Genomic DNA, 114,740 nt, shown 5'->3' on the forward strand with positions numbered 1-114,740 from the left:
GGGCCGAAGCCTGGCAGCGCGCCGGACTGGATTACTACCCCAAGCTGCTGCTGGCCTCACCCTTCACTCCGGTAACCGGGCCACGCCTGCTGGGCGATGCCGCAGGGCAGCGCCAACTCATTCAGGGGCTGCAGCAAGTGGTCGCCGACCACGGCCTGTCTTCCGCCCATGTGTTGTTTCCCGCTGCCGACGAGCTGGCCTTGCTGCATGAAGCTGGCTGGCTGCTGCGCCATGGCGTGCAGTTTCACTGGCTAAATCAGGGCTATGCCGATTTCGATGCTTTTCTGGCGCAGTTATCGCAGAGCAAGCGCAAGAAAATCCGGCAGGAAAGACGCAAGGTGCGCGATGCCGGCATCAGCGTGCAGGTAATGAAGGGCGAGGAAATCAGCGCGGCCGACTGGGCATTCTTCGAACGCTGCTACCGGCAGACCTATCTGGAACACCGCTCGCCACCTTATCTAAACCTGGATTTCTTCCAGCGGGTAGGGCGTACCCTTGGCCAGCACTGCCTGTTGTTCATTGCCCGGCGCGATGGGCAGGCCATTGCCGCCAGCTGGTGCCTGCAGGACGGCAACACCCTGTATGGCCGCTACTGGGGGGCGCTGGAAAGCGTGGACTGCCTGCATTTCGAGCTGTGCTATTACAGCGGTATCGAGTACGCCATCCGCCATGGCCTGCAATGCTTTGAAGGTGGCGCACAGGGCGAGCACAAACTGGCACGCGGCTTCACCCCTGTGCAGACCAGCTCGGCCCACTGGATCGCCGATACGCGTTTTCGCGCCGCCATCGCCAACTGGCTGGCCCGCGAACGCGAAGCCATCGACGACTACCAGCAACAGCTTTTTTTACATAGCGCCTACAAAACCCCTTGCACTGCGCAATAAGGGCTTATATACTGCGCAGCCTCTGAGGCCAAAACGCTGTAAAGCAGGCTTCAGCAGCCATCTGGAGAGGTGGATGAGTGGTTTAAGTCGCACGCCTGGAAAGCGTGTTTAGGGTAATACCCTAACGGGGGTTCGAATCCCCCCCTCTCCGCCAGATATCTACATTAAAGCCCTGATTATTCAGGGCTTTTTTGTTGTCTATTTCGTCTGTCCTGCATAAAAACCTGCATTAAACTTCTCTCCTAAACTGAGCATTTTCTGATGACGGCCGTTTTGCTCAACTTGATGCGTAGCCTGTTTCCAAGATATGGCAGGTAGTGAGTGGGCCCAACGGCGCTGCTACCAATGCCTGGTTGAGCGTTCTGTGTGTCTTATCCAGTTTGAATCTAATTGATCCAGCTCCGCTTCCTTGGCGGTGATATCGCTTGGCAAGCTGGAGTGGCAATAGTCATTCCAGCTTGCCAACATTGTTGAATATTATCCTTAATCCAATAAGATGCTTCTTTTACGAATTTTTTCTGAGATGTATGTTTCTTTTTCAGCCTCTGCTTTTATTAATACCTCTATGATTTCTGCCCTGGTTAGATCATATTTCTTTGACAATCCGTCAAGAAGGTAAACTGTATTTTCAGAAAGAACAAAGTTATATTGTTTTTTGCCGATCATGTTTTGACGGTACTTGCGTTGGCGCCACGCTACTTTAATTTTTTCAATTGATAATTCTATCCAATCTTCATTTGGAGCTATTTGCTCGAAGAGCTGAATAAGGTCAGGGATGCTTCTTACTGCAGGTCCGTGCTGGATTTGATAATGGGTGTGGTCTCTTATCCATGTCCAAGCGAATTGACATCTTTCATCATCTTCTTCATCATTTTTAAACCAATCAAAAATGCGATCTTTTTCTTGCTGTATATTCCATGCGCTTTTTGCACTTTCAATTATGTTAAGTTTTGATCTGTTGTCAGTGTTGAGTGCATCAATTAAAGATATAACCCGATTTCTCCCTGTTAAAAGTGTTGGCATTAAATTTTTGTTGTAATTTAACATGCTACAGAAATATCCAGTAAGCCATTTTACTTGCCTTTCATCATCGGTTATCCAGGTTAAATATACATCTGGAAGAAAACCGTTATTTGCATAGTTTACGGCGGCGGTTTTAAATTGCGGCTCGCTTTCAAGTATATCGGCCATTTTTTTTCTTATTTTGGGGCCGTATTCATCGCTATTCAATCTCGGGTTTAGGATGTTTAGGAAAATCCATAGCCAGTTTTCAAATCGGCTATTGGTTTTATCTCCGCCAAAAATTTGCGCTAACTTATCATCTCTAGTTATTGACATTGCATATCTCTAGTATATCTCTAGTAGTTACCTAGATCATTTAGTGATTAATTTAAAGTGTTTTATTGAAGAGTTCAATATACTTAATAGTATATTCTTAGTAGTAAAATTTTAGCAATATCTAATTTTTACTTGGCTTGTATGCAGGTAGACACTTTTCGTTCTCGAAACAGAGCTGGGTTTTTGAGCCTTCCTCTTGTTCTTTGCCACGATTGCTCAGAGAGTTCTTGTGGGGGGCTTGAGACACCTTCAGTTTTCTTGCTAGTCGCGACGATATAGGTCTTGGGCTGTTATGTGATGTGAGTCGAAAAAATACAACGGTTGCACATGTTCTGGACTAATACGCAAGGTAACCAAAGCATGAAAATTTTAAGACTTAATGCAGTCATGGAAATGACTGGGCTGCCGCGATCGACTATCTATCTATACATGAAGCAGAAAGTATTTCCTTCGCAGGTAAAGCTGGGGGTGCGTTCGGTGGGATGGCTGGAAGATGAAATTAGCAGTTGGATTGAAGAGCGGAAATGTGGACGGGCCTGATTGGCCCGTTTTTTATCTCTACGTTCTGATATTTTTGCAGAGTGAAATGGTGGGGGTGGAGAAGGGTTTTCTGGTGGGTTCCTGATAGATGATGCATCTTTCCCCAAAGCTTTTTGTAATTTTATTTCTAGGTAGTAGATGTATTAAAGGCTGAAGCTAGTATGAATTGCAGTCTCAGGTTATGTGATTGCATTTATCCAGCTGTGGATGGTGTGGCATGTTAGCTAATAAGCTAGAAATTAGATGAAAATATTTACTAGATTGCAAGGTGTTAGCAACCTACTTGCTTGGACTTGATTTTTGAGGTGCTTATGAGTACTAGACTTAGAAATCCGTATAATACTAATCAAAAATTATTTGAAGAGAACTGGTTTAATGGCTTGCCGGTGTACTTGAGGCGAGGTCCGCTGGTGTTGGAATATCTGGAGAAGCTGTATCAAGTAATACATATGGCTTTTTCAAGTAGCTCCCGTGTATTTGCTTTTCGTGTGGAATTACGGTTCCCGGAAGGAACTGCTTGCGATGTGGCTGCGTTAAGCAACCATGTCTTGGTTAAGTTTATTGCCTCTTTCCGGGAGAAGATCAGCTACAACCGTAGCTGTGCTACTGCTCTTGATCCGTATGCGCATGAGGCAATGCTGCGCTATGTGTGGGCGAGGGAAGTAGGGGAGTGCGGGAGTGTGCATTACCATTTGCTGATCATGCTGAATGGTCATGCGTTCCATACCCTGGGTGATTTCAACTCTGAGCAGTCCAACAACTACCACCGAGTACATGAGGCTTGGGCAAGCGCGTTGGGCTTGAGTAGGGGGGAGGTGAGTGGATTGGTGCACTTTCCTCAGAATGCCGTGTATCGGGTCAATAGAGGGGATCAGGTAGGTCTGGAGCAGTTGTTTTATCGTGCTAGCTACCTGTGTAAGGCTGATACCAAGGTCTTTGGCAATGGATGGCATGGATTTGGAGCAAGCAGGGGGTAGTTGCGGTATGCGAAGGGGAGGGCTGATGGCAGCGGGTATGGGTAAATGTTTATGTCATGTATATTCCGTTTGTAGCAACACAATGGACAAGGTCAGCAACGCTGACCAAGACATAACAAGCCATGACATTATTGAAAGACGATCCGCTTACCCCTCTGGCCTTCTCCGTCAACGAAAACAAGGGGGTTTTTGCTGTTTTGCTGGGCTCAGGCCTGTCGCGCACAGCGGGTATTCCAACTGGCTGGGAAATCACTTTGGATCTGGTGCGCCGCGTGGCAGCGGCCCAAGGCATCACAGAACAATCCGACTGGGCTGCCTGGTATCGGGGCAAGACCGGCCAGGAGCCGAATTATTCCGACTTGCTGGAGGAAATTGCTAGCTCGCCGGATGAGCGCAGGGCGATATTGCATCGCTACATCGAACCCGATGCACAGGATCGTGACGAGGGCCGCAAAGTGCCGACCAAGGCGCATCACGCCATTGCGCAACTGGTCCGTTCCGGCCACATCCGGGTCATTGTCACGACCAACTTTGACCGCCTGATGGAAAACGCGCTCCGCGAGCAAGGCATCGAACCGACGGTGGTTGCTTCGGCAGATGCCCTGGCAGGAGCAGAACCATTGACCCACAGCCGCTGTTATCTGCTCAAGCTGCACGGTGATTACAAGGATGCCCGCATTCTGAATACCGACCAGGAGCTGAGTGCCTACCCGGAAAGCTATAACAGGCTGCTGGACCGCATCCTGGATGAGCATGGCCTGATTATCTGCGGCTGGTCTGGCGAATGGGACCACGCGCTGCGCGCCGCCTTTCTGCGCGCGCCCAATCGGCGCTATCCGATGTATTGGGCCGCCCGAGGTACCTTGGGTGACGGTGCCCAGGAATTGGCAGTACACCGCGCGGCCAAAACCATTCCGATTGCCGGGGCCGACGAATTCTTTCAGACCCTGCAGCAACGAGTAGAAACGCTTGAGCAAAGCCAACGCCAAAACCCGCAGAGCATCGACTTGTTGGTCAACAGCACCAAGCGCTATTTGGCGAAGTCGGAATATCGCATTCAGCTGGATGAGCTGTTTGCGCAAGAAACCGAACGCGTGATGCAGCAGCTGGATAGTGGCCAATTCCCGCCACATAGTTCATGGAATCAAGCTGAATTTCGGTCCCGCGTACAGCGCTATGAAGCCCTGGCAGAGCCTTTGGCACGCATGGCCGGCGTGCTCGGTCGATGGGGGGATGGTAGTGAGTTGCCCATGGTACTGGACATTCTCAGAGGTCTGTATCTGCAAGCCGAAAAGGTCGGAAATGGTCTGTCTATCTGGCTGGAGCTGCGTTCCTATCCGGCTGTGTTGGTCTTCACCTCCTATGGGGTTGCCCTGGCGCGCTCACAGCGCTGGCAGACACTGCATGCGCTGCTGAGTGCAACCTGGCCCCGGGAGTACGGCAATCCCAAGCGGGTAGTCTCCACCCTGTTCTTGAGCGAGTGGAAAGGAGAAAGGCGAGATCTATGGAATCAACTCGAAGGGCTTGCTCAGCGCAAAACACCGCTCAGTGATCATCTACTGGAGGTCATGACGAACTGGCGTTCCAGCTTCGCGGGTGTATCCGCCGAATTTGAATTGGTCTTCGAGCGTTTCGAGCTGCTCGCCGCATTGGCCTATCTGGAAGAGAGCAGTGTGGAGACCCTGGAACAAGCGGCAGCGAGCCATAGCGGCATATTCGCACGCATGCCTGTAGGGCGTCTTGGCTGGCATGAAGCATCGGCCACCCTGCTGACCCAAGAGCTTCAAGCCGAAGCCAACGTCTGCGCTTTGCTGCAGGCTGGTTTCGCACACAACAGCCGGCGCTTTCTGGAGCTCTACATTGAAAACTTCAACCGCTATGCCAACCATATGTCATGGTGACGGCATGCGAAAGCATCTGATGAACCGGAGATGGATGAAGGGAATGAAGGTTTGACCGAAGAAGAAAAGATCGTCCGGTATTGGCATGCGGTGGAGTTGCTGCAACCCCAATCAGCCCCCAAGCTGGAAAAACGCAGCAACCCTTATGCTGCCTATTTGCATGACATACCGATTCAAGCTCCCATTCTGCCTTGGGAGGATAGAAGCCAGCTTGCTCAACAGGAATTGCCCAAGCATCGCATCTGGAGCCACACGCTCTACGCCCAGTTGTATGACAATAAATTGGTCGCAGAAGAGCTCCTGAAGCGGTACGGTGCGGATCAGGGTTATAAAGAGCCACAATCGCAGATTTCCGCGGTATTCGCCGCCAAATTCACCATGGCCGGCCACCTGGTCGAGAATAGTTTTGTCCTGTCGAGTGAGGCGTGGTTTCTGGGGCGTGTGCTGACTGGTCAAGATTGGACCCAGGGATTCGAAGACGCTCAAAAAGCCGCCGCCGACCAAGTCAAATCCTGGCTGACGGGCCAAGTGTCTGGCCCGACTCTGGATGCACTGACTGAATGGATTTTGCAATTTCTCGGCGTGGCAAACTTTTTTCCAGCTACGCGACTCCCTAAGTTTCGCTTCCGCTCGCAACCGATCAATCCCAGAAAACCAGTAACAGAAAACGATCCGCTCAACAGTTTTCTGCTCGACGACCTGGTCCATGTCGCTGATAACATCGGTCAAGGGGTGAGCAGCAAGCCGTTGGAACAATACCTGTCCCGACACGACTCGCAGTCACGGTTGCATGTGGACGATGACGGTGCATCCTGGTCGCTGATTGAGCGCCTGCTGCCGGATGGCTATGCCAATAGCTGTTGGCCCACCGAGCAGCATCGCGGATTGGTGCATTCTCAGCAGTTGGCAGTCAACACCATCTTGTCCACCCTCGCCGACAGTGAAGGGCTGCTGGGGGTCAATGGTCCGCCAGGCACTGGCAAGACGACGCTGTTGCGTGACTTGATCGCGGCCATCGTCACCCGCCGGGCCGATGTGCTTGCCAGCTTGCCCCGTGCATCAGATGGATTTGTCAGTGACGGACGCGAAGTCGCCAATGATGGCGGCAAGCAATTGACCAGCTACAAGCTCAATCCGGCACTGTACGGCTTTGAGATCGTGGTCGCCTCGTCCAATAACGGTGCAGTAGAAAACGTTACACTCGAATTGCCACAACGGGACAAGATCGATGAGAGCTGGCTGCCCGATGCCGAGTATTTTGCTGAACTGGGTGAGTTGGTGTCCGGCAAACCCGCTTGGGGGCTGATTTCTGGTGCGCTGGGCAGCAAAGCCAGACGCACCCAGTTCGTGGAGCGCTATTTCGATGGCCAGCGTCCTTTTGTCGGCAAAGACCAAGAGGTTGAGGATGATGACGATTGCGATGATGGGGCGGACGAGGATCTTGCAAGTGTACGAGAGGCTCCGCCTGCCGATCTGACCGACGTGCTGGATGATGGCAACCTTCATGATGAGTCTCCAGCCCAGCAGTCAAAACCACAAGGATTCTCGGATTGGCTCGACACCTATATCGAGCGCAACAAAACACTGTCACCGGCAGAACGTCAGGTATTGTGGAAGCAGGCGGTTGCTGAATATGAAGCCGTCAAGGCCAAGGCCGAGCAAGCAAGTGCCGATGCCTGTTCTATCCGAGAGCAGGTCCAAACCCTCTGTGAAATCCTGGCGAAGCTTGAGGCTCAGTCTCAGGCACTTGGTAAGCATGAGCAAGACCTGGCCGATACAGAAAGCCAGCTTGCCCACTTGGATGCGATGGAAAGCCGTCCTGCTCATACTGCGCTCAAGTGTAGTCTGCAGGCGCTGGAACAGCATCAGGCAGACAAGCCTAGTTTCTGGCGCAAACTGATCAGTCTGTGGGGTGCACAGCGCAGCTGGGATGCCAAGCTGACCTTGCTGGAAGGCCAGCGCGCGTTGGCCGAGGCGGAGCTTGCCCAGTTGGCACGCAAGATCAAGCAACTTGAGGAAGCCCGAGAGCGCTTGGCGCAGCAGCTTACGGATGCCCGTGCAAAGTTGGCGCAGCTTCAGGACCAGGTCCAAACGCAGGTTCAGAATGCAACCCAGCTGGCAATCGCCCACCAGGCCCAGCACCTGCTGGTTTGGTTGCAAACTGGCAATATTGGCCGAGGTGAGGCCATTGAGCTGGCCGAACCCTGGCGCATTCCCGGCTGGCGGCGGGCGCGGGCACATGTGTTCATCCAGGCACTCAAGCTCCACCGCACATTCTTCGAATTGGAGGCTGCGCGAATCAAAGCCAATCTGAAACTGATCAACAGCCTGTTGACGGGGCCGCGCATGTACGGTCTTTCTCGTCATGCGATCCGCTCAGCCTGGGCTTCGTTGTTCATGGTGGTTCCCGTCCTGAGCAGTACCTTCGCCTCCTTCTCCCGCTCATTCAGCTCGCTGGGAGTCGGTGAGATCGGCTGGCTACTGGTGGATGAAGCCGGCCAGGCACCGCCTCAAGCTGCCGTCGGGGCCTTGTGGCGCGCCCGGCGGGCCTTGCTGGTAGGTGATCCACTCCAGCTCAAACCCATCGTCAAAGTGTCCGATGCGGTACTGGAACACATGCGTACCCATTACCGTGTCGATGCTCATTGGCTCCCGAACCGGCAGTCTGCGCAGACGCTGGCGGACGAAGTTACGCCGTGGGGCCGCATGGCCGGACCGATCGGTAACAAGGCCTGGGTTGGACTGCCCCTGCTGGTTCATCGCCGCTGCGACCGACCAATGTATGCACTTGCCAATCGCATTGCCTATGACGATGTGATGGTCTACGGCACTCTGGCACCCCGTGCCGACAAGGAAACACCAGCCAGTTTGCTGACGGGCTGGATCGATGCCCGAGGTCCATCCGAAGGAAACTGGATACCTGCCGAAGGCGTGATGTTGCGAGAACTGCAGGCGCGCTTGCTCAAGGATGGGGTGAAGGCCAACGACATTTCCGTCATCACCCCATTCACTGCTGTGCGTGACCACCTCAGTCGCATCGTGAAAAAGAAGATGACATACGGCACCATCCATACCATGCAGGGCAAGGAAGCGGCTGTCGTGATCATGGTTCTGGGCGGAAATACAGATGGCCCAGGAGCCCGAGATTGGGCGGTATCGGAGCCGAACCTCCTGAATGTAGCCGCGACACGGGCCAAGCGACGCTTCTATGTGATCGGTGACCGTAGCGACTGGCAGAACCGGGCCTTGTTCTGCGATGTAATGGATTTGCTGCCATCCCAGGAAATTCCGGCAACCGAGCTGGAGCCGATGCCGTCTCCGCAATAACGATAAATAGGGCTTTAAACAACTGCTTTGGTCAACCTGCTGCCCTCTCTACGTTGTGGCAGATCGTCGGCCTGAGCAGACGGCCATGCCGATGTGCTAGTATGGCTACTTTCGGCAAGTTGCGGACGTTTACTCGTCACTCAGTGCCACCATTCGAGCGGTCGGTCCCCTCCGTTACCTACCGGGTATCGCTGCCTATATTTTGAGCATATGGCTTAGTATGCGATCCCACATGAGGGGGTTATAAAGGGAGAACACATGTCGGCACCTGAAGTAGTTCAAGTACCTCAATTTCGGTTTGAAGGATTGATGATACAACGCATTATCGTCCACCGCATCTACACGAAAGTGGCTGGTAAGGAACCTCTCGACCCCAAGACGAGCAATCACCTTGTCAAGCTTGCTCAGCCAGCAATTGACGCGTTGCAACTTCGGATCACAAAGGCCCTTGGAAACAAGTCTCACGGTATTGAGATGTCGATCCATGATGTAACTGCAGAAAGTTTTTTTCAGACTGCTGCATCAATGCTCCATGCTGATGAGGCAAGCTTCATCAAGACATCGAAGGAGCTTGCAATAAATCTGCACAAAGCCCAACTGACTACTAACACTCCGGGAGGGATGCTTGCCATCATCGCCGGGCGTGTGGGCGATGATGCTTTACCTTTTATTGCGGCGATCAAGGCAGAAACGCAAGATGGTTTCAAGGCAAATGAGAAAGATGACCAAGTTGATATGGAGTACATTGCCGAACTACTCCTGACAGATACACAACGGTTCTACAAAATCGGTCTCTTGACTGAACATATCAGTAAACCTGCAGGAGCTGAGGGTTATCAGGCAGGCAACTATCGTTCGTTTTTGTTCGATCACCTGATGACAGCGACTGAAACTCGCCCAGCAGCAGCGTACTTCTACCGTGTTTTCCTGGGGATGGATATCCAAGCTTCATCGAAAAAATTAACCGAAGACTTCTTCGAATACACACGCGACTTTATCAAAACTGCTCCGCTTGACGACAATGCCAAGCTTGATCTTCATGAAGCCCTGAGAACGGAACTTCGCAGTCAAGAAGCCACCATCAGTGCGGGCGGCTTTGGTGCAAAGCATCTGCCAGCAGAGCTTCGCAAGGAATATGAAGACTATATGACTGCTAAAGGTTTTCCTGCAAATGCGATTAATAAGGACACAGACTACATACACGCAAAACTGAGAAAGCGTCGGAGGTTCGTATTTACTAACGGGGTTTGGATTTCAACTCCACCAGAAAAAACCGATGATTTCCTACAGATCGAACCTGCAGATGATGCAGGCATCACTGTTGTGAAGATCAAAGGGGCCTTCCAAGAGCAGCAGTAATGGACACAGAAGCTTTCCGTAAATATCTAGAGGAAAACCACTTGGGATATGCCAAGTGGGGTACCTATGTTACGGAAAAAATCAACAGCGCCTTGATTGAAAAGCTGGGGGAAGATAAAGCCCCCATGCTTGTGAAAATTCCGGCCGCTCCTCGGGTCAAAGAGATAGCTTCAGCTCTTGGTAAGGTCGGTCGCAAGGGGTACACCGACCCCGTCACTCAGATGACCGACCTTGTCGGTGTTCGATTCGTTGTATTGCTTTCAGAACAAATTGACTTGATCTGTGATGTTGTTCGGCAAGAACCGTCTTGGTTAGCGGAAGTATCCAAGGACTATCAAGATGAGATCGAACAGAACCCTAAGATTTTTGACTATCAATCCCAGCACTTCGAGATAAGACCCAAGGCCAATTTCGAAATCGATGGCAGTGCCATCACGACGGACATGTGCTGTGAAGTCCAAGTTAGAACACTGCTACAGCACGCATATGCAGAACTAGTTCACGACAGCATCTACAAACCGGTTGGGCCAGTTCCTCACAAAGCAGAGCGTCAGGTTGCCAAAAGCATGGCGCTGATGGAGACAACCGACGAGCTTTTCTGCAATACGATGAAACTGCTCACGGATGCAAACCAACCGAGAAATCAGCTGTTGGATGACCTCACCGCACTCTATCGTGAAAAAATCGGAGGCCAATTTCTGAAGGCTGATGAGAAGACAAACTATGCAGTGCTTGATGAGTATAGGGAGGTGTTTAGGGACGGTCTCTCCGCTGACATTGGTAGCTTTATTGAGAGGAAAAAATACATCCCTATCAAAACGGCCGATCGTGCTCCAACCAATCCCTTCTACGCACAACCAATCTTACTGTTTGTTTATTGGATGGTTAGTGAGATGGACCCTGATGAAGTAAAGCGGCGTTGGCCATTGCCGGGCTATCTGCGAGAGCTTGAAATGATATTTAGCGACCTAGACCGCAAACCAAACTTCTAAGCAGCCATGCGTTATTCAGAGTGAAAGTGACCGCTAAGGTCGAACTGCCGCTGGCTAGGTTGAAGGGCTGTCTGTTGGTCGGCAACATCGGACATTCGACAGGTAAGTGTGGAGCGATAGGTTTACACGGAATTCAGTACACGTCCATTTCACGTGTCAATGATAATCTTGTAGAGATCCTTCACATCAATAGTGTTCTTTATCTGCTTTGGAGGCTGCACGATAGCTCCTAGTGAGGCCTAACGTAGAGCTAACCGGCGAGGTTGAGAGCCATGTTAGAAACCTTTTGGGCTGATCTCGATGTCGATCTGGTTCAATTTGGCAATCTCGGACGATTTTTTAGAAATCTGTACTTTTAATTCATCAATCTTCATCATTCCGGCGTAATCAATCGCCACGAAGTCACCATGACCAATTTTTGACTTATTCACGATCGCTTGAATTTCAGAGACAGCGTCCATTACATCTCGGAGAAATTTAATCATGGATTGATCATCGAAGTCAGATATTGACTTTGCCCGTTCTTTTCCTCGGATGGCCCCCTTGGCAATCAATTCGGATATTTCTCGGAGTCCTTGGGTCATGTCGGTGATATTGCCTTCACATGACATCATATGCTTGATTGCGTTGCGATTAATGGTATTAAGAATGATTTCAAGAGAGTCCTTATCATTCCATGGATGCAGTGACGAATAATCTTGATGTCGCCGCACAGCGTTTAGCATGTTTTGTATTTTATCCTCATCCGCCTTGTCGCAAAGTTCACCAATAAAATAGCTCGGGTCAATGACTTTGCAGTAGTTTGGGACCGGATGTTTTGATGACTTACAGAAGCCGAAAATATAAAGAGTCGAGTAGCTATCTTTCAGGCTAACGCCGGCGTCGTTTTTTGTCTCGAAGGCTTGGACTGTCTTGTCGATCTTTGCCGGACTTGCATTCGACGTAACTTGAACGGCAATCATTTTTTTGTCGTCCGCCAAGTCAATTGCAGGAAAATTAACCCTTAGCTGATTCTTGTTCACTAACTCTCCGATACTGAGTGCGCGAAACATATGAATGGATAATGCCTCAAGCATCCGCTCCATGTCATGAAAGCCAGCCTTTTGGCGTTGGACAATGTAGGTTTGAAGCAGCGCGATATCTGCTTGCAAGTTTCTGATGAGTGCATCAATCACGGTAAACTCTACCTGGTTTCTAACGTTTGAGTTAACTGGCTTGCTCTGGTGCAGCCACGCCGGAGCAAGTACGGTTGAACGATGGATTAGGCTTCATTCTAGAGAACGTCACTGAATTCCTGTGCGTAGATCACAACAGTGTTTTCATCTTCTGCTACCGCGTTCTTGGTATACAAATCCGTCAATTCAGAGTATGTCAGGTAACGCGATCCGATCTTACCCTTGTTAAATAGTTGTTCAAACATCTCACTGGATAACGATATATCCCGCATCGTCTTGTATTCGAGTTGCGGCTTCCCTCGCTCACTCATCGTGCAGGCATCACTAATTCTGCAAAGCGGCAGATGTTCGCCAGTTGACACGAAGCTTTGGTCAGGACGTTGCAATTTATCAGTTGGCCGCAAGAACGCGGTACAACATGGGAACCGGAAAGGGTTGGTGGTATCGTCAGGCTTGCAGATATCGTCGTTGCAAGTAAACGCCCGTAGTCGATCAATTTGACCTAGCATCCTAGGCTCAGTCATAAGCATCGTCTTGTTTTCCCAGATTTTGTACTGAACAACGACTATGCTGGCTTTTTCTTCCGAGGGCAGATGGCGTTCATAGATGATATCAGCACCCGTTACGTGCTCCGGCTTATCTGGATGAAGGACGCGAATTCTAAGAATACTCGAATCCGGAAGCTCGAAATCCCTGAATGACTTACCTGATCTTAATGCCGGAACTGTCCTGGCCACCGATAGAGCATCCCTAAAAATTAGCTGATTCTCGGTATGTGGCACTGGGTTAAGCTCAGCCTCCGCAGAGACTAGAATTCCTAGGCGTCGCTTGAGTTGATCGGTCTTTGCACGTTCGTTCTTGTTCGACTTCGATATCTCCAGCAGATCCTTCAACTCAGCAATGTCCGACTGCAGTAGAGACAAGGCCGTGACTTCCTTGGCTTGCTTGATGGACTTGAGTTGCGCCTTCTGCCGATACTCCTTGACAGTGTCACTTTGGCGTTCACGGCGCAATATGCTGGAATCTGCACCAAGCAAAGCTGGGTAAAGCTCTCCTCCAAACTCAAGTGCATTGTCGTAGGTTGCCTTAGCAAGATCTCCGTTTGCGGCAATCTTGACCATTCCTCGCACGGCGTTGAGGGTTACCCATTCTGCGTCAATTCGATTGTTGTTCTGCATTTGGTTGGTGAGATCAGTAGATTGAATGAGAAGCCTAGCGTGAAATATACACTTTTGCAGGTGTATATTTGGTTCATGTGTATATAACACAAAATGTTAAACAAATTTCCCGTTGTTTTACAAGTTATTGGAGTTGCCAATGCTTGAAAGTACACAGTCAGATAGGACTGCCGCGCCCCGCTTGCTCGATGTGTTGCGCCAGACGCTGCGAGTCAGGCATTACAGCCTACGTACGGAGCAGCAATACATCTATTGGGTACGGCGTTTTTGCGCTTTCACCATCACCGGCACCCTCGCGAGATGGGGGCTACGGAGATTTAGTAGCTTCCTCACCCGTTTGGCCGTTGAAGGTCAGGTATCTGCATCCACGCAAAATCAGGCATTGTCGACGCTGTTGTTCCTCTATTGTGATGTGCTGATGCTGAACTTGCCCTGGCTGGATGCGGTAGTTCGGGCCAAGCCGTCCAAACATCTGCCTGTCGTACTGACTCGACTGGAGGTGGCAGCATTTCTGGCACAGGCCGGTGGGCCATATGCACTGTAGCTGCGTTTATTGTACGGCACAGGCATGCGACTGATGGAGTGCATGCGCCTGCGGGTCAAAGACATCGACTTGGGATGTGGCGAAATTTTGGTCTGCGATGGTAAAGGGGTGAAAGGCAGAGTGACGATGTTGCCCCATAGCCTGGTAGCACCTCTACAGGCCCATCTGAAACGGTGGCGTGATATGCGATAGGCATATTTGTTAGCCGGCATGGCTGATGTGTTTTTACCCGATGCGCTGGCACGAAAATATCTGCCATTCCGGACAGGAATGGGGCTGGCAATATGTGTTTGTTACCACTGGCGATGAGCGAGGTCCGCGCTCAGGCGCTCAACGGCTGCACCATTAAGATGAAAAACTGCTGCAGCGAGCGATGAAACGGGCGGTAACAGCTGCCGGCATTGCCAAGCTGGCCACACCGCATATGCTGCGCCACAGCTTTGCCACCCATCTGCTTGAATCCGGCTACGATATTCGTACGATGCAGGAGCTACTGGGCCACGCGGATGTCAGTACCACGATGATTTATACTCATGTGCTAAACAAGGGCGGCCGTGGCGTGAGTAGCCCGCTGGATGGCCTGTATGCGCATTATTCGTCGTACGGGACAGCACGCGACGATAATCTTTAATGTCAACTTTGCTGCTGGCGACTGCCCGTGATATCAATGTTATTGACAGGCAGCTTTGGCCGAAACTCAGCCATTTCCTGTATCGCAATTGCAAAAAAAAACACTCTCCGGCTGGGGAGTGTTTTATGCCGCCAGCTCAGCGTCCCCACAGGGTACTGAGCTTGTCAGTCATCACTGCCTTGCCCTTGCGGGCCAGGTCACCCAGGCGGCTACGCAGTAGCTGCCAGAGGCAAGCCAGACAGAGTTGCCAAGTAGTATTGGAGATCTGTTCCGGCCTGGCTTCCCGTACCACTCCCCACTTTCTCTCATGCGGTAATACCCGCACGATGCTCTCCACCAGTTCAGGCAGGCCGTAGTTCTCTGCAGCGGCAATCATGCTGATGCGGCTGGCCGGGATGTTGAAGGACTCGGTGATCACCCGTTGCTTCAGGGCCAGATTCTTTTGTTGCAATGGGCCTGGATGATGCCCTTGTTCATCCCATTCCCGGGAGGGTTCGATCTTGTCGGCCTGACTGATGACAAACAGCACCGGGATGGAGTGGTTGGCCAGATGCGGCTCTAGCAATTCCTGATAGCACTGTTGATCCAGGCTGAGGGCTCGGTCGTCAGCTTTGATCAGCCACAGTATCAGGTCCAGCTTTGGCAGCAGCGCCTGATACTGTTCGCGGTACGCTTCATGCCTCTGCAGGCTTTCCCCCACGCCAGGCATGTCGATTAGCGAGATACCTCTTCCCGATTGATAGGCCAAGTTAATTTCTTGTGGGTAACGGGTGCCGCCGGTCACATCACTGACCGCTGTTTCCTCTTGGCCGAATAATGCGTTGCACAAGGAAGACTTGCCCGTACCACTTTTTCCCATCACACCGATAACAGCCTGGTAGCTGACGATCTTCTGTAGCTCATCCTGCAGGTACTGGCGGTAATCTGCCGACAGGTGGCGGGTTTGCTTATCCAGCCACTGGCTCAGGCAGGCTTGCAGTGGTGGCGTGGATTCAGATGGGTTGGTAGGCGTGTTCATGTCAGGCCTCACTTTCGTTGGGTGCAAAAAAAATCGCCACCTCGGGAGAGATGGCGATGTAGGTCAGTAGGTCATGCCGGGCGGGTGGTTACCAAGTTTCGCAATGGCTCCGCTGCAGTGGTGGCAATACCTTTGCAGCATCTTCTACCGGCAGAATCATGCTGTTCCTGCCGCCCTTCACGCTAATCTTCTTCCCAGCACGGATAGCCTCCCAGGCGTAGCGGAAGTTGTCACCACCGGCATTGCTGCCAGCATCGGATGGCATCAGTTTCTTGCCATCGATGATCATGACGAAATCCCCCTTGCCATAATTGCTACGCATGCTTTCGGGTGCGTATTCATTCTTATTGATCACCGCCGACATGGTTGCCGGCTCTTTGCCACAGAAGATGGTCAGGTTGTTGCCTTTGGCATCGCTGACCGAGTAGTTCATGGTTTGGCCATCCATACCCATCGCAGAAGACCAATGACCAGGTTGTGCCGCCAGAGCGGATGTACTGAAGGCTGCCGCGATGAGAGCAAGGGCGAGAGATTTCATGTCTTGTCTTTTGTAAGGGGAAAACTGGCAGGCCGTTCCTACCAGCAGATTGAACCTGATGAATAGGCTGCAGCGCTTAGCGATCCGGTCTGGGGTGTGACGGTTCCTGTCGGTGCAGGCTGTCCCCCAGGGCAATGCCCAGCAGTAACAGGCTGAGCGAACCGATACGGTCAGCTGAGGCGTGTTTGAGTAGCAGCACGCTGACCACCATCAGCAAGGGCAGCTGCATCGGATGACGACGTGGGGGAAGCAAGCTGTTGAGCATCGTGATTTCCTCCCAGTATCTAGCGGTTTATCCAACCGTTGTCAGACTTGATCATAGTGAGTTTGTTATTTTCGAATGGCACTTTGAAAGTATCCAGATGCTTATTAATGGCAGCCTTGGCATATTCCTGATATACAACCTGGTTCATATTTGGGCAGAGCTCACGGAGGTTGTTCGTCAGAATAGCTCTGCCTTTATTGGTGAAATTATTTAGGACCCAATCAGGATTGGTAGCAACATTGTTATCAATATTGTATTTCTCCCATTCGGCTGAGTGATCCATATCGTAAGCAGCAGCATTTTCATACTTGCCAGAGGATACTGCCTCTTTCCTTGCTTGCTCATACGCATCTCGGCGTACCTGACTAGGCTGCACTACTTCAGATTGAAATTTTTCTGCTTGGCCAAGTATATCTTTGGCAACATTTATATTTTTGTCGAATGCCTTAAATTCAATCGCATATTTAACTTGCAGCGTATAGTAGTTATCCCCAGATGAAATTCCATTTATTTTTTCAAAATCAGTTACTTTTACATTGTCACAGCTACCGATAGCATTTTCGACTGCTTTTCTTGCATCGGCCTCTGAAGGGGAGTTAGAACAACCTGCAAGCATTACAGCCAAAGAGGTTGATACAACTGCGAGTATTCTTTTGGTTTTCATGATATTGGTCCTTAATAATTTGGTAGTTCACCAATGGTTAATGGAAATGCAATGAAATTTCTGTGAAAGGTATTTCAATCGAAGAGGGATGCTTGACGATGGTGTACCTGCCGATACGGCTTTACCGGATGATTTGTGATGTTTCGGTAATCAATGCACCATGTCTGTATAAACACAATACATCAATAATGAACATATCATGTCGTTCCACTGAAGAGCAAGTTGAGGCAACGTGAAACCTCATAAATCGACATGAAACATCAAGTGAAATGAGAACGTCGTTAGGGCTGCGAGTGGGAGCCAACATCAAAGCCGCGCGCGAGAGTCTGAACTTGCCGCAGAGAGTGGTTGCAGAGCGTTTGGGGATTGAAACCGAATCGTTATCGCGAATTGAACGTGGCGCTGCACTACCTGGGCTCAACACACTGGACCGACTGGCAAGAATTCTGGAGGTCCCCTTGGTTCAGCTACTTACCGGGGTCTCAACAGCTCCAGCCTCTTGGGCTGCAGCCGTACAGGAAGATATTGAGCAGCTGGATGAGGCGGATCGCTTGTTCGTGCTGGATCAGGTCAAGGCGTTATCGCAAAAATTAGTAGAGAAATCCAAGTAAGGTCTGATGGTAGAGGTCTCAGGGGCTTGGATCGAATCTGCTTAGGGCACTTAACCATGGGGATGACGAACACAGCTTCGTTACTCCATGACAAGCGCCCGTCTGCTTGGGTTAACTGGGAGCGACACTCCCCAACTTTGCGGTCAACCGTGTTGGCCGAGAAATGGCCTTCGGCTTCTCCGCAGTCTCCTCATTTCCTTCCACTGCTGGATAAAACTCCTCCAGTAGTTGCGGTACTTCCTCCTCGGTATCCTCGAACTGACCGTTCTGCAGCAACAGCCGGGCGGCTTGCTCCAGTTCGGCGGTATCGATGCCGGCTTCCAATTGCTCATCCGCTACTTTACGTGCGGTACTGACCGCTTCGGCCAGCGTTTTGCCATCACGCAGTGTCAGATCGACGTAGTACACCGGGGTACGGTGCGACTGAGTGGTGCTCTTGGCCCGTAGACGTAACAGCAACGGTAGATGCTTGGTGTTACCACCACTGGCTGCTTCGTAATACTTCAGCCGTGCTGCCAATGTCCGTACCGAGTTGTAGCCGGTGGTGCGGAAGATAAAGCTGCCCAGCTCATCCTGCTGTCCTTCCACCTGCACATTGAGACGACCATACAGCTTGCAGCCCAGCTCCTTGGCCAGAGGACAACGGTCCGGACCTGCACAGCCAATCTCTTCCATACCCTGACTGGTCACCCGTCGTGCCGTTTCTCCGTTACCAACACAGACCGGACGACCGTTATTCCGGTCGAAGGCACTGTATTCGGCACGCAGATTCAACTCGCTGTCGTTGAACAGCAGCTGGATCGGGATGGCGCGGATCTTGCCGTTCTGTGCCTGCTCCGACAGCGCCTGGTGCAAGGGATGTAGTAACCAGCCATCCCGGCTCTGGACCTGGGTGGTGAGTGAAAAACTGTCGTCTTTCTCCGGCAGCCAGCGTTCTTGTTTCTGCACCAGCTTGCCAATGCTGATACGCCCGATGACGGGCGGAGTAATGGCGAGACCCTTGATCACGATGCTTTCCTTTCCGTTTGAATGACAAAGCGCCGGGAACCGGCAATGGACTTGCTGTACTCGGCGAGCAAGGTGGGATGGTCTTGCGACAGGCGTTCTACATCAGGTGCCACGCGATCCTTGGACCGCTTCCAGGTGATACGGCCAGACTGAAAGACGGCAGCGGAGGCATGACCCAGCACGTTCTGGATCTGCTGGCGTATAGCCGATTCCTTGGCCTCGGCATCCTCTTTACGCTGCCGCTCCGCCAGCAAGGCAGAGAACAGCCGATTACCCTCAATCGATTCCGACAGGTCGATGGTCTGGCCATCATCACGCGGGAACAGCCAGGACAGTGCAGCACCTGCATCATCCGAGCCATCCGGTGCAGGCTGGGTATCCAGCAACACGTGCTGCCAGAACACCGTTTCCCGGGCGATCAGGTCGGCGATTTTGTCCTCATCGCGCAGCACGCGATAGATACGGAAATCCTGCCCGCCGATCAGCACCGCTACATCGGCCCAGTCATGGCCGGTAACGGCCAACTGATGCAGTACCTGGCATTGATAGGCAACGGGAATGCCTTCCTCCCACTGCGGGGCCGAGTGATAACTCGCTGTCTTTATTTCCAGGATGCCCCAGCCTTCGTCCGGACAACGGACCTCACGGTCCAGATTGGCCAGCATGAAGCGGTGCTCCGGATGCTGCAGTACCGCATTCACGCGCCGTACTTTGCGACCGGTACGCTCGGCATACACCCGCGCCAGGATGGGTTCCAGAATCGTGCCCCAGATGACAGGCTCTTTCTCCGACAGATCTTCCGGCTCCTTGCGACCAGTCTTCTCCAGCCACAAGGACAAGGGGCACTTGTACGGTGACAGCCCAATGGCCGGGGCAGCATCCGACGAACCAATGCCCAACTGCCGGATGCGCAGCCATTCATCACGAGACAACTTCAGGGTAGAGGCCAGACGAATGGCCTGTGCGTAGCGTTCAGCCATGGCAAAACACTCCTTATAAAGGCATAAAGCCCGGCAGCAGGGCTGACCGGGCGATAGGTTTGATAGGGGTAAACGGAAACGAAAGAAGCAATAGAAGAGAGCAGGACTACAGAACCAGGAGAACTAGCGGGAAAGAATCAGACCAACATCAGACCAACCGCAGATTTACGATGGCACAACCGGCACGATTACCGGCAGCTCAGGAGAGAGCGTCAGCAGGACCTGGCGGATGGCTGGCCACTGCTGTGGTTGACCCCGCAGCATGAACTCCCCGGCCAGTCGCACCAGACAGGCTTTGACCCAATCGAGGGAAGGCGGTAGACCATCATGCAGTACGATCCACTCGGCAATGGCACTGCCCAGCGTTTCCGTTACTTCGTAGTGCCACACTCCCGGTGCAGCCTGACGCAGCTGGTCGTACAAGGTATCTGCCAGTGCTGCGACCATTGGCGCGTACTGCACCAGTTCGGCATGCAGCTCCAGACAACCCGCACCCCAGATCACCAGCAGACTGCGCTCGGCATCCGGTCCGTCGTATGCCACACCCAGGCTGTTCCAGGTGCAGAAGTCCCGCATCCCTGCCGTCAGACAGGCTGCCGTCAACGCAATGGATTGCACGGAGGCCATGGCATCACTCCACCAGGGCCAGTGCATGCTCCAGTGCCTTGCCCTTGAGCTGGGCACCCTGACCGAACCAGGCCGAATCTAGCCGGTAGTCCTGACTGCGAGCACGACGGCGATGATCGACATACTCAGTCATCGCATTAACCAGGCCCCAAGCGGTTCCCTTGGTACCAGCCAACAGCGAACCCATCCCGCCACCGCTATACAGCGCTGATACCTGCTGCAGCGCCTTGGAGGTCACCGCATCCTCCACGCCTTCCACCAGCGGTTCGTCCAGTACCTCGCGGAAGAACTGGCAAGCCTCTTCCGGTGACACCGTTCGCTGCGACAGCTGCTTGATGTTGCCGATGAAACGGTCCCAGGCGGACAGACCTAGGCCCAGTGCATCCTTCACCTGCTGTGGGTCGAAGACAGTGGAGTGGGGCACCTTCACCGCACCGCTTCTATCCTTCACCGCCATCTGCAGGGTGTTGTTACACACCACCCGCACCGAGGTGAACTGGGCGGTGGTGCACAGCGTACCATCACAACTGGTGGCCAGCAGCAGATAGGCCTTCACTCGGTCACCACCCTTGAGCAGCGCTTCCTGCCCTGTCTTGGCCAGTGCCCACAACTTGCGGCCACCCTTCAATACCCCAGCAGTTTCCAGCTCAAAGCCACCGGCACTGACCAGATCGCGATAGAACTCCAGAACCTCAGATGGCTGCACTACCTTGTAACGTGGCGACACCACCGACAGTGGAGCCAAGGAATCAGACCGATAAAGCACCTTGGAATCAGTAAACGGGCGGATGTGCATGCCATCGGCCGCCACGTTGAACAAGACATCACTCTGCTCGATACGCCAGTCCATACCGGCCTCGGTCAGCCACACTTCCAGTGGCTGCTGAGGAGAAAGCGGATTGCCCAGACCATGCCAGGGCGTGGCTCCGACAAAGGCCATGGATTCGATGAGATGGGACATAGATCACTCCAATGAAAACGCCCCAGACAAAGCTGAGGCGAGGGCATAAAGGACACCCGGCGTGGGTGTCGTTGTGTGTGTTCAAGGGGGTGATATAAGGCTGAAAAAATCTGGATTACGATTCAATCGATGGAACGTGTCATCAATCCTCGTCATCTTCTTCTTGGTGTGGCTGGGGTGGTCGTGCCTGCAGGCAGTTCCAACGCTTGTGGTACAAGCCAAGAGTGGTAACGGGAACATCGGCTAGCGAGCCATCTTGCAGGCGCTGCATCAGACCAGCCTCGCAGCTGCGAATGGCAATGGATTTGCCGAACATATTCTTGCCATCCACATAAGTAATGTCACCACGTAATACATAATGCGCATCCGCCTGTGGGATAAAGCTGAACAGCCGAGTACATGTGATCGGCGGAACGTTATAAATGGTGTTGTACTCGGATGCATTCAGCACCACTTCATACGCCAGCACCACAGGATCACCCGCCCGTAAGCGTACCTTGTCAGTCACGCTGGTACGCCCAACGTAGCACCCTTCAGCATCAAAGGTATTGATCATGCCACCCTCCTTACCTTGCAATTCGGCAGACGGCTCCATTGCGCTGGGGAAGCGATATTGCACGCCGACGGACTGACAGGCAGTGAGTAGGGCTGCAAGCAGTGCTACCAAGAAAAGAGAATGTTGGTCCTGCATAATTTATACTCTAGCTATAAAATAAAAAAATCCCGCCACTTACTCGTACGGGATTTTTCTCTTACCTCAAATCGAACTCAGGAAGCCATCCTTCATCAATTCGTTCCTTCAATAGGGTATCATTCCATACTCCACGAATTGGAAGCCTTCTCTGCTCATCCGATAATTCTCCAATTTTCCATTCACGAATACCATCCCACAACCACCAGACATCAACTTTCTTTGTTGCCGGATTTACAATGCCAGTTCTAAATATTGGCGTTTTAGCATGTTGAGGTATCGGAAAATTACCAATCTTTTCTATCAGACCTTTCTTGAGCGAATCCGCAACAGGGAAGAAGACAAAGAAATTAGTATTAACCTCCAAAAAATCAGCAGAAAAAATATCGCTCTTTGCGTAAATTTTCGGAATAACTCGAATCAAACTGCCCAGTGGTGGCATTTTTTTTACATATTGAAAGTAACCAACACCTGTTGCTGTTACGATAGAAAAAGTATCACCTGCTTTTAACATGGCTAGAATCCTGGGTGTCCGACGGATTTCAACAATGCAGCACCACGCTGCAATGATTGGGCATAAATAGGATTTTTCACAGCGATGCTATTGATCTTATTGATCAATGTTCCACCATTTTTACCAAGCCCATTATATTCAATTAAAACTTGCTCTACAGCTCGAGCATCTTCCCTTGAAATGTTCTGAAGGCCTGGGATTGGGTCAATTTCAATCCCCTTTTGAGACGAATGAGCTGCTGCTCTGGCTTCCAAATTATCGGTAATGCCTACGTACTGAGTTGTACCATCTACGGAGGTAGACACATAAACTGAGGTCTTGCCCGAATTGGGAACTACAGCATCTATAGACTTCGTAGCAGTGTTTGACGGGCCTTTCAGCCCAATAAGCCAACCAAAATCACCCAGTACCAGTTTGCCAACATCCAGCATACTGCCATAGCGCAGTGCAGCATTGCGGACAGCGCCTCCCGCGTGGTCATTGGCGCATTCTACATTATCGCAGACAAGGCGAGCCATCAATAGGCTATTGGCTACTTCGGTAACACACTGACTATTGGCTTTGCAGATGGCGGAAACATCTGCCATCGCCTTGTTGAATGTGGCGTCAAATGCTGCTTGATATTCCGGGCTAAAGTCGTTTCTGCGGTTACTTTCTTTGACAGCTGTAGTAATCAAGCCATTTTCGCACGCCGATTTCGAGCTGCCACTTAGCGTACCGCATTGAGGCTGAATCTTTTGCCCAGGGTGTTGATTTCCTTGGGCGATGAGGTGTTGTTCAACACCTCATTATTCGCCACCTGCCCACCCGTCACTGCTCCTGCTAGCATGTCGGCTTGAGGTTCTGTTTTGTTGAATAAAAAATATAACCAATGCCATAGCTATTTTATTATTTCAATTATTCAAATACCTTTTTCCAGTCAAAAAATGGATTGGGCCTGATCATTTTGCACAAAAACATTTCAGTTGCATCGAAATAGTCCATGAAAACGCCACACGCCTCATGCTTGCCTCTTTCTGAGAATGCAACAATCCAATATCCAGAGTTCTTAAATAGACTATACTCTTCGTGATTGCCGAGCCTTCCCAGTACGTAGCCATTTAAAATTTCGTGTTCTTTTAGGCAGGTGGCTATTGTTTTGAATAGTTTTTCCTGACTCGAATCTTTTTCTAGCAAGTCCTGTTCCGGTTGTAGTGCTGCAAATGAAATGTTCAAGTCTGATTCTAGTCGTATCATTTCTTTACCTCCCGAATATATCCTTGTTCAATCAATCTCTGTACTGAATTTTTTTCACTAAAATATTGAACCCCCATCCCTGGCTGATCAAACCATGGTGCAATTTTCCCAGACTTTACCTCAAATGGCCTCAGTACTTCATAAATTTTGTACGGCTCGTTTTTAGAAGCATTGGGGATTGCTCTCTGTTCAAATGGTGTTCCAACAGGGGAGAGGAAGCGCCCGCTGTCTCCCCCATACCTATCCAGCCTTGCTCCTACTGGCAAGATCTCTTTTTGTGTCATACCAATAAAGCCATTGTCCTTGGGCCAGATGATGCCACCATTGGCATCTACCCATTTTCCACCATCCCTATAAAATTGATTAGCTATTCTAGCTTCTGCCTCAATACCCAGCCGACTTCCTGGCAACAATCCAATGCTACTGCTGAGGTTTTTTACCACATATGGACTAGCTGCACCCAATATGCCAAGCACACCTTCAGCCAAATCCAGTATCGGTTGTTGTGTTGTATTCCAGCTTTGTTGATTTTTATAATTACTGAGTTGAACATTAAGCTCATTGATACTTGTCTGAACATCAATACGACATTGGCTAGTACATGTGGGGTCACTCAACAGTGCATTTAATCCATTTTTGATTTGCTCTGCATGAACGGGGGTCATCACACCTAGCTCATTGGTCATCAACTGGGCGACCAGTTCGTTACGCTGCTGTGCATCAATGGCTTTGTATTTTGCGTCTATGGCCTTCTTTTGATCTGGGGTGCTTGCCTTCGCCAACTCGCCTTGTTTCTGCTTGATTTGTTTCGGACTCAAGTAGTTGTTCAACACCTCATTATTCGCCACCTGCCCCGCCGTCACCGCCCCAGCCGAATTTCCAGTGGTCAAGCCCCCCGCCAGCGTACCGGTGAGGGTGGTGAGGGCTGCCACGGTTTGTTTCTGCTCTTCGTTCAGCTCGGCTACCGTCTTGCCGGGGTAGAGCTGGTTCATCACCAAGTCTGCGGTAATCGGGGCGATGCCGCCTCCCACTGCGCCCGCGGTGGTGTTCTGGCCTTTGGCGGCGGCCAGTAGTGCGCCCAGGGCGGCGTGGGCCATGGCGTTGGCCGCCAGGTTGGTGTGGCCGTCGGCGTCGGTGGTCATCTGCTTGACCACTTGGGCCAGGTAGGGCGCGGCGGCGTCGGTGAGGGCTCCTTTCATGTCGCCGCCCACCAAGCCCTGGATAGCAGCACTGATGGCCTGGCCAGCGCGCTGGAAGTCGCCACCGGTGCCGTATTGTTGTTTCATCGCCAGGGCGGCGGCCCGGTCTGCCGGGTCGCTGGAGGTTGCCAGTATTTTATCGGCCTCGTCCCGTTTTTGTTGGCTGATGCTGTTGGTGATGTCGCGACCGATGTTGCCGATGATCTGGGCGGCTTTGATGGTGTCTTGGGTGTCTTTGAGCTGTTGTTGCAGTTGCTGGGCTTGTTGCAGCGTCAGGCTGTTGGTCAGTGCGCCGTTGGCGGTGCTGGCATCGCGCGCAGTGAGGGTGTCGGCGGCGGCTTGGCTTTGGGCATCGCCGCTGGTAATGGTGACGCTGGCCGGGCTGATAACGCTCTTGGTCTGGCTGCTTTCGTCATTATTCTTCGGCAAGCCGGCATTACCCAGTGCATTGGCAGCCAGATTGCTCATGACATTGCTCAGCAGCGTACTGCCATTGCCTGCGCTGATGCCAATGCTGGTGGAGCTGGCATCGGTACGCTGGTGGTTGTCCAGATCCTGGTAGCTGAGGCTGCCGGTGGTCAGCTTGTTGTGCTCGGCGCTGGCCTGGCTGGTGATGGCCGCACCGGTGAGGCTGGTATTGCCAGCGACATTAAGGTTAAAACCGCCGCTGCCGGCGGCAATGCCGCTTTGGCCGGTGGCGCTCTGGTAGTCGTGGTTGATGTCCTGTGCCGCCAGGTTGGCGCTGCCGCTGACGAACTGGCCGTAGCAGATGGGTGGCACGCAGACGCTGATGTCGAAGCCGCTGGAGGACTGATGGCTTTCGTACTGGCTTTGGTCTTGCAGGGTGGTGATGGCCAGTTTACCTCCGACGTCGGCATTGACTGTTTTGCCGGCCAGCTGTGCGCCAAACAGCGTGGTGTTATTCCCGCTGTGCAGGTTCAGCTGATTGCTGGCGGTGACCAGGGTGTTGTCGTAGGTGGTTTCACTGCCATTGGTCACGCCCTGGCTTTGGCCGACGCCCAGCTGGAAGCTGATGCCGTTTTGCTGGCCGAAACCGAAGGTGGCTCCGGCACTGGCATTGCTGGAGTCGTTCTTGTTGTGGACTTCGGCGGTATTGGTAGCTGCTTGCAGCAGGATGTCCTTGCTGGCAGACAGGTTGATATCGGTGGCTTGCAGCTTGGCCCCGGTAGCGCTGAGGTTACCATCGGAGGCGATGATGTTGAGGGTATCGGCCTGGACGATGGTGCCGCGCTGGGTGGTGCTGTTACTGCTGCTGTCCTGGCTGCTGCTGTTGCTACCCACCGTGGTACTGACACCGAAAGCCGATGCATTGCCACGACTGGCATTGTTGGCAGTGTCTTTGATATTGGCGGCGGCTTGCTCCTGCAGTGCCTTGGCAGCACCACCATTCACCAGCTTGTAAGCATCGTAGCCCGCCTTGAGGGCTAGTGCGCCTTGCAGACGGTCGTTGGAGGTATTGCGAGCGGCCTGGGCGGCATCGTAGACACTGGTGATGACGCTACCTACGGTGCCAGACAACTGGCTGCCGATGGTGAAGCTCTTGGTTTCCTGATGGTATTGGTTGTTGTCCTGATTGCTGATGGCATCCAGAGTGACGGCATTGCCTTGCAGGGTGGCGGTTTGCTTGGCTTGCAGGTTGGCTCCCTGGCTGAGCAGATTGCCTTGGCCAGTGCCGGTGTATTGGTTGTCAGCGCCAGCCAGCACGGTCAGGTTGCCGCTGTTGGCGCTGAGCAGGCTGGTGCTTTGAGTGGTGCTGGTCTGGGTGCCGTTTTCTTTGCTGGAGGTGGTACCAAACATGGTTTGGCGTGGGGCCGCACCGGGAACCAGTCCCACAGACCAGCTGCTGGCGCTGGCCTGGTGGGTGGTTTCCAGGGTATTGGTGGCGGCCAGGATGTTGACGTTTCGGCCTGCCTGCACTTGCAGGTTCTGGTCGGCCAGAACAGAAGCCGCGCTCGCGGTGGCATCACGACCCGCCGTCAGGGTGACATTCTGGCCGCTCAGGGTGCTGCCAGTTTGCAATGAGGCTTTAGAGGCATCGTTTTGCTGAGACTGGCTGGCACCGACTTGAACACCGGTCAGGAAGTTAGCGGAGAGGCCCGATTTTTTCTCTTGATGGATGCTGGTGGAGATATCTTTACGGGCTTGTGTCTGCAGGTCGATGTCCCGCTGCGCAGTGGCATCCAATGCACCAGTGGCATTGATATTAGAAGCGGCGACCATCAGGTCACGCCCCGCTTGAAGTTGCACCTGCTGACCGCTGATCTGCGAACCATTCAGCGCAGTGCTATCACGATGCGTGATGTCGGTGATGGTGGTCGAAGACAGTAAACCGCTCTTTCCTTTGTGTTGGTGTGCTTCATCCACGATTTGTTGTGTACTGCCTGCCTTGATCGCGATATCGCGCCCTGAGGCTAGCTGCATCACACCTTGGGTGCTGACAATGCTGGCGGCCTGAGCGTTAATATCTTGCCCAGCGATCAACTTGGCATTACCCGTGGTCTGTACTGCAGAACCGACATCCTGACGACTGCTGTCCTGCCTGTGGTTATTCCCATCCCACACAATGGATTGCTGATTTCCCGTGGTGACGGTAGTCAGATTCAGGTTATTGCCTGCGGCCAATACGGTGTTGCCACCACTACTGGTATTACTGATTTCTGCCGCAGCCAGGTTGAGGTCATGTCCAGCGCTGGCCACCAGCGTGGCACCGGTCGGATTGGTGACATACAAGCCAGCCAGCCGATTCAGATTGGTGACACTACCTTGGGCATTGCTGTTACTACGTGTGGTGGTGGTGACGTTGAGATCATTCCCAGCCGTGGCTTGCAGACTGTTGGCGGCATCAATACGCCCACCAATGACGTTCAGATCTGTCGCCGCGCTTACTGCGACATCCTGACCGGTAATGCGCCCGCCCAGATTGTTGACGGTATTGGCAGTGAGCGACACCACGCTTCTGCCGGCAATGGAGCCCTGGTTATCCAGCGTGCCAGACAGTTTGAGATCCAGTGCATTGCCGGCAATCAAGGCCCCATTGCCATTCAGGTCACCCGCTTTGACTTGAACATACAACTGCGGCACCAGTGCTTTGGTGACGGTGCCATTTGGCAGGGTGACGTCTTTTTCCACCAGCCAGACAATATCGCTGGTGAGCTGGCTAATCTGCTGGGCAGTGAGTGCTACGCCGGGGCGCAGATTCCAGGCTTTGGCAACGGTGGCACCTTGTTCCAGCAGGGCGCGATATTGTGCTTCATCATTGCTGTAGCCATCCAGGAAACGGCGGCCCGTCAACTCGGCGACTTGTTCGCGCAACAGCTTTTGCTCATAGAAGCCATCCCCCAGTCGCTTTTGTACTGTTGCAGGATCGACTGAAAGCGCTTGCAGCAGGTAGTCGGAACTCAGCCAGTTTTTGTAATTGGCAAAGCGCTGGTCGGTTTCCACCAGATAGCCCAGTTGGGGGTTGCTGGTGAGGTGGAACAGGCTGTTGTTGGCGGCCAGTTGGATGGTACTGGCCGGCTGGGTATTGACGCTGTTCGTACTGAGGCTGGCAATCTGGGTGGCGGAGGCTACCGGTGCGGTATTTTGCTGGAACTTCACCGTAGCCAGGGAGATGTCAGTAATGACCGGAGCCGGGTTGTATGCTGACCAGCTGCTGCCTGTATCGTCACGACCTTTCTTGTGATCTCGCCAGTACGAGGTTACGCCGCCACTGTCAGTGACAATTTGCTGTCCGGTCACTTCGCGGTTTTGCAAATCCTGTACCGTCGCGGTCAGCACGCCACCTGCCACAATATGACTCTTGTCATTGATCAGACTATTGGCAGCAATCTGCATGCTACCCCCTGCACTGATAGAGCCTGGGTCAGTCTGGGTCACCGTGGTGGCTTGAGTATTACGACTGTATTCGTACTTGATCCAGCTTTCGAACGAGCCTTCCGGTGTCATCAGGTGATCGGATTCATCATTGTAGATGTAGACCCCTGGAGTCCCGGGTGTGTAACGATTGGGCGAACCGGAGCCCTGGTATTCGACGATGGACTGTGCGCTGCCTACCGGCAGAATAGCAGTGGCAAAGTGCTCATTGGTGTTATTGATTGCGGTGGCGGCCAGCGACAAATTACCCAGCGCCTCGATGCTAGCGCTATTGTTATTGATGCTTGTCGCGCTCCCCACTGCCTGGTGGTTGGCATCCAGGCTGCCACCAATGGCCATGTTGCCATTACTGAAGATGAGTGCATGCTCTTTGTTGTTCAGGGTGCCAATCCCCAGATCCAGCCGATCGCGCGATGCAATGGTGGCTGCGGTGCCATTCTCGGCATCGTTATTCAATGTGCTGGCGCTGAGAGCGAGTTGAGTGCCATAGATCCTGCCGGTACCCAGATTGTTCAGGGTGGCGGCAGATAGCCTAGTGTTTTCGCCATCAATCAGGCCACGGTTATTCAGGGTATTGGTGATATCCAGTTGCGTGGTGCCGGCATTGATGGTGCCGCCGACGGCATTGTCGAGATTCGCAGCGGACAGCTGCAATGTGCCATTGGCCGACAGTGTGGACTGGTTGCTGATCTTGCCTGTGGTATTCAGACTGGCATTTCCACTGGCTTGCACCGTGCCTGTATTAGTGAAATCACCCTGCAGGTCGATGGCAAGATTCCCAGTTGACTGCACTGTGCCATCACCGCTCAGGCTGCTGCTGGTGATGCTGAGCTGTTGGCCGGCCTGCACCGTGCCACCTGTATTGGTGATAGCCAGGGTTTTACTGGGCTGGGTATCTTGCAGAGAGACCGACTGGGCAGAGCTGATCAAACCGGCAGTGTTGTCGAGTCCACTACTGCTCTGCACGCTGAGGGTATGATCGGCCAAAACTTGGCCGTGCTGGTTGTTGAACTGGGCTGTTGTAATGCTGATGGACTGAGCTTGCAGTCCTTTTGCGGTGTTCTGGGTCTGCTGATTATCCAGCGTGTCGGCCTGTACCGATAACTGTAGGCCGGCACTGATCAGACTGCCGGGATTGATAATGCTGGCCGCGTGAAGGTCTACATTGCCATTGGCACCCAGGATGGCACCGGCCTGGTTGCTGATTTGTGCCTGGCTGGCATCAACGCTGGCATTGCCACTGGCCACCATGCTGCCGGTATTGACTACATTACCAGTCGTACTGACCTGCAGATTACCGCTGGCGGACATCTTGCCACTGTTTTCCAGATGTCCGTCCTGTGTGACAACGACGTCGCCCGCAGTCGCACCAATCTGGCCTGCCTGACGCATGCCGACACCGTGTTCGTTGCCCACCAACGTGATCTTGCCGGCATACATGCCGCCCAGGCTGGCCACATCCAGCAGATACTGCGGAGCAGGTGCCGAAGGTGTCAGGGCTGTAGATTGGCTCAAATCAGCGCTGACCTGGCTGGCACCGGTATTTACTTGTAATTTGTTGGCCCAGATACCGGCATTCAGTTGTACGGAACGGGCAATCAGGTCGGTGTAATCGGTTTGCCGACCATCCATACCGGCACCACTTACCACGATATTTCCCTGCTGTACCCGATAGCCTTCCAGGCTGCCGCCATTGAGTACGGCACTACCTGTGGTCAGCGTAGCGCGGTTGGCATTGATAAAACCACAGCCATCACAGCTAATGCCAGCCGGGTTGGCAATCACCACCTGGGCCCGGTCGCCCGCAACCTCAACATAGCCACGTAACTGGCTGGGGTTGCTGGCATTCACTTCATTCAGAATGATCCGTGCGGTGCCTCCCGCCAGCCAGGGGTTGCCTTGCACCCAGCCACCCTGTTGGGTCTGTACGCTACTGCGGGCATTATTAAGAATGGCACCTTGCCGATCTACATCGAACTGGCTGTAGGTGTTGCGGGAAACGCCCGCAGCACTGGGTGTCTGGATATTGATTTGCGGCACACCATTGGCTGTATTCAGAATGGTTGGCTGCTGATTTTTTGGGGCAGATGGGTCTGCTACGATTTGGGCATGGGCCATCTCCATTTGGCTCAATACCAAACCGCCGGCCAACAGCAAGGAGAAGCAGATGGGTCGGAGCGCAGCTGTAGTTAATGCCGTCCGGGGAGCCACTGCTCCCGCCGACTCCGTTGCGGTCTGGCCATGACTGGATACGGTTTCGGCTACCACCATGAGCAGGCCTCTGGCCTTGTTGAAGACGATACGATGCAGGTGCTTGTTCATGGTGACTCACTCTTGAAACGGTAATGACCCGGCGGCAGCAGAGCTGCCATCCGGTAAAGCAACAGGATGAAGGGCAAACCAGGCGCGTGCTTCAGCCGGCATGATGCTAATGCCATGGAACTGCTTGATACGCAGACCACGCTCATTACTACGGTGGTAGAGGGCGCGCATGCAATGGCGACTGAACAGACGTGCAATGATGTGGCGCATGGCACGGCTATGGCCAAACGGCGCGACCCAATCCAATAACCAGATACGGTCTCCGCTGGTCCAGTCTTCCGCAGGCATCAACAAGGGGTGCTGGCGCAAATAGCGCGACTCTGCGTCCAGGCTCATCCGTGCCCAGGATAAATAGAACACTGGCTTGTTTCCCTCGCTGACCAGAACAAACTGGCCCCGCTTGATAGCGGGAAGTAGCAGACTGGATAAACCATGCAACGGGGTATTGCGATGTGATGCCGAGTGCATCCACAGCCAGACTGCGGAGCCCAGTTCGGTGGCTTCGTTGAACTCACCACCCTGTAGTGCCGGCGCAATAATGGTAAAGGACGCCATTACAGAGACCAGTTCAGGTTGAACCCTGCCGTGGTATTGGCAGCTTGGAAGTGTTTCGGCTTCTTGTATGGCTGGCCAATAAACAAGTCATAAGAGAAAGACTTGAAGCCGCCTCGCAGGCCCAAGACGCCACCGGCCAGACGTTTGCCGGCAAGGCTTTCGGCAGATGGGCCATCTACCTCGCCATAATCCAGCCCGACATACAGTTCTTGTCCGCTACTACCCAGGCTGAGGGCCAGGTCATTGCGTACCAGCCAGCCGCGCTCGGCAGACAGTACGTTCTCGCCATCAAACCCGCGCACCGTATAACGACCGCCAATCGAGAAGCGATCTTGCGGTACCAACGGTGTGCTATTCCATTGTGCTCGCCAGTTGGCGTTATAGCGCCACTGGGTATTGGCCAGGCGGAAAGGCAGCATCAACTGCAACTCGGCAGTTCGCAGTTGTGGGCGGGAAGTTCCCTCGCCGAAGTTCTCCTCTGGAGCAGGCAGGGAAGACATCGCACCAGTTCCTTGTCGCCAGGCAAAACTGGCATCCAGCGTGGCATCCCCCATGAACTCCTTGTGGGTCAGGCCAACCTCCCAGCCGGCCATACGCCGCTTCTGGACTTGTACTTCGGTATCGTCAATGTAGTTACTGGAAGAACGCATCCAGCCGCGTAAATAGGCACCAAATTTGCGTACGGCATCACGGTATAGCAGGCGGGTCAGCTTGATGTCCTGATTGTCGCTTTCACCGCTGTAGAGGTAGGTTTGATTGGCTCCGGCAACGGCCTGGCGGTAGTCGTAGTGACTGGCGGTCCAGCCTAACAACCAGTAGCCGTAGGGAATTTCGTAGTGGAAGGTATAGCCCTCCGTACCGCGTGTCTGGCGGCTTTTACCATCCAGATCATGGTTGACGCTCACGTAGAACAGATCATTCAGTGTCCACCAGTCATCGAATGACAAGGTGGCACTGCCTTGATAACGCCCGGTGCTTTTACTGCCGGAGTCATCTGCAGACAGACTCAGGCGAAACGGATTGCCTTGCTTCCATAAGATGACCAGATCACTGTCACCGGGATGTGCATCGGCACTTTCTGAAGGTGTGATCTGGATATCCGCATCGGCGGTAGGAAGCCGTTTGAAATTTTCCAGCGCCTGCTCAATATCACGCAGATTGAGAATATCCCCAGGCTTGGCAGGCAAAGCGTTCCATTGCGTGGCACGCAAACTGCTACCAGCAGCAAAGCGGACTGCATGGATATAGCCGGGGATGAGCGTCAGCACCAGCTTCCCCTGGCTTAAATCCTGCGGAGAAGCCAGGATGCGCGACGTGACAAAGCCACGCTCCACCAGCGCGTTCTGCATGCGCTTCATGACCAGGCTAACACCCTGGCTGCCCAGACAACGTCCGACTACCGCATCATCAGGCTGGTTAGCCGCTTGTAGTAACCACTGGAAGCGCGCTGAAGCATCTCCAACCAATTCCAGATGTTGGATGATGAAGCAGGGCGTTTCATCCAGCGGAAGATGTTCTGTCTTGGCGTCAGGTTTGGGTTGTTCCAAGCGGACGTCAGGCGTTTGCTCTTGCTGCTGACGTAGTGCGTTCTCACGCTCTTGCTGTCGAATCAGCTCTTGCTGATTGGACTGATCTGTTGGTGTGGCGGCAAAAACGGATGCTGAAAGGAGCCCGATACATACGGACAATCCCAGTGAATATTTATTACGCATAGCTGCCCAGCACGGATTGAGTTTAGTTTTATGCGTAAAGGATGAAATTTTTGAAAAGACGGGTCAAGGAAACGCGGTAACTGCAGCTTGTTTACAAGTGCAGCATTATTTTGAAGTAAATGAATAAAGCTAGGACTGGCGGGTATTGCGGAGGTTTTTGGCTGTAAATTTACGTAAAATCACTTACGCACATTGAAAGTGTATTAAAAATGGTCTACTGGCTATTTTGGTCTACGTTGCCCATCTGGCCCAGTGACTTGCACTTGGGCTACCCGGGGTGCGGTAGACAGATCCCCAGCGCATGCTGAAGCTGGCTCAACGGCCTTGGTATGGATGCCACCTCGACCCATGGAGCCACAGCCATAATCTTGGTAGAACTTGTTCATGGCGACTATCAAGGGGCGAGGTAAGTGCGGCAGATGATGCGGCATTTGCGCAGGGAGCGGTGGTGCGTCGCCGTCGCACTGACCTGGATTGCGAAACCGGTCGGTGCAGGTTCTCACACCGATCAATTCAACCTTGCAGCCTTGGGATTGCAGCGTCCTGCCAAACGGTCTGGCAGAACGAAGGATGGCAGGATCTACACCACTCCTACAGAATGTGGTTGTGCCGAGGTCGGGCAGGCTATTCGATTAGCCAACTGGATGGAGATCGGTGCAGGACAATACTGATTCAAAATCAAAGCAAATCTAGAAATAAGAAAAGCGCTACATTGGTAGCGCTTTTTTATGTCCGCATTTTGTCGGATCAGATTGCCAGATCTTCCAAGCTAAAACCTTCATCTAGCTGAGCCTGTACCCAGGCTGGCTTACGGCCACGACCAGTCCAGGTCTGGGACTCATCATTCGGGTTCTTGTATTTGGCTTCTACAGGCTTACGTACAGTAGTGGTAGCTTTACTGAGCACATCATCCAAGCTCAGGCCAAACGACTTAGCCAGTTCCAAAATCTGCTTCTTGGCATTAGCTTTCTCTTCAGTTTCACGACGGCTAATTTCAGCGTCTACAGACTTCAGCAAGTCCTGTAGTTCAGTAAAGTTAAGATTCGAAAGTTCCATATGGGTATCCATGGATAGTAAAGGGATCGGGTTATGCAGTATGCGCTTTGATTGGGATTATACGTGTTGTTTTTGTATTGCAATATATAGCCCATTCTTGCATGAGTTGCATACGCTGTGGGATTAGCTGATCACGTGCGTATGCAGCACGGGTTTGATCGCTGTTGACGTGTGCCAATGCAAGTTCCGATACCTCGTCCGAAAATTCAGTCCCTTTGCAGCTACGTGCCCAATCTTTGAAAGTGCTACGAAAACCATGGGTCGTGATATTTGCTACCTGCATTCGGTCAAACAGTGCTTTGAAGGCCTGGTCGGACATGATGCCCCCTTTGGGGGCAGGAAATATCAGGCTATTACCAACAATCCTGGGCATGTTTTTCAAGAGCAAATAAGCCGGATCAGATAGCGGAACCGTGTGGCTTTTACTGGCTTTCATTCTTTCCGCACTAATCGTCCAAGTCTTGTTGTGCAGGTCAATTTCATCCCACGTAGCACCACGAACTTCACCTGAACGGGCTGCGGTCAGGATAGCGAACTCCAAGGCCTTGGCTGATATGCCACTGCGTTGGCGTAGCTTCTCCATGAATGTGCCGATTTCACTGAAGGGTAGGGCGGCATGGTGTTCCACTTTCTGCACCTTGCCTGGCGCTGGGAGAACATGCTTTAAGTTGCCCTGCCATGCCGCCGGGTTTTCTCCTTCCCGGTAACCAGAAACCTTCGCCCAGTCAAGAATGGACTCAAGCCGGCCACGGAGCCGACTGGCTGTCTCATTCCTGGCATTCCACAGTGAAGAAGTATTTCCGTCTTTGGAACTTACCTCTTGGCGTAGCACAAGCAGAATGGCGTCATTGTCTATTGCGTTAATGGGAAGCTGACCAATGAGGGGGAAGGCGTAGGTTGTGAGCGTTGAGGACCACTGTTTGACGTGTTTGTCGTTCCGCCATTCGATCTTTTTGTCTTCGATGAAGGCGAGGGCGCACTGCTCGAAAGTTTTGGCTTTGGACGACGTTAGCTTGGCTTTGAGCTTTTCCTGGAGGGGATCGATACCATCACGGATCTTCTTTCGCATGGAACGCGCCTTCTCACGGGCTTCTGCAAGGCTGATCTCCGGGAACGGTCCTAAGCCCATGCTCAGACGACGTACGACTTCCTTGCCGCTTTGATTGATGCGTGATCCCATGGCTGCACATAACACCCAGGCTCGCGAGTTGCCTGCAATGCGCAGATACAGGCCATCGACACCACCGACAGCATGCTTGCCATTTTCTTTGAGTCTGGAGACTGCAAGTGCAGAGAGTTCTTTTGCTTTCTTTGGCATGATGCACAATCCTTGTGCTGCATATTGTCCTGCATAAAGTACTGGATTTGAGTGGCACTGACAAGATGTCGTTGGACGCTAAATTTTATAACGCATTGATATTAAATGGTGAAAGTAGATTTCATTAGATGTTCTTAGACAATACTTGGACGGACCCCCTCTCCGCCAAACACCCCTAAAGTGTTGTTTTTACAGTAAATTCAGGTTCTATAAGGCTTTTTTGCCCCTGAGTTCTACACAACACTCCTACACATTGGCGATAAGAGTTCAGTTTTTTTCTTGGCTTCCTATACTCTGGATCGGAACTCAATGAACGATGCCAATGTTACCCACCGGCCTGCAGCGCCACCCCCAATGTAACTTTGCGGCCGTTTTGGCACTCGTTTGCACTTTTATTGTCACCGCTAATTTGCAGGGTTTTTGGCACTATTTGCGCTTTTTTTGTCACCGGGGTGCAAAAATCCATAGCGATCTAACGCTTCCTTTACTGCTACCTTTTCCTGTGATGGAGGAGGGTGGTCCAGTCTTACTTCTCAGTGTTCTACCACTACCTGTAAATGAAAACACCCTGCGTGAAGGCAGGGTGTGATGCTGGTCGGTGACTGCTTTCGACCCAAAGCGGTCACTTGCCCCTTTGGCCAAGTGGCGTCTACTTCGCAGCTTGTGGCTGCCACTTATCGGGGCTTGGTCTGAGGCATCTATGGGTCCCTGTTATGACAATGCCTTTACATGTCAATCGGTTGGGGATATAAATTTTGTCATCAAAATCAATTGACATGCTAGAGGCATTGCGTTCAACGTTGTAGTGCGTTTTCACCTCGTTCAACGCGATACTGGAAACAGCTAACCAACTATTGCAGCCGACAGTTTTTCATTCGCTATGATGTGTCTTCAAATACTATTGGTGATTGAAGAAATGAACTTGATAAAGAAACCTAATTTATGACATTTCTTCTGATTTTTCTTATCACAGGGCTGCCTACACTGGCCGTGATGTATGTTATTTTCTTTTTTGGAAGTTATGCATACTCAAGAGCAAAGATCAAAGAAATTTCCAGTGCGGATGCGATCCTAAAAAAGATCAAGCTAAAGGCTGATGATCCAAAGTATGAATTTGATGGAGCCAAGGCAGAGATCGTAGTTCAACGGCTAGAGCATATGCGATACACTTTCGAGGATCTTCATAGAATTTGCCGGAATGAGTGCGGCGAATATTTTCTACTTATTTCTTGCTCGCCTCCGTATATCTGCCACTTATCACAGGAAAGAGTCAGAGAGGCTATGGCAGAAATGGAACTCAAAAACAAATATGAGCAAGATGTTTTTATAAACAAGCTACTGCCAAAATCATTCATCGTATGACGCTCTGTCGTGTGGACGGAATAAAGACTGCCGCTCATGTCGAACGTTGATGGCAGCTCTTCGATAAATACTGGCCGTTCAGCTGCCGAGTAGTTGAAGCTTCCCTATGCCCGCAACTGGCCGAATCCAGCCACCTTACTCCTAATCCACAACGCAAAAAGGGGGCCTCCACCCCCTTCATCCTGATTACCCCCCAGCCCTACACATAAGTCCCCCTCAGCTTCCGGGCGATCCATTCCACGACTTGCGGCACAACGGCGTTGCCGGCAGCTTGAGCCTCTGCAAAGTTGGTCGCATCCAGTCCGAGGCAAAGCCCATGATGCTCAGACGCTCGGGCCCGTTCAGCCATCGAATCCCATCCGTCGGCTTGAGCGACGAGGCCTGCGCCATTGATAGGGATCTGGCTGGCAGCTTGTCCGGCAAGTAAAGTAGGGAAAGGCTTGAGTTCGGATTGTTGCGCTGGCGGCGTGCCAGGAACTGTTGCCACTGGGCTGGCGTCAGCCAGCAGCTTGATGGGGGGCTGTTCGTGAAGACCGGCAATAATGAATACGCGACGGCGTTTTGTGGGGACTCCGAAACATGAAGCATCCAGCACCCGCCAGCATCCCAGATACCCGCATTCGGCAAGCGTGGAAATGACTGCCTGGAAATCCTGGCCATCTCGGCAAGAGAGCAGCCCCGTGACGTTTTCAAGGACCAGCCAGCGAGGTTGTAACTCACGGGCGAGGCGGCAGACTTCAAAGAACAGGCCAGAGCGCTGGCCGGCCAGGCCTTGCCGGGCTCCCATGGTGGACAGGTCCTGGCAGGGAAAGCCGCCGACCAGGATGTCAACGGCGCTGAGGTTGTGGGCTCCGACGGTGCGCACGTCGTCGAACTGGCGGGCGTGGGGGAAACGGTCGGCGAGGACGGCGCGGCAGACGGGGTTGATTTCGACTTGCCAGGCGGTGGTGAAACCGGCGTTTTCAAAGCCGATGTCGAAGCCGCCGATGCCGGCGAACAGGCTACCGATGGTGGGTTGTGGGCCATGCATGTGCATCCTTTGCAGTGGCGTGCGATGACGCGCTGGCAGGAGGCTCGGCGGCCTTCAGGTGATTGTGTGCCCGGCAGCGCGGGCATTTGATGCTGAGGACCAGTACGTGGCCCTCGGCGAGTTTGCGGCCGCAATGGCCGCAGCGGATTTCGGGTAGTGACATCGGCAAGGTGGTCCAGGACCGTTTAACCGTTAGACTGTCCGGGCTTTCTGCGCAGAAAGTGGCAGCCTTGGGGTGACTTGCAGGGTCGTTCTGCGGGTCAGCTGGCCGGCCTGATGTTGACGCATCATGGCCGGTCGCTGTCTCTCTATTCTTGATCGGGCTGGATATACGCCTTGCCTGCAATGCCCCATGCACCGTCAATGGCGTGAGTCATGTTGACCCAGATGTACTCCTTCGGGTGTTTGCGATCAGATGTTTCGTGAATAATTTCAGTTGCCTGGGCAATATACGAGGTTTGAACATCGCGGTCTGTAAATGCGAATGGCGGCACTTTGCATTCGACAATAGCGATCTTTGCAGGCTTCAGCCCCGAGTAACTGCTGCCTTTTGCGACAACTTGAATATGTCCAATCACGTTTGGTGTCATGGCCTTGTTGCCGGAGAGACCGTGTAACTTCCGAAGAACTTCTGACAGGCGCGACATGGTGTCGGTTTGTCTGCATCGCCTCGTGGACCGTGCCGGCATCAAGATGATGGGCGAAGGCGAGTGGAAGGCGGAGCTGACGCGCCTTACCATTCAGTTCGAGGAACGCATGCCACAGACGTAACCCAAAACCCGTTTACACAAAAATGCGGACCTGCCCGTGAAGTGAGGTGGCGACATGCTGGTAGTGCGACTGATCCAGATCAACAATGCGATAGCAAAGAATTATTTTGCATTCACCTTTGCCGCTTAACAGTGCTATCTTGCCGAATATGAAAGCCTTATACCGTTTCCTGCTCATGCTTCTGCTCGCGCTTCCGGCACTCAATGTGCTGGCAGCAAGTGCAGATATGGCCATGGCAGGCGAGGCAATCATATCGGCAGACTGCATGGCCCATGAAACCCATGCGGCCTGCCATGAGGAAACCGCAGGCAAGATGCCGACACATGCCGCCCATGCAAAAGCTGCGCATGGCATGTTGTGTAGCGGTGCAGGCTGCGTGCAACTCTGTGCACCGTCCTTGTTCCAGCAAGCAGCTTGGTCTGCTGCCCCGCTAGCCCAGGTTGGTATTTTTGTCCCTACCCAGCCCGCCAAACTGGCTGGTATCACCCTTTCTCCGCCGCATCGCCCCCCTTTACTCGCCTGACCGTATTTTCTGACTTGCCGGCCTGTTGCCGGTTATCTGAATCATTGTCATTGCCAGAAGGAGGGCCATCATGGCCACCATCCGTACCCGCGTTCTTGCCGTCTTGATCGGCGCGTTCAGCACCTCCGTTTTTGCCGCCACTCCAGTCACGCTGTACAAGAGCCCGACTTGCAGCTGCTGCGAGGCCTATATCAGCTATCTCAAGCACAACGGCTTTGATGTCACCGCCATCAATCGCGACGACATGCAGCCGATCAAGCAGCAGATGGGTGTCACGCCGGGTCTGGGCAGCTGCCATACCGCCAAGATTGGCCGCTACACCATTGAAGGCCATGTACCAGTGGCCGCCATCAAAAAGCTGATCGCCAGCAAGGCCGACGTAGTGGGCCTGTCTGCCCCCGGCATGCCATTGAACAGCCCCGGTATGGGTGAAGAAAAGCCAGGTACGCTGGCCATCTACACCATGACTAAAGACCAACGTACCGGCGTGCTGTTCGGCCGCTTCTAAGTCATTACCCGATGGGGTGGCGCAGCCACCCTCGTGCCCCTCTCCTGCCATCGTGGCAGGACAATCCTTTGTCACGTCTATACGGAGTCGAATCATGAAAACCCAATGGAAAACCGTTATCGCCCTGGCTATTGCCGCCACCACCTTTACCGCACAGGCAAATGAAGCCCATCACCAGGATGCTTCCGCTGCGGTCGTCACCAAGAAAGCGGCCAAGCCCACTGTCAAACAAATGGCAGCAAGCAAGGAGATGGAGGCCCAGATGGAAAAAATGAATGCGGTACACGCAAAAATGGCTGCTGCCAAAACGCCGGAAGAACGGCAAGCCGCCATGCAAGAAGGAATGGCAGTGATGAAGGACAGCATGGGCATGATGAAGCAAATGCACATGGCGCACTGTCAGGGTGGCATGTCCAATATGGGCATGATGAAAGGGATGAAGCAGGGTGATGGCATGCCGATGAAATCCATGATGCAGGGTGATATGCGCATGATGGACATGATGATGCAGATGATGGACCAGCAGTCGTCAATGATGAAAATGCCGACGGCGCAATAACAGACGAGGCTTATCATGCACAGACGTTCATTCTTGAGCGGCATGTTGCTGGCAAGCCTGGGGGGCTTCAGCCTGAAGTCCCTCGCTGCCTCCATGTCACATGCCATGCCGGTTGATGGCAGCCCCATGCCCTTGCTGGATCCGGCATTACTGGCTTCAGCTGCGGATCTGGGCAGCATGCCCTTACTCGCCAATGAAAGCAGCCAGCCCGGCTTGTTCAAGGCTACGCTGACGGCAAAAGCGATAGGCGTCCCGCTGCTGAAAGACGGGCCTACCGAATTCTGGACTTATAACGGCAGCCTGCCCGGGCCACTGATTGATGTCATGGAAGGCGATACGGTTGAAATCACGTTGCACAACCAACTGAGCCAACCGACCTCAATTCACTGGCATGGACTGCCGGTGCCACCGAGTCAGGATGGCAACCCACAGCAGGCCGTCGCTCCCGGCCAGCACATTACGTATCGTTTTACCTTGCCGGAAGGCAGCGCCGGGACTTACTGGTATCACCCTCATCCACATGAGTTCACGGCAGAACAGGCCTTTCGTGGCCTTGCCGGTGGCTTTATCGTTCGGGCGAAACAAGACCCGCTTGCCGGAGTGCCGGAGCGCTTGCTGATTCTGTCTGATCTGAAGTTGGATCACATGGGGCAGATTGCGCCGAATAACAGCGATGACTGGATGAACGGGCGCGAAGGGCAGTTTGTCCTGACCAATGCGCAGAATAAGCCGACCGTCCATTTCGATGCGGGGGGACGTGAGCGCTGGCGGATCTGGAATGCCAATAGCGCGCGCTATCTGCGCCTGCAGTTGCCTGGCTCGCTGCTGATCCTGATTGGAACAGATGGTGGCTTGCTGGAACGGCCCGTCACCGGTTTGACCGAGCATGTGTTGGCACCGGGCCAGCGTATCGAATTGATCGTTGATGCGGGCAAACGGCGTGATCAGGGCAAGCTGATTGCCGCAGTGTATGCGCGTGGAAAAATGGGAGAGGTTGCCCCTGACACGCCGCTGGACATTCTGACTGTCGATTTTTCACGGGTTACGACTGGCCAAGTTGCACCCTTGCCGGCCAGGCTGGCCACCATCAAGGATCTGGGACGCCCGGTTGCCCAAAAGCGGGTTGTCTTCTCCGAAAAAATGACCATGACCAATGGCCAGCATGGCATGCAGTTCCTGGTGAATGGCAAGGAGTACGACATGCATCGCATTGACTTGAGCAGCCGAGTCGATGAGGTGGAGCTATGGGAGATCGTCAACCAGTCCGACATGGATCATCCCTTCCATCTGCATGGCACACAGTTCCAGGTGCAATCGCGGGAAATGGACGGTGTGGTCAAGGCCGAGCCCTATCTGGCCTGGCACGACACCATCAACCTGAAGTCGGGTGAAACTGTGCGTATCAAAACGGTACAGCACTGGCCAGGCATCCGGATGTTCCATTGCCACATTCTCGAACATGAGGCTGCTGGGATGATGGGGCAATTGGAGGTGGTGTAAGCACATGAGGGGAGGGGGCTGATTACTGTTCCCCTTAGTGGCTGCTCGGTTGAAAAACACGTGAAGTACAACTTTCCAAGCGTTAGCTTCCGATGACTGGCTAGGCCATTTTCTTGATTTTCAGCCACCCCAACTGCCTAGCCAGCCCGGTTTTCTGTGCTATTTCACCGTATTTCGCCTCCTGCAGGCGCAACTTGCCCGCAGAGCAGGAGAGCCGGACTGCTGAAGCTAACTATTTAGCTGTTGCGGCTTTGCATCCGGCGGCGGTAATCCACCGGAGTCAGACCCATGGCCTGTATGAAGGCCCGTCGGAAAGCCGTTTCATCGCCATAACCACACTGGCTGGCCACCTGCTTGATGCCGATGCCCGGCGTACCCAGTAACACGCAGGCCGTCTCGATGCGGACGCGGGTGATAAAGGCCTTGGGTGACTCACCGGTCAGTTGCTTCAGGCGGCGGTGCAAGGTGCGTTCACTCAGGTGCAATGCCTGGGCCAAGGCCTCCGCCGTTATCCCGGGCTGGGCATGGCGGATGATTTGTTCTGCCTGCAAAAGCAGGGGGTTGGCCGTGTTGACGAAGCCACGCGGGGCATACAGCAACTGGGGTAAGGGCAGGCTGTCGGCCACTGCAATGTCTGCGGCCAGTCGGGCCAGTTCCGGGCCGGCTAGGTGCCGGATGACATGCAGCGCAAGATCCACCCAGGAGAGCGGCCCTCCCGTGGTAATGATGCCGTCTTGCTCCTCCATGGCACTACCCCACACATGGCAGGCAGCGGGAAAGCGCTGCTTGAATACATGGTGTAACCACCAGGTGGTGGTACAACGACGCCGGTCGAGCAAACCGGCCTCTCCCAGCACAAAGGTGCCGGCACAGGCACCGCCAATCAGCACGCCAGCCTGATGGCGGGATGACAGCCAGCGGGCAGCCTGTGCTTGTGCGCCGGTATGTGGGGGCTGGCCGTCCGGCCCCAGCGCCATGCCGGCAATCAGGATGGCATCGTAGGCGGTTTCTGTATCAAACGCAGCATCTACCGGAATCCACCGTCCTTGCGGGTCGCGCAGCGGCAGGCCATCGGCACTGACAATACGGCTATGGAACAACGGGCCGGGACTGCCAGCCCGTGCGGTCACCACCCCGGGTGGCGGATTGCGGCTGGCCTGATTGCAGATCCAGAACATGTCCGCCAGGCCGCTGATGGCGGATAACAAACTGCCTTCCAGTGCCACGATGGCGATCTGCATGATCTTCCCCTTGTTTGTTTGGCGAATTTTGCATGAACAATGTCCAATTCGCCATCTTATTTGCCTTCATCCACCCGGCTACACTGCATGACATTGATTTGCCGGATGCAAGAAATGTCACAAGCCAATGATTCAAAAGAATTTTCAAGCAAGAATGCCAGCGCACGGCTCCCCCGTGACTGGAAGCAGAAACTGCTTGCCCTTGCCGGTGTGGTATTGACGCTGGCCAGCACGCCAAGCCAGGCTGCGCCCACCATCCGCAATATCGTGCTGGTGCATGGCGCATTCGCCGATGGCTCCAGCTGGTCGCCAGTCATCAGCAGGCTGCAGCGCCTGGGTTATCACGTCAGCGCCGTACAAAACCCGCTGACTTCCTTGGCTGACGATGTGGCTGCCACTGAAAAAGTATTGCAGCGCCAGACGGGAGATGTGCTGCTGGTTGGCCACTCCTGGGCCGGAGCGGTTATCACCCAGGCGGGGAATGATCCCAAGGTGAAAGGCCTGGTCTACCTGTCGGCCCTGGTGCCGGACAGTAATGAATCAGTCAGTGAGCTGCTGACGCGCTTGCACGCTCCCATGGAAGGTCTTGCTGCCGATGAGCATGGCATGCTCTGGCTGGATCAGCCGGCCCAGTTCCGTCAGGTGATGGCTGCAGATGTGCCTCTCAAACAGGTGCGGCTGTTGGCCGCCGTGCAGCAGCCCATTGCCAGCGCCAGCTTTGGCAGCAAGATCGGGCATGCCGCCTGGCGCGACAAGCCCCGCTGGTATGTGCACACCACACGTGACCAGGCCTTGCCGCCCGAGGTACAGCTGCGCATGGCCAGGCAAATCGGTGCCACCGTGTGGTCGGTGCCATCCAGTCATCTCTCCATGATTTCCCGCCCGGCGGCCATCGCCAGCCTGCTGGATCAGGCAGCCAGAGCCGCCAGTCGCTAACACCTCACCCAGCAAAGAGATACCCATGAATATTTTGCAAATTGATGCCAGCATTCTTGGCGCACAGTCCATCACCCGTGACTTGGCTGCTGCCGTGGTGCAGCAGCTGCAAGCCACGCACCCTGACGCCCGGCTTGTTTACCGCGACGTGGTGCAGCAGGAAATCCGCCATCTGACCGCTGCCATCGCAGCCGGATTCCGGCCCAGCGGCGTGAGCGCGTTTGACGCGGCCACGCTGCAGGAACATCAATTATCGGAGTTACTGCTGCAGGAGTTCATGGCCAGCGATGTCATCGTCGTGGCTGCCCCCATGTACAATTTTTCCGTCCCCTCCCAGCTCAAGGCATGGCTGGATCGCCTGGCCCAGGCCGGGCGTAGCTTCCAGTACACCGAGCGCGGCCCCGTTGGTCTGGCCGGTGGCAAGCGCGTGATTGTCGTCTCGGCCCGTGGTGGTTTCTATGCCGAAGGCCCGCTGGCGCACATGGACTTCCAGGAGGGCTATCTGCGCGCACTCTTCGGCTTTCTGGGTATCGACGATGTGCAGTTCGTCCGTGCAGAAGGCGCATCGAAAGCCGCTGAAATCCGTGCGGCAGGCATTGCCAAAGCCAAAAGCGCCATTAACCGTAGCCTCGGCGGACTGTAAGTCACCTTCATTACCGGAGAAAAAGCATGCTATTTGCCATTACCCTCAACTATTTGCGCCCGGAGCAGGAAGTCCAGACACAACTGGAAGGCCACAAGGCATGGTTGGCCGACAATATCCGCCAAGGCCGCATCCTGTTTGCCGGCCCGCTGGTCAGCGGCACGGGCGGATTTATCCTGGCACACGGCGAGCAGAAGGCTGACATGCAGCAGATGATTGCAGCCGACCCTTTTGATAGCCACCAACTGGCCAGCTTCAGCATCCAGGCCATTGCGCCGGCCATCCGTGCCGAGCAGTTCCCTCAGATATGGGCAAACGCAGCCAAGTCAGTGGCTTGACGCAGATGGGTGGGCTGCATTGCAGCTTGGTGACGGACGCTGTGAGCGTCTGACTCGACCTTGAGGGCCAGATGCTTTATGGCTGCATCACGGGTGGATGCAGCCATATTCCATTTTGCAGCCGCAAGACCGTTTCGGCCGATCATCTGGCGGTTCGTCAGCCTGTTCGGCGGCGGTTCGGCCTTGGCGAACGCGCCATCGAGTAGTGAAAACGGCGGCTATACACATCATTGCGGACACGGCCCCGGCTAGCCAGATGCGCAGGCGGCCTCATGCAAAAGCCAGTCGTGGAACATCTGCATGGCCGGGGACCGGCTGCGTGATTTCAACCAAGTAAGCCAGTAGCTGCCGGTGCGTACTTCCAATTCAAAAGGTCGCGCCAGAACACCCGACTGCAGCTCACGCTGGAACATCCGTGCTGGAGCCAGCGCGATACCTGCCCCTTGCATCGCCGCTTCTACCATCAAGCGCGAGGAGTCGAAGATCGGGCCACTGATGGTCCATGGTTCCAGTCGTGCTACTTCGAACCATTGCATCCATTCTTCGGTGCGGTAGGAGCGCAGTAAGGTTTCCCTGGTCAAATCGGCCGGCACGGCAAGCCGCCTGGCGATCTCCGGCGAGCAGAGCACCGAGAGCGGAGCATCAAACAACAAAGCATTCTCGGTGCTTGGCCAGCCTCCTTCGCCGAAGCGAATCGCAAAATCCAGCCCCTCGGCGGCATGGTCGACCAGATTGTTATGGGTAAGCAGCCGCAGATCCACAAAGGGATGAGCATCGCGAAATAGTTTGAGCCGAGGCAGCAGCCAGCCAACGGCGAAGGTGCCGACCACGCCTATGGTCAGCACCTCGCTCATATGGCCACCTTCACATTGCTTGAGTACCGCTTCGATACGGTTGAACGCATCGCTCAGCACCGGCAGGATCGCCCTGGCTTCGTCCGTCAGTCCCAAGCCGCGCGGTAGGCGTTTGAATAGCGGGGTACCGAGCCAGTCTTCCAGCATTCGCACCTGCTGGCTGACCGCCGCTTGGGTAACCTTCAATTCCAGCCCGGCTCGGGTGAAGTTCAGGTGCCGGGCCGAGGCCTCGAACGCCCGGAGAGCGTTTAACGGTAAGTGTGGGCGCATTGGGCTTATGTATAAGAATTTCTATTGTCTAATACAAATTTTCGTCGCTTGTGGTTGATACGGCAAGAAATGAAAATACTTGGCGCAATCAATACATAAACAAGGCTAATGAGTCGAGGTAGCCTCCCACGAGCAAGACGAAAGGAAGAAAGTCATGAAATCCAACACCATGCGTTTCGCCGCAGTGGTCTGTGCGGTGTTCTGTGCGACCGCCACTGTCAGTCAGGCGTCCGATATGCCGCAAGATAAAATCAAAAGTTTAGTGGACAAAGCGATCCACACCTTGATGGTCAAAGATGGCATTCCTGGCATGGCCGTTGGGGTCACTGTCGCGGGGACGACCTACGTATACAACTATGGCGTGGCCTCTCTGGAAACGCGCCAGCCGGTCACGCGCGACACTTTGTTCGAGATTGGCTCGGTGAGCAAGACTTTCACTGCCACGCTGGCCTCTTATGCGCAAGTGAGGGGCTACCTCTCTCTGCAGGACAAAACTAGCAAGTATTTGCCGTCGCTAAGCGGGAGTCCCTTCGGTGAAGTAAGCCTGCTCAATTTGGGGACGCACACACCTGGCGGCTTGCCATTACAAGTGCCGGCGAACATTCATAACGACGAGCAATTGCTACATTACTTCAAGGCGTGGCAGCCGGCCTATACCCCTGGCACCTACCGTACCTATGCCAACCCCGGCATCGGTACGCTGGGTTGGATCACGGCAAAAAGCATGAAGCAGGATTTTACTGCGCTGATCGAGCAGAAGCTGTTTCCGGCACTGGGGATGAACAACAGTTATATCGATGTTCCGGCCGCCAAATTAGCCGATTATGCGCAGGGCTATAGCAAGACCGGTGTGCCGATCCGGATGAAAGGTGGGGTGTTGTCGGCCGAAGCTTACGGTGTCAAGAGTACGGCCGCGGATTTGCTGCGCTTTATCGACGCCAATATGCATGCGATCTCACTCGACGAAAAGCTACAGCGCGCGATAGACGAGACGCATACGGCTTATTTCCGGGCCGGGCCAATGATTCAGGACCTGATCTGGGAGCAGTATCCGTATCCCGTCGCTTTACCGACGCTGCTAGAAGGAAACGGGTCGAGCATGGTAGAAGCAATACCGGCGACCGAGATCAAGCCGCATCAGCCACCGCGTGCTGATGTCTGGATTAACAAGACGGGGTCGACTAACGGTTTTGGCGCGTATGTCGCGTTTGTACCCGAGAAGCGCGTGGGTATTGTGATGCTGGCCAACAAGAACACCCCGCTGGGTGAGCGGGTGAGTGTGGCGTACCAAATCATGTCGCAACTTGCCACCGAGGGTAGCGCACGCCCCTGAGAGAGCAAGGTGGCTGCACCAGAGGTCTCCGCTACTTGGCAGTCCATTTGCATCACACATGGCTGCCAATGCCGAGCAGGCCGATAAACAGTATCTTGCTGGCCCACATGGTAAGCAGTAGCGTTTGCGGTCAACGTGTACCTGGCAGATGCGATTGGCCTTGCCAAGGTCTCCACCGAGCAGCTTTTGCAACAGTAGCGCCTCAATCGTCTGGAATGTCGTCTGCCGCGGTCGTTGGCCCAAGTTCGCGTGACTGTGCGCTTAGAACTTGTTCATAGGCCAAACGGCCGCCTGTCTGGCTGACTCTTCGGCGGTTGATCGGCCAAGGCTGCCATTTGTAGGCGGGATAAAAAATGGCTGCGCCAGTATTGATGCAGCCAAAAGTAGCTACACGCGGGAACGATTCATCCTGATCAAGCAGCTGCCCGTAATCGCCGTGTTCGATAAGTCCCCCAACTACTGTGGAGCAGCGATTTCAAGAATGCGAACAGGCCGCTTTCATCTGGGCATGGCTTGTGCCCCCTTGCAATGCGCTTGAGCTGACGGGTGTACCACAGTACTTCCATGACTCCCAGGCGGTCGATGCTCTTGATGCCGGTACGGATGGGGCGCACCTGTTGCAGGCTGTCACGTCCTTGTAGCAGGGCGGCAGGCGCATCCGGATCAATGGCCAGCAATCGCGCAAGACCGACGATGTCCAGCGCATTGGAACGCAAGGCTGCATTCATGCCTGCGGCTGTACGGAAGCCACCCGTTACCATCAAGGGAACCGTCACGGCGGCCCGCACTTTTTCGGCAAATTCCAGGAAATAAGCTTCGCGTGTTGATGTGGAAGCCATCTTGGCTGATTCTACTGAGCCACTCATGGCCGGTGCCTCGTAGGTGCCACCTGAGATCTCAATCAGGTCAATGCCTGCATCGGCGAGTGCCCGAATTGTCTCGATCGATTCTTCTTCGCTAAAGCCTCCACGTTGGAAGTCTGCCGAGTTGAGTTTGATTCCCACGGGGAAGTCTGGCCCTACTTGCCGGCGAATCTCCGCGTAAACCTCAAGCACGAAACGTCGGCGCTTTTCGGGGCTGCCACCCCATTCATCATTGCGGCGGTTGTGATGCGGAGAAAGAAACTGGCTAAGCAAGTAGCCATGCGCGCCATGAATTTCCACACCACTGAAGCCTGCTTTCTTGCAGATCGCGGCACTGCGCCCGAAACGGGCAATGATGTCTTGTATTTCGGCAGGAGTCGCTTCGCGTGGCGTGTCGAAGAATGCGGCCATGTCTTCCCGGAATGGGACTGCCGATGGCGACAGGTTATAGGCATTCAACCCTTTCGGAGATTGTTTGCCCGGATGGTTGAGCTGGACCCAGATGTCAGCCCCTTGGGCCGTCGCTGCCTTGGCCCACTCACGTAAAACAGGCAGGTCTGCCTCGTCCTCAATCACCACATTGCCGGGTTCTCCCAGTGCCCGACGGTCGATCATGACATTACCCGTCACAATCAGGCCCAATCCCGAAGCAGCCCAACGCTGGTACAACTTCACCAAGTCCGCGGTTGGACGATTGTCATAGGTCCCCAGCGCTTCGCTCATGGCTGCTTTGGCAAGGCGGTTGCGCAGCATGCTGCCATTAGGCAGCTTCAAAGGCTGGTTCAGCAGGTTTTTATCCATAAATCCTCAAAATGCGGTGCGATCATAGGGAGAAATTTCCTTGGGTGCTTGCAGGAAAGCTGTCAGGCCCTGAAACCACATGACCTCCTGGAAATCTCCGCTGATGATCAAGTCTTTACTACCAAGACCACGCAGGAAGGCAGCCTGGCTATCTTTTGCCGCCAGGATGGCAAAGCCTTTGGCTGCATCCCTGAAGTTCAAGGTAAATTGCGGATTCGATGCCAGCTCTGCAGAGGAATGAATCGTGCCATTGCGGATGACGTAGTGACGACCAACCCCAGACGCGGTGCGGATCTGAAACGCGAGGCTCTTGCCTTCAACGTAACGCGCGCAATCGGGGTTGTGTTTGATCTGTCGTTTCAGTAGCTGGGTGAACGCCCACAGCAGGAGCTTGAATTTGAGCATGGCAGAACCTTAGGTACTGGATGGTAAATAGGAAGAGCTGCTGCTGGCATCACTCACTCAAAAAATGGGCTGCGTGATGCAGGAAGCGCTGCGGGTACTGGAATTGCGCAGCATGGCCGCTATCCGGATAGATGAATAACTGCGCATTTGGCAGATTTCGCGCCATGTAGAATGAGTTGACGGTCGGAATCATCACATCATTTACTCCGTTCAGGATGAAGGTGGGTTGCTGGATGCCACGCAGGTAAGCGAATGGATCCTCCTCCGACAATCTGGGCAGATACAGCATATTGGCCTCAATCTGCGCCCTGGCAACTTCGGGTGAAGATGGCGGGTCCTGCTCCACGCGCTGGTGACGCCGCGCCCAGAATGCACGTGCAGCCTGTTCAGCCTGTGCGGACTTGCCAAAAAACAGATACAGAAAGTCTTCAAATACAGGGGCTGGCCGTGCCGCTGCGGTCAGCACCGGTGTTTCCATTGCGGGATCGCCCCCGCGCGGTCCTGTGCCTAGCAGCATCAGCTTGCGCACCAGTGTCGGGTGTCTCCAGGTCAGGTCCAGTGCCTGGAAGCCCCCCAAGGAAAACCCCAGCACATCGATTTGTTCCAAGCCCAATGTGCGAACAAAGGCGGCGGCATCATCGGCCATCTCTTCGATACGGGTGCGTGCTTGACCGCCAGACGATGCGATACCGCGGCCGTTGTAAAGGATGACCTCCCGGCCTTCGGCAAGCCCATCTGTCATCAATGGGTCCCAGTGATCCATCCCGCCACGGAAATGCTGCAGAAACAGCAAGGGGGGCTGGCCTGCCTTGGCATTACCCCAGCGCCGGTAGGCGATTTTTGCGCCACCCACATCAACAAATCGCGTTGGGGTAGTCAGGTGATTTTCCGTCATTACTGTTCTCCGAAATACTTGTGCATCAGCCGCGATATCGCGCGGCAGCTTGTGCTTGCCGAATGTCTGACATCAGCCCTTGGCGTGCAGCATCCAGCGCATCCCAGCGTTCGGCTACATGCAGCGGCGGAATGGTGATCAGCTCACGGCGATCAAAGCCAAGCAGCGCCGCATCGACCAGCTCGCCAACATCCATGACTTCCGGCAGCGTATTGATGTCGATGCCGGCACGCTGCCACAAGTCGGTACGGGTTGCGGCCGGCAGCACGGCTTGTACATAGACGCCTTGGGGGGATAACTCTTGATGCAGCCCCTGGGTCAGGAACAAGACGAAGGCCTTGCTTGCACCGTAGATCGACATGCCAAATTCGGGTGCAAAAGCGACCACAGAACCGATGTTGACAATGGAACCCCTGCCAGCCTGTACAAAGCGCGGGGCAACCGCAGCGGCAAGCCGCGTGAGCGACTGCGTATTCAGCGTAATCAGCTGGTCGATACTGTCCGGGGTCTGCTGCACAAAGCTGCCTGTCTGTGCAATGCCTGCGTTGTTAATCAGGATGCCAATTCTGGCGTCATTGCGCAGGCGGTCTTCCACTGCGTGCAGGTCGGTGGGCTGGGTCAGATCGGCGGGAAGGACTTCAACAAGGACATTGAATTCTTCCTGCAAGCGTGTTGCCAGGGCATCCAGTCGTGTTCTGTCTCGTGCTACCAGAACAAGATCGTGGCCACGGCGGGCAAACCGTTCCGCATAGGTGGCACCAATCCCACTGGAGGCACCCGTGATCAAAACAACAGAATTTTCATTTTTCATTTGAGGAAATCAGGTCGTATAGGGAAAACACGTCACACCTGCTCAGGTGTGACCGCAATTGGAAACGCCGGAGTGGCTAGTGTCAGGTGCTATCGGATCTTGACCACCACCTTGCCTTTGGCCCGTCCTTGAGCAAGGTAGGCAAGGGCTTCCTTTGCTTGTGCAAATGGAAATACTTTGTCGATGACGGGCTGGATGCGCTCTGCATTAAGGAGATTGCCGATTTCAGCGAGCTGAGCACCATCAGGCCGTACAAAGTGAAAGGCGTAGCTGACGCCTCGGTTTTTTGCCAGGCGTGTGATCTTTCGACTCATCAGGCCAAAAATGAAGGTAAGAACGAAATTCAAGCGTTTGGCACGGGCAAATGCAGCATCCAGCGGGCCAATGAGTGACACGATCTTGCCGCCTGGTTTCAGAATGTGTAGCGACTTCTCGACTGCATCCCCTTTGATGGTTCCCAGCACCACGTCATAGCCGTGCAGCACGTTTTCGAACTCTTGTTTCTTGTAGTCGACCACCTCATCAGCACCAAGACGGCTTACCAGTTGCACATTGCTCGTACTCGTCGTGGTGCCAACCTTGGCACCCAAATACTTGGCTAATTGGATTGCAAATGTTCCGATGCCACCTGAGCCCGCCGGGATAAAGACTTTCTGCCCTTTTTTCAGCTCGGCGCGTTCTTTCAGCGCCTGCCAGGAGGTCAATCCCACCATCGGAATGGATGCCGCTTGCACAAAGTCCAAGTTGGCCGGTTTGTGTGCGGCAGACTCTTCCGGCACAACAGCAAACTCGGCAATTGAGCCCGTTCCCTGGTCAAAAATGCTGGCAAAAACAGCGTCACCCGGCTTGAAGTGCGTGACGCGGCTGCCGACTTCCATCACCACCCCGGCAAGATCGCTGCCGAGTGTCGCAGGCAGCGGAAAATGCAGTACGGGTTTGAACATTCCGGTCGGAATCATGTTGTCTATCGGGTTCAAGCCTGCAGCATGCACTTCAACCAGTAGCTCATTGGGTTTCAGAATGGGACGCGGCACGTCTGAGAAGCCGATATCGGGTGACTTGCCATAACGCTTGAAGGTAAGGGCTTTCATCAATTTCTCTCCATTCTCAGTACTTGCATGGGCTCAACGTTTCTTGCTTGATCAGATTCAATGGTAGAACGACTCATTGCGCCATACCTGCGGCAGTCGGGGCCAAATTGCTGCTTGGGTCGGTGCTGTAGGCTGGCTGAGCAGTGGCATCCTTTGCCGTGGACAGGTCATGACCAATGCCAACAGTCATCAGCGTGAAAACAAGGTAAGTCAGCGGGGCCGCGAGGATGAGCATGGGAAAACTCCTGTATGTTGAGCGGTTGCGGACCATTCATCCTTTGCTTCAGCTTTGGCGGGCAGATGGATTCTTGGTCACGAAGGTGTTACTATCAATTTGAAAGTAACAGTAGCGTTCTTTTTCTCGATAGTCACTATTAAATTGATATGGACAAGAAAAATAGTTGTAGCAACCCCTGCCCAATCGCCCGCAGCCTTGCCCTGGTTGGCGATGCATGGAGCATGCTTATCCTGCGCGATGCGCATGCAGGATTGACCCGCTTTGACCAATTCAGGAAAAGCCTGGGAATCGCGCCAACCATGCTGACGACTAGACTGGCCAAGCTGACGGAGGAGGGTTTGCTGGAGAAGAGGCGTTATTCAGAACACCCGCCACGTGACGAATATGTCCTGACTACGGCAGGCACAGACTTCTTGCCGGTGTTGTTCATGATCGGAGCGTGGGGCCGCAAGCATCGTGGCGGCGGCGAGATGATACGTTTTATGGATACTGAGAACGGTACCGAGATTCAGCCCGTGGCCATTGATGGGGCAACCGGCTTTCCCATCGGGACCCGGCCGATCAGCATCATTCTCCCGACAGAATGACCATCCATAGCGGGTGAAGAGGTCTTGTCCGTTGTCACGACCGAGCGGGCTTCTCTGGGTGAAATGCCCCTTGGCTCCTGCTTGGGCAGGACAGCCGTGGCATGAGGCTGTTCGCAGCAACGGGTCTCGGGCACAATCGCGCCATAACAATAGGGTGAAGAGGGCGGAAGTGTCGATCACGCTGAAAAATGTGCGCTATTTTGTTGCTGTGGCTGAAATGCAGTCGATTTCACGCGCGGTGCAGGATCTGAATGTATCGCAATCGGTGGTGACCGAAGCCATCCGTGCGCTGGAGCTTGACCTGGGGGTGCAGCTGTTTACACGACACGCCCGTGGCATGAGCCTGACCCATGCTGGTTATCAGTTTCTGCGTCATGCCCACCAGATCCTGGCATCGGTGCGGCATGCGCGCGAAGCCCTGTCGATGCGACCGGATGCGGTAACCGGCCAGCTCAATATCGGTGTCACCAGCCTGGTGTGTGGTTATTTCCTGCCTTATCTGCTGGAGCGCTTTCGCAGCACTTTCCCGCAGGTGGAAGTGCGGGTAGTGGAAGACCAGCGCGACTATATCGAACACCTGCTGGTCAATGGCGAGCTGGATGCGGCGGTGCTGATCGTCTCCAATGTTCAGAACCGTCAGGCGCTACAGGCCGAGGTATTGCAGCAGTCCAGTTATCGTTTATGGCTGCCGGCTGGCCATCGTTTGCTGGATGGTGGCGTAGTCACGTTGACGGACCTGGCCGAGCAGCCGCTGGTGGCGCTGAAGCTGGATGAGCTGGAGGATGTGGCAACCGCCTTGTGGCGGCAGATTGGCCGCAAGCCGCAACTGGCGGTGCGTACGGCTTCGGTCGAGGCCATGCGTAGCCTGGTGGCCACCGGGGCTGGCCTGGCCATCATGCCGGATGTGCTCTATCGCCCGTGGTCGCTAGAAGGGGACCGTCTGGAGGTGCTGCCCTTACAGGAAGAAACCCCAACGCTGGAAGTAGGCGTGGTGTGGCGGCGCGGTATGCGGGTTTCTGACAACACTCACAACTTCCTTGCTCTGGCCAGAGAGTACAGCCGCAGTCATAAACAAACCTTTTCTTGATATCTGTATTTTCGATAATCATTCATAAGCCATCATTTATTGCGATGGCTTAGTGCGCCTCATGCTGTTGTCTTGCTGCGGACAAGCGCTTGCTGTCCAGCCGCCGGCCTGTCTTATTCTTTTTCTCCTGCACCAAAGCATTGCTATCTGTTTTTCCAATCCCTGTCATTGGCCGGACTGGCTAGGGGCTCTGCCGTGTGCTGCCTAGAATCGGCTCACACATTCCCAGACGCACAATGCGCAGTCCTTGGAGAAGGAGAAACGTGATGCAAAGCAGCCTGATTCGCCTGACCGCCGCCCTGGTCAGTTCCAGCCTGATTGCCCCTGCCGTGCTGGCCGCACCATTGGCCACATTGGGCAAGCCGGAAGGCAAACTCAATATCATTGCCTGGCCCGGTTATATCGAGCGCGGGCAGAGCGACAAGAATTACGACTGGGTGACCGGTTTCGAAAAGTCCACCGGCTGCCAGGTGAACGTGAAAACCGCGGCCACCTCGGACGAAATGGTGTCGCTGATGAATTCACCCAATTACGACCTGGTAACAGCCTCGGGTGATGCTTCGCTGCGGCTGATCTACGGCAAGAAGGTGCAGGAAATCAACCCGGCGTTGATCCCCAGCTGGAACACGCTGGACCCGCGGGTGAAGAGTGGTAACTGGTTTACCGTGGCCGGAAAACCCTATGGCGTACCCTACCAGTGGGGGGCCAACTTCCTGATGTACAACAGCAAGGTCTTCAGCAAGGCACCCACCAGCTGGTCGGTGCTGTTCGAGCCGGGCAATCTGCCCGATGGCAAGCCCAACAAGGGCCGGGTGCAGGCTTACGATGGCGCCATCTACATTGCGGACGCCGCGCTCTACCTGATGCACAAGAACCCCAAGCTGGGCATCAAAGACCCCTATGAGCTGAATGAAGCCCAGTACGCCGCCGTGCTGAAGCTGCTGCGTCAGCAAAAAGGCCTGACCCATCGCTACTGGCACGATGTCACCGTGCAGATGAACGACTTCAAGAAAGAAGGCGTGGCCGTATCCAGTGCCTGGGGTTACACCATCAACACCCTGCAGGCAGAGAAATTCCCGGTGGCCGGCACCATTCCGCAAGAAGGTGCCACGGGTTGGGCTGATACCACCATGCTGCATGCCCAGGCGCAGCACCCGGTGTGCGCCTACAAGTGGATGGAGTGGTCGCTCAATAAAAAACTGCAGTCTGGTCTGGCCGAGTGGTTTGGCTCTAACCCGGTGGTGGCCGAAGCCTGTCAGACCAAGGCCCCTGGCGGCAGCAATTTCTGCCAGAGCAACGGTTTTGACCGCTTTGCCCAGATCCGCTTCTGGCGTACGCCAGTGGCCAAGTGTGGCCAGGGCAGCTGTGTGCCGTATAGCCGCTGGACTGCCGATTACATTGCCATCATGGGCGGTCGCTGACCGCATGCAGAACATGCTGCCTGTCGGCACGGTGCCGATGGGCAGCCGGGAGTTTGAGTCATGACCCTTGCCGTCCGTTTTCAACAGGTTAGCCGCCATTACGATGCTGTGCGTGCGGTGGACCAGATCGACCTGGCCATTGCCGAGGGCGAATTCTTTTCCATGCTGGGGCCGTCCGGCTCAGGCAAAACCACCAGTTTGCGGCTGATTGCCGGTTTCGAGCAGCCCAGCAGTGGCTCCATCCAGATTTTTGGCCGCGAAGCTGCCGGCCTGCCGCCCAATCTGCGTGATGTGAATACCGTGTTCCAGGACTACGCGCTGTTTCCGCACATGAGCGTGCTGGACAATGTGGCCTACGGCTTGATGATCAAGGGCGTGGCGCGGGCCGAGCGCCACCGCCGTGCCGAAGCCATGCTGGACATGGTGAAACTGGGCCAGTATGGCAGCCGCCGTCCGTCCGCCTTGTCCGGTGGCCAACGCCAGCGGGTAGCCCTGGCGCGCGCATTGATTCTGCAGCCGCGGGTGCTGTTGCTGGACGAACCGCTGGGTGCGCTGGACCTGAAGCTGCGCGAGCAGATGCAGACCGAACTGAAGGCGCTGCAACGCAAGCTGGGTATTACCTTTATTTATGTCACCCACGATCAGGGCGAGGCGCTGTCGATGTCCGACCGGGTGGCGGTGTTCAACAAGGGCTGCATCGAACAGATTGCCGCCCCGCAGGTGCTCTATACCCAGCCGGCTACCGCCTTTGTCGCGGATTTTGTCGGGACGTCGAATGTTTTCGATGCTGCTTGGGCGGCCAGCCTGACCGGCCAGCAGCAGGCCTTTGCCGTGCGCCCGGAGCGCATCCGCCCGGTGCAGGATGGCCAGGCTGGCGATGGCATCCGCTTGCCCACCCGGCTGCTCGACGTGCAGTACCTGGGCGCGGTCAGCCGCTACGAGCTGGAAGCCGGCCCGGAGCGCATCATCAGCATGGTGTTGCCCAATGACGATGCAGCCGCTCGCCAGGTGTTGACTCCCGGTCAGGCGGTTACGGTGTGGCTGCCGGCGCAGGCCATGCATGCGCTGGCCGGCTAAGGAGATGACATGATGACTGTTTCACTGCCAGAAGGGCAGGCCACCCCAACCCGCCCGGGCATCTTGTTGCGGCTGGGAGGCGCGCTGTATCGCCATCCCGCCCTGCAACTGGCCTTGCTGCTGGCACTGCCGCTGCTGTGGTTCGTGCTGGTGTATCTGGGTGCGCTGTGTACCTTGCTGGCACAGAGCGTGTTGACCTTTGACGACTTCACCATGTCGGTCAGCCGCGAACTGACGCTGGACAACTACCGCCAGCTGCTGTCGCCGGCCAATCTTGACGTGGTGCTGCGCACGCTCAGCATGGCCACGCTGGTGTCGCTGGCCTCGGCGGTAATGGCTTTCCCGCTGGCCTATTACATGGTGCGCTATGCCCGTGGCTGGCAGAAGGGCTTTTTCTATGTGGCGGTGATGCTGCCGATGTGGGCTAGCTATATCGTCAAGGTGTATGCCTGGACCGTACTGCTGGCCAAGGGCGGCATCGTGTACTGGGCTTACCAGACGCTGGGCCTGCAGGGGATTGTCGACTGGTTGATGGCGCTGCCGCTGATCGGGGGGAATTCGCTGACCACGTCCAATCTGGGGCGCTTTACCGTGTTCACCTATATCTGGCTGCCCTTCATGATTCTGCCGATTCAGGCGGCTTTGGAGCGGGTGCCGGCCAATCTGCTGCAGGCCAGCAGCGATCTGGGGGCCAGTGGTGCGCAAACCTTCCGTCACGTCATCCTGCCGCTGGCCTTTCCGGGCGTGGTGGCCGGTTCCATCTTCACCTTCTCGCTGACACTGGGCGATTACATCATTCCGCAGCTGATTGGCCCTTCCGGCCTGTTCATCGGCTCCATGGTGTACACCATGCAGGGTTCCATCGGCAATATGCCGCTGGCCGCCGCCTTTACCGTGGTGCCGGTATGCATCATCGGCTTGTACCTGCTGGGTGCCCGCAAACTGGGAGCGTTCGATGCACTCTGATCAATCCGACCGCGCGCCGTGGTGGCTGCGTCTGCTGGCCTTTGGTGGCATCGGCTTTCTGTTTCTGCCCATTGCCGTCATCGTGCTGTATGCCTTCAACGCGGAGAGTTCCGGTTACAGCTTTCCGCCACAGGGCTTTACCCTGGGCTGGTTTGCCGCTGCCTTTGCTCGTGATGACGTGATGGCCGCCATTGGCCTGTCAGTGCGGCTGGCCGCGCTGGCCACGGTGCTGGCGCTGCTGCTGGGTACCCTGGCAGCTGCTGCGCTGTATCGGCGCGACTTTCTGGGCAAGGACGCCATCACCATGATGCTGATCCTGCCGATTGCGCTGCCCGGCATCATTACCGGCATTGCCTTGCTGTCGGCATTCCGGCTGGCGGACATCACACCCGGCTTCTGGACCATCGCCATCGGCCACGCCACCTTCTGTGTGGTGGTGGTGTACAACAATGTGATTGCCCGCTTTCGCCGCATCAGCACCAGCCTGCTGGAGGCCTCGCAGGACTTGGGTGCCAATATGTGGCAAAGCTTCCGCTATGTCATCCTGCCGCAAATTGCTACCGCGCTGCTGGCCGGGGGCATGCTGGCCTTTGCCCTGAGCTTTGACGAAATCATTGTCACCACTTTTACCGCGGGCAATGAAGTGACACTGCCCATCTGGATGCTGAACCAGCTGAGCCGCCCGCGCGATGTACCCATTACCAATGTGGTGGCCCTGTGCGTGATGCTGATGACAGCACTGCCCATTCTGGCTGCCTACACCCTGACCCGTGGCACGGAAGACATTGCCGGTAGCGGCAAATAAGACGAGGAACAAGCATGGACAAGACTCTGCAATGCAAGATGCTGATCAACGGCGAATTCGTGACGGGAGAGGGCGAGCAGGAGGGCATTCTCAACCCGGCCACTGGCGAGCTGATTGTGCATGTCAACGAAGCGTCACTGGAGCAGGTGCAGGCGGCGGTGGCGGCGGCCCAGGCAGCCTTCCCGGCCTGGGCGCGCACCAGCCCGCGTGAGCGATCCGAACGCCTGTTGCAACTGGCGGATGCCATCGAGGCGCGCGGGCCGGAATTTGCCCGGCTCGAGTCGCTTAACTGTGGCAAGCCCTATCATCTGGCACTGAACGATGAAATCCCCGCCGTGGTGGACGTGTTCCGCTTCTTTGCCGGTGCGGTGCGTGCCCAGACGGGCATGCTGGCCGGTGAATATCTGCCAGGCCATACCAGCATGATTCGCCGCGACCCGCTGGGCGTGGTGGCGTCGATTGCACCGTGGAACTACCCGCTGATGATGGCCGCCTGGAAAATTGCCCCGGCGCTGGCTGCCGGCAATACCGTGGTGCTCAAGCCATCGGAACAGACGCCGCTGTCCACGCTGAAGCTGGCCGAGCTGGTGGCAGGTCTGTTTCCGGCCGGGGTGTTCAACCTGGTGCTGGGCCGTGGCGAAACCGTGGGTAGCCCGCTGATTTCCCAGCCGCAGGTCCGCATGATCTCCATTACGGGTGATGTTTCCACGGGGCAGCGTGTGCTGGAAACCGCCTCGCGCTCGGTCAAGCGTACCCATCTGGAGCTGGGCGGCAAGGCGCCGGTGATCATTTTTGATGATGCCGATCTGGCTTCCGCAGTAGAGGGCATCCGTGCTTTTGGTTATTACAACGCTGGCCAGGACTGCACTGCAGCCTGCCGCCTGTATGTGCAAAAAGGGCTGTACGAACGTTTTGCTGCTGATCTGGCCAGTGCCGTCAGCACCATCAAAGTGGGCCATCAACACCTGGATGGCGTGGAGATGGGGCCGCTGATTTCCGAACGTCAGCGCAATCGCGTCGCCAGCTTTGTCGAGCGCGCCCAGCAACTGTCCCATGTCGAGGTGCTGACCGGTGGCAAGCTGGGTGAGGGGCCGGGCTTTTTCTACCAGCCCACGGTGATTGCCGGTGCGCAGCAGCAGGATGAAATCGTGCAACGCGAGGTGTTTGGCCCGGTGGTGTCCATTACCCCGTTCGACGATGCCGATCAGGTCATCCAGTGGGCCAATGATTCGGATTACGGCCTGGCCAGCTCGGTATGGACTGCCGATGTGGGGCGCGCCATGCAGCTGAGTGCGCAATTGCAATATGGCTGCACTTGGGTGAATACCCACTTCATGCTGGTGAACGAAATGCCGCATGGCGGCATGAAGCGTTCCGGCTACGGCAAAGACATGTCCATGTACGCGCTGGAAGACTACAGCTGCGTGCGCCATGTGATGCTCAAGCACTGACAAGGCCCGTCAGCGCTTCCTGCCAGCCCGGTATCTTTCCTGTGAAAGACCGGGCTGTTGCATTTGCTGCGTTCCACCCTCGCTGCATGCCCACCACCGCCAGTTGCTCTGGCAGGGCGCACTCATCCTGAGCGGGCCTTCTTGCCCAAAGGGTGGATCACTGTCCCTTGTCGCGGTGTTGTTGCTACCTCTATCACTTGACAAAAATGCTTTGCTTTTTCGGTTTTTGCAGGCCAGTTTGTTATCATGAAAATGGGATATGTGGTGGCTGTCGGGTGCTGCCGGAGTGTCTGCGGGCCGGGAAGGCCCGCCATACAAGAAACCATCAATAAAAATGGCAGGGAGTCGTGATGTACAAGAACAAGAGCATGCTGCGTCTGGCATGGGGTGTCATGGCGTTTTTATTCGTTTGTCAAGGCGTGGCGCAGGCAGAAGATGCGCCGGATACCCGGTCCATGATCGAGTCGCTCAAGCCACTGAAAACCCGCAGCTTGCGCAATCTGCAGGTGAGCCCGGTCAAGCCGGTGGCCGAGCCTGCTGCCGAGGCCGCCGTCGACAGTGTCAATCTGCCACCCGCCGTGCCTGCGGCGAGTAACCAGCCGACGCCGGTCGCCGCCGCGCCGCTTGCAGCCACGCCACCGCAGGCCGAGGCTGCGCCCAGCCTGTCGCTGGCCATTCAGTTTGATCCCAATTCGGTACAGATCAGCAGCGCTAGCCAGCAGGCGCTGGCACGGCTGGCCTCGGCGCTGCAGTCCAGCGAGTTGCGCGACTTTCATTTCCTGATCGAGGGGCATACCGATGCCAAGGGCCTGCCAGCCTATAACCGCAAGCTGTCGCAGCTGCGGGCCGATGCCGTACGCAAGCTGCTGATTACCCGTGGCGTTGCTGCCCAGCAATTGCGCGCACTAGGCAAGGGTTCGGACGAGCCGGCCAACAAGGCAGACCCCTATGCAGCTGAAAACCGCCGCGTTCGTATCGTCAATACCGATCAGGTCAATCCGTGAAAGCCACTGCGATGAAGAAAAGCCTGTTATCCGCCACGCTGGCCGCGCTGTGCGCCTCTGGCATCACCCTGGCGGCCGATGCCCCGGCCGTGGTGAACAACCGTTTTGCGCTGATCATCGGCATTGGGCATTACAGCAATGCCGCCATTCCATCGCTCAAGGGGGTGCAGCATGATATGGGCAGTGCGCACCAGATGGCGGCCAGCATGGGTATTCCGGACGAAAACATCAGCTATCTGCGCGATGAGCAGGCCACGGCCGAGCATATCCGCCAGGCGATTGCCCAATTAAACCAGCGCCTGCACAGCGGTGACCGGCTGTTTGTTTATTACTCCGGTCATGGCACTCGCTGGCATGAATCGAGCAGTGCCGAGGGCATGTGTACCGAGGGCCTGGTCGCCACCGATGGCGATGTGCTGAGCAACCGGGAAATGGGCAAGTTGCTGGAGCCGCTGGCGCGCAAGACCGACAAGATGATGGTGTTTTATGACTCCTGCTTCTCCGGTGGCGTGGTGGCCAATCCGATGAAGACGCGGGCGCTGACCATCAACAATACCCTGTATACCCCCAAGTTCACCTCCGAAACGGCACCGGGCAGTTGCTTCAGCCCCAGCAATTTCAAAACACGCTCGCTCAGCGCCGCGCTGAAAGAGCAGGGCGGTCTGCCGCAGAATATTGTTCATATCGCCGCCAGCAAGCCGGACGAAGTGTCTTTTGACAATGCCCAGCGCGGAGGCCTGGCCACTACTGCCTGGCGCGATTGCCTGCAGGGTGAGGCGCGTGATCTGGATGGCAGTGGTGCCATTACCGTGGATGAAATCACCCGCTGTGCCCAGGCCAAGCTGGATGACAATCTGGCCAATCAGCCCGGTGTGCTGGGTCAGCACATGACGGTAGGTGGCAACAAGGAATTTGTGCCGGCCTGGATCAAGAGCGCCTTCGTGACACCGACACCGCCCACACCGCCCCTTGCCACGCCGGCCTCCGCCAACCGTCCGGCACCGCTGCCGCAAACTGTTGTACACCAGGCCAGCCCGGCGGAAATTCTGGAGCAGATTCATGCCCAGCGCGATGGTAGCCGTGAACTGCAGGTCAAAATGGGGCGCGAGCAGCTGAAGATAGGCCGCGACAAGCTGGAACTCAGCGTGACTGCACCGCAGGACGGCTATCTCTACATTGCGCTGGCCGGTTCGGATGGCAAGAGCCTCTACCTGCTCTACCCCAACAAGCTGGATGGCGACAACCGGATCAAGGCCGGGCAGACCGTGCAATTGCCACGCAAGACATGGCAGGTGGACGCCGGTGGGCCGGCAGGGCGTGACAGCCTGTTGGTGATGGTGACCGACTCGCCGCGCCAGCTCAAACAGCTGAAGGGCGAAGCGGCCGGCCCCTTTGTGCAGACCCTGCTCGACAAGCAGGGCCGTTCCCTGTTGCAGCAGGTGATGGCCAGTTCGGCCAATACCGGCATGACAGAGTGCAGCAGCGCCACCCCGCTGCGTAACCTGCAGGTCAGCAAACGCTGTTCGGATGCCTTTGCCTCGGCGCTGTTGCCATTGCAGGAAGTGGACTAGCCCGTTCGCCCCCAATCCCTCCCATGGAGAACCGCGCATGAAACGCCTCGCCACCCTGTTGTTGCTGGCTGCCAGCCTGAGCCATGCAGAAAACCTTCCGCTGCCGGCCAGCACCCCACCGGCGCAGCCGACCAGCCAGAGCCTGATGTTCATTGATTCCAAACTGTTTGATGGCCGCTTGTACAACGAACTGAGCAAGCAGCCGGACAAGCTGGAAATCACCATGTCCGGCCAGATTACCCTGACCAATATCTCGCCGCGGCTGGACCGCTGGCTGTCGCTGATTGGCGAGAATGGCCTGATGGAGCTGCAGGAAATCCCCGAGCCGGCCCAGTTGAACCAGCGCGCACTGTTTGCCCTGCTGCCCATCATGTATTCCATGGTGGGGGAGGCGCGGGAAGCACTGGTGAATGCGCAGGCCAAGCGCTACAACGCCAAGGTGTATTACTACAAGGACGCGGGTGGCAATGCCGTCATCAATCGCGTCATCCTGACCAGAAAACCCTGATCGAGCCCCTGCATGTCTGTTTGCCATCGTCCTGGCCGTGTTGCCACGCTGTTGAAATTGCTGTGTCCGACTTTGCGCCAGCGCAGCCCCTTGCGTCATCGGCTGGCTGTGCTGGCCCTGTTGCTGGCCAGCCCGGCCTTTGCCGGTAACGGACTGGGCCGCCAGGTGTCGGAGATGGGCTGGCAGTGGACCCAGTACATGCTGCAGGAGGACTACCCGAATGCCGAAGCCACCGCCCGCTCCCGCGTGGCCATGAGCCTGGGTACCGACCATCTGGGCGATGGCTACCGTAACCTTGGCGGCACGCTGGTGATGCGTGGCAAATGGGTGGAGGCCGAAGTGGTGCTGCGTCAGGCACTGCCACTGGTTGAAAGCAAGCATGGCAGCAATAATCGCCAGCCGATTGGCGTGCTGAAGAATCTGGCCAAGCTGATGATCCGTCAGGCTCGTTTCCAGGAAGCACAGGCCTTCATCAGCGAAGGCATGCGCCGCCAGCTGGCGTATGCGCCGGATCGCATCTCCATGGTGGAGCTCTACAATCTGCAGGCCTCCGTGCTGCACCAGCTGCATCAGGACAAGCAGGCGGAGGAGGTGCTGCAGAAAGCGGATGCGCTCAAGGTGGTGGCCGAGCCGATGGACCCGGACGATAACGGCTCCGGCCCGAATACCGTGACCAAAGTGCGTGCCAGCAGCCTCTACCTGCATGGCTTGTGTCAGGCGGGCCTGGGCAACCGGGCGGCTGAGGAGAAATTCTATCAGCAGGCACTGGACCGCTATCACCAGTTGCCGGGTGCCAAAGAGTCGGCCACCAGCATTCAGATATTGAATTCCCAGGGCATGCTGTATCTGCAGCAAAAGCGCTATGCAGAGGCCGTCAGCGTGCTGCGCCAGGCCCGTCAGCTATCCAGCCAGGTACTGGGGCCGTTGCATCCGCTCACCGCGCAAAGTGGCGTCGATCTGGCGCTGGCGCTGGAGAATGGCGGGCAGGACGCAGAGGCAGACGCACTGTATCGACCTGCGGTCGCCCAGCTGGAGCAGCTGAATGCGCTGAACAGTTTCAGCCGCGCCGGCCTGCTGTATGGGCGTTTTCTCGCCCGCCACGGCCGGCTGGAAGAGGCGCTGGCCATCTATCAGCAGACGCTGGACGCGGTAGACAAGCAGTTTGCCCAGACGCGCGGGCTGGATGATGGCGTGCGTGAAGGTTTTGTCTCGCGCTTTCATGTCAATTATCTGGAAACCATCCAGCTGCTGTTGCGTCTGCACCAGCAGCAGCCAACGGCCGGCTACGACCGGCAGATCCTGGCGGTGGTGTCGCGTACCCAGAGCCGTTTGTTCAGCGAACTGCTGAAGCAGGCCGATGTCAGCCGCCTGAACGACAACAGCAGCTTCCGCGCCTTGCGCCGACAGCAGCAAGAGCTGCAGACCCGTCTGGCCGAGTTGCGCCGCGAACGCACCAATACCGGGGCCTTCAATGAAAATCCGGATGATGGGCGAGCGGCCTCCAGCGACAGTGACAACACCGGCAGGGACAAGCTGGTGCAGGAGCGGGTACAGGCCAGCCGGCAGCGTATCGATGCCGATATCCACCAGGCGCGCCAGGCGCTGCAAGGCGTCAACCAACAGCTGTGGCAGCAGTTTCCGCGCTTCATGGACCTGGCCGAACCCAAAGCGGTAGACGTGCAGCGCCTGCAAAAGAACATCCTGCATCCCGGCGAAAGCCTGCTGACTTATTTCCTGCTCGACAAGGAAACCCTGGCTTTTGTCACCACCACCGATAGTTTTCACATGGTGCGACTGCCCGTGGGGAAAAAGCAGGTGGCCGAGCTGGTTACCGCACTACGCGCACCGGAGGAGGCCGCCGGCGACGCCATGGCCAGCTTGCAGCAACTGGACCCGGCCCTGCTGTACCGCGCCTATCAGCAGCTGTTCCAGCCGCTGGAGCCCTGGCTGAAGCCGGGAAGCCGGCTGCTGTCGGTGGGCGATGGCCCGCTGCACACCCTGCCGCTGGAAATGCTGATCACCCGCTGGGATGACACCGACCAGCAACAGTTTGCCCAGGCCCGCCAGCAACAGCCGCTGCTGGGCGAGTATGCCGGTCTGCATTATCTGGGCGACCGCTACCAGCTGGCTTATTTGCCCAGCCTGTCCTCACTGGTGTCGATGCGTGAATACCGTCGCCCGCGCATTGCCTACCGGCACGAGCTGGTGTCCTTTGCCGACCCGCTGTTCGATGCGACGGCGCAGCAGGAATCGGGCTTTTTCTCCAGCCTGCTGGGGCAAAGCCTGACCCGCAACTATGGCAAGCCCAAGGCCAGCCAGCTGAATATTCCGCGCCTGCCGGAAACCGCGCAGGAGGCCCGTGGCATCGACCGTATCCTGGGTGGCAACAACACCCTGTACCTGGAAGAAAATGCGCAGGAATACACGCTGAAGCATCTGGACCTCAGCACCACCCGCTACCTGCACTTTGCCACCCACGGTTTGCTGGGCGGCGAGTTTGTCATGCTCAAGGAATCCTTGGCGGATGAGGGGAGCGACAGCAGTCGCCTGCATCCGGAGCCTGCGCTATTGCTGTCGCTGTCCGGCAATCTGCATGGTGAGGACGGCCTGCTGACCATGCATGAGGTGGTGGATCAACTGAACCTGAGCGCCGAGCTGGTGGTGCTGTCTGCCTGCAATACCGCTGGCGAGCATGATGTGGCGCATAGCGGCGAAGGCTTTGCCGGCCTGGCGCGGGCCTTTATGTATGCTGGCGCGCAGGGCTTGCTGGTCAGTCACTGGAGTGTGGAAAGCCAGGCCACGCAGGAATTGATGGTGGCCACGTTCAGCCGCCTGAAGGCCGGCAGCAGCGCCACGGCGGCTATCGAAGCGGCACGGCGTGAGCTCAAGCAAAGCCGCTATGGCAGTGCCGGGCAGCAGGTTTCGCGCGCACACCCTTTCTTCTGGGCGCCGTTTGTTTATGTTGGGGACTGAAAACAGCGGCTGACGGTAAAAATATGCGTCATGCGGGGACGGGGACTTGGTACAAGCCAGGGGACTGATTCGCGTGGTGGGATGAGCGAGCCCTGCCTTGGCCGGTAGCTCGCTCCTTGCATGATGGGCTGGCCTCAGCCCCCGGTCATCGACATGAAACGCATGATTTGCTGCGGTTGCTGGTTGAATTCGTGGCGTTCCGGTTTTAGTTCGATGGCGGTGCGAATGGCCGTTTCCAGTTCGGCATCGCTGCAGCCTGCGCGCAGCAGCGGGCGCAGTTCCAGCTTTTCCTCTTGTCCCAGGCACATATACAAGGTGCCATCCACCGACAGGCGCACCCGGTTGCAGCTGGCGCAGAAATGCTGCGACATCGGCGTAATCAGCCCCAGCGTGCAGCTGCCATCCGGGCTTTGCCAGTAGCGTGCGGGGCCGCCGCCCAGGCTTAGCGCGCTGGGGGTCAGGCCATGGCGTTCGCTCAGGCTGTGCAAGAGCTGTGACAAATCCAGCCCGTCTGCTTGCTGGCCGGTATGGCCCATGGGCATGGCTTCGATCAGGCGCAGGATGAATCCATGTGTCTTGCAGTAAGCCAGCATGGCGTCGATATCGTGGTCGTTGACGCCGGCCAGTGGCACCATATTGATCTTGATGCTCTTGAAACCGGCAGCGCGGGCGACCGACAGGCCTTGCAATACCTGCTCCAGGCTGTCGCTGCCGCTGATGCTGGCGACGCAGTCTCGCCGTAGCGAGTCGAGGCTGACGTTCAGGCGTTGCAAGCCTGCCGCCTTGAGCGCGCCGGCCTGAGCGGCCAGCTGGGTGCCATTGGTGCTGAGCGACAGGTCGTCCACACCGGGCTGGCTGGCGAGCATGCCGATCAGCTCAGGCAGATTGCGCCGTAATAGCGGTTCGCCGCCGGTCAGGCGAAAGCGCCGGGTTCCCAGGCGGGCAAAGGCTGCCACCACCCGCTGGATTTCGGCAAAGCCCAGCCAGTTGGCCGGTTCTTCAAAGTTCTTGAAACCCTTGGGTATGCAGTAGCTGCAGCGCAGATCGCAGCGGTCGGTAACGGATAGCCGCAGATAGTCGATGCTTCTGCCAAAACGGTCGCGTAACATGGCTGACCCTCTGAGGGGAGAATGGCCAGAGTGTAGGCGCATCCAGCGGGCTTGCCAGTTGGCCGGTGGTGGGGTTTTCGCTAGGTCTGAGGGAGTAGGGGGCTGGTGCGAAAGGGCGGATACCGCCCTGGCTTCAGGGCAGCTTGTCCAGCCCGTGCTCCACGGCAAACAGCGCGGCCTGTACCCGGCCATTCAGGTTCAGTTTGCGCAGGATGTTCTGTACATGCACCTTGATGGTGCTTTCGGCCAGATCCAGCGCACGGGCGATTTCCTTGTTGCTGATGCCCCGGCTGAGCCAGGCCAGGATTTCGCGTTCACGCTGGGTCAGTTGATCCAGCCCGGTCGGCTTGTTTTTCTGCGTGTCGACGCTGCGTAGCTGTTGCAGCAGCCGCGAGGTCATTTCCGGCGACAGCACGCTGTCGCCATCCACTGCGCGGCGAATGCTGGCCAGCAGGAAGTCGGCATTGATGTTTTTCAGCAGATAGCCGCGCGCGCCCAGTTTCAGGCATTCGGCCAGATCTTCACCGTCTTCCGATACGGTGAGCATCAGCACCGCCAGTTGCGGCTGGCTGACCATGATCTGTGCCAGCGCCTCGCGCCCGTTCATCTGCGGCATGTCGATATCCAGCAGGACCACGTCCGGCTTCAGTTGTTCGCACAGCTTGACGCCTTCCAGGCCATCGGCCGCTTCGCCAATGATGTCGAAATCACTTTGTCGTTGCAGCAGCGCCTTCAGGCCGCTGCGGAACAGGGTGTGGTCGTCAACCAGCAAAATGCGGATGGGTGTCATGCGGCTTGTCTTTCACTTTGTGGTAGCAGCAATTGTACTTCGGTGCCGCCGTGCGGATGGGGATGAATGCTGATCTGGCTGCGAATGCGGGCTGCGCGCTCCTGCATGATGGATAGCCCGACATGGCTGGCGCGGCGGGTGGCAACGACATCCTCATCAAAGCCGCAGCCATCGTCCCGTATGCTCATGCTGAAATCGGCCTGGTTGAGTATTTCTATGCGTACGCGCTGTGCCTGCGCATGCTTGCGCACATTGGACAGCGCTTCTTGCAGGATGAAGATCAGCTGCAACTGCTGCTGTGGATTGAGCGCCAGCCCGTCACCACCCATATTGAGCTGGGTGGGGATATGCGTCTGCTTTTCAAAGCGCTCCAGCAGGGTGCGCACGGCATCGGAAAAATCTTCCTTGCTGATGCGGGTGCGGAAATTCAGCAGCAGTTCGCGCACGTCTTCATAGCATTCCTGCACCCCGGCGCGGATGAAACCGAGGTTTTCCTGTGCCTGCTCCATTTGCTGCTCGGCCAGTGCGGCGTCCAGCATCTGTACTTGCAGATTCAGGAAGGACAGCGACTGGGCAATGCTGTCGTGCAGGCCCTGGGCCATCAGGTTGCGCTCTTCTGATACGGCAAACTGGCGGTCGCGGGCTGCCAGGCGATGGTTTTCCACCGCCACGCCCAGATGGCTGCCCAGGGTTTCCAGCAGAAACTGGTCTTGCGTGGCCAGCTTGGGGTCCTGATAGAAGTACAGGGTGAAAATGCCGACATTGGTCTGGTTGTGCCGGATGTGAAACACGGCAATGCTGGAGAAGCCGGCGCGCTGGCAGTGCTTTTCGGTCGCCGCCGGCAGCTGGTCGAAGCGGTGCAGCACGGAGAAGGGCTGCGGCACGGTATCGCCACACAGGCAGCCATTGAGCGTGGCGCAATCGTCTTCTTCCTGCAGCTCGGCCGGCAGGCCGTTCTGGGCGATCAACTCCAGCCGTCCGCGTTTGAAATCCACCAGCCGCACGCTGCCGGCATCGGCACCGGTCAGCTCGATCAGCCGCTCGATGAAGCCGCTGCACATGTCGGTCAGGCTGTGCGAGTCATGCAGGAATGCAGTGACGTTATACAGGGCGGCCAACTGGCGGTTCTTGTATTCCACCGAGCGGGTCTTGTCAGCCACTTTCTGTTCCAGTGTGGCGTACAGGTCCTGCAAACGGTCGGCCATCTGGTTGAAACCAGTAGCAATGGTGGCGAATTCGTCGTTGTTGTCCACGCTGACCCGGGCGTCCAGATTGCCGTCACGCAGTCGCAGCATGCCTTCGCCCAGGGTGTTGAGCGGGCGGATCACCAGCAGGAACAGCAGGAACATCATGCTGAACGAGCCAATGATGGCCATGGCGATCAGCGCCATCTGGAAAAAGCGCAGCAGGGTGGTATTGCGGGCGTTGTCTTCTTCCACCAGCTTGACCAGGCGGTCGATACGGTTGACGAAGCGGGCGATGTCCGGGCTTTCCATCTGGCGCTGGCCGGCATGCTGACTGGCTGTGGTTTCCAGCAGCGGCAGCATGTCGGACTGCCATGAGTGCTCGATATCGCGCACCTGCTGCCTGACCGTGACATTGTCCGGCAGGAACAGCGGCCGCGCCGGGTCGCCCTGCTTCAGCCGGGCCAGGATGGCCGCAAACTGCTGCTCGCCTTCCTGGATGGTGGCCAGTGGTGCGCCTTCGCTTACTTGCAGCGCGATATGGTAGCTGCGCATGCGCAAGCTGCCGGCATCGTTGATGGCGGCAGCGCCGCCTTCCAGCTTCCACGACAGGATGAGGGTGTAGCCGATGGAGGTCATGGCCAGCAGCAGCCAGGCGATGGTCAGCAGCAAGAGCTTGGTGGACAGGCTGCTTAGGCGCGGGGTCTGGTAGAGCATCATCGTGCGGGGCATCCGGGTGGCGGGTGGCATGGTATTGCCAAAGGCAATGCTGCCCACAATAACCCCTGGCCTGCCGGACAGCAATTCTCCGTAAGGGGTAGGGCGCAGTGGCGTGACATGTCCGGGGCCGGCTGCAATGGCTAAGGCCGCGCGGGGGGGGCATGCTACTTTGTGATTAGTCCGGCTTCCCCATCTGCAGGGTCGGGCTAGCTCCTCATGCTGCGCGTTTTGCTGCTATCGGCGAATATTTCCCGTGTGCGTATCAGGGTTAAATGCCTGCTATCCCCATCGCGGAGCAAGGCACCATGGCTTCCCCACGCTTCAAGCAGTACGCCGTGCTGGCATCCAGCACCCTGGCATTTACCATCTGTTTCATGATCTGGATGATGTTTGCGGTTTTGGGCATCCCCATCAAGCAGCATCTGGGCCTGAATGAAACCGAATTCGGCATCCTGGCGGCGACGCCGGTGCTGTCCGGCTCGCTGATCCGCGTACCACTGGGCATCTGGACCGACCGTTTCGGCGGCCGCATCGTGATGTTTGTGCTGATGCTAGTATGCGTGCCCTTTATTTTCATCATGCAGTACGCCACCGCTTACTGGCAGTTTCTGGCCATCGGCCTGCTGGTAGGGCTGGCTGGCGGTGCTTTTTCGGTAGGCACGCCTTATGTGGCGCGCTGGTTCCGTCCCGAGCAGCAGGGCATGGCCATGGGGGTGTTTGGTGCCGGTAATGCCGGTTCCTCGCTCACCAAACTGGTGGCGCCCACCATTATTGCCGTGGCCGGCTGGCAGATGGTGCCCACGGTATACGCCATCACCATGCTGGTAACGGCCATCCTGTTCTGGCTGTTTTCCTATCAGGATTCTGCCCATCTGGTCAGCAGCAAGGTGAGCCTGCGCCAGCAGCTGGCCCTGATGAAAGACCCGGCGGTGCTGCGCTATTGCCAGTATTACTCAGTGGTGTTTGGCGGCTATGTGGCGCTGGCCTTGTGGATGACCAAATACTACGTTGGCGAGTATGGCTTTGATATCAAGCATGCCGCGTTTCTGGCGGCCTGTTTCTCCCTGCCTGGCGGCGTGCTGCGTGCCATGGGCGGCTGGCTGTCCGACCGTTTCGGCCCTTACAAGGTGACCTGGGGCGTGATGTGGACCTGCTGGGTGGCCTTTTTCATCCTGTCCTACCCGCAAACCGACTTCAGCATTACCACCACGCACGGCGTGCAAAGCTTTCATATCGGCCTGGGCGTGACCCAGTTCACCCTGATGCTGTTTGGCGTGGGCATTGCCATGGCCATCGGCAAGGCCTCGGTGTTCAAGTTCATTGCCAATGAGTTTCCCGACAATATCGGCGCAGTATCCGGCGTGGTAGGCCTGGCTGGCGGCATGGGCGGTTTCCTGTTGCCCATCCTGTTCGGTGTGCTGCTGGATGTGACCGGTGTGCGTACCAGCGCTTTCATGCTGCTGTACGGCACGGTATGCGTGTCGCTGGTGTGGATGCATTTTTCCTTTAAGCCCGCGCAGGGCAAGGCCGTTGCCAGCGTTGCCAGACAGTCGGCCTGATCGCGCCAACCCCATTTTTGATTGACGGTCAGCGTGCCGTCAGGGAGGACTTGATGTCACATATACTTAACCGGTGGGAACCGGAGAATGCCGAATTCTGGCAGCAGCAAGGCAAGGCGGTAGCACGGCGCAATCTGTGGATATCCATCCCGGCGTTGATGCTGGCCTTTGTCATCTGGCAGGTGTGGAGCGTGGCGGTGCTGAACATGCCGAATATCGGTTTCGGCTATTCGCAAAACCAGCTGTTCTGGCTGGCGGCGCTGCCGGCCTTGTCCGGTGCCACCCTGCGGATTTTCTACAGCTTCATGGTGCCGGTGTTTGGTGGCCGCAAATGGACGGCCCTGTCCACTGCCAGCCTGCTGATTCCGGCAATCGGCATCGGCTTTGCCGTGCAGGACCCGAATACCAGCTACATCACCATGGTGGTGCTGGCGCTGCTGTGCGGTTTTGGTGGCGGTAACTTCAGCTCATCCATGTCCAATATCAGCTTCTTTTTCCCCAAGGCGGAAAAGGGCACGGCGCTGGGTCTGAATGCCGGTCTGGGCAACCTGGGGGTGTCGCTGGTGCAGTTTGTGGTGCCGCTGGTGATCACCATGGGCGTGTTCGGTGCCTTTGGCGGCGACCCGCAAACCTGGATCAAGGGCGCGGTGCACAAGAAAATGTGGCTGCAGAATGCCGGTTTTGTCTGGGTGCCGTTCATCGTGCTGTCCACTGTCGCTGCCTGGCTGGGCATGAATGACATTGCCTCGGCCCGCGCCTCGTTTGCCGACCAGGTGGTGATTTTCCGGCGCAAGCACAATTGGTTGATGTGCTGGCTGTATATCGGCACTTTCGGCTCCTTTATCGGTTTCTCCGCTGGTTTCCCGCTGCTGATGAAAGGCCAGTTCCCGGATGTAGACCCCACCAAGTATGTGTTCTACGGCCCGCTGGTGGGGGCGCTGGCCCGTCCGGTCGGTGGCTGGATCGCGGACAAGATCGGCGGTGCCAAGGTGACCCAGGCGGTGTTTGTGCTGATGATGCTGGCAGTGGGCGGCGTGCTGGGCTTTCTGCCGCATGCTGGCCAGGGTGGCAACTTCCAGGGCTTCTTCGCCATGTTCCTCTGCCTGTTTGCCCTGACCGGGCTGGGCAATGGTTCTACCTTCATGCAGGTGCCGGTGATTTTCCTGACGCTGCATCAGCGTCTGGCCGGCAAGGGTGAGGCGGCACAGAAGCAGGCGCAGGCCGATGCCACGCGCGAGGCCGCAGCCGTGCTGGGCTTCTCTGGTGCGATTGGTGCGTATGGCGGCTTCTTCATTCCCAAGAGCTATGGCACTTCCATTGCCATGACCGGTGGTGTGGAGGCTGCGCTGTATGCCTTCATCCTGTTCTATGCCAGCTGCGTGCTGATCAACTGGTGGTTCTACGCGCGCCAGAACGCGGAAATCCGCTGCTGATCCAGCGCGGCTGACAAGCTCCCTGGTAACGGGGAGAGCAGGGGAAGCGTGGCTGCTTCCCCTTTTTTACTTTATCGGCATATTTGCTGTCAGTTAAAAATTGCCTATGCTGTTAGTGCATTGCAACACACCACTCCCCCCACGCCGATTGTGAGGCTGTCATGTTGTCCAGACTCTCCATTGCCAGCAGGCTGAGCCTGCTGATCCTGCCTTTCGTCCTGGTGATTGCCGGCCTTGCCGGCGTGCTGTCGCTGGAAAAATGGCACAGCCTGTCGCGTCTGCAGGCTTCCGGCCAGCTATTGCAGGTGGCTGGCAAGGCCAGCAGCCTGATTCACCAGTTGCAGGCCGAACGGGGCTTGAGCAATGGCTTTCTGAGCGTGGCAGGCAGCAGCCTGCCGGCCGATCTGCAAAGCGCACGGCAGCAAACTGACAGCGCGCTGGCCGACTTCCACGCCAGCCTGGCGCAGTTGCCAGAGGCCACGCAGGCGACAGCGGCGGAGGGTCAGGTGCGCAGCCTGCTGCAGGGGCGCGCCGCCATCGACAGCCGTAGCCAGCCGGCGGCGCAAATGTTTGCCGCTTACTCGGGCAATATCGAACAGCTGATTGGCCTGATTGCCGGCTTGGCAGGCAGCACCAGCGATGCCGGGCTGCTGCACGATGCGGTGGCGCTGCTCAATCTGCAATGCCAGAAGGAATTTGCCGGGCGGGAGCGTGGCTTCATCAATGGCCTGCTGGGGCGGGGCAGTTTTGACCAGGCCGCCTTGCTGCAGGCTGCTGGCATGCAGGCCCGGCAACAAGCCTGTGCCAGCCAGCTGCGGCTGGTGGCATCTGCCGAGATTCGCCAGGCATCACAGCAGGCCGATCAGTCCGCCGAGGCGGCTGCGGTACAGGCCATGCGCCAGCAGATCATGGCCGTGCCCTTGGGGCAGCCGCTGGGCGTGGCACCGGCCCTGTGGTTCAAGACCGCCAGCGCCCAAATGGCCAATCTGAAAAAGCTGCAGGATCAACTGCTGCGACAACTGGATGGTGATATGCAGCGGCTGCTGGGTGAGGCGCGCTTCCAGCTGTGGTTCACCCTGCTGGGTTCTGCCGCCACCATTCTGCTGTTGTCGGTGCTGGGCTGGGCCATTTACCACAGCGTGGAGCGGCCGATTTCCCGGCTGGAGCAATTGATGAGCGGCATGAGCCGCGACTTCGACCTGTCGCGCCGTGCCGCGCTGCCCGGCAGCGACGAAATTGCCCGTATGGGCCAGGCATTCGACCATCTGGCAGACGCCTTTGCCGACACCCTGCGCCAGATCAAGAGCGAAGCGCACCAGATGATGGCGGCAGCCAACTCACTGAATGATGTATCGGCCCGTGCTGCCTCCACGGCGGAGGTGCAAAGCCGCTCATCCGTGGACATCGCCGCCGCCATCGAGGAAATGTCCGCCGGCATTGCCGCCGTGACCGACAATGCCTTGCAAGCCATGCGCGTGGCCGAGGACATGCAGGGCTGTGTGGATGATGGTCGCGACCGCATGCGCAGTACCGCCACCGCGCTGAGTGAAACCGCCGATGGCCTGACCCATACCGGCGAAAGTGTGGACATGCTGCGCGACAAGTCCGAGGGTATTCACAGCATTGTCACCGCCATTCGCGAGATTGCCGACCAGACCAATCTGCTGGCCCTTAACGCCGCCATCGAGGCGGCACGGGCTGGCGAAATGGGGCGCGGTTTTGCCGTGGTGGCGGACGAGGTACGCAAGCTGGCCGAGCGCACCAGCAAGGAAACGCTGGACATCGCCGCGCTGATTGAAGATATCCGCCGCGAAACCCAGGGCGTGGCGCAGCAGATGGCCACGGCGCGGCAGCGCATGCAGGGTGGCATGGCTGAGGTGGATCTGACGGTGGAAGACCTGGCGCTGATTCACGGCAAGGCCAGCGATACTGCCGACAAGAGCCGCAGTACCACGCTGGCGATGCAAGAGCAGACTGCTGCCAGCAACGATGTCGCCACCAATGTCAGCAAGATTGCCGCGCTGGCGGAAAACAATGCCCATATCGTGCAGGAGGCCGCTGCCTTGTCCGGCCAGCTTAACCGCACTGCCGGCAAGATGGTGGAGCTGGTAGACCGTTTCCAGCACACCAGTCACTGAGCAGACTGTGGTGATGGTGTGCAGGAAGGCAATCCACCGTACTGGCATGCCGTGTGGCAGAGCGGATCGCCACAGGCTGCTTTTGCCATTTGCTGCCCGGATTCTGCTTGGCAAATCGGCACCCCGCTGGGCCTCACTTACTGATACTGAACGGTGTAGTTGGCAATGGCGGTGACCGTGCCGGCAGTGGCTACTCCGCTAGCGTAATACTTTGCCAGATAGCGCAGGGTGGCGTTGCCACTGCTGATTGGAAATGCCATGCCGCTACTACCAAATGTGCTACTGGTTTGCCCAATGAGAATGTGGGAGCTTGAACTCGTGTTGTAGAGAGCCACATCGACATTGCTTGCTGTGCCGGTATTGATCAAGCGACCGGCAGCGTTGACATTGCTGTCATTTTCAAACCAGATGGCGGCTTGGGTGGCTGCGCCGGTACAGCCGCTAAGGGCAATGGAAAACGGGATAGTGCCTGCCGTGGCGGAAGCGACCGCCAATGCCTTGGTGGAAATGCTGGGCAAGCTGATGGAGCCACTGCTGCTGCCCCCTGCAACGCTGATGGTGCAGGTTGTTGCTGCAATATTGCCGGTAAAGGTAATGGTGCCGTCCGAAGCATGCGCTTGAGAGATGAGGCCGGCGCAAGCGGTGCAGAAAATAGCGAGTGTGCGCTGCATGGAGCTACTCCTAATGGTATGTTTTCCCGAGATACAACTTAGTAGCAATTCATTCATTTTTTAGATTTATTTACTGATGACGGCCTTGCTTTGAAGTTGCTGATTTGTATATGGATAATTTTGCTTGATATGAAAGATTTCTGGCATTTTGGACAGGTGTAGCGCTGGCAATCCTGTTTTAAGCCGATGCGGGAGTTTTTCCGGCGTTACAGCAAATCCAGATCAAGGCTTGCCGCCCTGGCGAGCCGGTGTCGTACGGATGGCGCGTAGTACACGTTGCGGACTTGGCCATGCCAGCAGCACAAATCCATTCGTTTGTCATTGATCGTCATGCATTCCGGCTCATTGAGCGTATCGTCAGCAGCGCTCCGTTTTTCGCTGGCCAGCCTGTGTAGTTCCACCTACTTCTTATGGCTTATGCGTCTCCTCACTCTGCGCATGGGTTTTTCCTCTAGTGGCCAATGGGCGCTGTTGTTGCCCGGACGTAATCTCTGCAGGGTAAGCAAAGGCTGCGCGGCAGGGCCGCTGCACCGCATCTGCGGTAAATACTCGGAGGCAAGATGAGCCATTTTCTGGACAGACTGAATTTCCTTGGCAAGGTGAAATCCACCTTTGCTGATGGCCATGGCGCGGTGGTCAATGAAGACCGCCAATGGGAAGACGCCTATCGCCAACGCTGGCAGCACGACAAGATCGTGCGCTCCACCCACGGGGTGAACTGCACCGGCTCCTGTAGCTGGAAAGTGTATGTAAAGAACGGTCTGATCACCTGGGAAACCCAGCAGACCGACTATCCGCGCACCCGGCCGGACCTGCCCAACCACGAACCGCGCGGCTGCCCGCGTGGCGCGTCCTACAGCTGGTATGTGTATTCGGCGCAGCGGGTGAAATACCCGATGATCCGCGGCCGCCTGGCCAAGTTGTGGCGCGAAGCGCGCCAGAGCATGAGCCCGGTACAGGCCTGGGAACACATCAGCCAGAACCCGGAACTGGCCAAGCAGTACAAGAGCAAGCGCGGCCAGGGTGGTTTCGTGCGTGCCAACTGGGACGAGGCCAACGAAATCATCGCGGCCTCCAATGCCTACACCATCAAGAATTACGGCCCGGACCGCGTGGTGGGCTTCTCGCCGATTCCGGCCATGTCCATGGTGTCCTACGCAGCGGGCAGCCGTTACCTCAGCCTGATCGGCGGCGTGCCGCTGTCCTTCTACGACTGGTATTGCGACTTGCCGCCGGCCAGCCCGCAGGTGTGGGGCGAGCAGACTGACGTGGCCGAATCGGCCGACTGGTACAACTCCACCTATCTGATGGTGTGGGGTTCCAATGTGCCGATGACCCGTACCCCGGATGCCCACTTCTATACCGAAGTGCGCTACAAGGGCACCAAGACCGTAGCCGTTTCCAGTGACTTTGGCGAAATGGCCAAGTTTGGCGACATCTGGCTGGCCCCGAAGCAGGGCACCGATGCCGCGCTGGCCATGGCCATGGGTCATGTCATCTTTAAAGAATTCCACCTGGACAAGCCGTCGGCCTACTTCACCGACTACATCCGCCGCTACACCGACATGCCGATGCTGGTGACCCTGCGCAAGGATGGCGAGCGCTATGTGCCGGACTACTTCCTGCGCGCCAGCCATCTGGCGGGCCACCTGAACGAAGACAACAATCCGGAATGGAAGACCCTGGTTTTCGACGAAACCAGTGGCGACATCGTGGCACCGACTGGTTCCATCGGCTTCCGTTGGGGCCAGAGTGGCAAGTGGAACCTGCAGCAGCATGATGGCAGCACTGGCCGTGAAGTCTCGGCCCGCCTGTCGCAGATTGACCATCGCGACGATGTCGTCGGCGTGGGCTTCCCTTACTTTGGCGCCGAGCACGAGGAACTGCTCACCCGCAATGTACCGGTGCGCAAGGCGGTGCTGGCCGATGGCAGCGAAGTGCTGCTGGCGACCGTGTTCGACCTGATGGCCGCCAACTACGGCATCGACCGTGGCCTGGGCGGTGGCAACGTCACCAACGACTACATGGCCGATGTGCCGTATACCCCGGCCTGGCAGCAAAAACACACCGGCGTGAAGCCGGAAATGGTGATCCAGGTTGCGCGCGAATTCGCCCAGAACGCCGATCAGACCCATGGCAAATCCATGGTGATCGTCGGTGCCGCGCTCAACCACTGGTATCACATGGACATGAGCTATCGCGGCATCATCAATATGCTGATGCTGTGTGGCTGTATCGGCCAGAGCGGCGGCGGCTGGTGCCACTATGTGGGCCAGGAAAAACTGCGCCCGCAAACCGGCTGGGCCCCGCTGGCCTTTGCCGGCGACTGGGTACGCCCGGCGCGCCAGATGAACGGCACCAGCTTCTTCTATGCCCATACCAGCCAGTGGCGGCATGAAAAGCTGGGCGTGAACGAAATCCTTTGCCCCACCGCAGACCAGACCATGGGTTCGATGGCGCTGATCGATTACAACGCCAAGGCCGAACGCATGGGCTGGCTGCCGTCGGCCCCGCAGCTGACCACCAACCCGCTGGACGTGACCCGACAGGCCGCTGCCGAAGGCAAGGACCCGGTGGCCTGGGCCGTGGAAAACCTCAAGTCCGGCGCGCTGGACATGTCCTGCAACGACCCGGACAACCCGAAGAACTTCCCGCGCAATATGTTTGTGTGGCGTTCCAATATTCTGGGCAGCTCCGGCAAGGGCCACGAGTACTTCCTCAAATACCTGCTGGGCACGCAGAACGCGGTAATGGGCAGCGAAGACGACTGCATCACGCCGACCGAAATCACCGTGCGCCCGGCGGTGGAAGGCAAGCTGGACCTGCTGGTCGTGCTGGATTTCCGCATGTCCACCACCTGCCTGTACGGCGACATCGTGTTGCCGACCGCCACCTGGTATGAAAAGGACGACCTCAACACGTCCGACATGCACCCCTTCATCCACCCGCTGTCCGAAGCCGTGCAGCCCTTGTGGCAGGCCAAGTCCGACTGGGAAATCTACAAGGGCTTTGCCAAGAAGATTTCCGAAATCGGCAAGGACTACCTGGGCGTGCAGCAAGACCTCATCCTCACCCCGCTGATGCACGACACCCCGCAGGAGCTGGGCCAGGCCTTCGATCCGAAGGACTGGAAAAAAGGCGAGTGCGAGCCGGTGCCGGGCAAGACCATGCCGGCGATGACGGTGGTGGAACGCGATTACGGTGCCATCTACGACAAGTTCACCTCCATCGGCCCCTTGCTGGAAAAAGTGGGCAATGGCGGCAAGGGCATCAGCTGGAAAACCGGCCATGAAGTGGACGTGCTGCGCGGCCTGAACCATACCGTGGCCGAAGGCGCGGGCAAGGGTCAGCCCAAGCTCAATACCGCCATCGACGCCGCCGAGATGATTCTGACCCTGGCTCCGGAAACCAACGGCCATGTGGCGGTGAAAGCCTGGGATGCGCTGTCGAAGATTACCGGTATCGACCACACCCATCTGGCGCTGCCACGCGAGCATGACAGCATCCGCTTCCGCGATGTACAGGCGCAGCCGCGCAAGATCATTTCCTCGCCCACCTGGTCTGGCCTGGAAAGCGAAGAAGTCAGCTACAACGCCGGCTACACCAATGTGCACGAGCTGATTCCATGGCGCACCATCACCGGCCGCCAGCAGTTCTATCAGGATCACCAGTGGATGCGCGCTTTCGGCGAAGGCCTGTGCGTGTACAAGCCGCATGTGGACCTGAAAACCACCCAGGCCATCCTGGGCAGGAAGTCCAACGGCAATCACGAGCTGGTGCTCAACTTCATCACCCCGCACCAGAAATGGGGCATTCACAGTACCTACTCGGACAACCTGCGCATGCTGACGCTGTCGCGTGGCGGCCCGCACGTCTGGGTATCGGAAGTGGACGCCAAGAAGGCCGGCATCGTCGACAACGACTGGATCGAGGTGTTCAACGTCAACGGCACGCTGACTGCCCGTGCGGTGGTGTCGCAGCGCGTACCGGAAGGCATGACGCTGATGTACCACGCCCAGGAGAAGATCGTGAACGTGCCGGGTGCGGAAACCAGTGGCAAGCGCGGCGGCATCCACAACTCGGTGACCCGTGCGGTGACCAAGCCTACCCACATGATTGGCGGTTACGCCCAGCTGTCCTGGGGCTTCAACTACTACGGGACGGTAGGTGCCAACCGTGACGAATTCGTCATCGTGCGCAAGATGAAAAAAGTGGATTGGATGGATCAGCCTGCAGGAGAAGACAAATGAAAATCCGTGCACAAATCGGCATGGTGCTGAACCTGGACAAGTGCATTGGCTGCCATACCTGTTCGGTTACCTGCAAAAACGTCTGGACCAGCCGCGACGGCGTGGAATACGCCTGGTTCAACAATGTGGAAAGCAAGCCGGGCATCGGCTACCCCAAGGATTGGGAAAACCAGGAAAAATGGCAGGGCGGCTGGGAGCGCAAGCCCAATGGCAAGCTGGTGCCCAAGCAGGGCGGCAAGATGCGCATTCTGGCCAATATCTTTGCCAACCCGAACCTGCCGTCCATCGACGACTACTACGAGCCGTTCACCTTCGATTACGAGCACTTGCAGAACGCGCCGGAAATGCAGACGCCGCCGACGGCCCGCCCGGTATCGGTGCTGACCGGCAAGAAGATGGACAAGATCGAATGGGGCCCCAACTGGGAAGACGACCTGGGCGGCGAGTTCGCCAAGCGCAGCAAGGACGCGCTGTTTGAAGGCATCCAGAAGGAAATGTACTCGGCCTTCGAGAACACCTTCCTGATGTATCTGCCGCGCCTGTGCGAACACTGTCTGAACCCGGCCTGTGTCGCCTCCTGCCCGTCCGGCTCCATCTACAAGCGCGAAGACGACGGCATCGTGCTGATCGATCAGGACAAGTGCCGTGGCTGGCGCATGTGTGTGTCCGGCTGCCCGTACAAGAAGATTTACTACAACTGGACCAGCGGCAAGGCCGAGAAGTGCATCTTCTGCTATCCGCGCATCGAAGCCGGCCAGCCGACCGTGTGCTCGGAAACCTGTGTCGGCCGCATCCGCTATCTGGGTGTACTGCTGTACGACGCCGACAAGATCGAAGCGGCTGCCAGCGTGGAAGACCCGAAGAGCCTGTACGAAGCACAGCTGGGTGTGTTCCTCGACCCGAATGCACCAGAGGTGATTGCCGAAGCGCAAAAGCAGGGCATTCCGCAAAGCTGGATCGACTCGGCGCAAAAGTCGCCGGTGTACAAGATGGCCATGGAATGGAAAGTGGCCTTCCCGCTGCATCCGGAATACCGCACCCTGCCCATGGTGTGGTACATCCCGCCGCTGTCGCCCATCCAGAGCGCGCTGGAAAACGGCCTGATCGGTGAAAACGGCATCATCCCGGACGTGAAAGACCTGCGTATCCCCATCCGCTATCTGGCCAATCTGCTGACCGCAGGCAAAGAAGAGCCGGTGGTGAGCGCACTGGAAACCATGGTCGCCATGCGCCGCTACATGCGCAAAAAGAGTGTGGAGAAGGTGAGCGACCCGGCCACCCTGCGCGGCACGCATCTGAAACCGGCCCAGGTGGAAGAAATGTACCAGGTGATGGCGATTGCCAATTACGAAGACCGCTTCGTGATTCCGTCCAGCCACAAGGAAATGGTGGAAAACACCTTCGACGACAAGGCCAGTTGCGGCTTCACCTTTGGCAATGGCTGTTCGGATGGCAAGTCGGACGCCAGCCTGTTTGGCAAGAAAAAGGCGACGCCCATTGTTTTCCACGACATGCGCCGCGACCGCAAGTCCAACGCCGGGAGTTAAGCCATGAACCAGTTACTGTACAAGATCAGCTCGGTGCTGCTGTGCTATCCGGAGCCCGAGTTGCTGGCCGCGCTGGATGATATCCGCCAGCAGCTGGAAGCCAGCCCCACCGCCGCCAGCATGCTGCAGCCCTTGCTGGTGCAGCTGGAGGGGGGCGATCTGATCCGTCTGCAGGAAAACTATGTGCAGACCTTCGACCGCAGTCCGGCGCACTCGCTGCACCTGTTCGAGCACATTCATGGCGAGGACCGCGCCCGTGGTCAGGCCATGGTGGATTTGCTGGAAGAGTACAAGGAGCACGGCTTTGAGCCGGTGTGCGCTGAACTGCCGGATTACGTGCCGCTGTTTCTGGAGTTCCTGACGCAATGCGAGCCGCAGGAGGCAGACCGTCTGCTGGGTGATGCCGTGCATGTGCTGGGCCATATCGCCGGCAAGCTGCGCGAGTCGTCCTCGCCCTATGCCGGCGTGCTCGACCTCTTGGTCTGGCTGTCGCCGGTTGCGCCCGAGCCCCTGAGCGTGCCGCCTATCCGCGACATGGACGAACTGCTGGAAACCTTTGGCCCCGGTGCGGATGGCAGCGAGCCGCTGCTCAAGCCCGCCCTGCCGGCCATCGCTCCGGTCAACTTCTACCCGTCGCGATCCGGCGCCTGAATCTGCCCGTTTCCGGCCCGCCCTGTCCTCAATCAGGGGCTGGCCGGAACAGCAAGGAGAGAGAGATGGACTATCTGCATCAATTTGTTTTCGGGATTTATCCCTATATTGCGCTCGGCATTTTCCTGCTGGGCAGCCTGATGCGCTTCGAGCGCGAACAGTACAGCTGGAAGAGCGAGTCGTCCCAACTGGTGTATCGCGGCAATCTGCGGCTGGGCAGCATCCTGTTCCACATCGGCGTACTCGGGCTGTTCTTCGGCCATCTGGTGGGCCTGCTGACACCCTTGTCGGTATGGGAAGCGCTGGGTGTGACCCACAGCTTCAAACAGGTATTCGCCATGACCGCCGGTGGCATCATGGGCAGCCTGGCCCTGATCGGTCTGCTGATCCTGCTACATCGCCGTCTCACCAACCAACGCCTGGCGGCCAATACCACCTGGCGCGACAAGCTGGTACTGCTGTGGCTGCTGGCCACGCTGCTACTGGGCCTGTCCACCATCGCCGTGTCCGCCCAGCATCTGGATGGCCACGAAATGGTGCTGCTGATGACCTGGGCGCAGCATATCGTTACCCTGCGCGCAGATGCGGCGCAATTCATCGTGACGGCCTCGCCGGTGTTCAAGCTGCACCTGTTCATGGGCATGAGCCTGTTCGTGATCTTCCCCTTCACCCGCCTGGTGCATGTGTGGAGCGGCTTTGCTGCAGTCGGCTATCTGGGCCGCGCCTGGCAGCTGGTGCGTCCGCGTGCTTGAACGGTAAGTGATTGATCAGCAAAGGCCCTGCGGGGCCTTTCTTATTTTGTGTCCGTGTTAACTGGCAGTGATTGCCGCACCATCTCCCAGAAACTCTCCACCAGTGGCCCGGCCACGCTGGGCGGGCGGATCAGGCCGATCTGCCAGGCGGCAGCGTCTTCCCGTAACAGGATGCTGCGGACCTGTTGGCCGCCCAGGCTGGCCGAGGCCGGGAGCAGTGCCCAGCCAAGACCGGCGGCAGCCAGTGCCACGGCGGCCGGAAAGTCAGTCACCGGCAGGATGTCGCGGCAATCCAGCGCCCGGCTGGCCAGGTAGTACTGCACATGGTCGTGATAGGCCGGGGCCAGCTCGCGCCGGATGATGACCAGGGGTAGATCGCTAAGCGCCTGCAAGCTGATATCAGGCGGATAGCCCGGTGGCAGCACGGCCTGGAAGCGGTCCTGCAATACCGGCAGGCTGGGCCAGCCGTCGGGGGCGGGCAGGCGGCAGAAGCCCAGATCCAGCCGGCCTTCGCGCATGGCTTGCCATTGGTGATGGCTGGACAGGTCGCTCAGGGTAATGCGTACCTGCGGCCGGCTGTGGCGAAAGCGGGCAATCAGCCCCGGCAGCAGGGTGTGGGTGGATGCGCCAAAGCCGATGCGCAAGCTGCCACTGCGACCGGCCTGCCAATCGGCCGCCTGCCGTAGCCAGGCCTGGCTGTCATCCAGCAGGCGGGCGGCATTGTCCTGCAGTGCGCGGCCCAGCCCGGTCAGCCGGGTGCTGCTGGCATTGCGGGTAAACAGCGGCGCACCCACTTCATCTTCCAGCCGCCGTATCTGCTTGCTGAGTGCGGACTGGGTGATGTGCAGCCGGTTGGCAGCCTGACCGAAGTGCAGCAACTCGCCCAGCACCACAAAGGCCTTGAGATCACGCAATTCCATCATTCCTCCAGGGACTTGTGATGGTGAAAATATGTCAATGGATGGAATGATAGCGTGGGCGCATGCTGCGGTCAGACCATTCTTTGCAGGAGACCGTGGCATGCACCATCAACAAACCCTGCCTTTCCCGGCTGGCTTTCTGTGGGGTGCCGCTTCGGCGGCCTATCAGGTGGAGGGCGGCTGGAATGCCGAGGGCAAAGGCCCTTCGGTATGGGACAGCTTCAGCCGCGAGCCGGGACGCACCTTCCAGGGCAGTAATGGCGATGTGGCGGTGGATCACTACCATCGCTACCCGGAAGACATCGCCCTGATGGCGGAAATGGGCCTCACCGCCTACCGCTTTTCCGTCAGCTGGCCGCGTATCTTCCCCGAAGGTCGTGGTACGCCAAACGAGGCTGGGCTGGCCTTTTACGACAGGCTGATCGACAGCCTGCGCGGCCACGGCATCGAGCCGGTGCTCACCCTGTATCACTGGGACCTGCCGCAGGCCTTGCAGGATGAATACGGTGGCTGGGAGGACCGGCGCATCATTGATGACTTCACGCACTACTGCACCACCCTGTATCAGCGCTTTGGCAGCAAGGTGAAATACTGGGTGTCGCTGAACGAGCAGAACTACAACCTTGGCAATGCCTATCTGCTGGGCACCCACCCGCCAGCCGTGCAGGATCGCAAGCGCTTTTACACCGCCAACCATCACGCATTTCTGGCTAATGCCAGCGCCATTGCCGCCTTTCGCCAGTGGGTGCCGCAGGGGCTGATCGGCCCCAGCTTTGCCTATTCGCCAGCCTATGCCGCCAGTAGCAGCCCGCAGGACATGCTGGCTTTTGAAAATGCCGAGGAGTTCACCAATCTGTGGTGGCTGGATAGCTATTGCCTGGGGCGTTACCCGGCGGCGGCCCTGCACTGGCTGCGGGCGCACGGCGAAGCACCGGACATCCTGCCCGGCGATGAGGCGCTGCTACGGCGCGGCCTGCCGGACTTCATCGGCGTCAACTACTACCAGACCCACAGCTATACCGATAATCCGGCAGATGGCATCGGCCTGCAGCGCATCAACACCACCGGCCAGAAAGGCAGTACCCCGGCCAGTGGCGTGCCCGGGCTGTACAAGACCCGGCCCAATCCGCATCTGCCCACCAGCAACTGGGACTGGGCCATCGACCCCTCCGGCCTGCGCATCGGCTTGCGCCGGCTGACTTCACGTTATGCCTTGCCCTTGCTGATTACTGAAAACGGGCTGGGCGAATTCGACCAGCTGACGGCCGATGGCCGCGTGCATGACGACTACCGCATCGACTACCTGCGCAGCCATCTTGCCGCCTGCCAGCAGGCCATCACGGATGGCGTTTCGCTGTTGGGTTATTGCGCCTGGTCCTTCACCGATATTCTCAGCTGGCTGAACGGCTACCAGAAGCGCTACGGCTTTGTCTATGTGGATCGGGACGAACAGGACTGCCGTAGCCTGCAGCGCATCCGCAAGGACAGCTTCTACTGGTATCAGCAGGTGATTGCCAGCGGCGGAGCCTGCCTGGACTGAGGACGGGCAGCAAATGCGTGCGCAATATGTCGCCAGCATTTGCCCCCCGCGACCCAGTGTCGTGTCCGATCCGGTTCAACCCGCTTGCCCGTCGGCGCGGGGTTTCAGGTATAGCCCGATCAGTTGCCGGCTCCAGCCCAGCAGTGCCAGCAGTCCGCTGAGGGCGACGGCAGCATACAGGTAGGCTACCCATGCCGGCGGAAGAAAGTCGGCCACGACCCGGCTCAGCGCGACCGCATGCACGGCCAGGTAGATGCGCCACAGCCAGATTCCGGCTTGCAGTGGCAGGCCGGAATGCCCCAGGGTCACGCGTGAGACAAAGGCGATGACCATGGTCATGAAGAAGCCGACGGTGATGGCATGCAGCGGAGCCAGCCCCAGCGACAGCGCAGGCAGCAGGCCAGCCAGGGTGTACAGGCCAAATGCCACGGCCAGCCAGGCAAAGGACAGATGCAGCATCCACAGCAGTTTGACCTTGCGCGCCGGCAACAGGCCCCAGCGCCAGCTGGTGTAGCCAAACAGCAGGGTGAGCGGAATATCAGCCAGCAGGCTGCTGTGCTGGGTCAGCACCAGCAAACCATGCAGCCAGCTGCCAGCCACCATGGCGGCCAGCAGGGCGTAGGGCCGCCATGCCAAGCGCTCCGGCAGTGCGCTGCTGGTAAAGAAAGGCAGCATGCGGTGGCACACGGTCAGGAATACCGGCAGCAAAAAGCCCCACAAGGCCAGATCGCGCATGATCAGCCAGTAAGCGCCATTGCCCGTGAGCAACCAGAACCCGGCCGCCAGCACGCCTGCCAGCCCCAGCACAAAAGCCGCCAGTACCACCAGTGCATGGCGGCGATCCGGCTGCGGGCTGCGCCAGACGAGGCCGGCAAAGCACAAGGTCAGGCTGGCAAAGCCCAGGCCGTACAGCAGCAGGCCAGCGAGCAGCCAGCTTTTGCCCAGCGCGAGGCCTGCCAGCCAGCCGGCTACCCCGGCAGCCATCAGGCCGGGTGTCAGCAGATAACGTACCCGGCTGGGCGGGGCCACCCCCAGCCAGCGCGGGCCGGCGGTAAAGATGAAGCCAGTCATGAACAGCGGGAAAATGCCATACAGCATCAGCAAGGCGTGGGCCATGACTGCAGGAATCTGCGGGGTGATGGTATGCGAGCCAAGCCGGGATGCCAGCTCGGCAAACCAGGCGGCAAACAGCAACAGGGCGCTGAGCATGCCCAGCAGGAAGGCCAGGCGGTGCGGTGCACGCAGCAAGGCGGGGGGGAGGGTGTCAGGCATGATGGTCGGGCTCGGAGGTGGTGGTAGCCCAGTATCGGTGGCGGCAGCGCAAAGCGGAATGATTCTCGTCAAGAAAATCCAGCTGCGCGGGGTGGGTGCAGCAGCGCGGCTTTGGGCTAGTCAGCGCGCCGTAGACGCTGATACGGCGCGTTGCACTGCCCGGTAGCGCCGGGCGAGTTTCCCACCCAGCACCAAGGCGTAAGCCGCCAGCTCCAGCGTGGCCAGGGCAAACAGCAGATGAAAGCGGCCGGGCTGCCAGCACCACAGCGTGCCGGCCAGCAGCCACAGCAGATGCAGATGGCGCATCCGCAGCTGGGCGGACTCCGGCAGAAAGCCATGGGTGGAGGGCAGCAGGCCGCGCGGCGGGTTCAGCCGTTTCAAATGCAGCCAGGCCAGGAAAGGCAGGATCTTGCCCAGCATGGCCAGCGTGGCACCCAGGCCCGCGCCACCCAGCCACCACAAGCCGGCCAGCAAGGGCAGGCTTGGCCATGCTGTCCAGCTGCTGCACAGCCAGGCGCTCATGCCACCCAGCAGCAGGCAGGCGATGACCCCTTGCCATTGCCACCACAGCGGATCGGCTGGCCGCCGGCTTTGCCGCAGTAGTCGCCAGGACTGCACGGCATACGCCAAGACCGGAATCAGCAGCAGGCTGGCGGGCAACCATAGCTGCTCGGGCCAGAACAACAGGGCAAGGCTGCAGGCTAGCAACAAGACCAGCACCGCCCGGCCGGTGATCAGCGTCCAGGCCGGGTAGGGCGGGGTAATCAGAAACATCGGGATGACGGTTTGGCTCACCGCCAGCACCAGCAGAAACAGCCAGCCCAGCGCCGCCCATAGCACATGGCTGTGTAGCAGCGGCATGAGCGGCAGCGGTAACTGGCCGCTCAGCGTCAGCACCAGGCACAGTCCCAGCAGGGCGGTGACCAGCAGCGCCACCAGCGCCAGCGCCATGCCCCGGCTGCTGGCATCACGCGCCGGGCTGCGGGCCAGACCATACAGGCCGTGCCAGGCCAGGCGGATGATGGCCGCGCACAGCAGGACTGCAGCCGCCTGCAGGGCGAGTGGGGAGAAACCATGCAAAAAGCCGCCCACCAGCAAGGCCGTTCCCGCCTGCCAGGGCAGGAAAATGCCCAGCAACAGGCGGCCTGCGTGCCGTGTCGCTACACCGCTGGCCACCGCCAGCATTTGCAGCAGGGCACCGCTCATGATGTTGCCCAGCACGCCCAGGCCCAAGGCATGGGTAAGGGCGAGCAGCTGTGGGTGATAGCGGTTGGCGGCCAGCATGTCTGCGGGCAGCAGCAAGCATCCCAGGGTCAGCAGCCACAGCATGGCTGCGCCAAAAAAACTGGCGGGCAGCCAGAAGGGTGGTGCGTCGTCGTAGGAAAGCCAGGCCTGGCTCATGCTTTGCTGATGAACAGAATCACCCCGCCATCGCCGGACAGTTCAAAGCGGTAGTCAATGCCTTGCGCGGTGAGCAGCGGCAGCAGCGGTGTGGGGTGGTGCGGCAGAATCCAGGCCAGGGTTTGCTGGTCTTGCAGCTGCTCGGCAGCATCCAGAATGATTTCCATCGGCCCGGGGGGCGCGAGGTGGCGCAGGTCGACCGGGCTCATGCGCTGGCTCCCGCCGTCACCATTTGCTCAAAGCCGGCAATGTGCTGGCGGCACATGGGATAGAGGATGTTTTCTTCTTTCATATTGTGCTGCTGGGTGAGGATGAGCAGGGTTTCGGCGTGGCCCAGCCATGCCGTGGCATCCGTGGCATGCAGCGCGTCGTCCATGTCTTGCAGCAGCAGGCGGATTTCCTGATGTTCGTTGCGCATCACCGCCGTGGGCCCGTTCAGCATGCCGGTGGCTGCCTCGAAAGCCGGGAACAGCTGCTGTTCTTCCAGCTGAAAGTGTTGTTCCAGCTCGGCGGTCAGGCGCAGGCAGGTCTGCCCGGCGCTCGTCCAGTCACCGTGTCGTACGGCCTGTTCGGCTTGGGCAAGAATGGCGTCGCAGTCACGATGCTGCTGGGTCAGACAGGCTATGGCGTTCATGGGGGGTGTCCTGTGAGGCTGGGCGATCAGTAAAGCCGCAGTATGCGGTGCTGCGGCTGTCCGTTTGAATGACGCGGATCAAGAACTTGTCGCTGCAAGCGGCTGTGCCGTGCTGGCCTGCAGTTTTTGATGCAGGGTGACAATCTGCCCGATCACCAGCAGTGCCGGGGCGCTGATGCCTTCCTGTTCGATCAGGGTGGCCAGGTTCTGCAAGCTGCCGCACAGGCAGCGCTGTCGAGTGGAGCAGGCATTTTCCACCACGGCGACCGGCGTATCGGCCGCCCGGCCATGCGCCATCAACTGGCTGGCGATGCTGGCGGCTTCACCCAGCCCCATGTAAACCACGATGGTCTGCTCGGGCGTGCAGTGACGTGGCCAGTCTAGCGTTTGTTGTCCCTGGCGGCGATGGCCGGTGACAAAGCTACAGCCCTGGGCATAGTCGCGATGGGTCAAGGGCAGGCCTGCGCTGGCGGCAGCCCCCAGCGCGGCGCTGATGCCGGGAACCACTTCACAGGGAATGCCGGCGGCGGCCAGTGCTTCCATCTCTTCGCCACCACGGCCGAACAGCAGCGGATCGCCCCCCTTTAGCCGCACCACGCGCCAGCCCTGCCGGGCAAGGCTCACCAGCAACTGGTTGATGTCTGCTTGCGGCAGGGTGTGGCGGCTGGCGCGCTTGCCCACGCAGATGCGTTCGGCTGCGGCCGGTGCCAGTTCAAGAATGCTGCTGTCCAGCAAATGGTCGTACAGCACGACATCGGCCTGTTGCAGGCGTTGCAGCGCGCGCAGGGTGAGCAGGTCGGCCGCGCCCGGCCCTGCCCCTACCAGGGCGACGCTGCCCGGCCGGAATTCACTGCCGGGAATGACTGGTTTTTCTGGCGGAACAGGGGGCGTGTGCAGGACTTGATGCGGGCTGTTCATACCGGCTCCTCTGGCTGGGCCTTGGGGTGATGTTGCCAGTGTAGGAAGAGAGGGGGCTGGAAATCGTTGATTCGAATCAATGCTATCGGGATGTCCAAAACCGTACATTTCGCCGCAGGTATCGGGCTTGCCGGTACACGCAATTGAGGAGGACGTGATGAGCGCGAGCTTCACCAAATCGACGGCCCGCAACATCTTTTACGGTGGGTCGGTTTTCTTTTTCCTGATTTTCCTGGGGCTGACCGTGGATACCACCATGGCGGTGCCCAGCCATAACGCCAAGGCCCAGTTGACCGACGCCGCCGTGCGCGGCAAGAAAATCTGGGAGACACGCAACTGCGCCGGTTGCCACACGCTGATTGGCGAGGGGGCTTTCTTCGCTCCGGAGCTGGGCAATGTCTATGTGCGCCGTGGTCCGGAATTCATCAAGGGCTGGATGAAGGCGATGCCGACCAATGTACCGGGTCGTCGCCAGATGCCGCAGTTCAACCTGAACGATGCCCAGCTGGATGATCTGGTGGCATTCCTGAAATACAGCTCGCAGATCAATACCAATAACTGGCCGCCCAATATCGAAGGCTGATCAGCAACACGATCAATTGCTTCCGGAGAAAATACATGAGTAATGCAACCGTGGCACCACTGCCAGCCAGCAAGGCGGCCGTGAATGACCAGATAAAATACCGCTCGCAAGCGGTGGCCAAACCCTATTTTGTGGCGGCCATCGGCCTGTTCATCGGCCAGATCCTGTTTGGCCTGATCATCGGCCTGCAGTATTTCAAGGGCGACTTCCTGTTTCCCGCCATTCCGTTTGGCACTGCACGCATGGTGCATACCAATCTGCTGATTGTCTGGCTGCTGTTCGGCTTCATGGGGGCGGGTTATTTCCTGATTCCGGAAGAGTGCGAACGGGAGCTGTACAGCCCGAAGCTGGCCATCATCACCTTCTGGGTGTTCCTGGTGGCGGGTGCGCTGACCATCCTGGGCTATCTGGGTTTGCCATATAACGTGCTGGCCCACCTGACCGGTAACGACCTGCTGCCCACCATGGGGCGCGGCTACCTGGAGCAGCCGCTGATCACCAAGGTAGGCATCGTGCTGGTGGCCTTGTCCTTCCTGTTCAACCTGTCCATGACCCTGCTGTCCGGTCGCAAGACCAGCATCAGCATCGTGATGATGCTGGGGCTGTGGGGGCTGGCGATTTTCTTCCTGTTCTCCTTTGTGAACCCGAACAACCTGGTGCTGGACAAGTATTTCTGGTGGTGGGTGGTGCATCTGTGGGTGGAAGGCGTATGGGAACTGATCATGGGTGCCATGCTGGCCTTCGTGCTGGTGAAGGTGACCGGGGTCGACCGTGAAATCATCGAAAAATGGCTGTACCTGATCATTGCCATGACCCTGATCACCGGCATCATTGGTACTGGTCACCATTATTTCTGGATTGGTACGCCGGGTTACTGGCAGCTGCTGGGGTCCATCTTCTCGGCACTGGAGCCGGTTCCCTTCTTCATGATGACGGTGTTCGCCTTCAATATGGTCAAGCGGCGTCGGCGTGAGCATCCGAACCAGGCCGCCACGCTGTGGGCGCTGGGTACGGGGGTGATGTCCTTCCTTGGTGCCGGGGTATGGGGTTTCCTGGGTACGCTGTCGGTGGTGAACTACTACACTCACGGCACCCAGCTGACTGCCGCACACGGTCACATGGCTTTCTATGGTGCGTATGCCATGGTGGTGCTGACCATGATTTCCTACACCATGCCGCTGTTGCGTGGTCGTGAAGCCAATAGTGCAGCAGCACAAAAGCTGGAAAAGACCGCTTTCTGGGTGATGACGCTGTCCATCGTGGGGATCACCCTGTCGCTGACTGCCGCCGCGGTGACCCAGGTATCGCTGCAGCGCCTGTCGGCCTCGCCGCTGTCCTTCATGGAAACCCAGCAGCACATCATGCCGATGTACTGGGCACGTTTCGGCTTTGGTCTGTGTTTCTTCACTGGCCTGATGATGTATGTCACCAGTTTTTTTGTCACCGGCAAACGCGAAAGCTGATTAGCGGCTGAGCGTAACGGAAATGAGGCGGCTTGCGGGCCGCCTCTTTGATTTTGGAGACCGGCATGAGTGAACAAAGTCTGGAGTTGACCGAGGTGCAGCCAGCGCGCCATGTGCCAGAGCCCCATATACCGGGTGATCTGGCCATGTGGTTTTTCATCCTGGCGGAGCTGGCGGTGTTTGGCGTGTTTTTCCTGGTGTACGGCGTGTACCGCCGGCAGCAGCCGGCCTTGTTTGCCGAGGGGCAGTCGCATCTGGCCTTGCTGCTGCCCACCCTCAATACCCTGTTGCTGATTGCCGGCAGCGCCTGCATGGTGGCAGCGGTGAAACGGTTTGCCGAGGACCGGCAACACGCAGCCCGCCGGGCGCTGCTACTGGCCATGGCGTTTGGCAGCGGCTTCTTGCTGTGCAAACTGTATGAGCTGGTGGGCAAGTTCAGGGCGGGCATCAGCTTGTCCAGCAATGATTTCTGGATGTTCTACCTGTCGCTCACGGTGTTTCATTTCCTGCATGTGGTGCTGGGCATGGTGATTGTGGCGGCGGTGTGGTGGATGGCGCGCGATGGCCGCTATGGCCCGGGGCGGCTGGACGGCGTGGAAACCGCAGCGGCCTACTGGCATATGGTGGACCTGGTGTGGCTGGTGCTGTTTGCCCTGGTGTATGTGGCGCGCTAGTGCAGGGTCAAACCCTTATCCGGTATCAAGGATGCCGGGCAGCATGTCCCCTATGCTGTGCAGATGAATTATCCCGCATCTTCCCGTCAATGGCTGTTGTGGCTCTGGCTGAGCGGCCTGACCCTGATGGCTGCATTGCTGGCCGAACAGGGCCTGTCGCTGGGGCAGGGGGCCCTGGCCCGGCTGGTGTTGCTGCTGGCCTGGGTCAAGGGTTTCACCGTGATCGAGCACTATATGGGCCTGCGCCACGCTGCCCGCTGGCTGCGGCTGGTGGTGCATGGCTGGCTGCTGCTGGTGACGGGATTGCTGATTGTAAGTTTTTGCTGAGGCCCGGACATGAATGCACCCGCACCCGCTGCTGTGGCAGCGCCGTTTTATCAGGCCCAGGGCGATGAATGCCGCCTGTTCGAAGCCGCCTGGCAACAGCAGTTGCCGGTATTGATCAAAGGCCCCACCGGCTGTGGCAAGACCCGCTTTGTTGCCCATATGGCAGCCCGGCTGGGCCTGCCGCTGATTACCGTTTCCTGCCATGACGATTTGTCCGCTGCCGATCTGGTAGGCCGCCACCTGATTGGCGATGGCCAGACTGTCTGGTGTGATGGCCCGCTGACCCGCGCCCTGCGCCAGGGTGGCATTTGCTATCTGGATGAAGTGGTGGAGGCGCGCAAGGACACCACCGTGGTACTGCACCCGCTTACCGATGACCGGCGCATGCTGCCCATCGAACGCACTGGCGAGCTGTTGGAAGCGCCGCCTTCCTTCATGCTGGTGGTGTCGTACAACCCCGGCTACCAGCATGTGCTGAAAACCCTCAAGCCCAGCACCCGCCAGCGTTTTGTCGCCATGACCTTTGATTTCCCCGCCCCGGATGTGGAGCTGGCGGTGCTGCTGCAGGAAACCGGCATTGCAGAAAGCCAGGCCCGCCAGTTGGTGACACTGGCCGGGCAGTTGCGCCGCCTCACCGGCTACGATCTGGATGAGTCGGTCAGTACCCGTCTGCTGGTGTATGCCGCCAAGCTGATGATGTCCGGCATGTCGCCGCAGCTGGCCTGCCGCACCGCGCTGGCCGAGCCGCTGAGCGATGAGGCCGATACCATTGCCGCGCTCATGGCGGTGATCGACACCCAGTTCCCCGCCAGGTAGCACGCACATGGAAGACATCGTAGGGGGCTGGTGGGACAAGCTGGTGCGTCGGGCGGCTTACCGTGGCCATCCCGCCGCAGCGGTGGAGCTGGAAAGCATCGCCGCGCAGGCCCCGCTGTTTTTCCGGGCCATGGGCGGCGACCCGGCGCTGGTGCTGCGCTCTACTGTTGGCACCGAACATGGCGCACGGCGGCGGCTGCTGGAGCGGCTGGCCGGCACCGGGACCAAGGTGGAGCTGGCCTGGTGCGATAGTCAGGCTTTTTATCTGCCGGACAAACTGGACCTGTACCCGGATGCAGCGCTGAATCGCCAACTGTATTTCTGGCTGATGGCGCTGGCAGCCGCCCCGGTGCCGCCCGGTGACTGGCTGAACCGCAACCGCGCCGCCACCGCTGCCTGCCTGGCCGCCATGCCGGGCTTGGCGCTGGTGTATCAGCGACTAGTGGCGGGCTTGCTGTCCATGCGCCCCGATCCGGCACGGCTGCCCGCAGCCGAGGCCGCGGTCGAACGCGCCATCCAGGCTGCCTTGCGCCAGCCGGACATCGAACAAATCTTGCCGCCGATTACCCAGCCACCGTTGCCGGTGCCGCTATGGCTGCACCCGGAACCGCCTACGGTAGATCAGGCAGGGGCGGCTGCGCAGAGTGAGGCGCAAAACCCGCAGGGCAAGCCGCCGGACCAGCGCTCACGCCGCCGCCGCTATCGCGCCCAGCGCGTGGCGCAGGACGAACGGAAAAACGGCATGCTGCTGGTGTTTCGTGCCGAAAGCCTGTTTACCTGGGATGAGTACGTCAAGGTCAACCGCCATACCGAAGAAGATGACGACAACAATGGCGAGGCGGCGGCAGAAGACATGAACCGCCTGTCGATCGCGCAGGATGCCGATACCAAATCCAGCAAGCTGAAGTTCGATCTGGATTTGCCAGCGGCCGCCTACGATGACAGCCCGCTGGGGCCGGGCCTGAAGTTGCCGGAATGGAACTGGAAACAGCAAAAGCTGGTGGAAGACCACTGCATCATCAAGCCCATGCTGCCGCGTGATGCCCATCCTGCGGCCTTGCCGGACCGCCTGCAGCCACTGGCGCGGCGTCTGCGCCGCCAGTTTCAGGCGCTGGCCCCGGAGCGGGTGCGGCGCAGCGGGGAAGCCAGCGGCCCGGATATCGATATTGATCGCGTCATCCGTTTCATGTCCGAGCGTATGAGCGGCGTGGCCATTGCCGAGCCCGCGCTCTACCAGGCCTGGCCGCCCGGCGAGCGCAGCCTGGCCTGCCTCACGCTGGCTGACTTGTCGCTGTCCACCGAAAGCTGGGTGGGGGAGTCCGGGCGGGTGATCGATGTGATACGTGACAGCCTGCTGTTGTTTGCCGAAGCGCTGTCGGCCAGTGGCGACGCCTTTGGCCTGTACGGTTTTTCCTCCATCCGGCGGCAGGAAGTGCGGCTGCAGGTGCTGAAGGACTTTGCCGAACGCTACGACGACAACACCCGTGGCCGCATCATCGCCATTCGCCCCGGCTATTACACCCGCATGGGTGCGGCCATCCGCCAGAGCAGCCGCATCCTGCTGCAACAGCCGGCAGCCCGCCGCTTGCTGCTGATCATTTCCGATGGCAAGCCCAATGATCTGGATCACTATGAAGGCCGCTATGGCATCGAGGACACCCGCCAGGCCATTCTGGAAGCCCGGCGCGACGGCCTGCTGCCCTTCTGCGTCACGGTAGACCGCGAAGCCGGTGACTACCTGCCGCATTTGTTTGGCCACCGTGGCTATGTGGTGGTGCAGCAGGCACAGACCCTGCCACAGGTACTGACCCGCCTGTATGCCGGTTTTACCCGCTGAGCTTGCTGCGGTTTTCTTGACCTGTACTCCAAGGTGTACGCACCTTTTTCCCCGGCCCCTGGTGGCCGGGATTTTTTTGGGCAGCGGCCATGCCATTTCTTGATATGTGTCCATGAGCAGACGGCACCGCGACCGGATAATGGCGCATGGCTAAAAAATTCCCACTCAATCCACCGCACCCGGAGCGCATCTGCTGGGGCTGCGACAAATACTGTCCGGCCGATTCCCTGCAATGCGGCAATGGCTCCGGCCGCACCCAGCACCCGGCGGAAGTGCTGGGGGACGACTGGTACGAATACGGCGACTGGGGGCTGGATGTGCAGCCGGAACAAAAATCGCTGACCTTGCCGGAAAAGGAATGAATCCCGCCATGGCCAGCGTTGTGGCAGGCGGGCGGCGCTGCTTTGTTTAAACCATTGCTGGCTTGTGGTTAAAGCGTTGATTCGAATCAAGGAGGGCCATATGCCTGCGGGATGAAGATGCCGGCAACCAAGCATTACTGTCACGCTGGAGCCCTAACCATGAAGACCCCGCGCTTGTCCTGGCTGCCAAGAAGTGTGTTGCTGGCGGCCCTGCCTTTTTCCGTGATGCAGGCCTGGGCGGATACTGCCGCCACCTCGACTTCCGCCCCGGAAGCGAAATACCAGGGTGCGGCCTCGCCGCTGGCTTCCGAGCCGATGCACCAGAACATCAACCCCAAGGCACCGCCGATGACCGAGGCGGAGTTCAGCCACGCCAAGCAGATCTACTTCGAGCGCTGCGCCGGCTGTCACGGTGTGCTGCGCAAGGGGGCCACCGGCAAGCCGCTGACACCGGACATCACGCTGGGTCGCGGTACCGAATACCTCAAGACCTTCATCAAGTACGGCTCGCCGGCCGGCATGCCCAACTGGGGTACTTCGGGTGAGCTGAACGATGCCCAGGTCGACCTGATGGCGCGCTATGTGCAGCAGGAGCCGCCGACACCACCGGAATTCGGCATGAAGGACATGCTGGGTACCTGGAAGGTGCTGATTCCGCCGGAGAAGCGCCCGACCCACAAGGAAAACAAGCTGGATGTGGCCAACCTGTTCTCGGTCACCCTGCGTGACGCCGGCCAGATCGCGCTGATCGACGGCAACAGCAAGCAGATCGTCAGCGTGCTGAAAACCGGCTACGCCGTGCATATTTCCCGGCTGTCGCAATCCGGCCGCTATCTGTACGTGATTGGCCGCGACGGCAAGATCAACCTGATCGACCTGTGGATGGCCAAGCCCGACACCGTGGCGGAAATCCGCATCGGCCTGGAAGCCCGCTCGGTGGAAACCTCCAAGTTCAAGGGCTTTGAAGACAAGCTGGCGGTGGCCGGTGCCTACTGGCCGCCGCAATACGTGATCATGGACGGCAACAGCCTCAAGCCGCTGAAGATTGTCGGCACCCGTGGCATGACGGTGGACAACGAATACCACCCCGAGCCGCGTGTGGCCTCCATCGTGGCCAGCCATTACAAGCCGGAATTCGTCATCAATGCCAAGGAAACCGGCAAGATCATGATGGTGGATTATTCCGACCTGTCCAACCTCAAGACCACCACCATCGACGCCGCCAAGTTCCTGCATGACGGTGGCTTCGACACCACCGGCCGTTACTTCATGGTGGCGGCCAACGCCTCCAACAAGGTAGCCGTGGTGGATACCAAGCTGGACAAGCTGGCCGCGCTGGTGGATGTGGGCAAGACCCCGCACCCGGGCCGTGGTGCCAACTTTGTCGACCCGCAATACGGCCCGGTATGGGCTACCGGCCACCTGGGCGACGACAGCATCAGCCTGATCGGCACCGACCCGGACAAGCACAAGGCCCAGGCCTGGAAAGTGATACGCGTGCTGAAGGGGCAGGGCGGTGGTTCGCTGTTCATCAAGACTCACCCCAAATCACACAATCTGTGGGTGGATACCGCGCTGAACCCGGATGCTGCGGTAAGCCAGAGCGCCGCTGTGTTTGACATCAACCATCTGGACAAGGGCTTTGTCACCCTGCCGATCGGCGAATGGTCCGGCCTGGGCGACGGTGCCAAGCGCGTGCTGCAGCCGGAGTACAGCAAGGACGGCAGCGAGGTGTGGTTCTCGGTATGGAGCGGCAAGGACAAGCAATCGGCCATCGTGGTGGTGGATGACAAGACCCGCAAGTTGAAAGCCGTGATCAAGGACCCGCGCCTGATCACGCCGACCGGCAAATTCAATGTCTTCAACACCCAGCACGACATTTATTGATCTGGGATAAGTCGCTCCCGCTCTTCCGCTGTTGAAATCCGGCAGACAGCACATGGTCTGCCGGACCAAGGAGAATACGATGAAACATGCACTGATCGCGCTGGCCCTGTGTGGGGCTGTTGCTGCTTCGCTGGCCCAGGCGGCCACCGGGCCGGAACTGGCCAAGCAATACAACTGCCTGGCCTGCCACAGCGTGGATGCCAAGCTGGTTGGCCCGTCCTACAAGCAGGTGGCAGCCAAATACAAGGGCCAGGATGTCACGGCCAAACTGATGCAGAAGGTGAAGGCGGGCGGTTCCGGCAGCTTTGGTGCCATTCCGATGTCGCCCAATCCGCAAGTGCCGGATGCCGATCTCAAGCAGCTGGTGGCATGGATTCTGGCCCAGTAAGGCGTGGCATCTGTCTGGCGGCCTTGCTGGCTGCCAGCCTGTGCCAGCAGGCCGCAGCGGCCGCCCCGGCCGAACCCCGTGCCAGCGCGCTGCTGCAACTGCTGCATAACGATTGCGGTGCCTGTCACGGTCTTAGCCTCAAGGGCGGGCTGGGCAGCCCGCTCACCCCCCAGGCGCTGGCCGGCAAACCGGCCGACAGCCTGGTGGCCACCATCCTCAATGGCCGCCCCGGCACCCCGATGCCGCCATGGCGGCCTTTCCTTTCCGAAGAAGAAGCGCAATGGCTGGTTCAACTCTTGCAACAGGGCGGCGCACGCTAGCCCGTCTGCTGGCACCGCTGCTGTGCCTGGCTCTGGCCGCCTGCGCCAGCACGCCGCTGCGTGGCACAGGTGATCTGGGTGTGGTGATAGAGCGGGCCAGCGGCAGCGTGCAGATCGTCGACAACACGCATGAACAGTCGCTGGCGCGGGTGCAGGGCCTGGGTGATCTGTCGCATGCCTCGGTGGTATTTTCGCGCGATGCCCGCTATGCCTATGTGTTTGGCCGCGACGGTGCCATCAGCAAGGTGGATTTGCTTACCGCCCGGCTGGTCAAGCGCGTGGAGCAGGCCAGCAACAGCATAGGCGGTGCCATTTCCAGCGATGGCCGGGTGATCGCCGCGCAGAATTACAGCCCCGGCGGGGTGAAGCTGTTTGATGCCGATAGCCTGCAGCTGTTGTCCAGTATCAGCACGGCGGCCTTTGGCGGTGGCGAATCCAAGGTGGTGGGTCTGGCCGACATGCCGGGCAATCGCTTTGCCTTTGCCCTGTACGACAGTGGCGAAATCTGGCTGCTGGATGCCAGCACGCCCACGGCACCCAAGGTTCAGCGCTTCGAGCACATCGGCAAGCAGCCTTACGACGGCCTGGCCAGCAGCGATGGCCGCTATTTCATTGCCGGCCTGTATGGCGAAGATGGCCTGGCCTTGTTCGATAGCTGGCATGCCGATGCTGGCGTGCGGCGCATTCTGGGCGGCTATGGCCGTGGCCGGCAGGCGCTGCCGGTGTACAAGATGCCGCATTTGCGTGGCTGGTCGATTGCCGGCGACTACGCCTTCCTGCCCGCCATCGGCCAGCACGAGGTATTGGTGGCCGACAACCGCAGCTGGAAGCAGGCAGGCAGTGTCCCGGTGCTGGGCCAGCCGGTATTCGTGATGGCCGAACCGGGCGGCCGCCGGGTGTGGGTGAATTTTGCCTTTCCCGACAATGACAAGCTGCAGGTGATTGATGTGCCGAGCAGGCAGGTGATCAAGACCCTGCAACCGGGCCGCGCCATCCTGCACATGGAATTCACCGCCCGTGGCGATGCGGTGTGGCTGTCCAGCCGTGACGACAACAAGCTGGTGGTGATCGACACCGCCACGCTCACTACGCGCAGCACGCTGCCGGCGCTGGAGCCGTCCGGCATTTTCTTTACCTGGCGCGCCAGCCGCATGGGGATGTGATGCCAGACCTGCCAAGCCCCACCGCGCTGCCGCCGCGCAGCCTGCATGCCCTGGACCGTTGCCAGAAGCAGTTTCCGCTCAGCGCCATGCCCTTTGCCGACATGGCCGCCCTGCTGGGCGATGGCTGGACGGCCAGCGAGCTGCTGCAACTGCTGCAGTCGGCCCGGCAGGCTGGCCTGCTGTCACGGCTGGGCGCGGTGTTTGCCCCCAATACCGTGGGCAGCAGCACGCTGGCCGCGCTGGCCGTGACAGCGGAACGGCTGGATGCCGTGGCCGCCTTTGTCAGTAGTCATGCCGAGGTTAACCACAACTACCAGCGCGACCATCACTTCAACCTGTGGTTCGTGGTGACGGCCAGCGATGCCGCTGCCGTGGCCGAGGTGCTGTCGCGCATCCGTCTGGCCACCGGTCTGGTGCCGCTGAACCTGCCGTTGCTGCGTGAATACCATATCGATCTGGGTTTTGCGCTGGATGGCAGCACTGCTGTGCGTCAGCCGCAGCGTCTGCCAGACCCCATCAGCCCGGACTGGCGCCAGCAGCGCTTGCTGGCTGCCCTGCGTGATGGGCTGCCGCTGCAATTGCGCCCGTTCCAGCGGCTGGCCAGCGGCTGCGGCCTGACCGAGCAGGAGGTGTTGCAGCAGTTGCAGGACTGGCAGGCGCAAGGCGTGCTGCGGCGCTTTGGCGCAGTCTTGCGCCATGCCGAGCTGGGCTATCGCCACAATGCCATGTGTGTGTGGCAGATCGACGATGCCGCCACGCGTGAGCGCATTGCCCGGCAACTGGCTGGCGAGGCCGCGGTGACGCTGTGTTACGAACGTCCGGCGCGGCCACCGCACTGGCCTTACCAGCTGTTCTGCATGATTCACGCCAGCGATGCCGCCAGCCTGCAGGCTGCGCTGGGGCAGATCATCCAGCGCCATGGCCTGCAGCCTTATCCGCATGCCGTGTTGCCCTCCCTGAAACGCTACACCCAACGCGGAGCCTGTTATGGCCATCACGCATAGCCGGGCTACGCTCAACCCGCTGGAAACCAGCATCGTCAACCAGTTGCAAGGCGGCTTTCCGCTGGACAGCCAGCCCTTTGCCGACGCTGCTGCCGCGCTGGGTTGTAGCGAGCTGGCCTTGCTGCAGGGGCTGGATGGCCTGCTGCAGCGCCAGGTACTCACCCGCTTTGGCCCGCTTTACCAGATAGAGCGCATGGGCGGCTGCTTTGTGCTGGCCGCACTGGCGGTGCCGCCGGCCCGTTTCGACGAGGTGGCTGCGGCGGTCAACAGCCTGCCGGCGGTGGCACACAATTATCAGCGCACCCACAAGCTCAATATGTGGTTTGTGCTGGCCGCGGCCAGCCAGGCGGGGATTTCCGCCGCCTGCAGCGCCATCGAACTGCTCACCGGCCTCACTGTGCATGCCTTCCCCAAGCAGCGCGAATACTTTGTCGGCATGCGCTTTACCGTGGGCGGCCAGGCGGCGGTGGGGCAGGCCAGTGCCGGGCGCGCCAGTGTGGACCACAGCCAGCATGTGCCGGAGCTGGACCCGGAACTTGACGAAGACGACTGGCGGCTGATCCGCGCCACCCAGGCCGGCCTGCCGCTGGTGCAACAGCCCTACCGCCAGCTGGCCGACAGTCTGCAATTGCCAGAGCAGGAGGTGTTGAGCCGAATGGGCCGCATGCTGGAGCAGGGGGTGATCCGCCGCATCGGTGCGGTGCCCAATCATTACGCCATCGGCTACCGCGCCAACGGCATGGCGGTGTTCGATGTGGCGGACGAGCAGGTCGACGAACTGGGCCAGCAGCTGGGGCAGCTTGATTGCGTCAGCCACTGCTATCGCCGCCCGCGTCATCTGCCGCACTGGCCGTACAACCTGTTTGCCATGGTGCATGGTGGCAGCCGCCGGGCGGTGCGCGAGCAGCAGGGCCAACTATTGCAACTGCTGGGCCCGGCCTGCCGTCGCCATGCGCTGCTGTTTTCCACCCGCATCCTGAAAAAATCCGGCCTGCGGGTGTAGGCCCGTGCGGCTGATAAATCCTTGCAGAGCAGCAGGGTCAAGGCGCGCCGCTGCAGTTAGGACAAGCTGTACGACCAGCAGGCGCAAGGCCGCAGCAGCGGTTTGTTAGCCGGTCTTGCTTCATCCCGTTGATACGGGTCAAGGAGCATGGCCCGCTTGTCCCCGCACACTGTCTGCCGTCACCCTTGCCGGAGCCTTTCATGCTGCGCCTGACACCCTATCTGCAAAGCCTGCTGGACCCGGCTGCCACACCCGCACGCGGTGGCAAACCCAGCGGCCCGGTGGTGATCTGGAACCTGATCCGCCGTTGTAATCTCACCTGCCAGCATTGTTATTCCACCTCAGCCAACAAAGACTTCCTGGGCGAACTGTCCACTGCCGAAGCCTGTGCGGTGATGGACGATCTGTATGCCTTTGGCGTGCGGGTGCTGATCCTGTCCGGTGGCGAGCCGCTGCTGCGGCCGGATATCTTCGAGCTGGCCGCCCGCGCCAAGGCCATGGGTTTTTATGTCGGCCTGTCCAGCAATGGCACGCTGATTGATGAGCACAATATTGCTGCGCTGGCCGCGGTCGGTTTCGACTATGTCGGCGTCAGCCTGGATGGCATCGGTGCCACCCACGACCGCTTCCGCCGCCTGGCCGGTGGCTACGAGCTGGCCTTGCGCGGCATGCGCCTGGCGCGCGATGCCGGCCTCAAGGTGGGCCTGCGCTACACCATGACCGAAGACAATGCCGATGACCTGCCGGCGCTATTGCAGCTGCTGGCGGTGGAGGACATCGACAAATTCTACTTCTCCCATCTCAACTATGCCGGACGCGGCAACAAGCACCGGGCCGACGACGCACGCCAGCCGCGCACCCGCTGGGCGATGGACTTGCTGATCGAGTCCTGTCTGCAACACATCCGCGCTGGCAAGCCGCGTGATTTCGTCACCGGCAACAACGACGCCGATGCGGTGTACCTGCTGCACTGGGCCGCGCGCCATTACCCGGAGCAGGCCGCGCAGCTGCGTCAGCGTCTGCTGGCCTGGGGGGGCAACGCCAGCGGGGTGAACGTGGCCAATATCGACAATCTGGGCAATGTGCACCCGGACACCATGTGGTGGAAGGTGACACTGGGCAATGTGCGCCAGCGGCCGTTTTCCGCCATCTGGCAGGATGAATCCCACCCGCTGATGGCTGGTCTGCGCCAGTCGCCACGGCCGGTGGAAGGGCGCTGTGCCGCCTGCCAGCATCTGGCCATCTGCAATGGCAATACCCGGGTGCGCGCCTGGGAGCTGACCGGCAATTTCTGGGCGGCAGACCCGGCCTGTTATCTGAGCGACGAAGAAGTGGGCGTCGCCAGCGGCGTGCATGCGCTGGCACCGCTCACTCCCTGGCAGAAGGAGACAGCATGATCAAACGCTGGCTAGCCTTGTTGGGCATGGCGCTCAGCCTGCCACTCCATGCCGCCTCCGCAGCCGAGCCATCGCCGGCTGCGCAGTTATACGGCCAGCATTGCCAAAGCTGCCATGGGGCAGACCGGCTGGGCGGCATGGGCCCGGCCTTGCTGCCGGAAAGTCTGGAGCGGCTGAAAACCGCCGAGATCAGCAACACCATCCGCCAGGGCCGCACCGCCACCCAGATGGCCGGTTTTGCCGGCCAGCTCACTGATGAGCAGATCAGCCAGCTCACCGCCTATGTGCAAAGCGCCCCGGCCACGCCGCCGCGCTGGAGCGAGGCCGACATGCGCGCCTCGCACCGCCAGCCGGTGGCACTGTCCAGCCTGCCGGCCAAGCCGCAATACACAGCTAATCCGCTCAACCTGTTTGTGGTGGTGGAGGCGGGCGATCACCATGTCACGGTGCTGGATGGCGATCGCTTCCTGCCCATCACCCGTTTTGCCAGCCACTATGCGGTGCATGGCGGGCCCAAGTTCTCGCCCGATGGCCGCTTTGTCTATTTTTCCAGCCGCGATGGCTGGGTGACCCAGTACGACCTGTACAGCTTGCAGGTGGTGGCGGACATCCGCGTGGGGCTGAACACCCGCAATATCGCGGTATCGGATGACGGCAACTGGATTCTGGCCGGCAACACCCTGCCGCAGACACTGGTGCTGCTGGATGCCCACGGTCTGGCCCCGGTCAAGACCATTGCCGTGCGTGATGCCGCCGGCCGCCCGTCGCGGGTATCCGCCGTTTACGAAGCCGCACCGCGCCACAGCTTTGTGGTGGCGTTAAAAGATGTGCCCGAGCTGTGGGAAATCAGCTACGACCGTCATGCCGAGCCGGTTTACCCCGGCCTGGTGCACGACTACAAAATGGGCGAGGCGCTGGCGCAGCCGGGTTTCCTCACCCCGCGGGTGACGCCGCTGTCCATGGTGCTGGACGACTTCTACTTCGATCCGTCCTACCGCCATGTGCTGGGTGCCTCGCGCAGCGGCCAGGCGCAGGTGATCAGCCTGGATGCGCGCAGCAAGGTGGCCGACCTGCCGCTGCTGGGCATGCCGCACCTGGGCTCGGGCATCAGCTTCGAGCGCGATGGCCACCGCATCATGGCCACGCCCAATCTCAAGGGCGGCCAGCTCAGTTTCGTCGACATGGACAGTTGGCAGCTGATCAAGGAAGTGCAGCTGCCGGGGCCGGGCTTCTTCCTGCGCAGCCATGAAAACACGCCCTATGCCTGGGCCGATTCCATGATGAGCGCGCACAAGGACACGCTGTCCATCATCGACAAGCGCACGCTCAGCGTGGTGCGCCAGCTGGTGTTGCGACCGGGCAAGACTACCGCCCACGTCGAATTCACCCGTGATGGCCGCTATGCGCTGGTGTCGGTGATGGAAAATCCGGGCGAGCTGATCGTGGTGGATGCGCAAACCCTGCGCGAAGTGGCCGCCTTGCCCATGGCCAAGCCCATCGGCAAATACAATGTATTCAACAAGGTCAACCGCTCGGAAGGCACCAGCCATTAGATAGATGCCCTCGCTCCGGCCTGCCACCTGCTGGCCGGACTACGCCGGTAGAACTAGCCCACTCCCTGCTTACTACGCATGGTGGCTTTAAGGCCAGTGGCCTATAGTCGCCAGCGTGGGCGGTATCGGCCGGCTGGAGATGGCGCCGCTTGTTATCCACCCGGTTTGGCATACGGAAATGACCATGGCTACAGTTGATATCCCTTCTTTTTTGCGTCACCAGCCCTTGTTTCAGGAACTGTCGGAAGCGCAGATCCAGGCGCTGGTGCCTTTCACCCACGAAGTACGCGGGGGAAAGGGGCAGGTCGTGTTCCAGAAGGGCGACCCCTGCGATGGCATGTTTCTGGTGGTGTATGGCCGGGTCAAGCTGGCCCTTTCCTCGGCGCAGGGCAGCGAAAAGGTGATGGAAATCATTCATCCGGGGCAGAGCTTTGCCGAGGCGGTGATGTTTCTGGGGCGGCCCTGTCCGGTCATGGCACAGTTTCTGGAAGACGGCTTTTTGCTGAAGGTGGAAGCAGAAGCCATTTATCAGGCGATTGAACGCGATGCCGCGTTTGCCCGCCGCTTGCTGGCCGGCCTGGCCATGCGCCTGCATGGTCTGGTACGCGATGTGGAGCGCTATTCCATCGAAAACTCATTGCAACGGGTGACCGGCTATCTGCTGCAAAATGTCGATCCGCAGCGCGGGCCACTGCCGGTAGTGACGCTGCCGGTGAACAAGAACCTGATTGCCTCCCGCCTCAACCTGACGCCGGAAACCTTCTCGCGCATGCTGCACCAGCTGAGCGAGGGCGGGCTGATTGAAGTCAATGGCCGTGAAATCGTGCTGCTGGACGCCGACCGCCTGCAGGGCTCGGCGGACTGAGTCAGTTTTTCAGCAGAATGGCAATCAGGTCGGACTGGGTGATGATGCCGCACAGCTTGCCATCGGCATCCACCACCGGCATGTGATGCAGGCCGCCATCGGAAAAAGCCTGGCTCAAGGCGGTGATGGGCTGCAGGGCTGCAACATGGCGTACCGGGCTGGTCATGATGTCGGCCACCGTACTGCTTTCCCAGCCGGTGCTGCCCGGCAGATGCGCTGCCTGCCCATGGCGCGGCAGGAAAAAATCATGCAGTGACACAATGCCCACCAGCGTTTGCATGGGGCTGATGACCGGCAGCGCCTTGATCTTGTGATGCGCCAGCTTGTCCCAGGCCTCTTGCAGGCTGGCCTGTGCACCTATGCTCACCACATCGCGTGACATGATGTCGGCGCAATGAATGCCACCCAGCCGGCGCTGCTGCGCCTGTTCTTCTGCCGCCGTCAAAATGGCGAGCAAATCTTCCTCACTGATATCCAGTACTTCGCCATGCGCTGCCAGCGCCTGGTGCAAATCCTGCTGGCTGATGGCACGGCGCTGGCTGGGCAGGGGGTCGGCCGTGTGGTGCGCGTTGCTCGCCGGCTGCGGACGGTGCGGATAGCCACGGCGCAAGGCATTGTTGAACAGCAAGGCCATGCCCAGCATGAGGGCAGAGTTGACCGCCACTGGCCACAACACAAACTGGTAACCCAGCGCGCTGATGGCCGGCCCGCCCAGTACGGCGGTCATGGCGACTGCACCGCCAGGCGGGTGCAGGCAGCGCAGCTGGAACATGGCGGCAATGGCCAGCGCAGCGGCCATGCTGGCTGCCAGCACCGGGTCGCCAATGTAGCGGGCACAACTGACGCCAATGGCCGCAGACAGCATATTGCCGCCGATGATGGACCAGGGCTGGGCCAGGGGACTGAACGGCACGGCAAACAGCAAGACGGCAGATGCCCCCATGGGCGCAATGAACCACGGATTGATCTGGCCCAGCATCAGGTGACTCAACAGCGCGGTCACTTGCAGGCCCAGGCCGGCGCCAATACAGCCATAGAGACGTTCGCGGCGTCCAGCGCCCAGGGTGGGGGGAACAAAGCCCTGCAAGTAGTGAAGAAGTTGCTTCATGAAGTCAGGCACGGTCGCAGCCAGGATGGGGGGGGGTGGCTATAATATCGCATTGCGATGTAAATGAATGGCCTGATTACTGTCCGGTCTTGAGTGCTTGCTGGATATTCAGTAGCAAATCCGTCGATGGGCTGTCTGCCAGATCCTTGAGCATCAGCAATTCATCGCGATGGGCCTGGGCCAGTTTTTCCACCAGTTCCAGCCCCTTGGGCAGCAAACTGATTTCCACCTGACGGCCATCGTTTCGGCCGGGGGATTTGCGTACCAGTTGCTGCGTCTCGCAGCGATTGATCAATCCCACCACGCTGTGATGGTGCGATTGCAGCCTTTCGGCCAACTCGGCCACCGTGGCCCAGTCGCGCTCTGGATAACCCTGAACCTGCAACAGCAGCTGGTATTGCAATGGCGTGATGCCATGGCTTTGCGCCAGCTCCTCGCTGAAACGCAAGAACTGGCGCAAGCGGTAGCGAAAATCGGCCAGATATTCAAAATCCTGTTTGCAAAGCGGGCTGGACATGGGCGGGCAGGGCAATGGTAATGCGCTACCTTAACATATCCGGTCCGCCGGCAAGCTGCTGCCCGCTGGCCTACAGCAGCGGCGTCATCAGCAAGGCCACCACGAACAGCCACACCAGTGCACCCACGGAAAACACCGTGTAGGCCATGGACTGGGTGCTGACTGAGTCGTCATGTTCAAACAAGGCATCCAGTCCGTGATAGAGCAGCATGCCCGATGCCAGCAGGCCGATCACGCCGCAGGCCATATTGAACAGGGGCAGCGGCAGCAGCAGGGTCAGTGTGGAGAGCCAGATGGGCACAGGTGCAATGGCGGCCAGGCGATAGCAGTCGGCAAATGCCGGGCGCGAGGGCGCATGCACCGACTGGCGGATGACCCAGGCCATCAGCGGCACGGCCAGCCAATTGGTGACCATGAATAACAGGCTTACCACCAGCCAGTGGGTGAAGGAAACTTCTGGGGCATAGACATTGCCATGGTAACTGGCGGCAAACAGCAGCATGGCCGTACCCAGCAGCGAGCCGGGTAGGACGATGCGATAAAAACTGGCCGAAACCGAGGAATGGGATTGGGACAGGGTGTCCCAGCTATGGCCTGACGACCACAGCATGCGCAGGGGGCTAAGCGGGCTCATGACAGTCTCCTTGGTAAACAGCAGTGCTGTCATTTAAATATATCGCAATACGATATAAATGCAATGCCCATTTGCAGGTAGGCATAGCCGGGCAGCCATCCACCGTTTTGAAGTCAGCCTGCTGGCAGGGCAGGGCCACTCGTGTTTACCCCGGCCGGCCGGATGTGAAAGCCTGTGCCGAGTGTCGCGAGCGAGAGTGAGACAAGGCGAGAACGACTAAGGACGCGGAGTTTGCCTGGAGTCAATGAGCATTCCGCAGGCGCTTTTAACACGGTATCACCGCAGCGCAGCAGGCTATGAACAGCTTTTGACAAGGAAAGCCGCCGGCCATGGCGGTGGCAGGCTTAAACCTGGCGGCTCAATGCGTGCCACCTCTTCAGTCGGCCAGGTTTGTTTGATGAGATTCGTGCTGCCACTGCCCGACCAACGCCATGATGTCGCCAGCAGTGCGCGGCATGACGGCATCGGCGGCCAGCAGGCCCTTGTCCTGTGCAAAGACCACCATTTGCAGCAGTAGGGAGGGGCTGAGTTTGGCGGCCAATAGCATGTCCTTGTCCAGCAAGATCTGGCGGCGCTCGCCAAAGCCGATGACCCGCCCGGCAGCAAACAGGGCGATATCATCCGCCAGCCCGCAGGCCAGATCGACATCGTGGGTGGAAAACACGATGGTGATGCCTTGTTGCATCAGGGTTTGCAGGATTTCAATCAGCTGGGCAATGCCTTCGTGATCCAGCCCGGCGGTGGGTTCATCCAGTAGCAGCACCTCCGGGGCCATGGCCAATGCGCCGGCAATGGCGACCCGTTTCTTTTGTCCGCCGGAGAGCATGTGCGGCGGGCGGTTTTCCAGCCCGGCCAGGCCCATGGCCCGTATTGCTTCCTCTACTCTTTGTTGTGCGGCGGCGGCCTCCAGCCCCTGGTTTAATGGCCCGAACGAGATGTCTTCAAATACCGAGGCCGCAAACAGCTGGTCATCGGCATCCTGCAAGACCAGGCCCACCTTGCTGCGCAGCCGGTTAAGCCCCTGGCGCGAGTAGGTCACGGCCTCCTGCTCCAGCAACACGCTGCCATGATCCGGCCGCAAGGTTCCATTCAGATGCTGCAAAAAAGTGCTCTTGCCCGAGCCGTTTGGCCCGAGCAAGGCCAGGCAGCGGCCCCGTTGAATGGAAAGATTGATGCCTGACAGCGCAATGACATTGCCAGGAAAGGTATAGCCAAGCTGCTGGACACTGAGAATGGTGTTCATGAAAAAAGGGTTCCGACCAGCACTACGCTACCCAGTAACAGGCTGGTCCATGTCAGGCGTGTCAGGGATAGCGGCTGCGTGCGCCGCAGGACGTTGAATTCGCCGTTCCAGCCGCGGGCGGCCAGGCCGTTTTCCATCCTGCCGGCCCGATCCATGGCGCGTGGAAACAGATTGGCCAGTAGCAGGCCGAGCGAGCGCAGCTGTTGCTTGCGATTGCTTTGTCCCAGTCGCGCGGCCTGTGCCGTATGCATGGCGCTGGCGGTGTCCAGCAGCAGGAAAACCAGCCGGTACATGATCAGGCTGATTTCGGCAATCTCGCGCGGCAGGCCGATTTTGCGCAGGCTGGCCAGGATATCGGTGACCGGGGTGGTCAGGGCAAGCAGCAGCAGGCAGCAGATTCCGGCGAAAGATCTGAGCAGCAGGCCGCATACCGTTGGCAGCGCCGCTGGGGACAAGCTCAGGCCGTGGCGGCTGACATCAAACAGCATGCTCAGCCCGGCGGTCAGCAGGAAGCCGGCGGGTATCAGGGCATAGCGCAACCAGAGTCGCAACGGCACTCTTGCACCCAGCAGCGTCACGCTCAGTACGCTGGCGATGATGCAAGGGGCGGCCGGCCAGGGTGGCAGGCTGATGGCCAGCAGCAACATGCCGATAGCCAGCAGGGCCTTTTCCAGCACCGGCCTTTCCCGCCAGCGACTCAGATGCGCATAGTGATCAATGCTCAGCTTCATCGCGGGCGGCCAGTCCCTGGCGTTTGCCGATGACGTAGCCGATGACGCCAGCGCCAATGGCGGCCTGCAAGGCAAACAGCAGGCTTTCCACTTCGCCGCTTGGCGGCTCCCAGATGGGGGAGAACCAGGGCTGGTAGCCTGGCTTGGCGTGGGTAATGGCGGCGGTGGCCTGATCGTCCGAGCCGGCAAATTTGCCTTCGACCAGCAAGAGCGGCAGCACCAGCAGTGCGACCGTGCCCAACAGCAGCCATTTGCTACGGGATGACTTGGCCATTAGCGTGTCTCCCCGGCAAGAATGCTGACTTTTCTGATATCGGCTACCTTGCCGGCCAGCGCATCCATCACCACCACCGTCAGCATGCCCTCGGCAATGGCCAATGGCACTTGCGTCAGCGCAAAAATGCCACCGAACTTGATGGCGGCAGTCATGAAGCCACCCACCGGGTCCGGATAGGCGAGTGCCAGCTGGATGGAGGTGGTGATATATGTGGCCAGATCCCCCAGCGCAGCGGCAAGAAACATCGACACCGCCACCGACAAGCCAAGGCGCTGCCCCAGCTTCCACAAGCCATAGCTGACCCAGGGGCCGACGATGGCCATGGAGAACAGGTTGGCCCCGAGCGTGGTCAGGCCGCCATGGGCGAGCAGCAAGGCCTGGAACAGCAAGACCATGGCCCCCAGCACCGCCATCACCGCCGGCCCGAATACCACCGCGCCAAAACCGGTACCGGTGGGGTGCGAGCAGGAGCCGGTCACGCTGGGCATTTTCAGGGCAGACAAGACAAAGGCAAAGGCGCCGGCAGCGGCCAGATTCATTCTGGCTTGCGGACGTTCCGACAGGATTTTGCGTATGTGCCAGACACCGCCGGCAAAGAAAGGAGCAGAAACGGAATACCAGGCAAGACAGTGCTTGGCCGGCAAATAGCCTTCCATGATGTGCATGAGGATGACCCACAGTGAAAGTGGCGCGGACTCTCTATACAGCCCCCCGGCTGCATGACAAGCGCGCTCACAGACGATGATGGCAGGTCTCCTGACTTCCGGCTCCAGCAGCGTTGCGCGTCTTCCCGGCTTGGTGTCTTGCTGGTGGATGCAGCCAAGACAGCCAGTGACATGATGCGCAAAACCTAACCGATTACAGTTGCGGGGGCAGTTGCAGCATTGCACTGCATTCCCTTTTCACCGGCGTTGCCGGCACCATCAATGGCCGTCAGGATACGCCAACTTCATGCCCTGCGCAAAATGGCCGCCCTGGCGCACGCCCCGGGCATGGCGCGGGTGCTGCTTGTCTGGCACCTCCAGCCTCGGGCTGCCCACGGGCGGCCGGCAGTGGCTCCTGGCAAGGCAAGCCTCCTTAAGTGTTCGCATTTTGTCAGGCACTGCATTTCGGTTCATTTCCTGGTTTTCATCAGCGCCTCTGCATGCATTTTCCTTGTCTTGCTTCCTGCCAAATGTACAAACGCACGGCTGCTGACTCGCCACGCCACAAAAAGCAGCGGCTGCGGCTGCGGTTGTGGCTGTGTGTCCTCGCTGGCAGGCAACTGAATGATTTGATTAAAAATCAGCGGCTTGAAATGGTGGCTCTGCTTGCAGCACCCCCGTGCAATCTAGCTTTTGTCATATTTGACAGGGAAAATTACAACACTTTCAAGAAAATTCTTTTCAACATGAAGATGCTGAGTTTACAATTGTAAATAACAACAGCTTAAACATTTAATATCTAATGCGCTCGACACCAATGTCATGGTGCTGAAGCGGGTGGCAAGGCTGTTGCGGGTGGTTTGCGAGTGTTCTGGCTGACTGCGTCTTGCGCAGTGGCGGTGGAAGCTTGCGGGGAAGGGCGCCAGGCTGGCGTTCTGTCTGGGGCAGTGTGCTGCCCTGTTAATGCGATGGAGTTTTAGAAAATGAAAAAGATTGTTTCTGTCTTGGTAATCGGGTTGGGCATTTACTCTGCTGGCGCGCTGGCAGCGGATGGCACCATTACCATCAACGGCAAGATCACGGCCAATACCTGCACCATCACCGGCACCAGTGGCAGCAACGTCACCGTGACCCTGCCGACGGTGTCCACCTCTGCGCTGGCTACTGCCGGCCAGGTTGCCGGTGTCACCCCGTTTGCGCTGAACCTGAGCAACTGTAACGGCACCAGTGCCCAGACCCATTTCGAACTGGGTGCCACGGTGGACCAGAGCACGGGCAACCTGTTCAATGCCAGCGGTTCCGGCATGGCCACCAATGTGGAAGTTCAGCTGCTGAACAATACCTTCCAGCCGATCAATGTCGCCACCAGCGCCAACTCGCAAACCGTCACCCTGTCCGGCAGTTCGCCGAACAAGACCGGCACCATGAACTACTACGCCCAGTACATCGCCACCGGTGGCGCATCCACCGCGGGTACGGTGAATACCAGTGTTCAGTACTCGATGATTTACAACTAAGCAGCACCCGCCCGGTGGTCTGGGGAATGCCTCCCCGGATCGCCAGGGCAATCGTTGAGGCAGGTGCAGAATGAAAAAAATAGCAAAACTCGGGGCAGTCGTATTCATCAGCATGGCCATGTTGCTGGCATCCGCCGCGCAGGCCAATGTGGTGATTACCGGTACACGCATCATCTACAAGTCAGATGATCGCGAAGTCACCATCAAGATGGACAATGTTGGCCATGACCCGGCGCTGGTACAGGCATGGGCAGATCGTGGCAATGAAAAGTCCGAACCCACCACGGCCGATGCGCCCTTCCTGATCATGCCGCCGATTTTCCGGGTGGACCCGGCCAAGGCGCAAACGGTGCGCCTGACCTTTACCGGTGATAGCGTGCCACAAGACCGCGAGTCGGTGTTCTGGCTGAATATCCTGGATATTCCGCCCCTGCCCAAGGCCAGCAATGAGCAGCACAACTATGTGCAGGTGGCCTTCCGCTCCCGCCTCAAGCTGTTCTATCGCCCGGCCGGCCTGGCCGGCAATCCGGATGATGCGGCAGACAAACTCAGCTGGCAGCTGGTTTCCCTGGGGGGAAAGCTTGGCTACGCCTTGCGCGCCAGCAATGCCAGTGCCTTTCATGTCTCGCTCAATTTCAGTGCCATCCAGCTGGGTGGTCATGAATACCGCAGCGAGGGTGGCATGGTCGCACCCGGTGGCAGTGCCGATTTCAAGCTGAAGGGGCTGACTGCGCGCCCCACCGGCGAGGCCGCGCTGCTCTACGAAAGCATCAATGATTTTGGTGCTCCGGTGGCGCACAGCCTGCAGCTGAAACCTTGATCAATCAGGACCGGGCCGCCGCGACGCATGTCGTTTGTGCCGGCCGGGTTCATGCCAGATAGCGTGCTGCCATGATAAAAAATCCTAGCCGACAGGCATCGGCCTGCTGGATACCCAAACCATTGAGCCTGATGCTGATCGCCGTGTTCAGTCCGGGGGCAGCCTGGGCGGCCGATACCAATCCGGCGGACGGCACCGTGGCATTGAACGATGTGCAGTTCAATCCCGCCTTTCTGGGGCAGACTCCGGATGGCAAGCCGCTGGATCTGTCGCGCTTCAGCGGCAATGGTGCGGCACTGCCGGGGACTTATCGTGCCGATGTGTTCGTCAATATGGGCTGGCTGGGACGGCGCGATGTCGTGCTGCGCGAGCGGGATGATCACAAGGTGGTGGCCTGTTTTAACCGCACCATGCTGGATGAAATGGGTGTGGACTTCAGCCGTCTGCAAGACAGCGACGCCCTGACCCGGCAAGACGCAAGCCGCTGCCATGAGATCGGTGCCATCGTGCCGGGGGCAAGCAGCAGCTTCAATGCTTCCGATCTGAAGCTGGATGTCAGCATTCCCCAGCTGTATGTCCACAGCCATGCGCGTGGTTATGTGGACCCGCAATACTGGGATGCCGGTGCACCCTTTGCCGGCTTCATCAATTACAACGCCAATGCCTATCGCTATGACAACGGCAGCGCCGGCAAGACCACCCAGTACTATCTGGGCAGCAATGCCGGGCTGAATATCGGCGAGTGGCGGCTGCGCCATAATGCGGCGCTGACGCAGCAGAGCTACCAGAACCAGTCTGGCGACGGACGCCATTACCAGAGTATTTCTGCCTATGCCCAGCATGACCTGACGGCATGGCAATCGGTGTTGACCGTGGGCGACAGCTTTACGCCGTCCGATCTGTTCAGCTCGGTGGGGTTTCGCGGGGTACAGATCAACTCCGACGACCGCATGCTGCCGGAGTCGATGCAGGGCTATGCGCCGGTGGTGCGCGGCGTGGCCGAGAGCAATGCCCGCGTATCCATTCGCCAGAACGGCAATCTGATCTATGAAAACACCGTGCCGCCTGGTGAGTTCCAGATCAACGACTTGTATAACACCGGCTATGCAGGTGACCTGAATGTGACAGTGACCGAGGCCGATGGCCGCACCCGCCAGTTTGTGGTGCCGTATGCCGCGGTGCCGCAGTTGCTGCGTGCCAGTCAGTCGCGCTACAGCATCACGGCAGGTCAGCTGCGTGATGCAAGCCTTAATACCCAGCCAAAATTTATCCAGGCCACCTACCAGCGCGGCTTGAATAATACCGTCACCGTCTATGGTGGGGTGATTGCCGCCGAGCACTATCAGGCCGGCATGCTGGGCGTGGCGCTGAATACGCCGTTTGGTGCGCTGGCCACCGATGTCACCCAGTCGCAGGCGCGCGATCTGCCCGCTGCGGCAGGCCTGGGTTCGCAGCTGACCGGTCAGAGTTACCGTGTCACTTATAGCAAGCTGCTGGAAGCCACCCGCACCAACTTCACCGTGGCGGCTTACCGCTATTCGACCGAGGGCTATCTGGAGTTCAACAGCTACGCCGCGCTGATCAATCAGAGCAGCGTGGTCTACCGCACGCGCAACAAGTTCCAGCTCAATGTCGACCAGCCGTTGGCCGAGGGCTGGGGCCATGTGTTCGTCAGCGGTTC

Annotated in this window: 107 protein-coding genes, 1 tRNA gene and 1 riboswitch (2 of these 109 running past the window's edge); of the genes, 60 read left to right on the plus strand and 48 right to left on the minus strand. The window is 58.0% G+C overall.

All coding sequences use genetic code 11. From position 1 onward, the window contains the following. On the plus strand, positions 1-884 hold the 3' portion of the coding sequence (locus DBR44_RS09515) for a GNAT family N-acetyltransferase (RefSeq protein ID WP_233578450.1). 247 nt of this gene lie to the left of the window's left edge; the window shows 884 of its 1,131 coding nt (coding positions 248-1,131); its start codon lies beyond the left edge, outside the window; its stop codon occupies positions 882-884. A 63-nt stretch (positions 885-947) separates the two neighbouring features. After that, a tRNA-Ser gene (locus tag DBR44_RS09520) sits at positions 948-1,038 on the plus strand. A 329-nt stretch (positions 1,039-1,367) separates the two neighbouring features. Here the strand turns inward: DBR44_RS09520 and DBR44_RS09525 are convergent. Further along, on the minus strand, positions 1,368-2,222 hold the full coding sequence (locus tag DBR44_RS09525; protein ID WP_124643827.1) for a hypothetical protein: 855 nt from the start codon (positions 2,220-2,222) through the stop codon (positions 1,368-1,370). A gap of 360 nt (positions 2,223-2,582) precedes the next feature. On the opposite strand from DBR44_RS09525, the gene DBR44_RS09530 reads away from it, so the two are divergent. From DBR44_RS09530 to DBR44_RS09555, 6 genes are all read left to right on the plus strand, one after another. Beyond that, positions 2,583-2,762 (plus strand): AlpA family transcriptional regulator, encoded by a 180-nt coding sequence (locus DBR44_RS09530; RefSeq protein WP_124643828.1) that lies wholly within the window; start codon positions 2,583-2,585, stop codon positions 2,760-2,762. A gap of 311 nt (positions 2,763-3,073) precedes the next feature. Continuing rightward, on the plus strand, positions 3,074-3,739 hold the full coding sequence (locus tag DBR44_RS09535) for an inovirus Gp2 family protein (RefSeq protein ID WP_124644027.1): 666 nt from the start codon (positions 3,074-3,076) through the stop codon (positions 3,737-3,739). Between the two features lie 122 nt (positions 3,740-3,861). Continuing rightward, a complete protein-coding gene (locus DBR44_RS09540; RefSeq protein ID WP_124643829.1) occupies positions 3,862-5,640 on the plus strand; it encodes an SIR2 family protein in 1,779 nt (592 codons plus the stop codon). Positions 5,641-5,670: 30 nt separating this feature from the next. Then, entirely contained in the window at positions 5,671-8,967 is a 3,297-nt protein-coding gene (locus tag DBR44_RS09545) for an ATP-binding protein (protein WP_124643830.1), read from the plus strand. A 258-nt stretch (positions 8,968-9,225) separates the two neighbouring features. Beyond that, positions 9,226-10,326 carry a nucleoid-associated protein gene (locus DBR44_RS09550; protein WP_124643831.1) on the plus strand — a complete coding sequence of 367 codons (1,101 nt, stop codon included), beginning with the start codon at positions 9,226-9,228 and terminating at the stop codon, positions 10,324-10,326. Next, a complete protein-coding gene (locus DBR44_RS09555) occupies positions 10,326-11,318 on the plus strand; it encodes a GTP pyrophosphokinase family protein (protein WP_124643832.1) in 993 nt (330 codons plus the stop codon). Before DBR44_RS09550 ends, DBR44_RS09555 begins: the two co-directional genes overlap by 1 nt. 275 nt (positions 11,319-11,593) lie before the next feature. Here DBR44_RS09555 and DBR44_RS09560 read toward each other — a convergent pair whose 3' ends face one another. Both DBR44_RS09560 and DBR44_RS09565 read right to left on the minus strand, forming a co-directional pair. Further along, complete coding sequence (locus DBR44_RS09560; RefSeq protein WP_124643833.1) at positions 11,594-12,493, minus strand: SMEK domain-containing protein; 900 nt, start codon at positions 12,491-12,493, stop codon at positions 11,594-11,596. A 98-nt stretch (positions 12,494-12,591) separates the two neighbouring features. Beyond that, positions 12,592-13,671: a hypothetical protein gene (locus DBR44_RS09565; protein ID WP_124643834.1), complete on the minus strand. Its 1,080-nt coding sequence runs from the start codon at positions 13,669-13,671 to the stop codon at positions 12,592-12,594. Between the two features lie 139 nt (positions 13,672-13,810). Here DBR44_RS09565 and DBR44_RS20075 point away from each other — a divergent pair, with 139 nt between their 5' ends. The 3 genes from DBR44_RS20075 to DBR44_RS20085 all read left to right on the plus strand — a co-directional run bounded on the left by DBR44_RS20075 (position 13,811) and on the right by DBR44_RS20085 (position 14,846). Next, positions 13,811-14,215: a phage integrase N-terminal SAM-like domain-containing protein gene (locus DBR44_RS20075; protein ID WP_124643835.1), complete on the plus strand. Its 405-nt coding sequence runs from the start codon at positions 13,811-13,813 to the stop codon at positions 14,213-14,215. A 42-nt stretch (positions 14,216-14,257) separates the two neighbouring features. Further along, positions 14,258-14,407, plus strand: a complete 150-nt coding sequence (locus DBR44_RS20080) for a hypothetical protein (protein WP_370449642.1) — start codon at positions 14,258-14,260, stop codon at positions 14,405-14,407. 181 nt (positions 14,408-14,588) lie between these two features. Next, a complete protein-coding gene (locus tag DBR44_RS20085; RefSeq protein WP_124643837.1) occupies positions 14,589-14,846 on the plus strand; it encodes a tyrosine-type recombinase/integrase in 258 nt (85 codons plus the stop codon). Positions 14,847-14,982: 136 nt separating this feature from the next. Here the strand turns inward: DBR44_RS20085 and DBR44_RS09585 are convergent, their stop codons facing one another. From DBR44_RS09585 to DBR44_RS09600, 4 genes are all read right to left on the minus strand, one after another. After that, entirely contained in the window at positions 14,983-15,864 is an 882-nt protein-coding gene (locus DBR44_RS09585) for a GTPase family protein (RefSeq protein WP_124643838.1), read from the minus strand. Between the two features lie 88 nt (positions 15,865-15,952). Beyond that, a complete protein-coding gene (locus DBR44_RS09590; RefSeq protein ID WP_124643839.1) occupies positions 15,953-16,402 on the minus strand; it encodes a hypothetical protein in 450 nt (149 codons plus the stop codon). A 76-nt stretch (positions 16,403-16,478) separates the two neighbouring features. Continuing rightward, a complete protein-coding gene (locus DBR44_RS09595) occupies positions 16,479-16,667 on the minus strand; it encodes a hypothetical protein (RefSeq protein WP_124643840.1) in 189 nt (62 codons plus the stop codon). A gap of 19 nt (positions 16,668-16,686) precedes the next feature. After that, on the minus strand, positions 16,687-17,331 hold the full coding sequence (locus DBR44_RS09600) for a hypothetical protein (protein ID WP_124643841.1): 645 nt from the start codon (positions 17,329-17,331) through the stop codon (positions 16,687-16,689). 293 nt (positions 17,332-17,624) lie between these two features. Here DBR44_RS09600 and DBR44_RS09605 point away from each other — a divergent pair, with 293 nt between their 5' ends. Then, a complete protein-coding gene (locus tag DBR44_RS09605; protein WP_158613587.1) occupies positions 17,625-17,942 on the plus strand; it encodes a helix-turn-helix domain-containing protein in 318 nt (105 codons plus the stop codon). Between the two features lie 111 nt (positions 17,943-18,053). On the opposite strand, the gene DBR44_RS09610 is transcribed toward DBR44_RS09605, so the two are convergent. From DBR44_RS09610 to DBR44_RS09670, 13 genes are all read right to left on the minus strand, one after another. Further along, a complete protein-coding gene (locus DBR44_RS09610; protein ID WP_124643843.1) occupies positions 18,054-18,950 on the minus strand; it encodes a hypothetical protein in 897 nt (298 codons plus the stop codon). Then, on the minus strand, positions 18,947-19,930 hold the full coding sequence (locus DBR44_RS09615; RefSeq protein WP_124643844.1) for a YqaJ viral recombinase family protein: 984 nt from the start codon (positions 19,928-19,930) through the stop codon (positions 18,947-18,949). The genes DBR44_RS09610 and DBR44_RS09615 overlap by 4 nt, the downstream gene beginning before the upstream one ends. 165 nt (positions 19,931-20,095) lie before the next feature. Continuing rightward, a complete protein-coding gene (locus DBR44_RS09620; RefSeq protein ID WP_124643845.1) occupies positions 20,096-20,557 on the minus strand; it encodes a hypothetical protein in 462 nt (153 codons plus the stop codon). A 4-nt stretch (positions 20,558-20,561) separates the two neighbouring features. Further along, on the minus strand, positions 20,562-21,518 hold the full coding sequence (locus tag DBR44_RS09625; protein WP_124643846.1) for a DUF932 domain-containing protein: 957 nt from the start codon (positions 21,516-21,518) through the stop codon (positions 20,562-20,564). A 142-nt stretch (positions 21,519-21,660) separates the two neighbouring features. Beyond that, positions 21,661-22,074: a hypothetical protein gene (locus DBR44_RS09630; protein WP_124643847.1), complete on the minus strand. Its 414-nt coding sequence runs from the start codon at positions 22,072-22,074 to the stop codon at positions 21,661-21,663. A 196-nt stretch (positions 22,075-22,270) separates the two neighbouring features. Further along, positions 22,271-22,723 carry a hypothetical protein gene (locus DBR44_RS09635; RefSeq protein WP_124643848.1) on the minus strand — a complete coding sequence of 151 codons (453 nt, stop codon included), beginning with the start codon at positions 22,721-22,723 and terminating at the stop codon, positions 22,271-22,273. 2 nt (positions 22,724-22,725) lie between these two features. After that, a complete protein-coding gene (locus DBR44_RS09640) occupies positions 22,726-23,400 on the minus strand; it encodes a hypothetical protein (RefSeq protein WP_124643849.1) in 675 nt (224 codons plus the stop codon). 220 nt (positions 23,401-23,620) lie between these two features. Then, a complete protein-coding gene (locus tag DBR44_RS09645) occupies positions 23,621-23,938 on the minus strand; it encodes a hypothetical protein (protein ID WP_124643850.1) in 318 nt (105 codons plus the stop codon). A 17-nt stretch (positions 23,939-23,955) separates the two neighbouring features. Further along, on the minus strand, positions 23,956-31,374 hold the full coding sequence (locus DBR44_RS09650; RefSeq protein WP_124643851.1) for a hemagglutinin repeat-containing protein: 7,419 nt from the start codon (positions 31,372-31,374) through the stop codon (positions 23,956-23,958). Between the two features lie 6 nt (positions 31,375-31,380). Beyond that, positions 31,381-31,929 (minus strand): toxin-activating lysine-acyltransferase, encoded by a 549-nt coding sequence (locus DBR44_RS09655; RefSeq protein WP_124643852.1) that lies wholly within the window; start codon positions 31,927-31,929, stop codon positions 31,381-31,383. Beyond that, on the minus strand, positions 31,929-33,641 hold the full coding sequence (locus DBR44_RS09660; protein WP_124643853.1) for a ShlB/FhaC/HecB family hemolysin secretion/activation protein: 1,713 nt from the start codon (positions 33,639-33,641) through the stop codon (positions 31,929-31,931). Before DBR44_RS09660 ends, DBR44_RS09655 begins: the two co-directional genes overlap by 1 nt. A gap of 747 nt (positions 33,642-34,388) precedes the next feature. Beyond that, entirely contained in the window at positions 34,389-34,697 is a 309-nt protein-coding gene (locus tag DBR44_RS09665) for an H-NS family nucleoid-associated regulatory protein (protein WP_124643854.1), read from the minus strand. 31 nt (positions 34,698-34,728) lie between these two features. Then, a complete protein-coding gene (locus tag DBR44_RS09670; protein ID WP_124643855.1) occupies positions 34,729-36,015 on the minus strand; it encodes a tyrosine-type recombinase/integrase in 1,287 nt (428 codons plus the stop codon). Positions 36,016-36,957: 942 nt separating this feature from the next. On the opposite strand from DBR44_RS09670, the gene DBR44_RS09675 reads away from it, so the two are divergent. Further along, on the plus strand, positions 36,958-37,377 hold the full coding sequence (locus DBR44_RS09675; RefSeq protein WP_124643856.1) for a hypothetical protein: 420 nt from the start codon (positions 36,958-36,960) through the stop codon (positions 37,375-37,377). 199 nt (positions 37,378-37,576) lie between these two features. Here the strand turns inward: DBR44_RS09675 and DBR44_RS09680 are convergent, their stop codons facing one another. The 3 genes from DBR44_RS09680 to DBR44_RS09690 all read right to left on the minus strand — a co-directional run bounded on the left by DBR44_RS09680 (position 37,577) and on the right by DBR44_RS09690 (position 39,054). Then, positions 37,577-38,407, minus strand: coding sequence for a DNA cytosine methyltransferase (locus DBR44_RS09680; protein WP_124643857.1), 831 nt, complete (start codon positions 38,405-38,407; stop codon positions 37,577-37,579). Next, positions 38,379-38,570, minus strand: a complete 192-nt coding sequence (locus DBR44_RS09685) for a Com family DNA-binding transcriptional regulator (protein WP_124643858.1) — start codon at positions 38,568-38,570, stop codon at positions 38,379-38,381. The genes DBR44_RS09680 and DBR44_RS09685 overlap by 29 nt, the downstream gene beginning before the upstream one ends. Positions 38,571-38,715: 145 nt before the next feature. After that, on the minus strand, positions 38,716-39,054 hold the full coding sequence (locus tag DBR44_RS09690; protein ID WP_199731007.1) for a hypothetical protein: 339 nt from the start codon (positions 39,052-39,054) through the stop codon (positions 38,716-38,718). On the opposite strand from DBR44_RS09690, the gene DBR44_RS19935 reads away from it, so the two are divergent. The 5 genes from DBR44_RS19935 (at position 39,053) to DBR44_RS09710 (ending at position 42,268) form a co-directional block, all read left to right on the plus strand. Continuing rightward, positions 39,053-39,178, plus strand: coding sequence for a hypothetical protein (locus tag DBR44_RS19935; protein ID WP_255424582.1), 126 nt, complete (start codon positions 39,053-39,055; stop codon positions 39,176-39,178). The genes DBR44_RS09690 and DBR44_RS19935 overlap by 2 nt on opposite strands. A gap of 106 nt (positions 39,179-39,284) precedes the next feature. Next, a complete protein-coding gene (locus DBR44_RS09695) occupies positions 39,285-39,701 on the plus strand; it encodes a hypothetical protein (protein ID WP_233578452.1) in 417 nt (138 codons plus the stop codon). 70 nt (positions 39,702-39,771) lie between these two features. Then, on the plus strand, positions 39,772-40,209 hold the full coding sequence (locus tag DBR44_RS09700; protein ID WP_124643861.1) for a DUF411 domain-containing protein: 438 nt from the start codon (positions 39,772-39,774) through the stop codon (positions 40,207-40,209). Between the two features lie 94 nt (positions 40,210-40,303). After that, entirely contained in the window at positions 40,304-40,768 is a 465-nt protein-coding gene (locus tag DBR44_RS09705) for a hypothetical protein (protein ID WP_124643862.1), read from the plus strand. Between the two features lie 15 nt (positions 40,769-40,783). After that, a complete protein-coding gene (locus DBR44_RS09710) occupies positions 40,784-42,268 on the plus strand; it encodes a multicopper oxidase family protein (protein ID WP_124643863.1) in 1,485 nt (494 codons plus the stop codon). A gap of 236 nt (positions 42,269-42,504) precedes the next feature. Here the strand turns inward: DBR44_RS09710 and DBR44_RS09715 are convergent, their stop codons facing one another. Beyond that, positions 42,505-43,509, minus strand: coding sequence for a GlxA family transcriptional regulator (locus DBR44_RS09715; RefSeq protein ID WP_124643864.1), 1,005 nt, complete (start codon positions 43,507-43,509; stop codon positions 42,505-42,507). A gap of 114 nt (positions 43,510-43,623) precedes the next feature. On the opposite strand from DBR44_RS09715, the gene DBR44_RS09720 reads away from it, so the two are divergent. The 3 genes from DBR44_RS09720 to DBR44_RS09730 are packed head-to-tail and all read left to right on the plus strand — an operon-like array spanning position 43,624 to position 45,426. Continuing rightward, positions 43,624-44,445 (plus strand): alpha/beta fold hydrolase, encoded by an 822-nt coding sequence (locus tag DBR44_RS09720; RefSeq protein ID WP_124643865.1) that lies wholly within the window; start codon positions 43,624-43,626, stop codon positions 44,443-44,445. Positions 44,446-44,470: 25 nt separating this feature from the next. Beyond that, positions 44,471-45,088: an FMN-dependent NADH-azoreductase gene (locus tag DBR44_RS09725; protein ID WP_124643866.1), complete on the plus strand. Its 618-nt coding sequence runs from the start codon at positions 44,471-44,473 to the stop codon at positions 45,086-45,088. Between the two features lie 26 nt (positions 45,089-45,114). Continuing rightward, positions 45,115-45,426: a YciI family protein gene (locus DBR44_RS09730; protein ID WP_124643867.1), complete on the plus strand. Its 312-nt coding sequence runs from the start codon at positions 45,115-45,117 to the stop codon at positions 45,424-45,426. 248 nt (positions 45,427-45,674) lie between these two features. On the opposite strand, the gene DBR44_RS09735 is transcribed toward DBR44_RS09730, so the two are convergent. Then, a complete protein-coding gene (locus DBR44_RS09735) occupies positions 45,675-46,550 on the minus strand; it encodes a LysR family transcriptional regulator (RefSeq protein ID WP_199731008.1) in 876 nt (291 codons plus the stop codon). Between the two features lie 154 nt (positions 46,551-46,704). Between DBR44_RS09735 and ampC the strand changes: the two genes are divergently transcribed. Beyond that, on the plus strand, positions 46,705-47,883 hold the full coding sequence (gene ampC / locus DBR44_RS09740; protein ID WP_124643869.1) for a class C beta-lactamase: 1,179 nt from the start codon (positions 46,705-46,707) through the stop codon (positions 47,881-47,883). 413 nt (positions 47,884-48,296) lie between these two features. Here the strand turns inward: ampC and DBR44_RS09745 are convergent, their stop codons facing one another. The 6 genes from DBR44_RS09745 to DBR44_RS19750 form a co-directional block, all read right to left on the minus strand. After that, a complete protein-coding gene (locus tag DBR44_RS09745; RefSeq protein WP_124643870.1) occupies positions 48,297-49,547 on the minus strand; it encodes an NADH:flavin oxidoreductase/NADH oxidase family protein in 1,251 nt (416 codons plus the stop codon). Between the two features lie 6 nt (positions 49,548-49,553). After that, positions 49,554-49,952, minus strand: a complete 399-nt coding sequence (locus DBR44_RS09750) for a helicase (protein WP_124643871.1) — start codon at positions 49,950-49,952, stop codon at positions 49,554-49,556. A 49-nt stretch (positions 49,953-50,001) separates the two neighbouring features. Next, on the minus strand, positions 50,002-50,847 hold the full coding sequence (locus tag DBR44_RS09755; RefSeq protein ID WP_124643872.1) for an alpha/beta fold hydrolase: 846 nt from the start codon (positions 50,845-50,847) through the stop codon (positions 50,002-50,004). Between the two features lie 25 nt (positions 50,848-50,872). Continuing rightward, entirely contained in the window at positions 50,873-51,658 is a 786-nt protein-coding gene (locus tag DBR44_RS09760) for an SDR family oxidoreductase (RefSeq protein ID WP_124643873.1), read from the minus strand. A gap of 89 nt (positions 51,659-51,747) precedes the next feature. Continuing rightward, positions 51,748-52,749 carry an NADP-dependent oxidoreductase gene (locus tag DBR44_RS09765; RefSeq protein ID WP_124643874.1) on the minus strand — a complete coding sequence of 334 codons (1,002 nt, stop codon included), beginning with the start codon at positions 52,747-52,749 and terminating at the stop codon, positions 51,748-51,750. Positions 52,750-52,822: 73 nt separating this feature from the next. Further along, positions 52,823-52,984: a hypothetical protein gene (locus DBR44_RS19750; protein ID WP_233578453.1), complete on the minus strand. Its 162-nt coding sequence runs from the start codon at positions 52,982-52,984 to the stop codon at positions 52,823-52,825. Between the two features lie 149 nt (positions 52,985-53,133). On the opposite strand from DBR44_RS19750, the gene DBR44_RS09770 reads away from it, so the two are divergent. The 11 genes from DBR44_RS09770 to DBR44_RS09820 all read left to right on the plus strand — a co-directional run bounded on the left by DBR44_RS09770 (position 53,134) and on the right by DBR44_RS09820 (position 66,437). Next, positions 53,134-53,574: a helix-turn-helix domain-containing protein gene (locus tag DBR44_RS09770; protein ID WP_124643875.1), complete on the plus strand. Its 441-nt coding sequence runs from the start codon at positions 53,134-53,136 to the stop codon at positions 53,572-53,574. 169 nt (positions 53,575-53,743) lie between these two features. Beyond that, positions 53,744-54,661 carry a LysR family transcriptional regulator gene (locus DBR44_RS09775; protein ID WP_124643876.1) on the plus strand — a complete coding sequence of 306 codons (918 nt, stop codon included), beginning with the start codon at positions 53,744-53,746 and terminating at the stop codon, positions 54,659-54,661. Positions 54,662-54,927: 266 nt separating this feature from the next. Then, positions 54,928-56,082 carry an ABC transporter substrate-binding protein gene (locus tag DBR44_RS09780; protein ID WP_124643877.1) on the plus strand — a complete coding sequence of 385 codons (1,155 nt, stop codon included), beginning with the start codon at positions 54,928-54,930 and terminating at the stop codon, positions 56,080-56,082. Positions 56,083-56,142: 60 nt separating this feature from the next. Continuing rightward, positions 56,143-57,159: an ABC transporter ATP-binding protein gene (locus DBR44_RS09785; protein WP_124643878.1), complete on the plus strand. Its 1,017-nt coding sequence runs from the start codon at positions 56,143-56,145 to the stop codon at positions 57,157-57,159. A 9-nt stretch (positions 57,160-57,168) separates the two neighbouring features. Continuing rightward, positions 57,169-58,125 (plus strand): ABC transporter permease, encoded by a 957-nt coding sequence (locus DBR44_RS09790; protein ID WP_124643879.1) that lies wholly within the window; start codon positions 57,169-57,171, stop codon positions 58,123-58,125. Next, on the plus strand, positions 58,115-58,930 hold the full coding sequence (locus tag DBR44_RS09795) for an ABC transporter permease (RefSeq protein ID WP_124643880.1): 816 nt from the start codon (positions 58,115-58,117) through the stop codon (positions 58,928-58,930). The genes DBR44_RS09790 and DBR44_RS09795 overlap by 11 nt, the downstream gene beginning before the upstream one ends. Positions 58,931-58,944: 14 nt before the next feature. Then, on the plus strand, positions 58,945-60,381 hold the full coding sequence (locus tag DBR44_RS09800; protein ID WP_124643881.1) for a gamma-aminobutyraldehyde dehydrogenase: 1,437 nt from the start codon (positions 58,945-58,947) through the stop codon (positions 60,379-60,381). Between the two features lie 350 nt (positions 60,382-60,731). Next, a complete protein-coding gene (locus DBR44_RS19620) occupies positions 60,732-61,385 on the plus strand; it encodes an OmpA family protein (RefSeq protein WP_199731009.1) in 654 nt (217 codons plus the stop codon). Then, positions 61,382-62,956 (plus strand): caspase family protein, encoded by a 1,575-nt coding sequence (locus DBR44_RS09810; RefSeq protein ID WP_124643882.1) that lies wholly within the window; start codon positions 61,382-61,384, stop codon positions 62,954-62,956. The genes DBR44_RS19620 and DBR44_RS09810 overlap by 4 nt, the downstream gene beginning before the upstream one ends. Positions 62,957-62,993: 37 nt before the next feature. Further along, positions 62,994-63,464, plus strand: coding sequence for a hypothetical protein (locus DBR44_RS09815; protein ID WP_124643883.1), 471 nt, complete (start codon positions 62,994-62,996; stop codon positions 63,462-63,464). A gap of 12 nt (positions 63,465-63,476) precedes the next feature. Continuing rightward, on the plus strand, positions 63,477-66,437 hold the full coding sequence (locus tag DBR44_RS09820; protein ID WP_124643884.1) for a CHAT domain-containing tetratricopeptide repeat protein: 2,961 nt from the start codon (positions 63,477-63,479) through the stop codon (positions 66,435-66,437). Positions 66,438-66,571: 134 nt separating this feature from the next. Here the strand turns inward: DBR44_RS09820 and moaA are convergent, their stop codons facing one another. From moaA to DBR44_RS09835, 3 genes are all read right to left on the minus strand, one after another. After that, positions 66,572-67,546, minus strand: a complete 975-nt coding sequence (gene moaA, locus DBR44_RS09825) for a GTP 3',8-cyclase MoaA (RefSeq protein WP_124643885.1) — start codon at positions 67,544-67,546, stop codon at positions 66,572-66,574. Between the two features lie 133 nt (positions 67,547-67,679). Next, the gene (locus DBR44_RS09830; protein WP_124643886.1) at positions 67,680-68,336 is read right to left on the minus strand and encodes a response regulator transcription factor; all 657 of its coding nucleotides are present in this window, start codon (positions 68,334-68,336) and stop codon (positions 67,680-67,682) included. Then, positions 68,333-70,240, minus strand: coding sequence for a type IV pili methyl-accepting chemotaxis transducer N-terminal domain-containing protein (locus DBR44_RS09835; protein WP_124643887.1), 1,908 nt, complete (start codon positions 70,238-70,240; stop codon positions 68,333-68,335). Before DBR44_RS09835 ends, DBR44_RS09830 begins: the two co-directional genes overlap by 4 nt. Before the next feature lie 305 nt (positions 70,241-70,545). On the opposite strand from DBR44_RS09835, the gene DBR44_RS09840 reads away from it, so the two are divergent. From DBR44_RS09840 to DBR44_RS09850, 3 genes are all read left to right on the plus strand, one after another. Beyond that, on the plus strand, positions 70,546-71,799 hold the full coding sequence (locus tag DBR44_RS09840) for a nitrate/nitrite transporter (protein WP_124643888.1): 1,254 nt from the start codon (positions 70,546-70,548) through the stop codon (positions 71,797-71,799). Between the two features lie 53 nt (positions 71,800-71,852). Continuing rightward, positions 71,853-73,232: a NarK family nitrate/nitrite MFS transporter gene (locus tag DBR44_RS09845; RefSeq protein ID WP_124643889.1), complete on the plus strand. Its 1,380-nt coding sequence runs from the start codon at positions 71,853-71,855 to the stop codon at positions 73,230-73,232. Between the two features lie 161 nt (positions 73,233-73,393). Continuing rightward, positions 73,394-75,370: a methyl-accepting chemotaxis protein gene (locus DBR44_RS09850; protein WP_124643890.1), complete on the plus strand. Its 1,977-nt coding sequence runs from the start codon at positions 73,394-73,396 to the stop codon at positions 75,368-75,370. Positions 75,371-75,507: 137 nt separating this feature from the next. Here DBR44_RS09850 and DBR44_RS09855 read toward each other — a convergent pair whose 3' ends face one another. Further along, positions 75,508-76,041 (minus strand): fimbrial protein, encoded by a 534-nt coding sequence (locus DBR44_RS09855; RefSeq protein WP_158613588.1) that lies wholly within the window; start codon positions 76,039-76,041, stop codon positions 75,508-75,510. A gap of 560 nt (positions 76,042-76,601) precedes the next feature. On the opposite strand from DBR44_RS09855, the gene DBR44_RS09860 reads away from it, so the two are divergent. From DBR44_RS09860 to narI, 4 genes are all read left to right on the plus strand, one after another. Further along, positions 76,602-80,291, plus strand: a complete 3,690-nt coding sequence (locus DBR44_RS09860) for a nitrate reductase subunit alpha (RefSeq protein ID WP_124643892.1) — start codon at positions 76,602-76,604, stop codon at positions 80,289-80,291. After that, positions 80,288-81,838, plus strand: coding sequence for a nitrate reductase subunit beta (gene narH, locus DBR44_RS09865; protein ID WP_124643893.1), 1,551 nt, complete (start codon positions 80,288-80,290; stop codon positions 81,836-81,838). The genes DBR44_RS09860 and narH overlap by 4 nt, the downstream gene beginning before the upstream one ends. Before the next feature lie 3 nt (positions 81,839-81,841). Beyond that, entirely contained in the window at positions 81,842-82,489 is a 648-nt protein-coding gene (narJ, locus tag DBR44_RS09870) for a nitrate reductase molybdenum cofactor assembly chaperone (protein ID WP_124643894.1), read from the plus strand. A gap of 65 nt (positions 82,490-82,554) precedes the next feature. Continuing rightward, positions 82,555-83,241: a respiratory nitrate reductase subunit gamma gene (gene narI, locus DBR44_RS09875; protein ID WP_124643895.1), complete on the plus strand. Its 687-nt coding sequence runs from the start codon at positions 82,555-82,557 to the stop codon at positions 83,239-83,241. Positions 83,242-83,282: 41 nt separating this feature from the next. Here the strand turns inward: narI and DBR44_RS09880 are convergent, their stop codons facing one another. Continuing rightward, positions 83,283-84,164, minus strand: coding sequence for a LysR family transcriptional regulator (locus tag DBR44_RS09880; protein WP_199731010.1), 882 nt, complete (start codon positions 84,162-84,164; stop codon positions 83,283-83,285). Between the two features lie 97 nt (positions 84,165-84,261). Here DBR44_RS09880 and DBR44_RS09885 point away from each other — a divergent pair, with 97 nt between their 5' ends. Beyond that, positions 84,262-85,701: a glycoside hydrolase family 1 protein gene (locus tag DBR44_RS09885; RefSeq protein ID WP_124643896.1), complete on the plus strand. Its 1,440-nt coding sequence runs from the start codon at positions 84,262-84,264 to the stop codon at positions 85,699-85,701. 75 nt (positions 85,702-85,776) lie between these two features. Here DBR44_RS09885 and DBR44_RS09890 read toward each other — a convergent pair whose 3' ends face one another. From DBR44_RS09890 to cobA, 5 genes are all read right to left on the minus strand, one after another. Then, positions 85,777-86,973, minus strand: a complete 1,197-nt coding sequence (locus tag DBR44_RS09890; protein WP_124643897.1) for an NnrS family protein — start codon at positions 86,971-86,973, stop codon at positions 85,777-85,779. A gap of 120 nt (positions 86,974-87,093) precedes the next feature. Beyond that, positions 87,094-88,374: a hypothetical protein gene (locus DBR44_RS09895; protein ID WP_124643898.1), complete on the minus strand. Its 1,281-nt coding sequence runs from the start codon at positions 88,372-88,374 to the stop codon at positions 87,094-87,096. Next, entirely contained in the window at positions 88,371-88,583 is a 213-nt protein-coding gene (locus DBR44_RS09900) for a DUF2249 domain-containing protein (RefSeq protein ID WP_124643899.1), read from the minus strand. The genes DBR44_RS09895 and DBR44_RS09900 overlap by 4 nt, the downstream gene beginning before the upstream one ends. Continuing rightward, entirely contained in the window at positions 88,580-89,008 is a 429-nt protein-coding gene (locus DBR44_RS09905) for a hemerythrin domain-containing protein (protein WP_124643900.1), read from the minus strand. The genes DBR44_RS09900 and DBR44_RS09905 overlap by 4 nt, the downstream gene beginning before the upstream one ends. Before the next feature lie 78 nt (positions 89,009-89,086). After that, positions 89,087-89,926 carry a uroporphyrinogen-III C-methyltransferase gene (gene cobA, locus DBR44_RS09910; protein WP_124643901.1) on the minus strand — a complete coding sequence of 280 codons (840 nt, stop codon included), beginning with the start codon at positions 89,924-89,926 and terminating at the stop codon, positions 89,087-89,089. 157 nt (positions 89,927-90,083) lie between these two features. Here cobA and DBR44_RS09915 point away from each other — a divergent pair, with 157 nt between their 5' ends. From DBR44_RS09915 to DBR44_RS09990, 16 genes are all read left to right on the plus strand, one after another. Beyond that, complete coding sequence (locus tag DBR44_RS09915; protein ID WP_103523853.1) at positions 90,084-90,509, plus strand: cytochrome c; 426 nt, start codon at positions 90,084-90,086, stop codon at positions 90,507-90,509. A gap of 35 nt (positions 90,510-90,544) precedes the next feature. Continuing rightward, positions 90,545-91,972 carry a cbb3-type cytochrome c oxidase subunit I gene (locus tag DBR44_RS09920; protein WP_124643902.1) on the plus strand — a complete coding sequence of 476 codons (1,428 nt, stop codon included), beginning with the start codon at positions 90,545-90,547 and terminating at the stop codon, positions 91,970-91,972. Positions 91,973-92,037: 65 nt separating this feature from the next. Continuing rightward, positions 92,038-92,646, plus strand: coding sequence for a cytochrome c oxidase subunit 3 (locus DBR44_RS09925; protein WP_124643903.1), 609 nt, complete (start codon positions 92,038-92,040; stop codon positions 92,644-92,646). A gap of 63 nt (positions 92,647-92,709) precedes the next feature. Continuing rightward, positions 92,710-92,973: a cytochrome C oxidase subunit IV family protein gene (locus tag DBR44_RS09930; RefSeq protein WP_124643904.1), complete on the plus strand. Its 264-nt coding sequence runs from the start codon at positions 92,710-92,712 to the stop codon at positions 92,971-92,973. Positions 92,974-92,982: 9 nt separating this feature from the next. Beyond that, positions 92,983-93,789 (plus strand): CbbQ/NirQ/NorQ/GpvN family protein, encoded by an 807-nt coding sequence (locus DBR44_RS09935; protein ID WP_124643905.1) that lies wholly within the window; start codon positions 92,983-92,985, stop codon positions 93,787-93,789. 7 nt (positions 93,790-93,796) lie between these two features. After that, complete coding sequence (locus tag DBR44_RS09940; protein WP_124643906.1) at positions 93,797-95,626, plus strand: nitric oxide reductase activation protein NorD; 1,830 nt, start codon at positions 93,797-93,799, stop codon at positions 95,624-95,626. A 146-nt stretch (positions 95,627-95,772) separates the two neighbouring features. Then, positions 95,773-95,988 (plus strand): DUF3079 domain-containing protein, encoded by a 216-nt coding sequence (locus tag DBR44_RS09945; protein WP_124643907.1) that lies wholly within the window; start codon positions 95,773-95,775, stop codon positions 95,986-95,988. Positions 95,989-96,147: 159 nt separating this feature from the next. Next, the gene (locus DBR44_RS09950) at positions 96,148-97,875 is read left to right on the plus strand and encodes a cytochrome D1 domain-containing protein (protein WP_124643908.1); all 1,728 of its coding nucleotides are present in this window, start codon (positions 96,148-96,150) and stop codon (positions 97,873-97,875) included. Positions 97,876-97,954: 79 nt separating this feature from the next. Continuing rightward, entirely contained in the window at positions 97,955-98,263 is a 309-nt protein-coding gene (locus DBR44_RS09955; RefSeq protein ID WP_124643909.1) for a c-type cytochrome, read from the plus strand. Further along, the gene (locus DBR44_RS09960) at positions 98,245-98,583 is read left to right on the plus strand and encodes a cytochrome c (protein ID WP_124643910.1); all 339 of its coding nucleotides are present in this window, start codon (positions 98,245-98,247) and stop codon (positions 98,581-98,583) included. Before DBR44_RS09955 ends, DBR44_RS09960 begins: the two co-directional genes overlap by 19 nt. Beyond that, entirely contained in the window at positions 98,544-99,746 is a 1,203-nt protein-coding gene (locus tag DBR44_RS09965; protein WP_199731011.1) for a cytochrome D1 domain-containing protein, read from the plus strand. Before DBR44_RS09960 ends, DBR44_RS09965 begins: the two co-directional genes overlap by 40 nt. Next, positions 99,746-100,750 carry an Lrp/AsnC family transcriptional regulator gene (locus tag DBR44_RS09970; protein WP_124643912.1) on the plus strand — a complete coding sequence of 335 codons (1,005 nt, stop codon included), beginning with the start codon at positions 99,746-99,748 and terminating at the stop codon, positions 100,748-100,750. The genes DBR44_RS09965 and DBR44_RS09970 overlap by 1 nt, the downstream gene beginning before the upstream one ends. Further along, positions 100,734-101,753: an Lrp/AsnC family transcriptional regulator gene (locus tag DBR44_RS09975; protein ID WP_124643913.1), complete on the plus strand. Its 1,020-nt coding sequence runs from the start codon at positions 100,734-100,736 to the stop codon at positions 101,751-101,753. Before DBR44_RS09970 ends, DBR44_RS09975 begins: the two co-directional genes overlap by 17 nt. A gap of 200 nt (positions 101,754-101,953) precedes the next feature. Next, the gene (gene nirJ, locus DBR44_RS09980; RefSeq protein WP_124643914.1) at positions 101,954-103,150 is read left to right on the plus strand and encodes a heme d1 biosynthesis radical SAM protein NirJ; all 1,197 of its coding nucleotides are present in this window, start codon (positions 101,954-101,956) and stop codon (positions 103,148-103,150) included. Continuing rightward, positions 103,147-104,703 carry a cytochrome D1 domain-containing protein gene (locus DBR44_RS09985; protein ID WP_124643915.1) on the plus strand — a complete coding sequence of 519 codons (1,557 nt, stop codon included), beginning with the start codon at positions 103,147-103,149 and terminating at the stop codon, positions 104,701-104,703. The genes nirJ and DBR44_RS09985 overlap by 4 nt, the downstream gene beginning before the upstream one ends. Before the next feature lie 184 nt (positions 104,704-104,887). Then, entirely contained in the window at positions 104,888-105,568 is a 681-nt protein-coding gene (locus tag DBR44_RS09990; protein ID WP_124643916.1) for a Crp/Fnr family transcriptional regulator, read from the plus strand. 1 nt (position 105,569) lies between these two features. On the opposite strand, the gene DBR44_RS09995 is transcribed toward DBR44_RS09990, so the two are convergent. From DBR44_RS09995 to DBR44_RS10025, 7 genes are all read right to left on the minus strand, one after another. Next, entirely contained in the window at positions 105,570-106,676 is a 1,107-nt protein-coding gene (locus DBR44_RS09995; RefSeq protein ID WP_124643917.1) for an HPP family protein, read from the minus strand. 76 nt (positions 106,677-106,752) lie between these two features. Beyond that, positions 106,753-107,193, minus strand: coding sequence for a MarR family transcriptional regulator (locus DBR44_RS10000; protein WP_124643918.1), 441 nt, complete (start codon positions 107,191-107,193; stop codon positions 106,753-106,755). 70 nt (positions 107,194-107,263) lie between these two features. Next, complete coding sequence (locus tag DBR44_RS10005; protein ID WP_124643919.1) at positions 107,264-107,827, minus strand: DUF1282 family protein; 564 nt, start codon at positions 107,825-107,827, stop codon at positions 107,264-107,266. A gap of 376 nt (positions 107,828-108,203) precedes the next feature. Then, a complete protein-coding gene (locus tag DBR44_RS10010) occupies positions 108,204-109,070 on the minus strand; it encodes an energy-coupling factor ABC transporter ATP-binding protein (RefSeq protein WP_124643920.1) in 867 nt (288 codons plus the stop codon). After that, the gene (cbiQ, locus tag DBR44_RS10015) at positions 109,067-109,801 is read right to left on the minus strand and encodes a cobalt ECF transporter T component CbiQ (RefSeq protein WP_124643921.1); all 735 of its coding nucleotides are present in this window, start codon (positions 109,799-109,801) and stop codon (positions 109,067-109,069) included. The genes DBR44_RS10010 and cbiQ overlap by 4 nt, the downstream gene beginning before the upstream one ends. Then, positions 109,785-110,075, minus strand: coding sequence for an energy-coupling factor ABC transporter substrate-binding protein (locus DBR44_RS10020; protein WP_124643922.1), 291 nt, complete (start codon positions 110,073-110,075; stop codon positions 109,785-109,787). The genes cbiQ and DBR44_RS10020 overlap by 17 nt, the downstream gene beginning before the upstream one ends. Continuing rightward, a complete protein-coding gene (locus DBR44_RS10025) occupies positions 110,075-110,743 on the minus strand; it encodes an energy-coupling factor ABC transporter permease (protein WP_124643923.1) in 669 nt (222 codons plus the stop codon). Before DBR44_RS10025 ends, DBR44_RS10020 begins: the two co-directional genes overlap by 1 nt. A 63-nt stretch (positions 110,744-110,806) precedes the next feature. Beyond that, a riboswitch (cobalamin riboswitch) is annotated at positions 110,807-111,018 on the minus strand. A 687-nt stretch (positions 111,019-111,705) separates the two neighbouring features. On the opposite strand from DBR44_RS10025, the gene DBR44_RS10030 reads away from it, so the two are divergent. The 3 genes from DBR44_RS10030 to DBR44_RS10040 form a co-directional block, all read left to right on the plus strand. After that, positions 111,706-112,239, plus strand: coding sequence for a fimbrial protein (locus DBR44_RS10030; protein WP_124643924.1), 534 nt, complete (start codon positions 111,706-111,708; stop codon positions 112,237-112,239). Positions 112,240-112,309: 70 nt separating this feature from the next. Next, positions 112,310-113,059, plus strand: coding sequence for a fimbria/pilus periplasmic chaperone (locus tag DBR44_RS10035; protein ID WP_124643925.1), 750 nt, complete (start codon positions 112,310-112,312; stop codon positions 113,057-113,059). A gap of 131 nt (positions 113,060-113,190) precedes the next feature. After that, a protein-coding gene (locus tag DBR44_RS10040; protein WP_233578455.1) for a fimbria/pilus outer membrane usher protein crosses the window boundary here: on the plus strand, positions 113,191-114,740 show its 5' portion. Its footprint extends 979 nt past the window's final position; only the first 1,550 of its 2,529 coding nucleotides appear in the window; its start codon is at positions 113,191-113,193; its stop codon lies off the right edge, out of view.

Origin of the sequence: Aquitalea sp. FJL05 (assembly GCF_003852595.1) — a bacterium.
GTDB lineage: Bacteria > Pseudomonadota > Gammaproteobacteria > Burkholderiales > Chromobacteriaceae > Aquitalea > Aquitalea aquatilis.

Bases quoted from the DNA above. Each gene is read 5' to 3' on its own strand.
- DBR44_RS09525 (WP_124643827.1), bottom strand. From the start codon at position 2,222: ATGTCAATAACTAGAGATGATAAGTTAGCGCAAATTTTTGGCGGAGAT.
- DBR44_RS09530 (WP_124643828.1), top strand. From the start codon at position 2,583: ATGAAAATTTTAAGACTTAATGCAGTCATGGAAATGACTGGGCTGCCG.
- DBR44_RS09535 (WP_124644027.1), top strand. From the start codon at position 3,074: ATGAGTACTAGACTTAGAAATCCGTATAATACTAATCAAAAATTATTT.
- DBR44_RS09540 (WP_124643829.1), top strand. From the start codon at position 3,862: ATGACATTATTGAAAGACGATCCGCTTACCCCTCTGGCCTTCTCCGTC.
- DBR44_RS09545 (WP_124643830.1), top strand. From the start codon at position 5,671: ATGGATGAAGGGAATGAAGGTTTGACCGAAGAAGAAAAGATCGTCCGG.
- DBR44_RS09550 (WP_124643831.1), top strand. From the start codon at position 9,226: ATGTCGGCACCTGAAGTAGTTCAAGTACCTCAATTTCGGTTTGAAGGA.
- DBR44_RS09555 (WP_124643832.1), top strand. From the start codon at position 10,326: ATGGACACAGAAGCTTTCCGTAAATATCTAGAGGAAAACCACTTGGGA.
- DBR44_RS09565 (WP_124643834.1), bottom strand. From the start codon at position 13,671: ATGCAGAACAACAATCGAATTGACGCAGAATGGGTAACCCTCAACGCC.
- DBR44_RS20075 (WP_124643835.1), top strand. From the start codon at position 13,811: ATGCTTGAAAGTACACAGTCAGATAGGACTGCCGCGCCCCGCTTGCTC.
- DBR44_RS20080 (WP_370449642.1), top strand. From the start codon at position 14,258: ATGCGCCTGCGGGTCAAAGACATCGACTTGGGATGTGGCGAAATTTTG.
- DBR44_RS20085 (WP_124643837.1), top strand. From the start codon at position 14,589: ATGAAACGGGCGGTAACAGCTGCCGGCATTGCCAAGCTGGCCACACCG.
- DBR44_RS09585 (WP_124643838.1), bottom strand. From the start codon at position 15,864: ATGAACACGCCTACCAACCCATCTGAATCCACGCCACCACTGCAAGCC.
- DBR44_RS09590 (WP_124643839.1), bottom strand. From the start codon at position 16,402: ATGAAATCTCTCGCCCTTGCTCTCATCGCGGCAGCCTTCAGTACATCC.
- DBR44_RS09595 (WP_124643840.1), bottom strand. From the start codon at position 16,667: ATGCTCAACAGCTTGCTTCCCCCACGTCGTCATCCGATGCAGCTGCCC.
- DBR44_RS09600 (WP_124643841.1), bottom strand. From the start codon at position 17,331: ATGAAAACCAAAAGAATACTCGCAGTTGTATCAACCTCTTTGGCTGTA.
- DBR44_RS09615 (WP_124643844.1), bottom strand. From the start codon at position 19,930: ATGGCTGAACGCTACGCACAGGCCATTCGTCTGGCCTCTACCCTGAAG.
- DBR44_RS09620 (WP_124643845.1), bottom strand. From the start codon at position 20,557: ATGGCCTCCGTGCAATCCATTGCGTTGACGGCAGCCTGTCTGACGGCA.
- DBR44_RS09625 (WP_124643846.1), bottom strand. From the start codon at position 21,518: ATGTCCCATCTCATCGAATCCATGGCCTTTGTCGGAGCCACGCCCTGG.
- DBR44_RS09630 (WP_124643847.1), bottom strand. From the start codon at position 22,074: ATGATCAATACCTTTGATGCTGAAGGGTGCTACGTTGGGCGTACCAGC.
- DBR44_RS09635 (WP_124643848.1), bottom strand. From the start codon at position 22,723: ATGTTAAAAGCAGGTGATACTTTTTCTATCGTAACAGCAACAGGTGTT.
- DBR44_RS09650 (WP_124643851.1), bottom strand. From the start codon at position 31,374: ATGAACAAGCACCTGCATCGTATCGTCTTCAACAAGGCCAGAGGCCTG.
- DBR44_RS09655 (WP_124643852.1), bottom strand. From the start codon at position 31,929: ATGGCGTCCTTTACCATTATTGCGCCGGCACTACAGGGTGGTGAGTTC.
- DBR44_RS09660 (WP_124643853.1), bottom strand. From the start codon at position 33,641: ATGCGTAATAAATATTCACTGGGATTGTCCGTATGTATCGGGCTCCTT.
- DBR44_RS09665 (WP_124643854.1), bottom strand. From the start codon at position 34,697: ATGGAACTTTCGAATCTTAACTTTACTGAACTACAGGACTTGCTGAAG.
- DBR44_RS09670 (WP_124643855.1), bottom strand. From the start codon at position 36,015: ATGCCAAAGAAAGCAAAAGAACTCTCTGCACTTGCAGTCTCCAGACTC.
- DBR44_RS09675 (WP_124643856.1), top strand. From the start codon at position 36,958: ATGACATTTCTTCTGATTTTTCTTATCACAGGGCTGCCTACACTGGCC.
- DBR44_RS09680 (WP_124643857.1), bottom strand. From the start codon at position 38,407: ATGCATGGCCCACAACCCACCATCGGTAGCCTGTTCGCCGGCATCGGC.
- DBR44_RS09685 (WP_124643858.1), bottom strand. From the start codon at position 38,570: ATGTCACTACCCGAAATCCGCTGCGGCCATTGCGGCCGCAAACTCGCC.
- DBR44_RS19935 (WP_255424582.1), top strand. From the start codon at position 39,053: ATGGTGTCGGTTTGTCTGCATCGCCTCGTGGACCGTGCCGGCATCAAG.
- DBR44_RS09690 (WP_199731007.1), bottom strand. From the start codon at position 39,054: ATGTCGCGCCTGTCAGAAGTTCTTCGGAAGTTACACGGTCTCTCCGGC.
- DBR44_RS09700 (WP_124643861.1), top strand. From the start codon at position 39,772: ATGGCCACCATCCGTACCCGCGTTCTTGCCGTCTTGATCGGCGCGTTC.
- DBR44_RS09705 (WP_124643862.1), top strand. From the start codon at position 40,304: ATGAAAACCCAATGGAAAACCGTTATCGCCCTGGCTATTGCCGCCACC.
- DBR44_RS09710 (WP_124643863.1), top strand. From the start codon at position 40,784: ATGCACAGACGTTCATTCTTGAGCGGCATGTTGCTGGCAAGCCTGGGG.
- DBR44_RS09715 (WP_124643864.1), bottom strand. From the start codon at position 43,509: ATGCAGATCGCCATCGTGGCACTGGAAGGCAGTTTGTTATCCGCCATC.
- DBR44_RS09720 (WP_124643865.1), top strand. From the start codon at position 43,624: ATGTCACAAGCCAATGATTCAAAAGAATTTTCAAGCAAGAATGCCAGC.
- DBR44_RS09725 (WP_124643866.1), top strand. From the start codon at position 44,471: ATGAATATTTTGCAAATTGATGCCAGCATTCTTGGCGCACAGTCCATC.
- DBR44_RS09730 (WP_124643867.1), top strand. From the start codon at position 45,115: ATGCTATTTGCCATTACCCTCAACTATTTGCGCCCGGAGCAGGAAGTC.
- DBR44_RS09735 (WP_199731008.1), bottom strand. From the start codon at position 46,550: ATGCGCCCACACTTACCGTTAAACGCTCTCCGGGCGTTCGAGGCCTCG.
- ampC (WP_124643869.1), top strand. From the start codon at position 46,705: ATGAAATCCAACACCATGCGTTTCGCCGCAGTGGTCTGTGCGGTGTTC.
- DBR44_RS09745 (WP_124643870.1), bottom strand. From the start codon at position 49,547: ATGGATAAAAACCTGCTGAACCAGCCTTTGAAGCTGCCTAATGGCAGC.
- DBR44_RS09750 (WP_124643871.1), bottom strand. From the start codon at position 49,952: ATGCTCAAATTCAAGCTCCTGCTGTGGGCGTTCACCCAGCTACTGAAA.
- DBR44_RS09755 (WP_124643872.1), bottom strand. From the start codon at position 50,847: ATGACGGAAAATCACCTGACTACCCCAACGCGATTTGTTGATGTGGGT.
- DBR44_RS09760 (WP_124643873.1), bottom strand. From the start codon at position 51,658: ATGAAAAATGAAAATTCTGTTGTTTTGATCACGGGTGCCTCCAGTGGG.
- DBR44_RS09765 (WP_124643874.1), bottom strand. From the start codon at position 52,749: ATGAAAGCCCTTACCTTCAAGCGTTATGGCAAGTCACCCGATATCGGC.
- DBR44_RS19750 (WP_233578453.1), bottom strand. From the start codon at position 52,984: ATGCTCATCCTCGCGGCCCCGCTGACTTACCTTGTTTTCACGCTGATG.
- DBR44_RS09770 (WP_124643875.1), top strand. From the start codon at position 53,134: ATGGACAAGAAAAATAGTTGTAGCAACCCCTGCCCAATCGCCCGCAGC.
- DBR44_RS09780 (WP_124643877.1), top strand. From the start codon at position 54,928: ATGCAAAGCAGCCTGATTCGCCTGACCGCCGCCCTGGTCAGTTCCAGC.
- DBR44_RS09785 (WP_124643878.1), top strand. From the start codon at position 56,143: ATGACCCTTGCCGTCCGTTTTCAACAGGTTAGCCGCCATTACGATGCT.
- DBR44_RS09790 (WP_124643879.1), top strand. From the start codon at position 57,169: ATGATGACTGTTTCACTGCCAGAAGGGCAGGCCACCCCAACCCGCCCG.
- DBR44_RS09795 (WP_124643880.1), top strand. From the start codon at position 58,115: ATGCACTCTGATCAATCCGACCGCGCGCCGTGGTGGCTGCGTCTGCTG.
- DBR44_RS09800 (WP_124643881.1), top strand. From the start codon at position 58,945: ATGGACAAGACTCTGCAATGCAAGATGCTGATCAACGGCGAATTCGTG.
- DBR44_RS19620 (WP_199731009.1), top strand. From the start codon at position 60,732: ATGTACAAGAACAAGAGCATGCTGCGTCTGGCATGGGGTGTCATGGCG.
- DBR44_RS09815 (WP_124643883.1), top strand. From the start codon at position 62,994: ATGAAACGCCTCGCCACCCTGTTGTTGCTGGCTGCCAGCCTGAGCCAT.
- DBR44_RS09820 (WP_124643884.1), top strand. From the start codon at position 63,477: ATGTCTGTTTGCCATCGTCCTGGCCGTGTTGCCACGCTGTTGAAATTG.
- moaA (WP_124643885.1), bottom strand. From the start codon at position 67,546: ATGTTACGCGACCGTTTTGGCAGAAGCATCGACTATCTGCGGCTATCC.
- DBR44_RS09830 (WP_124643886.1), bottom strand. From the start codon at position 68,336: ATGACACCCATCCGCATTTTGCTGGTTGACGACCACACCCTGTTCCGC.
- DBR44_RS09835 (WP_124643887.1), bottom strand. From the start codon at position 70,240: ATGATGCTCTACCAGACCCCGCGCCTAAGCAGCCTGTCCACCAAGCTC.
- DBR44_RS09840 (WP_124643888.1), top strand. From the start codon at position 70,546: ATGGCTTCCCCACGCTTCAAGCAGTACGCCGTGCTGGCATCCAGCACC.
- DBR44_RS09845 (WP_124643889.1), top strand. From the start codon at position 71,853: ATGTCACATATACTTAACCGGTGGGAACCGGAGAATGCCGAATTCTGG.
- DBR44_RS09850 (WP_124643890.1), top strand. From the start codon at position 73,394: ATGTTGTCCAGACTCTCCATTGCCAGCAGGCTGAGCCTGCTGATCCTG.
- DBR44_RS09855 (WP_158613588.1), bottom strand. From the start codon at position 76,041: ATGCAGCGCACACTCGCTATTTTCTGCACCGCTTGCGCCGGCCTCATC.
- DBR44_RS09860 (WP_124643892.1), top strand. From the start codon at position 76,602: ATGAGCCATTTTCTGGACAGACTGAATTTCCTTGGCAAGGTGAAATCC.
- narH (WP_124643893.1), top strand. From the start codon at position 80,288: ATGAAAATCCGTGCACAAATCGGCATGGTGCTGAACCTGGACAAGTGC.
- narJ (WP_124643894.1), top strand. From the start codon at position 81,842: ATGAACCAGTTACTGTACAAGATCAGCTCGGTGCTGCTGTGCTATCCG.
- narI (WP_124643895.1), top strand. From the start codon at position 82,555: ATGGACTATCTGCATCAATTTGTTTTCGGGATTTATCCCTATATTGCG.
- DBR44_RS09880 (WP_199731010.1), bottom strand. From the start codon at position 84,164: ATGATGGAATTGCGTGATCTCAAGGCCTTTGTGGTGCTGGGCGAGTTG.
- DBR44_RS09885 (WP_124643896.1), top strand. From the start codon at position 84,262: ATGCACCATCAACAAACCCTGCCTTTCCCGGCTGGCTTTCTGTGGGGT.
- DBR44_RS09890 (WP_124643897.1), bottom strand. From the start codon at position 86,973: ATGCCTGACACCCTCCCCCCCGCCTTGCTGCGTGCACCGCACCGCCTG.
- DBR44_RS09895 (WP_124643898.1), bottom strand. From the start codon at position 88,374: ATGAGCCAGGCCTGGCTTTCCTACGACGACGCACCACCCTTCTGGCTG.
- DBR44_RS09900 (WP_124643899.1), bottom strand. From the start codon at position 88,583: ATGAGCCCGGTCGACCTGCGCCACCTCGCGCCCCCCGGGCCGATGGAA.
- DBR44_RS09905 (WP_124643900.1), bottom strand. From the start codon at position 89,008: ATGAACGCCATAGCCTGTCTGACCCAGCAGCATCGTGACTGCGACGCC.
- cobA (WP_124643901.1), bottom strand. From the start codon at position 89,926: ATGAACAGCCCGCATCAAGTCCTGCACACGCCCCCTGTTCCGCCAGAA.
- DBR44_RS09915 (WP_103523853.1), top strand. From the start codon at position 90,084: ATGAGCGCGAGCTTCACCAAATCGACGGCCCGCAACATCTTTTACGGT.
- DBR44_RS09920 (WP_124643902.1), top strand. From the start codon at position 90,545: ATGAGTAATGCAACCGTGGCACCACTGCCAGCCAGCAAGGCGGCCGTG.
- DBR44_RS09925 (WP_124643903.1), top strand. From the start codon at position 92,038: ATGAGTGAACAAAGTCTGGAGTTGACCGAGGTGCAGCCAGCGCGCCAT.
- DBR44_RS09930 (WP_124643904.1), top strand. From the start codon at position 92,710: ATGAATTATCCCGCATCTTCCCGTCAATGGCTGTTGTGGCTCTGGCTG.
- DBR44_RS09935 (WP_124643905.1), top strand. From the start codon at position 92,983: ATGAATGCACCCGCACCCGCTGCTGTGGCAGCGCCGTTTTATCAGGCC.
- DBR44_RS09940 (WP_124643906.1), top strand. From the start codon at position 93,797: ATGGAAGACATCGTAGGGGGCTGGTGGGACAAGCTGGTGCGTCGGGCG.
- DBR44_RS09945 (WP_124643907.1), top strand. From the start codon at position 95,773: ATGGCTAAAAAATTCCCACTCAATCCACCGCACCCGGAGCGCATCTGC.
- DBR44_RS09950 (WP_124643908.1), top strand. From the start codon at position 96,148: ATGAAGACCCCGCGCTTGTCCTGGCTGCCAAGAAGTGTGTTGCTGGCG.
- DBR44_RS09955 (WP_124643909.1), top strand. From the start codon at position 97,955: ATGAAACATGCACTGATCGCGCTGGCCCTGTGTGGGGCTGTTGCTGCT.
- DBR44_RS09960 (WP_124643910.1), top strand. From the start codon at position 98,245: ATGGATTCTGGCCCAGTAAGGCGTGGCATCTGTCTGGCGGCCTTGCTG.
- DBR44_RS09965 (WP_199731011.1), top strand. From the start codon at position 98,544: ATGGCTGGTTCAACTCTTGCAACAGGGCGGCGCACGCTAGCCCGTCTG.
- DBR44_RS09970 (WP_124643912.1), top strand. From the start codon at position 99,746: ATGCCAGACCTGCCAAGCCCCACCGCGCTGCCGCCGCGCAGCCTGCAT.
- DBR44_RS09975 (WP_124643913.1), top strand. From the start codon at position 100,734: ATGGCCATCACGCATAGCCGGGCTACGCTCAACCCGCTGGAAACCAGC.
- nirJ (WP_124643914.1), top strand. From the start codon at position 101,954: ATGCTGCGCCTGACACCCTATCTGCAAAGCCTGCTGGACCCGGCTGCC.
- DBR44_RS09985 (WP_124643915.1), top strand. From the start codon at position 103,147: ATGATCAAACGCTGGCTAGCCTTGTTGGGCATGGCGCTCAGCCTGCCA.
- DBR44_RS09990 (WP_124643916.1), top strand. From the start codon at position 104,888: ATGGCTACAGTTGATATCCCTTCTTTTTTGCGTCACCAGCCCTTGTTT.
- DBR44_RS09995 (WP_124643917.1), bottom strand. From the start codon at position 106,676: ATGAAGCAACTTCTTCACTACTTGCAGGGCTTTGTTCCCCCCACCCTG.
- DBR44_RS10000 (WP_124643918.1), bottom strand. From the start codon at position 107,193: ATGTCCAGCCCGCTTTGCAAACAGGATTTTGAATATCTGGCCGATTTT.
- DBR44_RS10005 (WP_124643919.1), bottom strand. From the start codon at position 107,827: ATGAGCCCGCTTAGCCCCCTGCGCATGCTGTGGTCGTCAGGCCATAGC.
- DBR44_RS10010 (WP_124643920.1), bottom strand. From the start codon at position 109,070: ATGAACACCATTCTCAGTGTCCAGCAGCTTGGCTATACCTTTCCTGGC.
- cbiQ (WP_124643921.1), bottom strand. From the start codon at position 109,801: ATGAAGCTGAGCATTGATCACTATGCGCATCTGAGTCGCTGGCGGGAA.
- DBR44_RS10020 (WP_124643922.1), bottom strand. From the start codon at position 110,075: ATGGCCAAGTCATCCCGTAGCAAATGGCTGCTGTTGGGCACGGTCGCA.
- DBR44_RS10025 (WP_124643923.1), bottom strand. From the start codon at position 110,743: ATGCACATCATGGAAGGCTATTTGCCGGCCAAGCACTGTCTTGCCTGG.
- DBR44_RS10030 (WP_124643924.1), top strand. From the start codon at position 111,706: ATGAAAAAGATTGTTTCTGTCTTGGTAATCGGGTTGGGCATTTACTCT.
- DBR44_RS10035 (WP_124643925.1), top strand. From the start codon at position 112,310: ATGAAAAAAATAGCAAAACTCGGGGCAGTCGTATTCATCAGCATGGCC.